The sequence below is a fragment of the Ralstonia sp. SET104 genome (genome assembly GCF_003851545.1).
Classification (GTDB): domain Bacteria; phylum Pseudomonadota; class Gammaproteobacteria; order Burkholderiales; family Burkholderiaceae; genus Ralstonia.
The window spans coordinates 1-113,031 of sequence record NZ_BHVX01000002.1 but is presented as its reverse complement, the minus strand read 5'-3'; the positions used below and the strand labels follow the sequence as shown (position 1 = coordinate 113,031).

At 62.5% G+C, this 113,031-nt stretch carries 109 protein-coding genes, 6 tRNA genes and 1 pseudogene (1 of these 116 only partly in view); 34 read left to right on the top strand and 82 right to left on the bottom strand.

All coding sequences use genetic code 11. From position 1 onward, the window contains the following. The 4 genes from PSUB009319_RS03150 to PSUB009319_RS23450 form a co-directional block, all read left to right on the top strand. On the top strand, positions 1-588 hold the 3' portion of the coding sequence (locus tag PSUB009319_RS03150; protein ID WP_124380809.1) for a LysR family transcriptional regulator. Its footprint begins 309 nt before the window's first position; the window shows 588 of its 897 coding nt (coding positions 310-897); its start codon lies beyond the left edge, outside the window; it ends in the stop codon at positions 586-588. Positions 589-684: 96 nt separating this feature from the next. Then, a complete protein-coding gene (mutS, locus tag PSUB009319_RS03145) occupies positions 685-3,342 on the top strand; it encodes a DNA mismatch repair protein MutS (protein ID WP_124380808.1) in 2,658 nt (885 codons plus the stop codon). A gap of 5 nt (positions 3,343-3,347) precedes the next feature. Further along, on the top strand, positions 3,348-4,424 hold the full coding sequence (locus PSUB009319_RS03140) for a metallophosphoesterase (RefSeq protein WP_124380807.1): 1,077 nt from the start codon (positions 3,348-3,350) through the stop codon (positions 4,422-4,424). A 228-nt stretch (positions 4,425-4,652) separates the two neighbouring features. Further along, entirely contained in the window at positions 4,653-4,805 is a 153-nt protein-coding gene (locus PSUB009319_RS23450; RefSeq protein ID WP_124380806.1) for an integrase core domain-containing protein, read from the top strand. A gap of 707 nt (positions 4,806-5,512) precedes the next feature. On the opposite strand, the gene PSUB009319_RS03130 is transcribed toward PSUB009319_RS23450, so the two are convergent. Further along, entirely contained in the window at positions 5,513-6,040 is a 528-nt protein-coding gene (locus PSUB009319_RS03130) for a peptidylprolyl isomerase (protein WP_124380805.1), read from the bottom strand. Between the two features lie 11 nt (positions 6,041-6,051). On the opposite strand from PSUB009319_RS03130, the gene PSUB009319_RS03125 reads away from it, so the two are divergent. Continuing rightward, entirely contained in the window at positions 6,052-7,281 is a 1,230-nt protein-coding gene (locus tag PSUB009319_RS03125) for a cupin domain-containing protein (protein ID WP_124380804.1), read from the top strand. Between the two features lie 239 nt (positions 7,282-7,520). Beyond that, positions 7,521-7,757 (top strand): hypothetical protein, encoded by a 237-nt coding sequence (locus tag PSUB009319_RS03120; RefSeq protein ID WP_124380803.1) that lies wholly within the window; start codon positions 7,521-7,523, stop codon positions 7,755-7,757. Positions 7,758-7,910: 153 nt separating this feature from the next. On the opposite strand, the gene PSUB009319_RS03115 is transcribed toward PSUB009319_RS03120, so the two are convergent. From PSUB009319_RS03115 to PSUB009319_RS03080, 8 genes are all read right to left on the bottom strand, one after another. Then, positions 7,911-8,696, bottom strand: a complete 786-nt coding sequence (locus PSUB009319_RS03115) for an MBL fold metallo-hydrolase (protein ID WP_124380802.1) — start codon at positions 8,694-8,696, stop codon at positions 7,911-7,913. A gap of 34 nt (positions 8,697-8,730) precedes the next feature. After that, complete coding sequence (gene bamC, locus PSUB009319_RS03110) at positions 8,731-9,939, bottom strand: outer membrane protein assembly factor BamC (RefSeq protein WP_124380801.1); 1,209 nt, start codon at positions 9,937-9,939, stop codon at positions 8,731-8,733. A gap of 61 nt (positions 9,940-10,000) precedes the next feature. Further along, positions 10,001-10,885, bottom strand: coding sequence for a 4-hydroxy-tetrahydrodipicolinate synthase (dapA, locus tag PSUB009319_RS03105; RefSeq protein WP_124380800.1), 885 nt, complete (start codon positions 10,883-10,885; stop codon positions 10,001-10,003). Between the two features lie 118 nt (positions 10,886-11,003). Beyond that, a complete protein-coding gene (locus tag PSUB009319_RS03100) occupies positions 11,004-11,570 on the bottom strand; it encodes a bifunctional 2-polyprenyl-6-hydroxyphenol methylase/3-demethylubiquinol 3-O-methyltransferase UbiG (RefSeq protein ID WP_124380799.1) in 567 nt (188 codons plus the stop codon). 10 nt (positions 11,571-11,580) lie between these two features. Further along, positions 11,581-12,783 carry a tryptophan--tRNA ligase gene (locus PSUB009319_RS03095; RefSeq protein WP_124380798.1) on the bottom strand — a complete coding sequence of 401 codons (1,203 nt, stop codon included), beginning with the start codon at positions 12,781-12,783 and terminating at the stop codon, positions 11,581-11,583. A gap of 21 nt (positions 12,784-12,804) precedes the next feature. Further along, positions 12,805-13,470: a site-2 protease family protein gene (locus PSUB009319_RS03090; RefSeq protein ID WP_124380797.1), complete on the bottom strand. Its 666-nt coding sequence runs from the start codon at positions 13,468-13,470 to the stop codon at positions 12,805-12,807. A gap of 66 nt (positions 13,471-13,536) precedes the next feature. Next, positions 13,537-14,160, bottom strand: coding sequence for an L-threonylcarbamoyladenylate synthase (locus PSUB009319_RS03085; RefSeq protein WP_124380796.1), 624 nt, complete (start codon positions 14,158-14,160; stop codon positions 13,537-13,539). A 29-nt stretch (positions 14,161-14,189) separates the two neighbouring features. Continuing rightward, positions 14,190-15,050, bottom strand: a complete 861-nt coding sequence (locus PSUB009319_RS03080) for a 3',5'-nucleoside bisphosphate phosphatase (RefSeq protein ID WP_124380795.1) — start codon at positions 15,048-15,050, stop codon at positions 14,190-14,192. A gap of 151 nt (positions 15,051-15,201) precedes the next feature. Here PSUB009319_RS03080 and PSUB009319_RS03075 point away from each other — a divergent pair, with 151 nt between their 5' ends. Further along, positions 15,202-16,281, top strand: a complete 1,080-nt coding sequence (locus PSUB009319_RS03075) for an NAD(P)/FAD-dependent oxidoreductase (RefSeq protein ID WP_124380794.1) — start codon at positions 15,202-15,204, stop codon at positions 16,279-16,281. A gap of 88 nt (positions 16,282-16,369) precedes the next feature. Here the strand turns inward: PSUB009319_RS03075 and PSUB009319_RS03070 are convergent, their stop codons facing one another. Next, positions 16,370-17,287: an alpha/beta fold hydrolase gene (locus PSUB009319_RS03070; protein WP_124380793.1), complete on the bottom strand. Its 918-nt coding sequence runs from the start codon at positions 17,285-17,287 to the stop codon at positions 16,370-16,372. 79 nt (positions 17,288-17,366) lie between these two features. After that, a complete protein-coding gene (locus PSUB009319_RS03065) occupies positions 17,367-18,209 on the bottom strand; it encodes a ferritin-like domain-containing protein (RefSeq protein WP_124380792.1) in 843 nt (280 codons plus the stop codon). Positions 18,210-18,336: 127 nt separating this feature from the next. Between PSUB009319_RS03065 and PSUB009319_RS03060 the strand changes: the two genes are divergently transcribed. The 3 genes from PSUB009319_RS03060 to PSUB009319_RS03050 all read left to right on the top strand — a co-directional run bounded on the left by PSUB009319_RS03060 (position 18,337) and on the right by PSUB009319_RS03050 (position 20,392). Continuing rightward, complete coding sequence (locus PSUB009319_RS03060; protein ID WP_124380791.1) at positions 18,337-18,864, top strand: gamma carbonic anhydrase family protein; 528 nt, start codon at positions 18,337-18,339, stop codon at positions 18,862-18,864. Continuing rightward, positions 18,861-19,874, top strand: a complete 1,014-nt coding sequence (locus tag PSUB009319_RS03055; RefSeq protein ID WP_124380790.1) for an Hsp33 family molecular chaperone HslO — start codon at positions 18,861-18,863, stop codon at positions 19,872-19,874. Before PSUB009319_RS03060 ends, PSUB009319_RS03055 begins: the two co-directional genes overlap by 4 nt. Before the next feature lie 104 nt (positions 19,875-19,978). Next, positions 19,979-20,392, top strand: a complete 414-nt coding sequence (locus PSUB009319_RS03050; RefSeq protein ID WP_124380789.1) for a hypothetical protein — start codon at positions 19,979-19,981, stop codon at positions 20,390-20,392. Positions 20,393-20,450: 58 nt separating this feature from the next. On the opposite strand, the gene ftsB is transcribed toward PSUB009319_RS03050, so the two are convergent. The 14 genes from ftsB to PSUB009319_RS02980 form a co-directional block, all read right to left on the bottom strand. Beyond that, positions 20,451-20,786 (bottom strand): cell division protein FtsB, encoded by a 336-nt coding sequence (gene ftsB / locus PSUB009319_RS03045; RefSeq protein WP_124380788.1) that lies wholly within the window; start codon positions 20,784-20,786, stop codon positions 20,451-20,453. 91 nt (positions 20,787-20,877) lie between these two features. Then, the gene (gene eno / locus PSUB009319_RS03040) at positions 20,878-22,161 is read right to left on the bottom strand and encodes a phosphopyruvate hydratase (protein WP_009238483.1); all 1,284 of its coding nucleotides are present in this window, start codon (positions 22,159-22,161) and stop codon (positions 20,878-20,880) included. A 47-nt stretch (positions 22,162-22,208) separates the two neighbouring features. Continuing rightward, entirely contained in the window at positions 22,209-22,499 is a 291-nt protein-coding gene (locus PSUB009319_RS03035; RefSeq protein WP_124380787.1) for a DUF1330 domain-containing protein, read from the bottom strand. A 74-nt stretch (positions 22,500-22,573) separates the two neighbouring features. Further along, positions 22,574-23,428 (bottom strand): 3-deoxy-8-phosphooctulonate synthase, encoded by an 855-nt coding sequence (gene kdsA / locus PSUB009319_RS03030; RefSeq protein WP_124380786.1) that lies wholly within the window; start codon positions 23,426-23,428, stop codon positions 22,574-22,576. 21 nt (positions 23,429-23,449) lie between these two features. Further along, complete coding sequence (locus PSUB009319_RS03025; protein ID WP_124380785.1) at positions 23,450-25,114, bottom strand: CTP synthase; 1,665 nt, start codon at positions 25,112-25,114, stop codon at positions 23,450-23,452. 91 nt (positions 25,115-25,205) lie between these two features. After that, complete coding sequence (locus tag PSUB009319_RS03020; protein ID WP_124380784.1) at positions 25,206-26,027, bottom strand: alpha/beta fold hydrolase; 822 nt, start codon at positions 26,025-26,027, stop codon at positions 25,206-25,208. A gap of 20 nt (positions 26,028-26,047) precedes the next feature. Then, positions 26,048-26,950, bottom strand: a complete 903-nt coding sequence (locus PSUB009319_RS03015) for a peptidase (RefSeq protein ID WP_124380783.1) — start codon at positions 26,948-26,950, stop codon at positions 26,048-26,050. A gap of 83 nt (positions 26,951-27,033) precedes the next feature. Beyond that, the gene (locus PSUB009319_RS03010; RefSeq protein WP_124380782.1) at positions 27,034-27,879 is read right to left on the bottom strand and encodes a transglutaminase family protein; all 846 of its coding nucleotides are present in this window, start codon (positions 27,877-27,879) and stop codon (positions 27,034-27,036) included. Between the two features lie 69 nt (positions 27,880-27,948). Then, entirely contained in the window at positions 27,949-28,899 is a 951-nt protein-coding gene (locus PSUB009319_RS03005) for an alpha-E domain-containing protein (protein ID WP_124380781.1), read from the bottom strand. 59 nt (positions 28,900-28,958) lie between these two features. Then, positions 28,959-30,443 carry a circularly permuted type 2 ATP-grasp protein gene (locus PSUB009319_RS03000; RefSeq protein WP_124380780.1) on the bottom strand — a complete coding sequence of 495 codons (1,485 nt, stop codon included), beginning with the start codon at positions 30,441-30,443 and terminating at the stop codon, positions 28,959-28,961. A 105-nt stretch (positions 30,444-30,548) separates the two neighbouring features. After that, entirely contained in the window at positions 30,549-33,071 is a 2,523-nt protein-coding gene (locus tag PSUB009319_RS02995) for a DNA internalization-related competence protein ComEC/Rec2 (RefSeq protein WP_124380779.1), read from the bottom strand. Positions 33,072-33,080: 9 nt separating this feature from the next. Then, complete coding sequence (locus PSUB009319_RS02990; RefSeq protein WP_124380778.1) at positions 33,081-33,893, bottom strand: TatD family hydrolase; 813 nt, start codon at positions 33,891-33,893, stop codon at positions 33,081-33,083. A gap of 83 nt (positions 33,894-33,976) precedes the next feature. Continuing rightward, on the bottom strand, positions 33,977-34,705 hold the full coding sequence (gene lolD, locus PSUB009319_RS02985) for a lipoprotein-releasing ABC transporter ATP-binding protein LolD (protein ID WP_124380777.1): 729 nt from the start codon (positions 34,703-34,705) through the stop codon (positions 33,977-33,979). Then, complete coding sequence (locus PSUB009319_RS02980; protein WP_124380776.1) at positions 34,698-35,948, bottom strand: lipoprotein-releasing ABC transporter permease subunit; 1,251 nt, start codon at positions 35,946-35,948, stop codon at positions 34,698-34,700. The genes lolD and PSUB009319_RS02980 overlap by 8 nt, the downstream gene beginning before the upstream one ends. A gap of 72 nt (positions 35,949-36,020) precedes the next feature. On the opposite strand from PSUB009319_RS02980, the gene PSUB009319_RS02975 reads away from it, so the two are divergent. The 5 genes from PSUB009319_RS02975 (at position 36,021) to PSUB009319_RS02955 (ending at position 39,662) form a co-directional block, all read left to right on the top strand. Then, complete coding sequence (locus PSUB009319_RS02975; protein WP_124380775.1) at positions 36,021-37,100, top strand: hypothetical protein; 1,080 nt, start codon at positions 36,021-36,023, stop codon at positions 37,098-37,100. Between the two features lie 2 nt (positions 37,101-37,102). Next, positions 37,103-38,797, top strand: a complete 1,695-nt coding sequence (gene recJ, locus PSUB009319_RS02970) for a single-stranded-DNA-specific exonuclease RecJ (protein WP_124380774.1) — start codon at positions 37,103-37,105, stop codon at positions 38,795-38,797. 178 nt (positions 38,798-38,975) lie between these two features. Continuing rightward, complete coding sequence (gene fdxA, locus PSUB009319_RS02965; protein ID WP_004626101.1) at positions 38,976-39,305, top strand: ferredoxin FdxA; 330 nt, start codon at positions 38,976-38,978, stop codon at positions 39,303-39,305. Between the two features lie 110 nt (positions 39,306-39,415). Continuing rightward, positions 39,416-39,491 (top strand) — tRNA-Asn (locus PSUB009319_RS02960). Positions 39,492-39,571: 80 nt separating this feature from the next. Further along, positions 39,572-39,662, top strand: a tRNA-Leu gene (locus PSUB009319_RS02955). Positions 39,663-39,698: 36 nt separating this feature from the next. On the opposite strand, the gene PSUB009319_RS02950 is transcribed toward PSUB009319_RS02955, so the two are convergent. Together PSUB009319_RS02950 and PSUB009319_RS02945 are read right to left on the bottom strand one after the other, a co-directional pair. Continuing rightward, positions 39,699-40,433, bottom strand: a complete 735-nt coding sequence (locus PSUB009319_RS02950; RefSeq protein ID WP_124380773.1) for a thioredoxin family protein — start codon at positions 40,431-40,433, stop codon at positions 39,699-39,701. A 150-nt stretch (positions 40,434-40,583) separates the two neighbouring features. Further along, positions 40,584-41,687 (bottom strand): YeiH family protein, encoded by a 1,104-nt coding sequence (locus PSUB009319_RS02945; RefSeq protein WP_124380772.1) that lies wholly within the window; start codon positions 41,685-41,687, stop codon positions 40,584-40,586. Positions 41,688-41,779: 92 nt separating this feature from the next. On the opposite strand from PSUB009319_RS02945, the gene PSUB009319_RS02940 reads away from it, so the two are divergent. From PSUB009319_RS02940 to PSUB009319_RS02930, 3 genes are all read left to right on the top strand, one after another. Next, positions 41,780-42,706 carry a LysR family transcriptional regulator gene (locus PSUB009319_RS02940; protein ID WP_124380771.1) on the top strand — a complete coding sequence of 309 codons (927 nt, stop codon included), beginning with the start codon at positions 41,780-41,782 and terminating at the stop codon, positions 42,704-42,706. 39 nt (positions 42,707-42,745) lie between these two features. Next, positions 42,746-42,821: transfer RNA gene (locus PSUB009319_RS02935), tRNA-Lys, on the top strand. Positions 42,822-43,024: 203 nt separating this feature from the next. Next, positions 43,025-43,882 (top strand): hypothetical protein, encoded by an 858-nt coding sequence (locus PSUB009319_RS02930; protein ID WP_124380770.1) that lies wholly within the window; start codon positions 43,025-43,027, stop codon positions 43,880-43,882. Positions 43,883-44,890: 1,008 nt separating this feature from the next. Here the strand turns inward: PSUB009319_RS02930 and PSUB009319_RS02920 are convergent. The 9 genes from PSUB009319_RS02920 to PSUB009319_RS02880 form a co-directional block, all read right to left on the bottom strand. Continuing rightward, complete coding sequence (locus PSUB009319_RS02920; protein WP_124380768.1) at positions 44,891-45,262, bottom strand: single-stranded DNA-binding protein; 372 nt, start codon at positions 45,260-45,262, stop codon at positions 44,891-44,893. Between the two features lie 128 nt (positions 45,263-45,390). Continuing rightward, positions 45,391-46,575, bottom strand: coding sequence for an AAA family ATPase (locus PSUB009319_RS02915; RefSeq protein ID WP_124380767.1), 1,185 nt, complete (start codon positions 46,573-46,575; stop codon positions 45,391-45,393). Next, on the bottom strand, positions 46,572-47,396 hold the full coding sequence (locus PSUB009319_RS02910) for a toprim domain-containing protein (RefSeq protein ID WP_124380766.1): 825 nt from the start codon (positions 47,394-47,396) through the stop codon (positions 46,572-46,574). Before PSUB009319_RS02910 ends, PSUB009319_RS02915 begins: the two co-directional genes overlap by 4 nt. A 10-nt stretch (positions 47,397-47,406) precedes the next feature. Further along, the gene (locus PSUB009319_RS02905) at positions 47,407-47,703 is read right to left on the bottom strand and encodes a helix-turn-helix domain-containing protein (RefSeq protein ID WP_124380765.1); all 297 of its coding nucleotides are present in this window, start codon (positions 47,701-47,703) and stop codon (positions 47,407-47,409) included. Beyond that, a complete protein-coding gene (locus tag PSUB009319_RS02900; RefSeq protein WP_124380764.1) occupies positions 47,703-47,924 on the bottom strand; it encodes a DNA-binding protein in 222 nt (73 codons plus the stop codon). Before PSUB009319_RS02900 ends, PSUB009319_RS02905 begins: the two co-directional genes overlap by 1 nt. A 191-nt stretch (positions 47,925-48,115) precedes the next feature. Beyond that, positions 48,116-48,568 carry a hypothetical protein gene (locus tag PSUB009319_RS02895; RefSeq protein ID WP_124380763.1) on the bottom strand — a complete coding sequence of 151 codons (453 nt, stop codon included), beginning with the start codon at positions 48,566-48,568 and terminating at the stop codon, positions 48,116-48,118. A 103-nt stretch (positions 48,569-48,671) separates the two neighbouring features. Beyond that, positions 48,672-48,983 carry a HigA family addiction module antitoxin gene (locus PSUB009319_RS02890; protein WP_124380762.1) on the bottom strand — a complete coding sequence of 104 codons (312 nt, stop codon included), beginning with the start codon at positions 48,981-48,983 and terminating at the stop codon, positions 48,672-48,674. A 10-nt stretch (positions 48,984-48,993) separates the two neighbouring features. Next, positions 48,994-49,272: a type II toxin-antitoxin system RelE/ParE family toxin gene (locus tag PSUB009319_RS02885; protein ID WP_071507405.1), complete on the bottom strand. Its 279-nt coding sequence runs from the start codon at positions 49,270-49,272 to the stop codon at positions 48,994-48,996. 92 nt (positions 49,273-49,364) lie between these two features. Continuing rightward, entirely contained in the window at positions 49,365-50,678 is a 1,314-nt protein-coding gene (locus PSUB009319_RS02880; protein WP_124380761.1) for an integrase family protein, read from the bottom strand. A 393-nt stretch (positions 50,679-51,071) separates the two neighbouring features. Between PSUB009319_RS02880 and PSUB009319_RS02870 the strand changes: the two genes are divergently transcribed. Beyond that, positions 51,072-51,275, top strand: coding sequence for a hypothetical protein (locus PSUB009319_RS02870; RefSeq protein ID WP_185453408.1), 204 nt, complete (start codon positions 51,072-51,074; stop codon positions 51,273-51,275). Between the two features lie 241 nt (positions 51,276-51,516). On the opposite strand, the gene PSUB009319_RS02865 is transcribed toward PSUB009319_RS02870, so the two are convergent. The 8 genes and pseudogenes from PSUB009319_RS02865 to PSUB009319_RS02830 form a co-directional block, all read right to left on the bottom strand. Next, entirely contained in the window at positions 51,517-52,053 is a 537-nt protein-coding gene (locus PSUB009319_RS02865; RefSeq protein ID WP_124380760.1) for a hypothetical protein, read from the bottom strand. A 111-nt stretch (positions 52,054-52,164) separates the two neighbouring features. Beyond that, complete coding sequence (locus PSUB009319_RS02860; protein WP_124380759.1) at positions 52,165-53,898, bottom strand: hypothetical protein; 1,734 nt, start codon at positions 53,896-53,898, stop codon at positions 52,165-52,167. A gap of 697 nt (positions 53,899-54,595) precedes the next feature. Next, positions 54,596-55,697 (bottom strand): annotated as a pseudogene (locus PSUB009319_RS02855) (TIM-barrel domain-containing protein); the annotation flags it as partial. A gap of 42 nt (positions 55,698-55,739) precedes the next feature. Continuing rightward, positions 55,740-56,447, bottom strand: a complete 708-nt coding sequence (locus PSUB009319_RS02850; protein ID WP_124380758.1) for a response regulator transcription factor — start codon at positions 56,445-56,447, stop codon at positions 55,740-55,742. Positions 56,448-56,481: 34 nt separating this feature from the next. Then, a complete protein-coding gene (locus tag PSUB009319_RS22850; RefSeq protein WP_185453407.1) occupies positions 56,482-56,682 on the bottom strand; it encodes a hypothetical protein in 201 nt (66 codons plus the stop codon). A 177-nt stretch (positions 56,683-56,859) separates the two neighbouring features. After that, complete coding sequence (locus tag PSUB009319_RS02840; protein ID WP_124380757.1) at positions 56,860-59,193, bottom strand: CHASE2 domain-containing protein; 2,334 nt, start codon at positions 59,191-59,193, stop codon at positions 56,860-56,862. Further along, positions 59,186-60,865 carry a FecR domain-containing protein gene (locus tag PSUB009319_RS02835; protein WP_124380756.1) on the bottom strand — a complete coding sequence of 560 codons (1,680 nt, stop codon included), beginning with the start codon at positions 60,863-60,865 and terminating at the stop codon, positions 59,186-59,188. Before PSUB009319_RS02835 ends, PSUB009319_RS02840 begins: the two co-directional genes overlap by 8 nt. Beyond that, positions 60,849-61,562, bottom strand: coding sequence for a response regulator transcription factor (locus PSUB009319_RS02830; protein ID WP_124380755.1), 714 nt, complete (start codon positions 61,560-61,562; stop codon positions 60,849-60,851). The genes PSUB009319_RS02835 and PSUB009319_RS02830 overlap by 17 nt, the downstream gene beginning before the upstream one ends. A 905-nt stretch (positions 61,563-62,467) precedes the next feature. Between PSUB009319_RS02830 and PSUB009319_RS02825 the strand changes: the two genes are divergently transcribed. Further along, the gene (locus tag PSUB009319_RS02825; protein WP_124380754.1) at positions 62,468-62,770 is read left to right on the top strand and encodes a hypothetical protein; all 303 of its coding nucleotides are present in this window, start codon (positions 62,468-62,470) and stop codon (positions 62,768-62,770) included. 437 nt (positions 62,771-63,207) lie between these two features. After that, positions 63,208-64,863, top strand: a complete 1,656-nt coding sequence (locus PSUB009319_RS02820) for a hemagglutinin (protein ID WP_260392874.1) — start codon at positions 63,208-63,210, stop codon at positions 64,861-64,863. 184 nt (positions 64,864-65,047) lie between these two features. Here PSUB009319_RS02820 and PSUB009319_RS02815 read toward each other — a convergent pair. The 5 genes from PSUB009319_RS02815 to uvrC all read right to left on the bottom strand — a co-directional run bounded on the left by PSUB009319_RS02815 (position 65,048) and on the right by uvrC (position 68,168). After that, a tRNA-Cys gene (locus PSUB009319_RS02815) sits at positions 65,048-65,121 on the bottom strand. Positions 65,122-65,213: 92 nt separating this feature from the next. After that, positions 65,214-65,289 (bottom strand) — tRNA-Gly (locus PSUB009319_RS02810). A 52-nt stretch (positions 65,290-65,341) separates the two neighbouring features. Then, positions 65,342-65,417 (bottom strand) — tRNA-Gly (locus PSUB009319_RS02805). A 134-nt stretch (positions 65,418-65,551) separates the two neighbouring features. Beyond that, on the bottom strand, positions 65,552-66,127 hold the full coding sequence (pgsA, locus tag PSUB009319_RS02800) for a CDP-diacylglycerol--glycerol-3-phosphate 3-phosphatidyltransferase (protein ID WP_124380752.1): 576 nt from the start codon (positions 66,125-66,127) through the stop codon (positions 65,552-65,554). 79 nt (positions 66,128-66,206) lie between these two features. After that, complete coding sequence (gene uvrC, locus PSUB009319_RS02795; protein WP_124380751.1) at positions 66,207-68,168, bottom strand: excinuclease ABC subunit UvrC; 1,962 nt, start codon at positions 68,166-68,168, stop codon at positions 66,207-66,209. 91 nt (positions 68,169-68,259) lie between these two features. On the opposite strand from uvrC, the gene earP reads away from it, so the two are divergent. Both earP and efp read left to right on the top strand, forming a co-directional pair. Further along, the gene (gene earP / locus PSUB009319_RS02790) at positions 68,260-69,453 is read left to right on the top strand and encodes an elongation factor P maturation arginine rhamnosyltransferase EarP (protein WP_124380750.1); all 1,194 of its coding nucleotides are present in this window, start codon (positions 68,260-68,262) and stop codon (positions 69,451-69,453) included. A gap of 120 nt (positions 69,454-69,573) precedes the next feature. Continuing rightward, on the top strand, positions 69,574-70,140 hold the full coding sequence (gene efp / locus PSUB009319_RS02785; protein WP_185453414.1) for an elongation factor P: 567 nt from the start codon (positions 69,574-69,576) through the stop codon (positions 70,138-70,140). A gap of 75 nt (positions 70,141-70,215) precedes the next feature. Here efp and nagZ read toward each other — a convergent pair whose 3' ends face one another. The 24 genes from nagZ to PSUB009319_RS02665 all read right to left on the bottom strand — a co-directional run bounded on the left by nagZ (position 70,216) and on the right by PSUB009319_RS02665 (position 90,153). After that, on the bottom strand, positions 70,216-71,265 hold the full coding sequence (gene nagZ / locus PSUB009319_RS02780; protein WP_124380748.1) for a beta-N-acetylhexosaminidase: 1,050 nt from the start codon (positions 71,263-71,265) through the stop codon (positions 70,216-70,218). Next, positions 71,262-71,705, bottom strand: a complete 444-nt coding sequence (acpS, locus tag PSUB009319_RS02775; protein WP_124380747.1) for a holo-ACP synthase — start codon at positions 71,703-71,705, stop codon at positions 71,262-71,264. The genes nagZ and acpS overlap by 4 nt, the downstream gene beginning before the upstream one ends. Continuing rightward, positions 71,702-72,493 (bottom strand): pyridoxine 5'-phosphate synthase, encoded by a 792-nt coding sequence (pdxJ, locus tag PSUB009319_RS02770; RefSeq protein ID WP_124380746.1) that lies wholly within the window; start codon positions 72,491-72,493, stop codon positions 71,702-71,704. Before pdxJ ends, acpS begins: the two co-directional genes overlap by 4 nt. Next, on the bottom strand, positions 72,490-73,311 hold the full coding sequence (gene recO, locus PSUB009319_RS02765; protein WP_124380745.1) for a DNA repair protein RecO: 822 nt from the start codon (positions 73,309-73,311) through the stop codon (positions 72,490-72,492). The genes pdxJ and recO overlap by 4 nt, the downstream gene beginning before the upstream one ends. 31 nt (positions 73,312-73,342) lie before the next feature. Continuing rightward, a complete protein-coding gene (gene era / locus PSUB009319_RS02760; protein ID WP_124380744.1) occupies positions 73,343-74,281 on the bottom strand; it encodes a GTPase Era in 939 nt (312 codons plus the stop codon). 8 nt (positions 74,282-74,289) lie between these two features. Beyond that, positions 74,290-75,060 (bottom strand): ribonuclease III, encoded by a 771-nt coding sequence (rnc, locus tag PSUB009319_RS02755; protein WP_124380743.1) that lies wholly within the window; start codon positions 75,058-75,060, stop codon positions 74,290-74,292. Position 75,061: 1 nt separating this feature from the next. Continuing rightward, positions 75,062-75,430 carry a DUF4845 domain-containing protein gene (locus tag PSUB009319_RS02750; protein ID WP_012761654.1) on the bottom strand — a complete coding sequence of 123 codons (369 nt, stop codon included), beginning with the start codon at positions 75,428-75,430 and terminating at the stop codon, positions 75,062-75,064. Positions 75,431-75,492: 62 nt separating this feature from the next. Further along, positions 75,493-76,386, bottom strand: coding sequence for a signal peptidase I (lepB, locus tag PSUB009319_RS02745; protein ID WP_124380742.1), 894 nt, complete (start codon positions 76,384-76,386; stop codon positions 75,493-75,495). A 30-nt stretch (positions 76,387-76,416) separates the two neighbouring features. Further along, a complete protein-coding gene (gene lepA / locus PSUB009319_RS02740; protein ID WP_124380741.1) occupies positions 76,417-78,216 on the bottom strand; it encodes a translation elongation factor 4 in 1,800 nt (599 codons plus the stop codon). A 216-nt stretch (positions 78,217-78,432) separates the two neighbouring features. Further along, the gene (locus PSUB009319_RS02735; RefSeq protein ID WP_124380740.1) at positions 78,433-78,708 is read right to left on the bottom strand and encodes a glutaredoxin family protein; all 276 of its coding nucleotides are present in this window, start codon (positions 78,706-78,708) and stop codon (positions 78,433-78,435) included. A 13-nt stretch (positions 78,709-78,721) separates the two neighbouring features. Then, positions 78,722-80,224 (bottom strand): DegQ family serine endoprotease, encoded by a 1,503-nt coding sequence (locus tag PSUB009319_RS02730; protein WP_124380739.1) that lies wholly within the window; start codon positions 80,222-80,224, stop codon positions 78,722-78,724. A gap of 81 nt (positions 80,225-80,305) precedes the next feature. Continuing rightward, a complete protein-coding gene (locus PSUB009319_RS02725) occupies positions 80,306-81,412 on the bottom strand; it encodes a MucB/RseB C-terminal domain-containing protein (RefSeq protein ID WP_124380738.1) in 1,107 nt (368 codons plus the stop codon). An 11-nt stretch (positions 81,413-81,423) separates the two neighbouring features. Then, complete coding sequence (locus PSUB009319_RS02720; protein ID WP_124380737.1) at positions 81,424-82,056, bottom strand: sigma-E factor negative regulatory protein; 633 nt, start codon at positions 82,054-82,056, stop codon at positions 81,424-81,426. A 107-nt stretch (positions 82,057-82,163) separates the two neighbouring features. Then, on the bottom strand, positions 82,164-82,763 hold the full coding sequence (rpoE, locus tag PSUB009319_RS02715) for an RNA polymerase sigma factor RpoE (protein ID WP_124380736.1): 600 nt from the start codon (positions 82,761-82,763) through the stop codon (positions 82,164-82,166). A 61-nt stretch (positions 82,764-82,824) separates the two neighbouring features. Continuing rightward, positions 82,825-83,250 (bottom strand): hypothetical protein, encoded by a 426-nt coding sequence (locus PSUB009319_RS02710; RefSeq protein ID WP_124380735.1) that lies wholly within the window; start codon positions 83,248-83,250, stop codon positions 82,825-82,827. Between the two features lie 113 nt (positions 83,251-83,363). Then, the gene (fabF, locus tag PSUB009319_RS02705) at positions 83,364-84,596 is read right to left on the bottom strand and encodes a beta-ketoacyl-ACP synthase II (protein WP_124380734.1); all 1,233 of its coding nucleotides are present in this window, start codon (positions 84,594-84,596) and stop codon (positions 83,364-83,366) included. 113 nt (positions 84,597-84,709) lie between these two features. Further along, a complete protein-coding gene (gene acpP, locus PSUB009319_RS02700) occupies positions 84,710-84,949 on the bottom strand; it encodes an acyl carrier protein (RefSeq protein ID WP_004635650.1) in 240 nt (79 codons plus the stop codon). Positions 84,950-85,134: 185 nt separating this feature from the next. Further along, on the bottom strand, positions 85,135-85,884 hold the full coding sequence (fabG, locus tag PSUB009319_RS02695; protein WP_124380733.1) for a 3-oxoacyl-ACP reductase FabG: 750 nt from the start codon (positions 85,882-85,884) through the stop codon (positions 85,135-85,137). Between the two features lie 15 nt (positions 85,885-85,899). Then, entirely contained in the window at positions 85,900-86,829 is a 930-nt protein-coding gene (fabD, locus tag PSUB009319_RS02690) for an ACP S-malonyltransferase (RefSeq protein ID WP_124380732.1), read from the bottom strand. 31 nt (positions 86,830-86,860) lie between these two features. Then, positions 86,861-87,841 (bottom strand): beta-ketoacyl-ACP synthase III, encoded by a 981-nt coding sequence (locus tag PSUB009319_RS02685; RefSeq protein WP_124380731.1) that lies wholly within the window; start codon positions 87,839-87,841, stop codon positions 86,861-86,863. A 37-nt stretch (positions 87,842-87,878) separates the two neighbouring features. Further along, positions 87,879-88,940 carry a phosphate acyltransferase PlsX gene (plsX, locus tag PSUB009319_RS02680; protein ID WP_124380730.1) on the bottom strand — a complete coding sequence of 354 codons (1,062 nt, stop codon included), beginning with the start codon at positions 88,938-88,940 and terminating at the stop codon, positions 87,879-87,881. A gap of 190 nt (positions 88,941-89,130) precedes the next feature. Next, the gene (gene rpmF / locus PSUB009319_RS02675) at positions 89,131-89,310 is read right to left on the bottom strand and encodes a 50S ribosomal protein L32 (protein ID WP_124380729.1); all 180 of its coding nucleotides are present in this window, start codon (positions 89,308-89,310) and stop codon (positions 89,131-89,133) included. 115 nt (positions 89,311-89,425) lie between these two features. After that, complete coding sequence (locus tag PSUB009319_RS02670) at positions 89,426-89,962, bottom strand: DUF177 domain-containing protein (protein WP_124380728.1); 537 nt, start codon at positions 89,960-89,962, stop codon at positions 89,426-89,428. Continuing rightward, positions 89,959-90,153 carry a hypothetical protein gene (locus PSUB009319_RS02665; protein WP_124380727.1) on the bottom strand — a complete coding sequence of 65 codons (195 nt, stop codon included), beginning with the start codon at positions 90,151-90,153 and terminating at the stop codon, positions 89,959-89,961. The genes PSUB009319_RS02670 and PSUB009319_RS02665 overlap by 4 nt, the downstream gene beginning before the upstream one ends. Before the next feature lie 2 nt (positions 90,154-90,155). Here PSUB009319_RS02665 and PSUB009319_RS02660 point away from each other — a divergent pair, with 2 nt between their 5' ends. Both PSUB009319_RS02660 and PSUB009319_RS02655 read left to right on the top strand, forming a co-directional pair. Beyond that, positions 90,156-90,752 (top strand): Maf-like protein, encoded by a 597-nt coding sequence (locus PSUB009319_RS02660; RefSeq protein WP_124380726.1) that lies wholly within the window; start codon positions 90,156-90,158, stop codon positions 90,750-90,752. Between the two features lie 3 nt (positions 90,753-90,755). Further along, positions 90,756-91,487, top strand: coding sequence for an SAM-dependent methyltransferase (locus tag PSUB009319_RS02655; protein WP_124380725.1), 732 nt, complete (start codon positions 90,756-90,758; stop codon positions 91,485-91,487). A 19-nt stretch (positions 91,488-91,506) separates the two neighbouring features. Here the strand turns inward: PSUB009319_RS02655 and PSUB009319_RS02650 are convergent, their stop codons facing one another. The 4 genes from PSUB009319_RS02650 to PSUB009319_RS02635 are packed head-to-tail and all read right to left on the bottom strand — an operon-like array spanning position 91,507 to position 94,715. Continuing rightward, positions 91,507-92,619 (bottom strand): S49 family peptidase, encoded by a 1,113-nt coding sequence (locus tag PSUB009319_RS02650; protein ID WP_124380724.1) that lies wholly within the window; start codon positions 92,617-92,619, stop codon positions 91,507-91,509. Between the two features lie 39 nt (positions 92,620-92,658). Further along, positions 92,659-93,060 (bottom strand): Rieske 2Fe-2S domain-containing protein, encoded by a 402-nt coding sequence (locus tag PSUB009319_RS02645; protein WP_124380723.1) that lies wholly within the window; start codon positions 93,058-93,060, stop codon positions 92,659-92,661. Beyond that, complete coding sequence (locus tag PSUB009319_RS02640) at positions 93,053-93,712, bottom strand: HAD-IA family hydrolase (RefSeq protein WP_124380722.1); 660 nt, start codon at positions 93,710-93,712, stop codon at positions 93,053-93,055. Before PSUB009319_RS02640 ends, PSUB009319_RS02645 begins: the two co-directional genes overlap by 8 nt. After that, a complete protein-coding gene (locus PSUB009319_RS02635; protein WP_124380721.1) occupies positions 93,693-94,715 on the bottom strand; it encodes an RluA family pseudouridine synthase in 1,023 nt (340 codons plus the stop codon). The genes PSUB009319_RS02640 and PSUB009319_RS02635 overlap by 20 nt, the downstream gene beginning before the upstream one ends. A gap of 735 nt (positions 94,716-95,450) precedes the next feature. Here PSUB009319_RS02635 and PSUB009319_RS02630 point away from each other — a divergent pair. The 5 genes from PSUB009319_RS02630 to PSUB009319_RS02610 all read left to right on the top strand — a co-directional run bounded on the left by PSUB009319_RS02630 (position 95,451) and on the right by PSUB009319_RS02610 (position 102,164). Continuing rightward, the gene (locus PSUB009319_RS02630; protein WP_124380720.1) at positions 95,451-98,477 is read left to right on the top strand and encodes an Rne/Rng family ribonuclease; all 3,027 of its coding nucleotides are present in this window, start codon (positions 95,451-95,453) and stop codon (positions 98,475-98,477) included. A gap of 189 nt (positions 98,478-98,666) precedes the next feature. Then, the gene (gene moaA / locus PSUB009319_RS02625; RefSeq protein ID WP_124380719.1) at positions 98,667-99,788 is read left to right on the top strand and encodes a GTP 3',8-cyclase MoaA; all 1,122 of its coding nucleotides are present in this window, start codon (positions 98,667-98,669) and stop codon (positions 99,786-99,788) included. A 20-nt stretch (positions 99,789-99,808) separates the two neighbouring features. After that, positions 99,809-100,423, top strand: a complete 615-nt coding sequence (mobA, locus tag PSUB009319_RS02620; RefSeq protein ID WP_124380718.1) for a molybdenum cofactor guanylyltransferase MobA — start codon at positions 99,809-99,811, stop codon at positions 100,421-100,423. A 33-nt stretch (positions 100,424-100,456) separates the two neighbouring features. Continuing rightward, positions 100,457-101,737, top strand: coding sequence for a gephyrin-like molybdotransferase Glp (gene glp / locus PSUB009319_RS02615; protein ID WP_124380717.1), 1,281 nt, complete (start codon positions 100,457-100,459; stop codon positions 101,735-101,737). A 148-nt stretch (positions 101,738-101,885) separates the two neighbouring features. Next, a complete protein-coding gene (locus PSUB009319_RS02610; protein ID WP_124380716.1) occupies positions 101,886-102,164 on the top strand; it encodes a hypothetical protein in 279 nt (92 codons plus the stop codon). A gap of 84 nt (positions 102,165-102,248) precedes the next feature. Here the strand turns inward: PSUB009319_RS02610 and PSUB009319_RS02605 are convergent, their stop codons facing one another. The 5 genes from PSUB009319_RS02605 to pncB all read right to left on the bottom strand — a co-directional run bounded on the left by PSUB009319_RS02605 (position 102,249) and on the right by pncB (position 108,295). Next, on the bottom strand, positions 102,249-103,721 hold the full coding sequence (locus tag PSUB009319_RS02605; RefSeq protein WP_124380715.1) for a DNA recombination protein RmuC: 1,473 nt from the start codon (positions 103,719-103,721) through the stop codon (positions 102,249-102,251). 12 nt (positions 103,722-103,733) lie between these two features. Further along, positions 103,734-104,735, bottom strand: coding sequence for a D-glycerate dehydrogenase (locus PSUB009319_RS02600; protein WP_124380714.1), 1,002 nt, complete (start codon positions 104,733-104,735; stop codon positions 103,734-103,736). 18 nt (positions 104,736-104,753) lie between these two features. Next, positions 104,754-106,163, bottom strand: coding sequence for a sodium:proton antiporter (locus PSUB009319_RS02595; RefSeq protein WP_124380713.1), 1,410 nt, complete (start codon positions 106,161-106,163; stop codon positions 104,754-104,756). A gap of 141 nt (positions 106,164-106,304) precedes the next feature. Further along, the gene (locus tag PSUB009319_RS02590) at positions 106,305-107,024 is read right to left on the bottom strand and encodes a lactate utilization protein C (RefSeq protein ID WP_124380712.1); all 720 of its coding nucleotides are present in this window, start codon (positions 107,022-107,024) and stop codon (positions 106,305-106,307) included. An 89-nt stretch (positions 107,025-107,113) separates the two neighbouring features. Next, positions 107,114-108,295: a nicotinate phosphoribosyltransferase gene (gene pncB, locus PSUB009319_RS02585; protein ID WP_124380711.1), complete on the bottom strand. Its 1,182-nt coding sequence runs from the start codon at positions 108,293-108,295 to the stop codon at positions 107,114-107,116. Between the two features lie 170 nt (positions 108,296-108,465). On the opposite strand from pncB, the gene prfB reads away from it, so the two are divergent. The 4 genes from prfB to PSUB009319_RS02565 all read left to right on the top strand — a co-directional run bounded on the left by prfB (position 108,466) and on the right by PSUB009319_RS02565 (position 112,924). After that, positions 108,466-109,570 (top strand): peptide chain release factor 2 gene (gene prfB / locus PSUB009319_RS02580; RefSeq protein ID WP_124380710.1). Its coding sequence is split into 2 segments (ribosomal slippage): positions 108,466-108,546 and positions 108,548-109,570, totalling 1,104 coding nucleotides; the frame shifts between segments, so codons are not numbered across the junction. 25 nt (positions 109,571-109,595) lie between these two features. Continuing rightward, positions 109,596-110,336 (top strand): SDR family oxidoreductase, encoded by a 741-nt coding sequence (locus tag PSUB009319_RS02575; protein WP_124380709.1) that lies wholly within the window; start codon positions 109,596-109,598, stop codon positions 110,334-110,336. Positions 110,337-110,360: 24 nt separating this feature from the next. Next, complete coding sequence (gene lysS, locus PSUB009319_RS02570; RefSeq protein ID WP_124380708.1) at positions 110,361-111,905, top strand: lysine--tRNA ligase; 1,545 nt, start codon at positions 110,361-110,363, stop codon at positions 111,903-111,905. A gap of 272 nt (positions 111,906-112,177) precedes the next feature. Next, on the top strand, positions 112,178-112,924 hold the full coding sequence (locus tag PSUB009319_RS02565) for a glycine zipper 2TM domain-containing protein (RefSeq protein ID WP_124380707.1): 747 nt from the start codon (positions 112,178-112,180) through the stop codon (positions 112,922-112,924). Positions 112,925-113,031 lie beyond the last annotated feature (107 nt).

Sequence of the window (113,031 nt, the reverse complement as noted above, 5' to 3'; positions counted from 1 at the left end):
ATGCTGCATGTGGTCGCACCGCTGGTGCCGGACTTCCGCGCGCAATATCCGCAGATCGACCTGGAACTGAACACCAACGATTTGGTGATCGACCTGCTGGAAGAAGACACCGACGTGGCCATCCGCATTGGTACGCTGCGCGATTCCACTTTGCGTGCGCGGCTGCTCGGCACCCGGCGCCTGCGCGTGCTGGCGAGCCCCGCGTATCTGAAAGCGCACGGCCAGCCGCGCAGCGTGGATGACGTGCAGAAGCACGCCCTGCTCGGCTTCATGCAGCCGGAATCGCTGAACCACTGGCCCCTGCGCGGCCCGCACGGCGACCGCTTGCGTATCGAACCCACGCTCAAGGCGTCCAGCGGTGAAACCCTGCGCCAGCTCGCCTTGCACGGCGCCGGCATCGTCTGCCTGGCCGATTTCATGACCGCCGAAGACCGGCTCAAAGGGGATCTCGTGCAGGTGCTGCCGGATGCCACAGTGGAGGTGCTGCAGCCCATTCACGCGGTGTACTACCGCAATACGCAGTTGGCTTCGCGCATTGCATGCTTTTTGGATTTTCTCGAAGCCCGACTCGCTGACGATGTGCGGTGAAGCTGCATCGCAGGTGTGCAACAATTGCGCGATTCAACACCTTCCGCGCACGGCCCAATCGGATTCAATCGGGCTGCGCGCCACGCATGACACCGCATGGCTGAACACTCCGCTCCGGTTCTGGAGATCGATCCGAAATACGGCCCGTTCGACAAGCACACCCCGATGATGCAGCAGTATCTGCGTCTTAAATCGGGGCATCCGGACACGCTTGTCTTCTACCGCATGGGCGACTTCTACGAGCTCTTCTTTGAAGACGCCGAGAAAGCCTCGCGCCTGCTGGATATCACGCTCACCGCGCGGGGCAGCTCCAATGGGCATCCGATCCGCATGGCGGGCATCCCGTTCCACGCGGCCGAGCAATACCTCGCCAAATTGGTCAAGTTGGGCGAATCGGTCGCCATCTGCGAGCAGATTGGAGACCCGGCGACCACAAAAGGGCCGGTTGAGCGCAAGGTGGTACGCGTCGTCACACCCGGCACGTTAACGGACGCCGCGCTGCTCTCCGACAAGGTCAACAATCATCTGCTGGCCATTGCGCATCTGCCGGCCAAGCGCGGCGCGGCGCCGTTGATCGGCCTGGCGTGGCTCAACCTTGTCGGCGGCGAACTGCGCCTCATGGAATGCAGCCCAGACCAGCTCGACCGCGAACTCGAACGCATCCGCCCAGCCGAAGTGCTGGCCGACGATGCAACGCTCAACGCCATCCAAGTCGACGTTGCACGCACACGCCTGCCCGATTGGCACTTCGACGTGGAAGCCGGCACGCGCCGCCTGCGCGAACAACTGGGCGTGGCGAGCCTCGTCGCCTTCGGCGCGGAAACGTTGACGGCCGCGCTGGCGGCTGCCGGCGCGCTGCTGAACTATGCCTCGGCCACGCAAGGCCAATCACTGCGTCACGTGATCGGCCTGACCGTCGAGCATGAAAGCGAGTTCATCGGCCTGGACACCGCCACACGCCGCAACCTGGAACTGACCGAGACGCTGCGCGGGCAGGAATCGCCGACGCTGTTCTCGCTGCTCGACACCTGCGCCACCAGCATGGGCAGCCGCCTGCTGCGTCACTGGCTGCATCACCCGCTGCGCGATCGCGCAGTGCCGCAAGCACGGCAACAAGCCATTGAAGTACTGCTCGGCAGCGATTGGCAAACGCTACGTGCAACGCTGCGCACGCTGTCAGATGCGGAGCGCATTACCGGGCGGCTTGCGCTGCTAAGTGCACGCCCGCGCGATCTTTCCTCGCTGCGCGACACGCTTGCGCGCTTGCCCGAGATTCGCGAAGAGTTGCCGCAGAGCGATGCCGCTCCGCTGTTGGCCGAGCTTTACGCTGCGCTCACGCTGCCGGAAGACGCTCACGACCTGCTCCAGCGCGCCGTGATGACTGAACCGGCGGCGATGGTGCGCGACGGCGGCGTGATCGCCCGCGGCTACGATGCGGATCTCGATGCGCTGCGAGACATCTCGGAGAACTGCGGTCAGTTTCTCGTCGACCTGGAAGCCCGCGAGCGCGAACGCACCGGCATCGCCAATCTGCGTGTCGAGTACAACCGTGTGCACGGCTTCTACATCGAAGTCACCAATGGCCAGGTGGCCAAGGTGCCCGATGACTACCGCCGCCGCCAAACGCTCAAGAACGCCGAACGCTACATCACGCCCGAACTGAAGGCATTTGAAGACAAGGCACTCTCCGCACAGGATCGCGCCTTGTCGCGCGAAAAACTCCTTTACGAAGAATTGCTGCAGAAGCTGCTGCCGCATCTGGCCGAGTTCAAGCGCATCGCCGCCGCGCTGGCACAGGCCGATGTGCTTGCCACACTGGCCGAGCGCGCGCATGCGCTGTCGTGGTCGCGCCCGATGCTGACGGATGCGCCCGGTATTGAACTGACGCGCGCGCGCCATCCTGTAGTTGAGCAGCAAGTCGAGCAGTTCGTCGCCAACGACTGCGTCCTGCAGGACGCGCGCAAGCTCCTGCTGATCACCGGCCCGAACATGGGCGGTAAATCGACCTTCATGCGCCAAACCGCATTGGTCGTGCTGCTTGCATACGTGGGCGCGTTTGTGCCGGCGGAAGCTGCGACCATCGGCCCGATCGACCGAATCTTCACACGCATCGGCGCAGCCGACGATCTGGCCGGCGGACGTTCGACCTTCATGGTTGAAATGACGGAAGCCGCCGCCATCCTGCACCGCGCCACGCCCAACAGCCTGGTGCTGATGGACGAGATCGGGCGGGGCACGAGCACGTTCGATGGTCTGGCGCTTGCGTGGGCAATCGCGCGCCATCTGCTCTCGCACAACCGCAGTCACACACTGTTCGCCACGCACTACTTTGAACTGACGCAACTGCCGCAGGAGTTCGCACAAGCCGCGAACGTGCATCTCTCGGCCGTTGAACACGGCGAAGGCATCGTCTTCCTGCATGCCGTGCAGGAAGGCCCGGCCAGTCAGAGTTACGGCTTACAGGTGGCGCAACTGGCAGGTGTGCCGCAACCGGTCATTCGTGCAGCGCGCAAGCGACTGGCCTGGTTGGAGCAGCATTCTGCCGACACCGGCGCCACACCGCAGCTCGACCTCTTCGCGCTCGCAGCGAATACCCCCCTCGACGACGAGGAGGCCGACGACGAGGACGACATTGAGGCTCCTGGCGCCGCGCTGACCGACGCCCTCGCTGGCATCGATCCCGACGACATGACGCCGCGTGAAGCGCTCGACGCGCTGTACCGGCTCAAGGCGCTCGCGAGCCCGACCGCCTGATCCCGATGGCCCGGCACGGCTCGGCTTCCCGCACGCTCCAATGCATCGCCATGATGTGGGCAATGCTGCTGCCGATGGCCGTACCGGCCGCGCCCAAGGCCGCGAAACCTGCCCCGGACGCACCGGCAGCCTTCACGTTTGCCGTGATAGGCAACGTGCCCGAGCGCGCCGAAGATGTGGCCCCCGCACGCGCATTGCTCGACGCTATCGACGCCGAACACCCGGCCTTCGTCGTCCACTTGGGCAACCTCAAAGGCCGCGACGAATCGTGCTCCGACACGCTGCTCGAAACGCGCCACGACCTGCTCGACAGCCTGATCACGCCCGTCATCTACATCCCGGGGGACCACGACTGGAGCGACTGCCAGCGCCCCACCGCCGGCAACTTCGACCCCGTGGAGCGCCTATTGCGCCTGCGCGAACTGTTCTACCCCGACGACAACACGCTCGGCCAGCGCACCATGACAGTCATGCGCCAATCCGATCAGGCCAAATTTCGCAGCTACCGCGAAAACACGCGCTGGACGATGAACGACGTGCTGTTCGTCACCCTCAACGTGCCTGGCGACAACAACAACTACAAGATCGCCGGCGGCCGCAACGGCGAATACGAAGACCGCCTCGAAGCCAATCGCCAATGGCTCGCCCGTGCCTTTGCCGTTGCCCGCCAGCGCAAAATGGCTGGCGTCGTGATCATGATGCAGGCCGACCCGCTCTTTGAAGACGGTTGGGAACGCCGCCGTGCTCCTAACCTGCTCGACGGTCTGCTTCGGCGCCGCACACATGACGGTTATCTGGCACTCAAGCGGCAACTGCGCGCGCTTACGCAGGGCTACGACGGTGCGGTGCTGCTCGTCCATGGTGCGAGCCAGACCTTCGTGCTCGACCGACCGCTCAAGGACGAAGACGGCCAGCCCGATCCGCACGTCATGCGCGCACGCACCTATGGCTCGCCGGTGCTCGATCGCTGGCTGGAAGTGTCCGTCACGCCGGGCCGCAAGCCGCTCTTCCATATCCGCAGCCGCCGCATCGACAACACCCCCGCTCCGGCCCCGGAAATCACGCCTGCACCGGCGCAATGAAAAACGGGAGCCGAGGCTCTCATACCCTGCGGGTGCATAGTTTGTGAGGTAGTGCTCGCGAAATAGTCGGTGACAACCGTTTCCACGCCTATGTGCAAGTATGTAGAAATACATCGCTCAACATAGTTTGGTTGAGCGCAGACGCCACGTCGGTGCCTTCTCGTATCCCTTCCCGATGGCGCTTGCCAATCGGCTACTAGGTCCGTAGTGCGGGGCGTTGGCTCTCTCATGCACTGCAGGCAGCTGATTGAGGAATGGCGTATCGAGTACAACACCGAGCGGCCTCACCGCTCGCTCGGCTATCTGCCCCCCGCGCAGTTTGCGCAGGGGCATGAGCAGAAAGCGTTTTTAACCTCGGACTCTACGTGCGATTCGTACTAAACCGGGAGCAGGTCAAGCCAACTACAAGGTCGTTTGTAACGCCGATATAAGCTCGCGCTCGAACGACGACAGCGCCATTGACGATGTGTTTAGATGGCGCAACTCCTCTAAGGCTACGTCCAACGACGTAGGTCCGCCAATTGCCCTCCATAGGACCTCTCCAACCTGGACGGGAATCCCATACTCGTCTAGAGCATTCACAACGGGGCTCCGGCCCAAATTTTCGATATGCGCGATGTAGGCGTCGTAATTCCCTGGCACGAGGTTGAATCGTTGAAAGATGTGCTGTTGGATACGATTCAGTGCGGAGAGCAGGTTCGGGGCCTTAAATTCAGACCACTGACGCTGGAAGTCCAACGCCGAATCAATTGCGTCCTCGATATGTGAGCCGTCTTTGTGAAAAACTCCGACAACTTCTTTGAACGATTTGGCACCCAAAACCTTCCACAGTAAGAACGCCAGCTGAGCCCCGGAACTCACGCCACTTCGCCGGCGTCTATCCGTAAAGTGCTCCCACACTAGCTCACAAGTCCACTTAAATTGCTCCCAATCGGGGTAGGGTATGGCTTCCAAAAAACGCGGACAAAAAAACACCCCTGCATGAGGGGCGTCTGAGTAAAAAACTAGCACTCTTCAGCTAACTATGTATTCCCGCTTGGGGGGAATAACCGAAGCTCCCGTTCTCTATATCCGGATGGACTTGCCGATCAGTGCAGCGTGTGTGGCTTGTCGTCGTCTTCGTCCTCGTCCACCACTTCGAGGCCGTTTTCGCCGTGCACGTGGCCGTGCTCGATTTCTTCAGCCGTGGCTTCACGCACTTCGGTCACCCTGAGTTCGAAGCGCAGCGCCATGCCGGCCAGCGGGTGATTGCCGTCCAGCACGACCTTGTCTTCGGCCACGTCGGTGACGGTGTAGACAATGGCGTCTTCCTCGTCACCGTCTTCGGGCACGCCCTCGAATTGCATGCCGACTTCCAGCGGCTCCGGAAAGCGATCACGCGGCTCGATCTTGATCAACTCTTGATCATAATCACCGAAAGCATCGTCCGGCTCGAGTTGCAGGTTGGTCTCGAAGCCTTGCTCCTGGCCGTCCAGCGCTTCCTCGATCTTGGGGAACGTGCCATCATAGCCGCCGTGCAAATACACCATCGGCTCATCGGACTCCTCGATGACGTTGCCCTGCGCGTCGGACAGTTTGTAAGCCACCGACACCACCGTATTCTTCGCGATTTTCAATTGCGCACTCCATGAACGAAGCCCCATTATACGCTGCCGATGGCGGCGTCCAACCCGCTCTTCCGGCGGGGCATCCGGCACAGCTGCTTGGCGGTCTTTCGCCGCGCGATTTCATGCGCACGCACTGGCAGAAGAAGCCCCTGCTGATCCGTCAGGCACTCTCGCCCGAAGAGATGCGTGCGCTGCACTTTCCGCTGTCGCCCGAACGTGTGCTGTCGCTGGCCGAGCGCCCCGACGTTGAGTCGCGGCTGATCGCGCAATCGCGCGGACGCTGGTCGTTCAACCACGGCCCATTCGACGAGCGCCCGCTGCCCTCGCGCAAGACGCGCAACTGGTCGGTGCTTGTGCAGGGTGCGAACCTCGTCGAGCCGGCCGTCGAAGCGCTCATGCAGCGCTTCCGATTCATTCCCGACGCGCGGCTCGATGATGTGATGATCAGCTTCGCCACCGACGGCGGCGGTGTCGGCCCTCATTTCGATTCGTACGATGTGTTCCTGCTACAGGCGCATGGCAAGCGCCGTTGGCGGATTTCCGCTCAGGACGATCTCACGCTCGTGCCCGACCTGCCGCTCAAGATCCTTGCCAATTTCCAGCCCGAAGAGGAGTTCGTGCTCCAGCCCGGCGACATGCTCTATCTGCCTCCGCACTACGCGCACGATGGTGTGGCTGAGGGCGATTGCATGACATATTCGATCGGTTTCCGATCGCCCTCATACCGCGAGTTGGCGGGCCATTTTCTAGGCTTCCTCTCGCAAACACTGGAAGACGACCCCAACTTCGAAGGCCGCTACGCCGATCCCGATCAGAAGCCGACCGACCGACCGGGCGAATTGCCGGCCGCCATGGTCAAGGCGCTCGCCCAGAAGCTCAATGCACTGCGCTGGACGCCCGAACTCGTGGGTGAATTCCTTGGTGCGTACCTGTCCGAACCCAAGGATCACGTCGATTTCGTCACGCAACCTCGTCTGCCGCTTGCCCGCTTCACCGCCCGGGCACGCAAGGAAGGTATCGTGCTCGATGCGCGCACGCAGGCGCTGTATGACGCGCAACGCTTCTGGATCAACGGCGATACGTTTGAGCCCTCGGGAACACTGCTTGCGTGGCTTTGCGCGTTGGCGGACGCGCGCCACGCGAGCGCTGCATCGGTCGATGCTGCGGCCAGCTTGCCTGATCTCATGGATACGTTACACGCATGGTACGAAGAAGGCTGGCTGAGGTTGGCCGGGCCTGCGCGGCAATGATTCCGCGTTGAAACAGATCGTTACAAAAGTGCTTGGATCGTACGTGCGCCAGGCCAGACTGAGCTACACAGGGTAAGTAAAGGTCGCTATAATCCGACGCTAGCTTGCAGGCCGAGCAGCCCTCGTGCAGCTTGGCTGCCAGCATAGAAGAAGGTGTAGTACCTGAGCGATAATTACCGGTAATTATTCATCGCCCTTTCTGTTGTCCGCTTTCCATATTCAGTTTAAGGATCGAAAAAATGAAAAAGTCTCTCCTGATCGCCTCGCTGATGGCTGCTGTGGCTCTGGCTGCTTGCGGTAAGAAGGAAGAAGCAGCTGCTCCGGCCGCTGCTCCGGAAGCCTCGGCTCCGGCCGCTGCTGCTCCGGCCGCTCCGGCTGCCTCGGACGCTGCTGCTGCTCCGGCCGCTCCGGCTGCTTCGGACGCTGCTGCTTCGGCTCCGGCTGCTGAAGCTTCGGCCCCGGCTGCCAAGCAATAATCGCGCTTCTCGCGAGACAAAAAAGCCGACCTTCGGGTCGGCTTTTTTTATGCGCATGATTTAGGCGACAACCAGCACAGCAATTGCACCACCCGACTGCCACTCAAAGTTGTTTCTGAATCTTACAAGCAGTCCTTGCCGAGCCGCCTGCGCTCAAACGGTGCGCCAGAGCAGGCCCTCTTCCTGATCCGCAATCGGGACGTCTTCAACGCTTGCCCCCAGTGGCACAGCAATCGCCTGAGCCGCTAGCAACGGAGTGTTGTTCTGCTTTGACAGATGCGCGGCCACCACCGTATGCAACGCGTCATGGTGCACGCGCGTGAGAATCGCCGCGGCAATGTCATTGGCCAGATGGCCAAAATCCCCGCCGATACGGCATTTTAATGACCATGGATAGGCCGAGTTGGCCAGCATCTCGCGGTCGTGGTTGCACTCAAGCACGAGCGCGTGCATGCCCTTCAGGTGCGTACAAAGGTATTCCGTCGACATACCGGCGTCGGTCAGCACACCCAGACGCCGTGCACCATCGTGGAAGACGAACTGCAACGGTTCGCGCGCGTCATGCGGCACGGTGTACGGCAAGACCTGCAGGTCGTCAATGCTGAACATATCGTCAGCGCGGCAGAAGCGCACGGCCGCGCGGTCAGCGCCGCGCAGGTTCTCGGTGGCACGATACGTGCCGTGGCTTGTCCAGACGGGGAGATTGAATTTGGCGGCAACCGCATAGGCGCTGCCAACGTGATCGCTATGCTCGTGCGTGACGAGGATGGCGTTGAGAGATTCCGGCGTGCAGCCCAGGCGTTCGAGCCGCCGGACGGTTTCGCGGATACCGAACCCGCAATCCAGCAGGATGCGAGTGCACGTCGTTCCGCTCGCGGATTCGACGAGCAGCGCATTTCCTTCACTGCCGCTGCCAAGGCTGGCGAATCTCAGTGTCATCGCCCACCCAGGCAGCCGTACTGCATTATGCTGATTACCGCAATTGCTCGTCGAGCAGCGACAGAATGCGCTTGCCGATGTCGCCGGTCTGCGCGGAGCCGTCATCGTTCTGTACCAGAACCGTCGACGACGTGCCGGCATCCTTGACCACCACGCGATAGCGCTTGGCGCGCTTGAGGTCTTCAATCTTGGTGCCAGAGAACAGGCGTGAGAAGAAGCCCGGTGCGTTGGCTTCTGCACGGGTATCAGCGTAGCGGACGAAGTACACGCCTTGCGTGCGGTCGCGGTCATCCACAGTGAAGTTCACGCGGTCCAGCGCCAGACCCACGGTGCGCCAGGCGCGATCGAAGGGTTCCGGCACCTGCAGGGCTGGCTGACCATTCGATTGCGTCAGCAGCGACGGGCCGGCGGCGCGCACAGTCTGCACGCCCTCGGTCTCCTTCGTGCCCGCTTGCACCGGGTGCGCAGTCTGCGTTTGTGCCAGCTTCTGCTGTGCGGCTTCCTTGCTGGCGCCCAGACGCTGCATCAGGCGCGAGAGGAATTCGGCTTCGAGCTCCGGATCGGCCGGACGTGGCGTCCATACGGTCTGGTCCTTGGATGAACCCACCAGCTGTTCCTGCGCGCCGCGGTGCGAGATGTAGACCTCGACCGAACCGTTCGGCCCCTTCTCGATGCGGGTGCGGAACTTGTCGCGCTCAGAGGTCGAATACAGGCCGTCGAACACCTTGCCCACCGTGCGGCGGATGATGTCCTGCGGAATTTTCGCGCGGTTCTCAGCCCAGTCGGTTTCCATGATGCCGGTCTCGGGCGAGTCGATCACCAGCAGGAAGCCGAGTTCCTGCCAGAACGTACGCAGTTGCGGCCACAGGGCGTCCGGCGTGGTCTTCACGACAAGCCAGCGCTGATTGCCGTCGCGCTCGATGCGCATGTCGGATACGGCGGGCAGCACGTTCTCAGTGCCCGAGCCGGGCGCCGTAACCTTGGGTGCCGTCGAGGTATAGGCCGACAGCGTGGTCGTGCCCGTGTCCGGCGCAGCGTAGCGGCGGTCAGCCTGAATGCCGGTCAGATCGGGCGGGACCTCAAGCGTCGGGCCCTTCTTGGCCTGCGATTTGTAATCGATGCGGTCGGGCTGCATCGCCTCATTGACGGTATCGCAACCGGAAATCAGGGCAACCGACAGCGCGGCCAGCAACAGTTGAGCGGACGTCGCCACAGCCCCGCGACGGGTTTGGTGCAGTTTCATTGACTTGCGATCCTTCAGATGAGAACGATGGCTTAAGGGCCTGAGAAGCGCCTTGAAACAATCAGGAGAGCAGCCCGGCATCTTTCAGGGATGCGCGCACAACCTCGTGATACTGGGGAGCCAGTGGCGTCAACGGCAGGCGGATGCCGCCCTCCATTTTGCCCATGGCCTGGAGAGCCCACTTGACGGGAATCGGATTCGCCTCGACGAATAGACTCTTGTGCACCGACAGCAACTGCATGTGGATGCGGCGTGCCGTCTCCACATCGCCGCGCATGGCGGCAGCGCACAGCTCGTGCATGGCACGCGGTGCCACGTTGGCCGTCACAGAGATGTTGCCGTGACCGCCCAGCAGCATCAGCGCGATGGCGGTCGGGTCATCCCCGCTGTAAATCTTGAACGACGCTGGCGCGCCCTTGATGAGCTGCGCGGCACGGTCGATGTTGCCGGTGGCTTCCTTCACGCCGATGATGCCCGGCACTTCGGCCAGACGCAGCATGGTTTCGACCGTCATATCGGCCACCGTGCGGCCGGGCACGTTGTACAAGATGACGGGCAGGTCAACCGACTCAGCCACCTTGCGGAAGTGCAAATACATGCCTTCCTGCGTCGGCTTGTTGTAGTACGGCACGACTTGCAGCGAGGCATCGGCGCCCACCTGCTTGGCGTAGGCCGTCAGCTCGATCGCTTCGGTGGTGGAGTTGCCGCCGGTGCCGGCGATGATAGGGATGCGCTTGTTGGCTTGCTCGACCGCCACGCGGATCAGCTCACGATGCTCTTCCACCGATACGGTCGGAGATTCACCGCTGGTGCCAACGATCACGATGCCGTCGGTACCCTCGGCGATGTGCCAGTCGATAAGCTTGCGCAGGGACGGGAAATCAAGGCTGCCGTCCTCGTGCATGGGCGTGACGATGGCGACGAGACTGCCGGAAATCTGGATCATGGTTTCGAAAGCAGACAAAAGCGTGAACGTAAACAGTCGGATTGTACCGGATCGTCAGAACGGATTCGCCACATCTGAGACCCACCAAGAGACGGGTACGACACGACACTCAGCAACTTCAAAGTGCGTAGCGCAGGGCAACCTCGCCGGCAGGTTCGCGAACCGCGCAAACCCGCTGCACATAAGCATCCCGGGGCGATGCGAGAAAACCGTCTTCGTAGCCGATCACGCGCAACTGACCTCGCACAGCATCGAGCAGCTCGCCCGGCGCCAGCAGGAATGCCGGATTGGACGGCTTCCCGACGGTTTCGTTTCCAACGGCGAAGGTTTCGTAGATCAGCCGGCCACCCGGCGCAACGGCTGCCAGCAACTGTGGCCAAAGTGGCCGGTGCAGGTAATTCGTGACGACAACGGCATCGAACGTGGCTCCGGCAGGCAACGGCCAAGGGCCCGCCTCAATGTCGGCGAGGATGGTTTTGACGGCCCCCGAAAGGCCTGCAAGCGCTGCCGCATCGCGGTCGACGCCAGTCACACGCAGACCACGCGTGGCAAGCCAGCGTGCGTGACGGCCGCTGCCGCAGGCGACATCCAGCACCGAGGCGCCGGCCGGCAGCTCAGCCGCCCAACGCGTCACCCAAGGCGAAGGAGCTGTCAGCGTATGCGGATCACGTGCAACAGCAGACATCAACAGCCCATCAGCTATAGGACAGGCCCATCGCCTCGCGCACCTCACGCATGGTCTCTTGCGTGACCTTGCGTGCGTTGTCGCAACCATCGGCGATGATGGCGCGCAGCAGAGACGGGTCGTCCATGTACTTCTGGGCGCGTTCGAGCATCGGCTGCTGCTCGCGCAAAATGCCTTCGATCACTGGCTGCTTGCACTCCAGGCAGCCGATGCCGGCGCTGCGGCAGCCCTTCTGCACCCACTCTTTCGTGTCCGAATCGGAGTAGACCAGATGCAGTTGCCAGACCGGGCACTTGTCGGGGTCGCCCGGATCGGTGCGGCGCACGCGAGCCGGGTCAGTCGGCATGGTGCGGACCTTTTTCTCGACGGTTTCCTTGTCCTCGCGCATGCGGATGGTGTTGCCATAAGACTTGGACATCTTCTGGCCATCGAGACCGGGCATGCGCGACGCTTCAGTCAGCAGCACCTGCGGCTCAGGCAGGATGATCTTGCGAGCGCCTTCCAGGTAGCCGAACAGGCGCTCCCGGTCACCCATCGAGAGGCTTTGCGACTCGGCCAGCAGCGCGTGAGCCTGCTCCAGCGCTTCGTCTTCACCGCGCTCCTGGTAGGCCGTGCGCAGCTCCAGATACAGCTTGGCGCGCTTGCCGCCGAGCTTCTTGGCCGCTTCCAGCGCCTTTTCTTCAAAGCCAGGTTCGCGGCCGTACAGATAGTTGAAGCGGCGGGCGACTTCGCGCGTCATCTCGACGTGCGGCACCTGGTCTTCACCCACCGGCACGAAGCCAGCGCGGTAGATCAGGATGTCAGCAGCCTGCAGCAGCGGATAGCCGAGGAAGCCATAGGTGGAGAGATCTTTTTCCTTGAGCTTCTCGATCTGATCCTTATAGGTCGGCACGCGTTCGAGCCAGCCCAGCGGCGTGCCCATCGAGAGCAGCAGGAACAGCTCGGCATGCTCGGGCACGCGGCTCTGGATGAACAGCGTGGACTGCGTCGGATCGACACCAGCGGCCAGCCAGTCGATCAGCATTTCCCACACGGACGCCTCAATCACCTCGGGCGACTCGTAGTGCGTGGTCAGCGCGTGCCAATCGGCAACGAAGAAGAAGCATGGGTATTCGGCTTGCAGCCGGACCCAGTTTTTCAGAACGCCGTGGTAATGCCCCAGGTGCAGAGCACCGGTCGGACGCATGCCGGAGAGAACGCGGTCAGGAAACATGTGGGAAATGGAGTTGAAGACTCAGGAAAACAGCATCTGCAGCGGGCTCAGAATCCACTGCAGCAATTGAAACAGCAGCGCCATGATCGGGCGCATCCAGAAATTGGTGATGACGTCGTAAATAATCAGCGCCATCACGATAAAGAAACCGAATGGCTCGATGCGCGCAAACGCCAGCGCCGCGCGCGGTGGCAGCAACGCTGTCAGCACGCGCCCACCATCGAGTGGCGGCAACGGAAACATGTTGAACGCCGCCATCACCATATTGACGAGAATGCCAGCGCGCGCAATGCCGATCAGGAACGGCTCATTCACGCCGCCCACGGCGAACAGCACAGCCAGCGCTCCCCAGAGGATCGCCTGGACAAAGTTAGTGGCCGGCCCCGCCAGCGCCACCCACATGCCGTGCCAGCGCGGATCGCGCAGGCGGCCAAAACGCACCGGCACCGGCTTGGCGTAGCCGAACACGAAGGCGCCCTTGGTCGCGAAATACAACAGCAGCGGCATCGCAATCGTGCCGATCGGATCGATGTGCCGCAGCGGGTTGATGCTGATGCGGCCCATGACATAGGCGGTATCGTCGCCGAAATGCTTGGCGACATAGCCATGCGCGGCCTCATGCAGCGTGATGGCAAACAGGACGGGAATCGCGTAAATCGCGATGTTCTGGATCAGGGTGGGGTCCATAGGCGGGCTATTGTAGCAAGCGCGCGTGGCGGCACGGCGCCGCCGAAACACGCGTCGAGTGCGCGCTTACAAGCCGACGCGGGCGGGATCGCCCCGACCCTGACGCACGAGTTCAGGCTCGCCGCCGGTCAAGTCGACGACGGTGGTGGGTTCAGCCGGTGCGGGGCCGCCGTCGATGACAAGTTCGAGCTGCTTTTCGAGCCGGTCCCGAATGGTTTCGGCCTCATTAAGCGGCGCATCATCGCCGGGCAGTTGCAGCGTGGCCGATAGCAGCGGCTCACCCAGTTCGGCCATGAGCGCCAGAGGAATCGGGTGTTCGGGCACGCGCAGGCCGATGGTTTTACGCGACGGGTGCGAGAGCCGACGCGGCACTTCCTTGGTCGCTTCCAGCAGGAACACGAACGGGCCGGGCGTGGCCGCCTTCAGCACTCGGTATTGCTTGTTGTCGACGCGCGCGAACGTAGCCAGTTCGGAAAGATCCCGGCACATCAGCGTGAGGTGGTGCTTTTCGTCGATACTGCGCACACGGCGCAGGCGCTCGACGGCCGATTTGTCGTCCAGATGACAGGCCAGCGCGTAGCAGGAATCGGTGGGCAGCGCGACCAGGCCGCCGGCACGGATGATTTCAGCCGCTTGGCGAATCAAGCGCCCTTGGGGCGTAGTTGGGTGGATTTGGAAGAATTGGGACATGCGGCGCGGACGGGGACGAGGGCGAAGACCTACGACATCCACCGGCTCCATACCGGCGTCAGATTGTCGGGCAGCGGCGGCAGCGCGCCGAGTTCGACCCGGCCCTCACCGGGGCCGTGAAAGTCGGAACCGCGCGAAGCCAGCAAGCCATAGCGGCGCGCCACGTTGGCGTACAGCGCGTATTGGTCGGGCGTATGGCTGCCGGTAATGACCTCTACGCCCTCGCCTCCCAGCGCCTTGAATTCATCAAACAACGCGCTGTGCTCGACCAGCGACAGCGTGTAGCGGCCTGGATGTGCCATCACCGCGACGCCGCCCGCGCCTTTGATCCAGCCAACCGCATCGGCCAGGCGCGCCCAGCGGTGCGGCACGTAGCCCGGCTTGCCGTCGCCGAGGTAGCGCTCGAACACCTCGTGAATATCGCGGCAATGGCCGTGCTCAACGAGAAAACGTGCGAAATGCGTGCGCGAGACCATGTCGGGGTTGCCAGCGTAGCTCAGCGCGCCTTCGTAGGCACCTTCGATGCCGAGCTTGGCAAGCGCGGCGCTGATGTCTTCGGCGCGCGCGCAGCGGCCGGAGCGCGTGCGTTCCAGGCCCTGCACCAGATCGGCGTTGTCCGGATCGATGCCCAGGCCGACGATGTGCAGCGTACGCCCCGCCCATGTGACGGAAATCTCCACGCCCGACAGGTAATCCATGCCCAACGCCGCCGCTGCTTCGCGCGCTGCGGCCTGACCGCTCACTTCATCATGATCGGTCAGCGCCCAAAGCGTCACACCGTGGGCGGCAGCGCGTGCAGCCACTTCGCGCGGCGTGAGCATGCCGTCCGACACCGTGGAATGACAGTGCAGATCGGCGTTTCGGGCAGAGGCAGCGGAGATGTTCGGCATTTGGTCATTTTACTGCTGCAGCGCGCCACCTGGGGCCTTCACCCCACCACGGAACGGCATTCGGAAGACCCGACTGCCCGTGGCGGTGTTTGCGGCGAGCCGCTTGCTGCAGGCTATAGTGGCCACATTGTTTCGTTCTCTGCGCTTTGTCATGACTTCCGCCGCCACCCTCCCCACCGATTCCGCCCAACCCGTGGAGCAACGCATCGACGTGCTGATCGTGGGCGCCGGGCCGGTTGGCCTGTTCGCAGCGTTTCAGGCGGGCGTGCTCGGGATGTCGTGCGTGCTGGTGGATGCACTGGACCGCCCGGGTGGTCAATGCACTGAGCTGTATCCCGAAAAACCGATTTACGACATCCCAGCCCTGGTGTCGTGCACGGCGCAAGAACTCGTCGACCGGCTGATGGCGCAATGCGCGCCGTTCAACTATCCGATCCTGTGTGGCCGCCGCGCTGAAACCGTGGAGACACTGGAGGGCGAGCATGGCCGGCGCTTTCGCGTCACCACAAGTGCTGGCGATGTGTTCGACTGTGCGGCCGTACTTATCACCGCAGGCAACGGCGCGTTTACGCCGCAACGCGTGGCCCTGCCCGAAGCGGCCGCGCTGGAAGACCGCCATCTGCACTACGCCGTGCGCGACACCGCCCGCTTCGCGGGCAAGCGCGTTGTCATTGCCGGCGGCGGAGATTCGGCACTCGACTGGGCGCTGGCGTTGCGCAAATTGGCCGCGCGCGTGACATTGGTGCATCGGCGAGAAGGTTTTCGCGCGGCCGAGGCAAGCGTCGTCGAAATGCGCGCCGCCGTTGCTGCCGGTGAAATGGATTTCGTGCTCGGCATGCTCTCCCGCCTGGACAGCACACCCGACGGCACACTCACCGGCGCGGCCATCCGCGGGCGCGAAGGCGAAACCGTTGTGCCCTGCGATGAACTGATCGCGCTGTACGGCCTGGTCTCCGAACCGGGACCGATCACCAACTGGGGCGTGGACATGCGCGCGGGCCGCATCACGGTGGAGACCACGGCTTACGAAACCTCAAGACCGGGTGTTTTTGCGGCGGGCGATATCGCGCTGTATCCGAACAAGCAGAAGCTGATCCTGTCGGGCTTCCATGAGGTGGCGATGGCGCTGCGCCGCGCTTACCGCTACGCCAATCCGGACAAGACGCTCGTGCATACGCATTCGAGCAACGACGCCGGGCTGCAAACGAAGCTGCATGTGACGGCGGACTAAGTCGTCCGCATGCGTGCACCGTCCCCGGAAACCTGCATCCCGCCGCTGCCCGTCGTCGTGCAACGGTTTCTCGACTGAGCCCCGGGGCTCAACGCTGCAAGCAGAATTCCTCGATCAGCGCGGCCACCTGCTCGGGCTGATCGTGATGCAGCATGTGCGCTGCATCCGCGATCAATACCTCCCGAAAATCAGGAAACGCCGCAAAGCGCGTCTTGAACTCGGGCAACGGCACATCGCCGGCAATGGCCTTCAACGTGGGCGAATCGACCGCCTCGACGTGCAACACGGGCGCAGTCACGCGGCGCCAGATCTCCATCACCTCATCCAGCCGATACAACTGCGGATTGATGATTTTGTGTGCAGGGTCGCCCAGAATCTCCCACCGGCCCTCGGCGTTCTGGCTCGACCAATGCTGCGCCAGGAATGCCGCCTTGTCAGCAGGCAAGCGTGGGTTGGTCTTCTGCAGGCGCGCGGCGACGTCTTCAACGGTGGCATAGGTGTTCAGGCGCGGTTTGTCCTTCAGCTCATCGAGCCAGCGCGCGTAGCGGCGCGGGGCCTGCGACGCCTTTGATGCCGACATGCCGAAACCTTCCAGATCGACCACACGCCGCACGCGCTCGGGCCGGATGCCCGCGTACAGGCAAACCACGTTGGCGCCCAGGCTGTGGCCGACGAGCGCCACCTGCCCTTCAGGCTGGTAGTGATCGATGATGGCTTCGAGGTCGGCCACGTAATCGGCAAACCAATAGCTCTCAACACCGGGGGCATCGGTGGGCCGGGCGGTCTGGCCATAGCCACGCCAATCCGGCGCCACGATGTGCCAACGCTCACGCAGCGCATCCACCAGAAACTGAAATGACGCCGACACATCCATCCACCCATGAAACAGGAACAGGATGGGCGCACCGGGCTCGCCCCATTCGCGGATGTGATAGCGCAAGCCGCGCACAGGCAAGTAAGTCGAGCGGGAGACTTGGCGCGCCGCAGGCCGTGTGGTGTAGTCCATGGTTTTCGTCACCGAATAGAAATCGAACGATCGTTCTTTTTCTGGGGATTATAGCGGCGGACGGCCAATATCGTGGCGCTTAGAACGTGGCTTCCAGCGCGGCGATTTCGTCGTCGTCAAAGCCGGCCTGACGGCGAGCTTCAAGGTTGAACGGCCCACGCAGCCGCGGTGCTCCGTATTGTTCGGCCAGCGCGCGATACGTCGGCACGGGGTCCAGCCCGGCGCGCTCGCACAGCCAGCGGTACCAGCGGTTTCCGACTGCCACGTGACCGATCTCGTCGCGCAGAATGATGTCGAGGATGCCGGCGGCCGCCATATCGCCCGCCTGCGCCAACTTGGCGCGGATCGGCGGCGAGGCGTCAAGCCCGCGTGCTTCCAGCGTGCGCGGCACCAATGCCATGCGCGCGAGCGGATCGGGGGCGGTCTTCTCCGTCATCTGCCAGAGGCCATCGTGGGCGGGGTGATCGCCGTAGCGGCAATCCAGCGTGGCCAGATGAGCGCAAAGCATTGAAAAGTGCGTCGCCTCCTCCGCCGCCACGCGCGTCCAATCCTGGTAGAACGCGACCGGCATGCCGGCAAAGCGCCACACGGCGTCCAGTGCGAGGTTGATGGCGTTGAATTCGATGTGCGCGAGCGCATGCAGCAGCGCAGCGCGTCCACGCGGCGTATCGATCGCACGGCGGCGCGGAACGGCGGCAGGTGGCACGAGCACCGGCACGTCTGGCCGACCGGGGACGCCGCTTGCCGGTGTGGCGATAACGTCTTCAGCGCCCCAGCTCGCATCGTCGGCGCTGTGAGCACGTTCGCCCAGTCGCAGCGTGGCGCCCACCTTGCTGGCAGGATCCGTAAGACACAGCGCCGCCAGGGCGGCCTGGCGCAGCGTGTCGGTGGGCGGTTGGGGGCAAGGCTGTGAAGCGGTCATCAGCGTACAATTTGGACTTTCCGCCATTTTAATTCGACGCATCGGCCTGCCGTGCTCGGCAAGCTTGAAGACGCGCGCTTTTTCCTCACTTACTGGCCCACTGAGGCAAATTCTGGAGACCGATCGCATGGCCCTCTACCAACTCGGCGACGTTGCCCCGACCATTGACGAAAACGCCTATGTGGCCCCGGAAGCGACCGTCATCGGTCGTGTGGAGCTGAAAGCGCGCGCGAGCGTGTGGCCGGGCGCCGTCATCCGCGGCGACAATGAGCCGATTACCGTGGGCGAGGCCAGCAACGTGCAGGAAGGCTCGGTGCTGCACACCGATCCGGGCTGCCCGCTGAATATCGGCAACCGCGTGACGATCGGCCACCAGGCCATGCTGCACGGCTGCACGATCGGTGAAGGCTCGCTGATCGGCATCCAGGCAGTGGTGCTCAACCGCGCGGTGATCGGTAAGAACTGCCTGGTGGGTGCGGGTGCGATCGTCACCGAGGGCAAGGTCTTCGAAGACGGCACGCTCATCCTGGGTGCGCCCGCCAAGGCCGTGCGCAAACTGACGGAAGACGACATCGCCAAGATGCACCTGAACACTGAAACATATGCAGTGCGCCAGGCGATGTACAAGCAGCAACTGAAACGGATTGATGGATGACTGACGAGCTGAAGAAATTTGTATTCGACGCCGCGCCCGTGCGCGGTGAACTGGTGCGCCTGCAAGGAACGTGGCAAGAGGTGCTGAACCGCCGCCGCTACCCTGCCCCGGTCAGCACGCTGCTGGGCGAGATGATGGCCGCCGCCGCGCTGCTGTCGGCCAACCTCAAGTTCAACGGCGCGCTGGTGATGCAACTGCATGGCGACGGCCCGGTGCACATGCTGGTCGTCGAGTGCAACTCCGACCTCTCCATGCGCGCCACCGCCAAGATCGCCGAAGGCGCCGTGATTGGCGATGACGCCACGCTGGCTGCCATGGTGAACGTACACGGCAACGGCCGTTTTGCCATCACGCTCGATCCGCAAGACAAGAAGCCGGGCCAGCAGCCGTATCAAGGCATCGTGCCACTGTCAGACGAAAACGGGCCGCTCGCCAGCATTACCGAGGTGCTTGAGCACTACATGCAAAGCTCTGAACAGCTCGACACGCGCCTGTGGCTGGCCGCCGACAACAGAGTCGCCTCGGGCATGCTGCTGCAGCGCCTGCCTTCGTATGGCGGTGCCATGGAGGGCCGCACGGGCCATACACCCGCGCAGGTGGGCGAGACCGGCCAGCCGCTGCACAAGGACGTGCAGGAGCAGGACCTCGACACATGGGAACGCGTTTGCCAACTCGGCAAGACGCTGCGCCGCGAAGAACTGCTTGAGCAGCCCATCGACACGCTCATCAAACGCCTGTACTGGGAAGAAATGGAAGCAGCCGGCATCCGCATGTTCGAGCCGCAAAGCCCGCGTTTCCGCTGCTCGTGTTCGCGTCTGCGCGTGGGTGCCATGCTGCGCACGCTCGGCCAACCCGAGGTCGACAGCATTCTGGAAGAGCGCGGCAAAGTGGAAATCGACTGCGAATTCTGCGGTCAGCACTACAGCTTCGACGCTGTGGATTGTGCACAGCTTTTCGCGCAAGAGACCGTCGCACAAGGCATCCAGGGCGCGCCCGAGCAGCGTCATTGAGCACAGCGACATCGTATAAAGAAGCGTGGCTCGCGGCACTTACCGGTACCGCCCACACGCTGAACCGGTTGTTTCGTCATCTGCCGCGCGTTGCGGAGCGCACCATGTCTGAGCCTACTATCCGGTTCTTGCGATTGTTGAATCTGCCACGACCCGGCGCGCTGGCGTTGCCTATGGTGGCAGCGCTGCTGGCGTCGGCCTGCGTTGCGGTCCCGCGTGGTCCGGGTGGTACGCCCTACACCGCGCGCCTGACGGACGACACACAAGCTGCGGCACCGACGCCATTGTCGGCGGACGAACGCAAGAAGCTCGATGCGCTGAATGCCAAGGCGCTGCGCGAATCCGATCAAGCCATCGAACGCGATGCTGAAGCGCGTGCCTACACGGCTACACCGTACTACGTACCGTATCCGTATTACGGAGGCTATTCGGTGTACTACGGCAGCGGATGGCGCCGCCATGACGGCTGGGGCGTGGGCTACGGCGCACCCGTCTGGGGCTATCCGTACTACTGGTAGGCCCGAGAAATTGCCTTGAAGACGAGCGCCTCATTCAGGATGCAAGCGCCCAGCAGGCTCAGTGATGGCCTTGTTGGCCTGCAGGAGGCGGCGGTGGCGGTGGGGTGTCGCTGATCTTCGGTGCCGGCGCGACAAATTGCACGAAGCCTTCGTCATCCTTGACCATCCCCAGCTCATAGCGTGCGCGCTCTTCAATGGCGCCCGTGCCTTCCTTCAGATCCTTCACTTCGCCTTCGAGCTTGGTGTTGCGCTGCTTCAGTTCAGCGTTGCGCTGATTCTGCGCCGTCACCTGCTTCTGCATGTCCCACACGCGCAGCCAGCCGCCCTTGCCCAGCCAAAGCGGGTACTGAATGGCAAGCAACAGCAGCAACAGGAACAGCGTAATCAGGCGCATAGAGACAAGCGTTGGCGGTACTCGGGCTCCAAATGCCATGCGACCGCCAGAGCGGCGGTCGCACGGTCACGCAGAGCGAAACTGCGGGGGATTATCGCAGGTTATAGAACGCCGACTTGCCCGGGTAGCTAGCGATATCACCGAGGTCTTCTTCGATGCGCAGCAACTGGTTGTACTTGGCCATGCGGTCCGAGCGCGACAGCGAGCCCGTCTTGATCTGGCCAGCGTTCGTGCCAACGGCAATGTCGGCAATGGTGCTGTCTTCGGTTTCGCCCGAGCGGTGCGAGATCACGGCGGTGTAGCCCGCGCGCTTGGCCATCTCGATGGCGGCAAACGTCTCGGTCAGCGTGCCGATCTGATTGATCTTGATGAGGATCGAGTTGGCGATGCCCTTCTCGATGCCTTCCTTCAGGATCTTGGTGTTGGTGACGAACAGGTCGTCGCCCACCAGTTGCACCTTCTTGCCGAGCTTCTCGGTCAGCGCTTTCCAGCCGGCCCAGTCGCTCTCGTGCATGCCGTCTTCGATCGACACGATCGGGAACTTGTCGGCCAGGTTCGCCAGGTAGTTGGCAAAGTCTTCCGATGACAGTTGCAGGCCTTCGCCTTCCAGGTGGTACTTGCCGTCCTTGTAGAACTCGGAAGCAGCGCAATCCAGCGCCAGGAGCACATCTTCACCGGCCTTGTAGCCAGCCTGCTCGATGGCCGACAGGATGGTGTTCAGGCACTCTTCGTTGCTGGCGAAGTTCGGTGCGAAACCGCCTTCGTCGCCCACGGCCGTGCTCATGCCCTTGTCCGCCAGGATCTTCTTCAACGCGTGGAAAATCTCGGCGCCGCAGCGCAGGGCTTCACGGAAGCTCGACTGGCCAACCGGCATCACCATGAATTCCTGGATGTCCAGGCTGTTGTTGGCGTGCGCACCGCCGTTGACGATGTTCATCATCGGCACCGGCATCTGCATGGCGCCCGAACCGCCGAAGTAGCGGTACAGCGGCAGGCCGGCTTCTTCGGCAGCAGCCTTGGCCACGGCCATCGACACGGCCAGCATGGCGTTGGCGCCCAGGCGGCTCTTGTTCTCGGTGCCGTCCAGGTCGATCAGGGTGCGGTCCAGGAAGGCCTGTTCCGAAGCATCCAGGCCCATGATGGCCTCGGAGATTTCAGTGTTGATGTGCTCGACGGCCTTCAGCACGCCCTTGCCCAGGTAACGCGACTTGTCGCCGTCGCGCAGTTCGATGGCTTCGCGCGAGCCGGTGGAAGCGCCCGACGGCACCGCGGCGCGGCCCATCACGCCCGATTCCAGCAGTACGTCGCATTCGACGGTGGGGTTGCCGCGCGAGTCCAGCACTTCGCGACCGATGATATCTACGATGGCACTCATGTAATCCCTCTTGGTGTCATTAAAGCAGGTGAAGCAAGTGGCCGGGCTCAGATGCCTTCAACCACGATCATATTCATCTTGGCAGCCTTGACGCGCGCCTCACGCGCGGCGCGATACTCCTCGCTGTCATGGAAAGCCTTGGCAGCGTCATAGCTCGGAAACTTGAGCACAACGATACGGGTGGGGTTCCACTCGCCTTCCAGTTGCTCGGTCTTGCCGCCGCGCACCAGCGGCTCTGCACCGTGCACTTGCATGGCCTTGGTCGACAGCACCTTGTATTGCTCGTATTGCACGGGGTCCGTCACGTCCACGTACGCGAGGATGTAGCCAGCGGCCATGTGTCTCTCTCCGGATGCAGCAACAAACGACGACGGCAGCATACGCTGCCGCCGGTCTGGGTGGGATCAGTCAATCAGTCGAACTGATTCTCCAGGAAACCGCTGCGCTTGGTGAGCGCATCCAGTTCTTTCAGTACTGACAGCAAGTCTTTCATGCGACGCAGCGGCACGGCATTCGGACCGTCTGATTTTGCACATGCGGGATCGGGGTGCGTTTCCATGAACACGCCCGACACACCCGCGGCAATGGCTGCGCGGGCCAGCACCGGCACGAACTCGCGCTGACCGCCCGAGCTGGTGCCCTGACCGCCCGGCAACTGCACCGAGTGCGTGGCGTCAAACACCACTGGCGCACCCGTCTCGCGCATGATCGCCAGCGAGCGCATATCCGACACGAGGTTGTTGTAGCCGAACGAGGCACCGCGTTCGCAGGCCATGAAATTGTCTTCCGGCAGACCGGCATCGCGGGCAGCGTGGCGCGCCTTGTCGATGACGTTCTTCATGTCGTGCGGCGCGAGGAACTGGCCCTTCTTGATGTTGACAGGCTTGCCGCTCTGCGCGCAGGCGCGGATGAAATCGGTCTGACGGCACAGGAAGGCCGGCGTCTGGAGCACATCCACAACGCTGGCCACCGGCTTGATCTCGTCGATCTCGTGAATATCGGTCAGCACCGGCACGCCCACCTGGCGACGGACTTCTGCCAGGATGCGCAGCCCCTCTTCCATGCCCAGACCGCGGAACGACGCGTCCGACGAGCGGTTCGCCTTGTCGAACGACGACTTGTAGATGAACGGAATGCCCAGGGCACCCGTGATCTCCTTGAGCGTGCCGGCGGTATCGATCGCCATCTGCTCAGACTCGATCACGCAGGTGCCGGCAATCAGGAAGAACGGTTTGTCGAGGCCGACTTCGAAATCGCAGAGTTTCATGATGTTCCCGTGCGCCGGCCCTTAGGCCACGGCGCGTTGCGCGTTCTGCTGACGATGCGCCAGCGCGGCTTCCACGTACGCCTTGAACAGCGGGTGGCCGTCACGCGGCGTCGAGGTGAATTCCGGGTGGAACTGCACGCCGACGAACCACGGGTGCATCGAGCTTGGCAGCTCCATCATTTCCGGCAGGTTTTCCGACGGCGTGCGCGCCGAGATGATCATCCCGGCCTTTTCCAGCTGCGGCACGTAGTGGTTGTTCACCTCATAGCGATGGCGATGGCGCTCGTTGACCTCTGCGCCATAGATCGTCGCCGCCTTGGTGCCCGACTGCACCGGCACGCGCTGCGAGCCCAGGCGCATCGTGCCGCCCAGGTCGGAGTTGGCCGAACGCTTTTCCACCGCACCGTCACGATCCAGCCACTCGGTGATGAGGGCGACCACCGGATGCTCGGTCTCGTCGTTGAATTCCGTGCTGTTGGCGTCCTTCATGCCGGCCAGGTGGCGGGCGAATTCGATCACGGCCAACTGCATCCCCAGACAAATGCCCAGATACGGCACGCCCTTCTCGCGGGCGTACTGGATCGCGCGGATCTTGCCTTCCGTGCCGCGCTTGCCGAAGCCGCCCGGCACCAGGATCGCGTCGAGCGAATCCAGCACTTGCACGTGGCCCGATTCCAGCTCTTCGGAATCGATGTATTCGATGTTGACGCGCGTCGAGGTATGCAGACCGGCGTGGCGCAGCGCCTCGATCAGCGACTTGTACGATTCCGTCAGATCAACGTACTTGCCGACCATGCCGATCGTGATCTCGTGCTGCGGGTTCTCCAGCGTGTGCACCATATGTGCCCACACCGACAGATCCGCCGGCGGCGCCTCAATGCGCAGTTCTTCACAGATGATGCGATCCAGCCCTTGCTCGTTGAGCATTTGCGGGATCTTGTAGATGGTGTCGACATCCCACACCGAGATGACCGCGTCCTGCGGCATGTTGGCGAACAGCGAAATCTTCGCGCGCTCATCATCGGGAATCGGACGATCAGCGCGGCACAGCAGCGCGGTCGGCTGCACGCCGATTTCGCGCAGTTTCTGCACCGAGTGCTGAGTCGGCTTGGTCTTCAACTCGCCGGCACTGGCGATGAACGGCACCAGCGTCAGGTGCGCGAACGCCACCTGGTTACGGCCCAGGCGCAGGCTCATCTGACGCGCGGCTTCCAGGAACGGCAGCGATTCAATATCGCCCACCGTGCCGCCGATTTCCACGATCGCCACATCCGCCTTGCCGTCGTGCGATGCTGCAGCACCGCGCTCGATGAAGGCCTGGATCTCATTGGTGATGTGGGGAATGACTTGCACCGTCTTGCCGAGATACTCGCCGCGGCGTTCCTTGCGGATCACGGATTCGTAGATCTGGCCGGTGGTGAAGTTGTTCGACTTGCGCATCTTGGCCGAGACAAAGCGCTCGTAGTGGCCAAGATCGAGGTCGGTTTCTGCGCCGTCTTCGGTCACAAACACCTCGCCGTGCTGGAACGGGCTCATGGTGCCCGGGTCGACGTTGATGTAAGGATCGAGTTTGAGGAGGGTGACTTTGAGGCCGCGCGACTCAAGAATGGCCGCGAGCGAGGCGGCGGCGATGCCCTTGCCGAGTGAGGACACTACGCCACCGGTAACGAATACGAACTTGGTCATGACCTAGCTTGCCGGGGAAAGCCGGATTATAGCAAAGGTGCCTTGTTCGATCCGTGACAGAACGGTGGAATTTGCCCCAGAACAGGGTTGTTTATGCCGCGTGCCGCATGGCGCCTGCATTCGCGCGCATTTCGTTGATCAACTCACGGATCAGCTGGGCGGTTTCCAGTGGCTTTTCCATTGGATACAAGTGGCTGCCCTCGATCCAGCGCAGCTTGCTGCCGACGATGCGCCGGGTGGCACCCAGCCCGACCTGGCGGATTTCACGCGAACGCGTGCCGGCCACAAAGCTGACCGGAAACGGCGTGCCGCCTGCAACTTTGCGCCCCATATTGGTCGGCAGCGTTCGGTAGATCTGGTATTCGATTTCGCGTGAGAAACGCAGTGTGCGCTCGCGGTCACGGCCGGTGGGCTCGGTACCATGCTCCACATAGTCACGAAGCACGTCTTCGTCCCACCGATCGAACTTGCGCTTGGCCTTGAAGTGATTCCAGACGGAGTCGAGATCGGGCCACAGATGGCGCCGGTTCTTGGTGGCAGCTGCCGGCGATTGGCTTTCGTCAATATCCAGCCACTGCGCCACGCGCAGCAGCTTGGCGCGCCATCCGGCAATGATCGGTGAATCGAGCATCACGACGCCGCGCACGCGCTCGGGCCGCCGCAGCGCAGCCATCAGGCTCAAAAAGCCGCCCAGCGAATGACCGGCCAGCCAGACCGGCTCGGGCTGCGCGTCGATTTCCGCCAGCAGTTCTTTCACCAGCCCCGGCCAGGAACGTGTGACCGGAAAGCGCGGATCGTGCCCAAAACGCTCCACCGCGCGGATGTCGAATTCATCACCGAGCACGCCCAGCATCTTGCGATACGTGCCGACCGGAAAGCCATTGGCATGCGAAAAGAGCATCACGTCGCGCATCGCGAGGTCCTGTATCGGGTTCAGTGCGACTTCTGCGATCCGCCTGCCACGCGCTGGATCGTGGACACCTGCTCCAACGCGGGGCCCGGTGCGCGTTGCGGCATAGCAGGCGCGTCCGCGGCGGGCGGTGCAATGCGTACGGGCTCGACCTCGATGGAAGGGTGCCCTTCGCGGCGCAGCGGATGCAACGGCGACGTACTGGCCTCCCAATCCGGATCGTCGATCTCGGCAAACACCTGGCGCAGGCGCTTGCCCCACGTGCCGCGAATCATCGCGAAATACGGGTTCTCTTCGTCGATGGCGACAAAGCGCGTCACGCGCAACGAGTCAGCCTCGTAGACCAGCAGATCAAGCGGCAAGCCCACCGAAATATTCGACTTCAGCGTCGAATCCATCGAGATCAGTGCGCATTTGGCAGCTTCGTCCAGCGGCAGCGCCGGGCTGACCACGCGATCGATGATCGGCTTGCCGTACTTGGCCTCGCCGATCTGGAAATAACAGTTCTCGGGCGTGGCTTCAATGAAATTGCCCGCCGCGTAGACATTGAACAGGCGCGGGCGCTCCTCGCCGATCTGCCCACCAAAGATAATGCTGACGTTGAAATCGATCTTGGCTTTGGCCAGTGCGGCGGCGTCGCGGTCATAGACGTCGCGCACGGCCTCGCCAACGATCGTGGCGGCCTCGAACATGTCCCGTGCCGTCCACAGCGAGCGCGGCTTGTCGCGCGCCTCGGCCAGCACTTGGCGCACGGCCTGGCTGATGGCGAGATTGCCTGCCGTCAGCAGCACCATGACACGATCGCCTTCGCGCTCGAAGACGGTCATTTTGCGGAACGTGGAAATGGCGTCGACGCCCGCGTTGGTGCGGGAGTCGGACAGGAAAACAAGGCCTGCGTCCAGGCGCATGGCGACGCAATAAGTCATGGGCGAAACGAAAAGCGGCAACGGTGGGTTGAAAGCATTCTAGCGCGCCGATCGGAACCCATCCGCGCGCTTGGAAGCGATACTCAATTCACCTCGGCAGCCTCGGCGGGCAGTGGCTCGATGGAAATGCTGACATCCAGCGTCTCGGCACCCCCGCCCTGCCGCACACCGCGAACGGGCGCGGCGGACTGGTAGTCGCGTCCGACCGCCAGCCGGATGTGGCGCGCATCGGTAAAACATTGATGGGTCACGTCGATGCTGCACCACGTGTGCGATTCGGCATCGAGGCAAACGTCAGCCCAGGCGTGGCTGGCGAGGTCTTCTTCGCCCACTGCATAGAAGTAGCCGCTGACGTAACGCGCCGGCACACCCAGTGCCCGGCAGCACGCGACCATCACCTGCGCCTGGTCTTGGCATACCCCTGTGCCCAGGCCAAACGCCTCGGCTGCGGTCGTGCCGACGTGGGTGGTGTTGGGCTTGTAGCGCACGCGCTTGGCGATCGCTTGCGCCAGACGCACTGCGGATTCTGCATCGCCGCGCGCCAGCGCGTGCTCATGCGCAAAGGTGACCATCTCGGGCGGCGCGGAAGTCAGCGGAGTGTCGCTCAGAAAGTACAACGGCGAAACACGATAGCGCCCTTCCCCCGGCGCATCTGTAAAACGTTGGCTGCCGGGCGTGCCGGCGGGAAATGCCTCGACAACGCCGCGCGCGTCGATGATGACGTCTTCCGTGCGATTGCCGAGCGTGAAGTGATGGACGACGTTGCCAAAGCCGTCGGTGGCGCGCGTAAGGTTGCCGGGCGCATGGATCTGCCAGCTATCCACCTGTTGCAGCGCGCCGCTGCGAGGCGTCAACCGTAGCTCATGCACGCTGTGGCGCAGCGGCTCGGCATAACGGTAGACCGTCGTATGTCGAATTTGGTATTTCACGATGACACGTGCGCCACCCGAAAGCGGCGCCCCGTTGTGTGCACGATGCCCTGCACGAATGTCCGCACGTCAAGCCGCCTCAAGCGGCACCAGGAAATCCTGGCTGATGCCGTTGCCCAGGTCGCCAATCCGCTCCAGGAAGTTGGTCAGCCATGCATGCAGGCCAACCGCAAAAATATCGTCGATGCGGGCGTACCGCAGGTCGGCGTGCAGTTTACCAGCGCGACGCTCCGTCTCCGCCGACTGGCTGTTACGCACGGTAGAGAGAATGTCGACCACTTCGTCCATGCTGGCCAACAGGGAGCGCGGCATGTCGCTGCGCAAAATCAGCAGCTCCGCCACGCGCGTCGGCGTGATGATGTTGCGATAGATCTTGCGGTAGACCTCGAAGCCCGAAACAGAGCGCAGCGTGGCAGCCCAATGATAGAAGTCGCCCTGCTCGGCGGCGGCTTCGTCGCGCGTGGGGGTGGACTGGAACTTCACGTCGAGCAACCGTGCGGTGTTATCAGCACGCTCCAGGAAGGTGCCCAGGCGCATGAAGTGGAACGCGTCGTCCGTCAGCATGGTGCCGACCTGCACGCCGCGCGACAGGTGCGAGCGGAACTTCACCCACTCGAAGAATTGCGACGGATCATCGCGCAGCATGCCCTCGGCGATCAGCCGCTGCACATCCAACCAGGTGGTGTTGATGGTCTCCCACACCTCGGTCGTGATGGAGCCGCGCACGGCGCGGGCGTTCTCGCGCGCGCCGCGCAGGCAGCTCATGATCGACGACGGATTGGTCATGTCACGGACCATGAAATCGATCACGTCATCGCGCGAGAGCAGGCCGTAGCGCTCGTCAAACACCTGCGTAAGTTCAGAGATATCGAGCATCGCCCACCAGCCCTGCTCCGCCACTTCCGCCGATTGCGGCAGCAGCGAAGTCTGGTAGTTCACGTCGAGCATGCGGGCGGTGTTCTCGGCGCGTTCGGTGTAGCGCGCCATCCAGAAGAGGTGATCTGCGGTGCGGCTGAGCATGGCGTTTCCTATGGGTATTCGTTTATGTCGATTGCAATTGCGAGCCCGTCAGACTCCAATCAGCGCTCCAGCACCCACGTATCCTTCGTCCCGCCGCCCTGCGACGAGTTGACCACCAGCGAGCCCGCCCTCAGCGCCACGCGCGTCAGACCACCCGGCACCATGCGCACGTCCTTGCCTGACAGCACAAACGGGCGCAGATCGATGTGGCGAGGCGCGATGCCGGCTTCCACGTACGTCGGGCAGGTGGACAGCGCCAGCGTCGGTTGGGCTATGTACTGATCGGGGCGTGCCTTAACGACCTCGCGGAAGGCAGCAATCTCTTCCTGCGTGGCGGCCGGGCCGACCAGCATGCCGTAGCCACCGGCACCGTGCGTCTCCTTCACCACCAATTCGCCCATGTGGTCGAGCACGTATTGCAGGTCATCGGGCCGGCGGCACATGTACGTCGGCACGTTGTTGAGGATCGGCTCTTCGTCCAGATAGAAGCGGATCATCTCCGGCACGTACGGATAGATCGACTTGTCATCCGCCACGCCGGTGCCGATGGCATTGCAGATGGTGACGTTACCCGCGCGATAGACCGACAGCAGCCCCGCCGCACCCAGCGAGGAATCCGGGCGAAACACCAGCGGGTCGAGGAAGTCGTCATCAACACGGCGGTAGATCACGTCGATTCGCTGCGGGCCCTGCGTAGTGCGCATGTAGAGATGATCGTCCTGCACGAAAAGGTCGTGACCTTCCACCAACTCCACGCCCATCTGCTGGGCCAGGAACGCATGCTCGAAATACGCCGAGTTGTACATGCCCGGTGTGAGCACCACCACGGTCGGGTCGGCAATGTTTTGCGGCGATACGCTGCGCAGCATGTCGAGCAGCATGTCCGGGTAATGCGCGACGGGCGCAACACGATTGCGCGCGAACAGCTCGGGAAACAGCCGCATCATCATCTTGCGGTTTTCCAGCATGTACGACACACCCGACGGCACGCGCAGGTTGTCTTCGAGCACGTAGAACTCGCCCTCGCCTGCACGCACGATGTCGATACCGGCCACGTGCGCGTAGATGTCGCGTGGCACGTTCACGCCAAGCATATCGGGGCGGTATTGCGCGTTGTTATAGATCTGGTCAGGCGGGATCACGCCTGCGCGCAGGATGTTCTGCTCGTGATAAATGTCATGCAGGAAGCGGTTGAGCGCGTCCACGCGCTGGCGCAGTCCGCGCTCGAGTTTGGCCCATTCGTTGGCCGGGAAGATGCGCGGGATGATGTCGAACGGGATCGTGCGCTCGGTGCCGCTGTTCGATTCATCTTTGTCGCCATAGACAGCGAAGGTGATGCCGACGCGGCGGAAGATGAGGTCAGCCTCGGCACGCTTGTTCTGCAGCGTGGTGGCGGACTGCGCGCCCAGCCATTCGGCGAAACGTCCGTAGTGGCCGCGCACCTCGCCCTGCTGGACAAGCGCTGCCGGGGCCGGCTCGGCGGCATGGGGGCTGCGGCCGCCGTCATGCCAGTTAAGCATTTCATCGTAGAACCGGACTGCCATGCTTTTCTCCCCCTGACGGCGCCGCGCGATGTACGCGGCACGTGGTTTTTATAGCACAGCGGTTTTGACCCCCACAATGGGGCCAACCCGTTGAGCCAGCAAGTTTTACGGCTGGGCGTCGAGAGCGCCGGCGGCCGTTGCCAGGGGTTCCACCTCCTGCGCGGAAGACCAGTACCGCCGCCGCATGGTGCGCGCAGTCTGAACGTCCAGCGCATCGCCGTCGGTCTGGATGACGACGGCACCAGTCTTGTCCGTACGCAAACCGTCGATATCGCGCGCCACATAGCGCTGCCATACCTGGGGATGCGGATGGCCGTACCGGTTGCGGTAGCCGACCTGGAAAACCGCCACCTGCGGAGAAACCGCGTCCAAGAACGCACCGCTGGAGCTCGTCTTGCTGCCGTGGTGCGGCACAAGCAAGATATCTGCCATCAGCCGTTCAGGGGTCTCGCGGGCGAGCAGCGCGGTTTCCTGGGCAGCATCAATGTCGCCGGTGAGCAGCGCGGCGTGCCGGCCATTGCCGATGCGCAGCACGCAACTGCGTGCGTTGCTGGTCATGCGCGCACCGTCGGCGGGCATGTGCACCGGATGCAGCACTTCGAAGACCACGCCATCCCACGTCCACGTCTGCCCAGCCAAGCAATCGGCGAAGCGAATATCGTGGGCACCGGCCACGCTGCGCAGCGCATGTCCCTGCGGCAAAGACGCCAACATAGTGCGCACCGGCACTGCCTCGATCACGGTTTTGGTGCCGCCTGCGTGGTCACTGTCTTCATGACTGATGACGAGGGTGTCGAGCGAGTCCATGCCATGCCCGCTCAGGTAGGGGGTGATGACGCGGGCGGCGGCATCGGCGTGGCCGCCGTAGCGGGGGCCGGTATCGAACAGAAGACGATGGTTGGCCGTCTCGACCAGCGCTGCGGCGCCCTGGCCGATATCAAACGCTACAAGGCGGAATTCGCCAGGCAGTGGCACAGGCAGGCGCGCCAGCACCATCGGCAAAAGGAGCAAGGCCCCTTGCGCCCGCCATGCCCACGCGCGCAGGCCACCGGGCAACAACAACAGCGCCACGCCGGCCATCGACAGCAGCAACGCCCACGCAGGCGCGACCGGCGCAACCCACACCGACCAGGTCGGCCTCGCCAGCCATTCGAGCCAAACAACCAGCCAACTGAAGCTCGCTTCGGCCAACGCCAGCACCGGCTGCGCAAGCGGATCAGGGAGTGCCGCGCCAATCAGCGCCAGCGGCGTCGTCACGAAACTTACTGCGGGAATCGCCAGCCCGTTGGCCGCTGCGGACACCACCGACGTCTGTTGAAACAACAGCAAAGTCAGCGGCAACAAGCCGAACGTGACGGCCAATTGAATACGCGTGCCGCCCGCCAACCCGCGCTGGGCGCGCGCAAACAAACCGTTTGCTTCGCCGTTGCGGCGGCCGTCAAGCACCATCTGCGCCGCGATGAAGATGACTGCCACCGCGCCGAACGACAGCCAGAACCCCGCTGACATGACCGCCCACGGGTCGACCACCGCCACCACAGCGGCCGCCCAGCACAGCGACAGGCTGGCCGGCACATTGCGGTCGGTCAGCCGGGCGATGACCACGGTAGACAGCATCAGCAGCGTGCGCTGCGCCGGTACGCCCATCCCGGCCAGCAGGCAATAGCCGAAGGCTGCCAGCATCGCCGCGATGGCGCCCGCGCGCGGGGTCGGCATGCGCAGCGGCAACGGCGTGCGCAGCCAGCGCGCGAGCCCGAACGAGCGGCGCCATAACGCCATCCAGAGCGCAGCAAAAAGCCCCGCGATCATCGTGATGTGCAGCCCCGAAATGCTGACGAGGTGGCTGATGCCGGTGCGGCGGAACAGCTCCCAGTCGTCGCGGGCGATGCCGCTCTGATCACCCACCACAAGCGCAGCGATGACAGGCGCATAGCGCGCATCGGGCAACGCCGCGAGGATGCGGCCTCGCACGCTGGCTCGCCACCGTTCCACGCCAATGCCAAAGCCGCTGCCCGCCTCGTCCAATGCGATGTTCTGAGCGCGCTTGCCCGTGCGCACGTAGCCAGTGGCGCGGATGTTGTCGGCCAGCATCGCGTACTCGCCATCGAAACCGCCGGGGTTGGTCAGGCTGTGCGGGCGCTTCATACGCAGCGTGAGTTTCCAGCGCTGGCCGGGCTGCAGATCAGGGATGCCGGCACGCCGGCCGCGCGCGGCATTTTTCTCGCCTGACCTACCCCAACCGCGCGTGCCGTACCACGACAGGCGCACGCGTGGCGGCACTGCATCGCCGGCGTCGCTGGATTCGATCTGGAAGAGAAAGCGCGTGGCGTCATCGCCGATTTGCGGCAGCTCGGCCACCACGCCGGTCGCGAGGATGTCCTTGCCTTCCCACGCGGGGGCGAGCGCTACAGACATGCGCTGTTGCGCGCGCCAATCGCTCCAGCCAAAGCCCGCCGTCATGGCGCTGGCGGCAAGTAATAGCGGAAACAGCGTTAGCCTGCGCCGCGCACCCACCGCCAGTAGCAGGCAGAGCGACAGAGCCCCCAGCGGCTGCCACACCGGCACCAGCGTCGCCTGCATCTGCAATGCCATGCAGCCCGCAACAAAGCCAATCAACCCCAAACGCATGCGCCAGCCTCAGGCTTGCAACAGGGCTGCCAAGCGAGGAATGGCCTCGATGCTATTGCGGCGCGCCTGGTCGGCCAGCGCCTCGATGGTGATGCCGCGCAGTCGCGCCATCGCACCGGCAACGCGCGCCACTTCTGCCGGCACATTGCGCACACCGGCCTGCTCGCCAAACTGGTCGGCGGCCAGCCATGCGGGCGCGAGGTCGGGCGCGTCGGTTTCCAGCACGATCGACTCGATCGGCATCTCGGCGGCCAGCCGGCGCACGCGATTGGCGCGCGAGAAGGTGAAAACGCCACCAAACCCCAGCTTGAAGCCGGCATCAACAAAGCGATGCGCCTGCTCCGGGCTGCCATTGAACGCATGCGCAATGCCACGGACCCCCGCCTTGGCGGCAGCACTACGCACCTGGTCCTGCGACTTGCGCACGTGCATCAGGACGGGCAAATCGAATTCCCGCGCGATACGCAGTTGCGCGCGAAAAACGGCGTTCTGCCGCTCAACATCGTGGTTGGGAATGAAGAAATCGAGCCCGATCTCACCAACGGCCACAAAGCGCGGGTCATCCATTGATGCCGCCACCTGGCGCCGCAATTCAACCAGATCATCGTCACTGGCTTGTGCGGCATAGATCGGATGAATGCCCAGCGCATAACTGCAGCCAGCATGCTGAGAAGCCAGTGCGCGCACCGTGTCGAAATTCCAGCGCGCCACGGCAGGCACGACAATGTGGTCGACACCCGCCGCATGCGCCTGGGCTACGACAGCGTCACGGTCGGTATCAAAGTCGCTGGCGTCGAGATGGCAATGGGTGTCGATCCACATGGTCGGCTCTGCGTTGGCAAAACGGCAACGTACCGGAAAGAGCGGCGTTCTGGAATCCGCCTTTTCCGATCATGCCGCCCCGATCAGCGTTCCTGTTGCAGATGGCCGTCTCGCAGGCGGAAGATGCGATCGCACCGGCCGGCCAGTTCGATATCGTGCGTAACGATGACAAAGCTGGTGCCCAGCGTGCGCGTGAGTTCAAGCATCAGGCCGAACACTTCACCGGCGGTATGGTCATCAAGATTGCCGGTCGGTTCGTCGGCCAGCACGCAAGCCGGGGACCCAACCAATGCGCGCGCAATTGCCACGCGCTGACGCTCGCCGCCGGACAGCTCGCCCGGGCGGTGCGCCGTGCGCGGGCCCAGACCCACACGCTCGAGCATCGCCTGCGCGGTGTGGCGCGCCTGCGCCTCTTCCACGCCACGAATGCGCAACGGCATCGCCACGTTGTCCAGTGCGGTGAACTCGGGCAGCAAGTGATGGAACTGGTAGACGAAGCCCAGCGCCTGATTGCGCAGCGTGTTGCGCTCGCGCTCTTTCATGGCGGTGAAAGGCTTGCCGAGCAGAGACACGCGACCCGATGTAGGCGCATCCAGCCCGCCCAGCACATGCAGCAGCGTGCTCTTGCCCGAGCCCGAAGCACCCACGATCGCGACTTTCTCGCCCACGCCGATACGGATATCCACGCCCTTGAGCACATCGACGTTCAAGCCGCCCTGGCGGAACGACTTGGACAGCCCCTCTGCCTGCACCACCACACCCTGGGGCGCTGCGCCCGGCGTTTCCATGGAAGTCATGACGGCCTCACTCATAGCGCAGGGCCTCCGCCGGATTCACGCGCGAGGCATGCCAGCTCGGATACAGCGTCGCCACCGACGCGAGGATGAAGGAAATGATGCCGATGGTCGCAATGTCGTTCACGCGGGGGTCCGAGGGCAGTTCACTGATGAAGTAGATGTCACGTGGCAGGAATTGCACGTGGAAGAGACGCTCGATGAAAGGCACGATCACGTCGATGTTGTAAGCGATGAGCGTGCCGAAACCCACGCCCAGCAGCGTACCAATAAAGCCGATCGCCACGCCCTGCACGATGAAGATCTTCATGATCGAGGCCGGCTGCGCGCCCATGGTGCGCAGAATGGCGATGTCGGCCTGCTTGTCCGTCACCGTCATCACCAGCGTGGACACCAGGTTGAACGCCGCTACGGCAATGATGAGCGTGAGGATGATGAACATCATCTTCTTCTCGGTCTTCACGGCGGCGAACCAGTTGCGGTTCTGGCGCGACCAGTCCCGGATGTACAGCTCGCCCGTCAGCGTGCGTGACAGTGCCTCCGCCACCTGCGGCGCGCGGTCCATGTCGACCAGTTTGAGGCGTACGCCGGTTGGGCCGTCCAGGCGGAACAGGCGCTCGGCGTCTTCCACATTGACCAGCGCCAGCGAGCTGTCGAACTCGTAGTGGCCCGATTCAAACACGCCCGTCACCGTGAACTGTTTAAGGCGCGGCAACACGCCGGCCGGGGTGATGGTGCCCTGCGGCGCCACCAGCGTAACCTTGTCGCCTTGATGCACGCCCAGGCCGTTGGCCAGTTGGCTGCCCAGGGCAATGCCAAATTCACCGGGTTTCAGATCGTCAATCGTGCCCGACTTGAAGTCTTTGGCGATATCTGACACCTTCGGTTCGTCAGCCGGCGACACACCGCGCAGCAGCACACCGCGCACCGCCTCGTCACGCGTGATCATGGCCTGCGCGCCCACGTACGGCGCGGCACCGATGACTTCCTTGTTCTGCATCGCCTCATTGGCGGTACGCTGCCAATCGGGCAAGCTGTTCGGCGCCATCACCTCGATATGCGCCAACACCGACAGCATGCGGTCGCGCACCTCCTTCTGGAAGCCGTTCATGACCGAGAGCACGATGATCAGCGCCGCCACCCCCAGCGCAATGCCGAGCATGGAAATGAGCGAGATGAAAGAGATGAAGCTGTTGCGACTGGCGCGCTTGCTCGCGCGCGTATACCGCCAGCCGATCTGCCATTCGTATGGAAATTTCAAAGGGGCATCCCCGTGTGGTGTGATTTTCCCGACGCACTCGCCGGGCAGCCGGAAGTTTACAATCTCGGAGCCATGATTCCCGAACTCACCCTGATTGTCCCGTTTTGCGCGCCCGCGGCCGAGGTCGCAGACGATGCCTTCCGTCAATTGACCTTGCCAGGCCTGGAAAGGTTGCTTGCCCGCGCACGCGAGGCAGAACACGAGCGCCACGACGATGCCTACCTGCCCACCCTGCCGCACGAGCGCTGGCTGGCGGCGCATGCCGGGTTGCCGATTTCGCCCCTGCCGTCCGCCCCGTACATGCGCCTGGCGGACGGCGGCAGCGCCGACACGCGCACCTGGGCCTGCCTGCAGCCGGTACACATTCACGCCGCCCGGGACCATCTGGTAATGCTCGACCCGGCCCAACTCCGCCTGGAAGCCGCCGATGCCGACGCCCTGCGCGCCGCCATCGCCCCATTGGTGGCGGAGATGGGCATCACGCTCGACGCAACGCACGCCGCCCGCTGGTACGTCGCCGATGCGCCGTTCGGTGATCTGATTGCGGCTGCCCCGCAGCGCGCCACCGGCCACAACATCGACATCTGGATGCACAAGGGCGAGCAGGAACGCGCCTGGCGCAAGTTCCAGAACGAGATTCAGATGACGTGGTACGACCACCCCGTCAACCAGGCGCGTGAGGCGCGTGGCCTGCTGCCGGTCAACTCGGTCTGGCTGTTCGGCCAAGGCGCGCTGGTCGATGCTCGCCCGATTGCCGAACGCATGATCGGCACTGATGCCTTCTTTGCCGGCCTCTGCCATGCCGGCAACGCTACCGAACTGTGCGCCCAAACGCTGGCCGCCGTGCCGTCCGACGGCACCAGTGCCGCCGCGCTGCTCGACGCCGCCGGCAAGCCCTACCTTTGCGCCGACTGGTACGACTGGATCGAAACCCTGCGCGCTTACGACCGTGACTGGTTCACCCCCGCCGCCGACGCGCTGGCCGACGGCCGCATCGACGCTGTCTCGCTCATTCTCACCGGCGATTCGCATTACGCCCACTACCACGTCACGCGCCGCGAACTGGCCAACGGTCCGTTCGGCTGGCTACGGCGTTTCCGCCGTGCCCGCACCCTGCGCGATGCGCTGTTCCCGCTTTCCATGGCCGCCTGAGAATGACCCGCATCGCCGTCCGCCCCCATTCCTCCGAGGCCGCCACCACGCTGGCCGGCCACGGCATCCACCCAGTCCTGGCGCGCATTCTGGCCGCGCGCGGTGTAGCCCGGCCAGACGAACTGTCGACCGAGCTGACCGACCTGCTGCCGCCCGCGCACCTCAAGGGCATTGACGACGCAGCGCGCTATCTGGCCGACGCCATCGCCGCCGGCAAACGCCTGCTGATCATTGCCGACTACGACTGCGACGGCGCCACCGCCTGCGCCGTGGGCGTGCGCGGCTTGCGCATGCTCGGTGCGCAGGTGAGTTACATCGTCCCGAACCGGTTTGAGTATGGCTACGGCCTGTCGCCCGAAATCGTGGCGCTGGCCGCGCGCGAGAAACCAGACGTGCTCGTCACCGTCGACAACGGTATTGCCGATGTGGCGGGCGTGGCGGCGGCCAACGCGCTGGGCATCGATGTTGTCGTGACGGACCATCACATGCCGGGCGCGCAATTGCCCGAAGCGCGTGTGATCGTCAACCCGAACCAGCCGGGCTGCAGCTTTCCGAGCAAGAACCTGGCGGGCGTGGGCGTGATGTTTTACGTGCTGCTGGCGCTGCGGGCAGAACTCCGCAATCGCGGCGCGTTCACGCCGCGGGATCAGCCTCGCCTCGATGCGCTGCTCGATCTGGTAGCGCTGGGCACGGTGGCTGACGTGGTCAAACTCGACGCCAACAACCGCTTGCTGGTTGCACAGGGGCTCAAGCGCATGCGTGCGGGGCGGATGTGTCCTGGCATTGCCGCCCTTTTCCGCGTGGCCGGGCGTGAAGCGCGGCGCGCATCGACGTTCGACCTCGGCTTCGGCCTTGGCCCGCGCCTGAATGCCGCCGGGCGCCTGGCCGACATGTCGCTCGGCATCGAATGTCTGCTCACCGATGACTACGACCGCGCCATGGCCATCGCCGCTGAACTCGACGGCATGAACCGCGAACGCCGCGAGATCGAGGCCGGCATGCAGCAGGAAGCGCTTACCATCCTCGACGGCATGAACGCCTTGGATGGTGCGAGTCGCCACACCATCGCCGTCTACAACGAAACGTGGCACCAGGGCGTGATCGGCATTGTTGCCTCGCGCATCAAAGACAAGTTCCATCGCCCCGTCTTCACCTTCGCGCCGGGAGACGACGGCGTCATCAAGGGCTCGGGCCGCTCGATTCCCGGTTTCCACCTGCGCGATGCGCTGGACGCGGTGCACAAGCGCAGCCCTGGGCTGATCGTCAAATTCGGCGGCCACGCGATGGCGGCAGGGCTCACGCTGCGAGAAGACGGCTTCAACGATTTCGTGACCACCTTCGAGGCCGTCGGTCGCGAATGGCTGACCGAGGCTCTGCTCTCGCGCGTACTGGAAACCGATGGCGAAGCCGATGCGGAATGCTTCACGCCGCAGTTTGTCGAGCTGCTCGAAACCCATGTCTGGGGTCAGGGCTTTCCGGCACCCAGCTTCTGCGGCGAGTTCGATGTGCTTTCGCAAGCCGTGCTGAAAGAAAAGCATCTGAAGCTCAAGCTCGGCCGCGGCAAGCAGCATTTCGACGCGATCTGGTTCAACCACGCGGAGCCGCTGGGCGCGCGGGCGTTCGTCGCTTACCGGCTCGACAACAACACCTTCAACGGCATCACGCGCGTGCAGATGGTGATCGAACATGCGCAATAGCAAGGTGATCAAACCTTGCGCAAGCGCATAAACACATGCCAAAACTGTCTGACGGCGTGCGGATGACGCTGCCGTCGGGCACAGCCGGTGCGCTACAATACGCGCTTGCCGGCATGGAAGCACGCCCGTGCTCATGACCGCGCGCCCCACGAATTCCTAGCATCAACTTCCAAGCGAAATGACTCACGTCGTTACCGAAAGCTGTGTCCGCTGCAAGTACACCGACTGCGTGGACGTCTGCCCCGTCGACTGCTTCCGTGAAGGCCCGAACTTCCTGACTATTGATCCGGACGAGTGCATCGACTGCGCTGTCTGCGTGGCCGAGTGCCCGGTCAACGCCATCTATGCCGAAGAAGACGTGCCCGCCGACCAGCAGAAGTGGATTGCCATCAATGTCGAGCTTGCACAAGCCGGCTGGCCGTCCATCACCAAAACCAAGCAACCCCTGCCCGACGCCGACGACTGGAAGGACGTGAAGGACAAAGAGCAATACCTCGACCGCGGCTGAACGCGGTCGAACGAATATGCCCGACACACTTTTTGTGGTGCATCGCAAAAAAGGTATTGACGAGCAGATCGGAAACTAGCTAGAATTCATTTCTTCGCTGTTGCAGCGATTCCCCGATAGCTCAGTCGGTAGAGCGCCGGACTGTTAATCCGTAGGTCCCTGGTTCGAGCCCAGGTCGGGGAGCCAAAATAAAAAACGCCTCGCTTCGTGCGGGGCGTTTTCATTTGCGGCGTCGGTCTCGTGTATTGTCTTGCACCGGCGCCCAAGCCCGAGTGGTGAAATTGGTAGACACCGCGGACTTAAAATCCGCTGCGCCCTAATCGGCGCGTGCCGGTTCGATCCCGGCCTCGGGCACCAATCCCCTCTTCGTCCTCCCCGTTCTGCTTGAGCGTTTTACGACGCGCAGCACGCATGCGTTTTGGGCGCGTCTTCGTATTCGTCGTGACGGCGTACCCATGACATGGGGCCAGTCTCATTGCGGCCCAGCGGCGCACGATCGAGCAGCAGCAGCGTGCCAACCATGTCTTCCAAACCGCGCGCATACGTTGAATACGTGTGGAAGACGTTGCCCGCCTCGTCCTTGTAGAAAGCGCTCATACCGGGGAGTTCGTCATGGGCGTCTTCGCGCGGCGTGGCCGTGTAGTTGTAGTCGACCGAGCCGCTTGCGAGTTCGTCGGACGAGAAGCTCACGCGATAGTCGTGATTGAACGTTGTGCCGAACGACGATACCCAGGGAAATTGCCAGCCCATGCGTTTCTTGTAGGCGGCGATCTTGTCCATCGGCGCGCGGGACACTGCAACCCAGGTCACGTCATGGTGGTTCAGATGCACGAGCATTCCGCCGACATGGTCGGACAGGAACGAGCACGCGGGGCAGCCCGCCTCCCACTCGGGGCCGAGCATGAAGTGATAGACCATCAACTGGCTACGGCCATCGAATAGCTCAGCCAGCGTCTTCTTGCCTTCGTGCGAATCGAATACGTATTCCGCATCGACCTTGACCCAAGGCAGCGCCTGACGCTGGGCGTTGATGACGTCGCGCAGGTGAATGGCCTCCTTCTCGCGTGCAAGCAGCTCACGACGTTTGATGAGCCACGCGTCTCTTGAAACGACGGGATGCGGTTGCATGATCGACCCCTTTGCCTAAGACACAGGAGCTTCATACTAGGCGGCCTCCCACAAATGAAAAGCCGCAGCGCGCAAGTCGTCAACCGGATGCGACTTGCACGCCAGAGAAGAGAATCAACCGTCTCTACTCGCGATGTTTCAGGTGCCGGATCAGCCCACCAGCCAGCGCACGCTCACGTTGATGAGTGCACCACCGCCCACAAGCCCGCCCCACAGCACTGCGGCGCACAGTAGCGGACGCAAGCCCGACTTCAGCAACATCGGCACATGCGTTTGGGTGCCAATGGCGAACATTGCACAGGCCAGCATGGCGGTGTCGACGGCGTCGATGGGGGCGTGCCACGCAGCGGGAATCGCCCCGGCGGAGTTCAACAGCGTCACGATCAGCAGCCCCACAGCAAACCAGGGCATCGCTTTCCAGGCATGGCCAGCGGCTTTGCGCAGGGCATCCTTGCGAGTTGTAGCGGCGGCAGCCAGGCCCTCGGCCGGCGTCGTGCAGGCCAGCACCACGAGCAGCGGAGCCAATGCCAGCACACGCACCATCTTGCTGACGACGGCCGCGTTGGTGGCGTCGTCACCCAATGGGCGCGCGGCCGCAATCACCTGCGCCACTTCATGCATCGTCGAACCGATGTAGACGCCGAAATGCTCGGGCGTGACGGCCATGCCGGCATGCGTAATAAGCGCATAGAGCCACGGATACAGGAAGATGCCGACCGTGCCGAACAGCACCACGCTGGCAATCGCCACGGCCGTTTCGCGCGGCGACGCCTTGACCGCTGGCGCAACCGCCAGCACGGCCGCTGCCCCGCACACGGCGCTGCCCGCAGCCACCAACACGGCTTGAGAACGTGCGAGCCCAAACCAGCGAGTACCGATCCACGTGCCAGCCAGCATCGTCGCAGCCAGTACCACCAGCGGAATCATCACGCCCGAGGTACCCAGATCGTGGATCTGCGCCAGCGTCAGCCGCGCACCGTAGAGGACCACGCCCGCCCGCAGCAGTGTGTGACGCGCAAACTGGATCGCGCCGGGGGTCAGCCAACGCTGGTGCCCTGGCACATGCCCCACCGCCATGCCCAACAAGATGGCGAGCGTCAGCGCGCTCAAACCGAGATGCCCGGCCCACCGCATTGCGCCGAGCATCACAGCCACGCCCGCGCAGCCGAACAGCACCACCACGCTGGCAAACGTCCGTCCGTCGAGCCCCGACACCACGCCTTGGGGCACCGTCTGTTTTTGTGAAACCATCATCACATTCGCCTTGCTTATTCGCTATGCGCATAACGATATGCACATCGTGATAACATGTAAAACAGGTAATTTTTGTAATTTCAACCACTTTTATGGATAACAAAGCGCCCCGTGTAACGCTGCGGCAATGGGCTGTCTTCGCGGCTATCGCCCAGAGCGAAACGACCACTGCCGCCGGCGAAGCCCTGGGCCTGTCGCAATCCGCTGTCAGCGCGGCACTGGCGGAGCTGGAATCCACACTCGGACATCCGTTGTTTGACCGCCATGCGCGGCGTCTGCATCTGAATGCGCTGGGCCGGCAACTGCTACCGCAAGCGCAAGCGCTGCTCGATCACGCCGATGCGCTTGAGCATGCAACCGCCCAGCCCAGCGTGCGGTTGAAGCTCGCGGCCAGCAGCACGATTGGCAACTACGTGCTGCCTGCCCTGCTGGCGGGTTTCCGACAGGAGATCGCACCCGATAGCCAGCTCGACGTGCTGATCGGCAATACACAGGACGTGGTCGACGCGGTGCAGCGCTTCGAGGTGGACATCGGCCTCATCGAAGGCACCTGCCGCGGCGAGGCGCTGGAGATTGAAACGTGGATCGACGATGAGATGGTGGTCGTGGCCGCGCCGGGGCATCCGCTCGCGCAACGGACGGGGCCTGTCTCGCACGCCGCGCTGCGTGAAGCGGGCTGGCTGATGCGCGAGCCCGGCTCCGGCACGCGTGAACTCATCGACAGCCGTATTGCTTCGGTGGTGGGGCCGCTGCATGTGGCGCTCGAACTCGGCCACTCCGAGGCCATCCAGCGCACAGTGGCAGCGGGCTATGGCATCAGTTGCCTATCGCGCCACGTCGTGGCCGATGCGTTGCGCGACGGCCGGCTGGTCGAGGTTGACAGCGGCCTGCCGCGCATCGCCCGGCCGCTGCTGATCGTGCGCCATCGCGACAAACATCCGACGCACGGACTGACCCAATTCATTGATGTGCTGCGCGATTACGCGAGCATTTCCGAAAAAAATCTCGCAGAGGACTAGCGCGATCTGAGAAAGGTTGATATAGTCTCACTTCTTCGCGGGGCGTTAGCTCAGTTGGTAGAGCAGCGGACTCTTAATCCGTAGGTCGAGTGTTCGAGTCACTCACGCCCCACCAGTATCTGAAAGGGTTTGCAGGCTAGTTCCTGCAAACCCTTTTTCAATTTCTGGCCGCCATGTAGCCGCCATGTAGGCGCTCAACGGGTTGTCTCACCCCACAGTGGCGGGGTGTAAGCTCGATTGTCGTTTACAAAGCGACAGCTCTTATAAACTCGCAGCATCGATACGCTTTAGGTGGGCGCGATGCCAGTCGAGAAACCGTTGACCCTGGAAACGGGGCAAGAGCAGGAAGGCAAACCGGTATTCACCAGCGAAGATGGCACGCCCGCTACCTGGCTTGAGGTGCCGCCGGAGCGCACCCGTCGCAAGGCGCTGGCTTGGCGCGCGGGTATCGGTCTTATGCTTGCCATCATTCTATGGGGGCTCCAGCTCAATGACGGCGTGCTCGACATCGCCCACGGTTGGGTCGGCGCCGTGCCCTTCGCCATTGGGCTGGCTTGGGGTTTGCTGGCTTACCGGAATGGTGTCGACGCCGTCCGCCGATACACGACTGTGCGGGTCAACTACACGGTGCGAGAGCGTTTCTATCGGGCGCTTCCGTGGTGGGTCACGAGCATCGCCATAACCGGTCTGGTATGGTGGGTCCAACTCGAGCATGCGCAATTCACCGAGTACTGGTGGTACGCATGGCCTATGCTTCCATTTTTCCTTGTTGGGATAGGGTTGTTCAGGCTCCGGGCCAGTGACGAGCTGTCTCCCTCCGCGAAAAAAGCCAAAACGTACTTCAACATGCTCGCCGAACAGACGCGGGAGCAATCCGGGCGCTCATCGCTTGATGATTTCCTGGAAAAGCCGGCTGTAAGGTACGCGCTCGCTGCATTACTGCTCTATGGCGCCTATTACTTTGCCGTGGAGTTCCAAGCTCGGAACTCGGGATGGATAGCGCTTGGAGCCTTCGTAGGCGCGGGCGCTCTTGCGCACGAGCTTTCCAAATGGCTTTTCGGGCTAGCACTCATAGGCGTTATCATTTGGGCGTTCATAGCCGGCATTTCTGCTCTGCCCGTGAGCGCGGCCCTCATCATCGGCGCGCTTATCATCGCCAGCGCCATGCAGAAATAACGATAAGCAGATGCGACCGGCGAAGTTGGCTAACCAGAACAAGCAGCTAGGCTCAATGCTGGGGGAGAACCAATGGATTATGACTCTGCTGAAGAGGCGCACGCGCTTCGTCAATTTGTTCGAAACATTGCCCGCCTAAATGCCCACGGTGACCGGCTCCAAGACGGCCAAGAAGTTGTGTGGGATGAGCGCTATAGCCTGGCGCAGTTGTGGGAGGTAATCTCTAGTGCTCGACTGCTGGCAGGTGCCTGCCCAAGTAACACAAGCGCCTTTTTCACGCCCATGCGCAGGCCGGCACCGCACCACAATGTTGTACGAACCTACCCTGACGACGCGTTTGATGAGGACTAAGCTCTTCATTCTCTTCTGATTTGCAGAAGGGCATGGGGTCCCCGCGCGATGCATGCGGGAAAGTCGCCAACAAACCGTAACAGGCAGCCGTCTCGCCCAGCCCTGCTTTCATCCTGTTAGCAGGTTCATCGCTGGGGGCGATAGCACCACGACATGGCTGTTTCTGTGCTGCTTTCCGTATTCGCAGGCAAGTTATCCCTAGTTGTTTCCAGTTGCTCTCAGCAGCGCCGCCCGCTTTGAATTTTTTTGATTGTTTTCAATTCAAGCTGAGTCCGCTTCACTATCTTTCACTACTTTAGCAATCGCCATGTCCGCCCTCGTGCGCGGGCGCGTACTGGTCTCGAATTGGCGGCTGCCTATCAACTTACTTGGACTTATTTTCTGTTTGCGGCGCCCAATAGTCCGGGCGCTTCCTGGCTTCTCCTAGCAGCAGGCGTTCCAGTGTCCTACCGCCACACTCGTGAGGCTGCCGCTTCGCTGCGAGCATTGCCGCCAACTCGGGGCAAACCCACGCAGACAGACGCTTGAAGCCAGCCTTGCGCATTTTGGCCTTGTACTGCGCCAGCCTTTCGGCATTCTTCGATGGCATCGGCAACTCTTTGTTTGAAGGGCAGAAATCCCGACTAACTCATCCGCCTGCACCTATTTGCGCCTACTTTAGAAAGCCTCATCCTCGAACCCGTCGCCGCCAGCCGGCGGGGCCTGATGTTGGACGGCCTGCCGCTTGCGCTTCACGTGATAGGCAGTCAAAACGGCATGGGCCACCATGTCCAGCGCTGGCCGCGTCTCGCCGTTCTTGTCCGTCCAAACCTTCGGGGTCAGCACCCCAGATAGCGCCACGGAATCGCCGTCCTCCAGCGCTAGCAGTGCATCCCCAACGGTGCGGCTGAACGTGATGACGTTCACGAACAACGTTTCACCGTCGCCGCCAGCAGCCCGCACCTTGGCCGTGACGAATGCCTTGCCGCTCTTTCCAGTGCGTTCCTCAGCGGTGCCGTACAGCTTGCCGCCAATCAGACCATCAATCATTTTTCACCTCGCTCATGCCCACGGCAGCACGCCGCGAACGAATACGCACACACGCAACAGCACTACCCAGGCACCTTCTGACACGGCCTGTAGGAGTGCTTTCAACTTGTCCAACGGGGTTGGACGATTCACGCGCATTCGTTGCTCTCCTGATTGACTGGCGCGGTCAAGGTGGCCAAGGTGTCCATGGTTTCAACGTTGGACAGGTTGGCCATGTTGGCCACCTTGGGCAGGCTCCAATACCACTTCCCACCCTCGCCTTTGCGGCTTTTCACACCCAGCGCGTCGGCAGCGCGGCGCACGGTTCGCCACGCAATGCCGGCTTCCTTCGCCTCGGCCTCGATAGCCTTCATCGGCACCACGTCATCGCCCAGCACCTCCTTAATGAACTCGATTGCAGCATCCTTCGCACTCACTTCGCCGTCGTCCTGCTCCTCCGGGTCGGTCAACAGTTCGCGGGCGGTCCCAGCCACCGAGGCACCCCAGGCGACATAGGACGCCAGAATATCCGGCAGCGGTTCGGACTGTTCAAGGCGATATTCGAACCCGCCTTCGTCCGGGCCGATGTTGGATTTGCTGCGGGCCAGGATGCGGCGGTCTTCGCCGTCCTCGCTTTTCACTTTGGCGGCCACCAGCACCACGCGAGCCACGGCAGTAAAGGCAACGGAGCCAACCACACGTTGCGTCGGGTCAGAACCTTGCCCACCTTTGCTGAAGTGCGTAATGCCCACCACGGCGGCACCCATGCTGGCGCCCAGGTCGACCAGTGGTTGCAGCGCACGGCGCGTCTCGGTGTTCTTGTGAGAGTCGCCGGTAACGGCGCTCACCACCGGGTCAACGATGAGGAGGCGGACATTGCCGATGCGCTCGGCCTCGGCTTGCAGCGTTGCCATGTCGCGCGCCGGGTCGAAGCTCTCAACCTCGCCATTCACGCGGGAGCCAGCGACAAAATACACGCACCCTCGGTCACCACCGGCAGCCAGCAAGCGCGGCAGCAGCGTATCGGCGGGGTCGTCCTCGCCAGACCACACCAGCACGTTACCCGGCTCACAGCGCGAGCCATCCGGCCAGCGTCCGCCGCTCGTCACCGTCGCGGCAAAGGCCAGGGCAATTGTCGTCTTGCCTTGCCCCGGGGCACCGGCCAGGATGTGCAGCTTGCCCAATGCCAGCCAGTCACGCCACAGCCAACGCACCGGTTGCGGTTCCAGGTCCGCGCCATTTACAAGGATGACACCATCGCGCACCGGCTCGGGCTTACGGATGCGCTCAGCATTGGCGAGCACGCCGCGTATGATTTCAGCGGGGGCGTTCATGCGGCCCCCTTGATTGCGTCGTTCAGGTCGTTTTGGGCTTGGCGCGTGATGAACACCTCAACGTCAGCAGCGACCCACCTAGCGGCGCACGCTTGGGCGGCCGCATGTCCGGCCGCGTCGTTGTCCGCGCCGATGGCCAGCGCCTCGATACCGGACAGCACAGGAAAGCCCGCCATGTTCCCGGCGTCGATACAGGCCCACACCGGCGCATAGGCCCATGCCAGACTGAGTGCCGTTTCGATGCCCTCCGCGATGCCCAGGCCGACCGTCACGGCTTCATCAGGCCACAGACGAATCACACCCCCTTGCTTGCGATGCCCACCCAACAACAGGCGCGGCGGGTCAACGTCAGCCTTGCGGCCATCGGCTTGAACCCAGGTACGGTGTAGGCTCAGCGGCTCGCGCGTCACAGCATCCGTGATGAGGCCCACCAGTGCGGGGCCAGTGTCGCCGGTCGGGTGCTTCAACGCCGGATGAAAGCGCAAATCACCGTCAGCGGGCGGAATGACGCAGCGGCGGCCTTCAAGATAGGCCACGGCAACGCCCGACAGCGGCTTACAGGCGCGCCACAGCTCGCGGCCATAGTCGGACAGCACCGCATGCCGTTGCATCGTTGTGGCCTTGATGCGTGGCTTGGCGGCTTGCTGACGTGCGCCACGGTCCGGGTGGTAGCTCGCGGTGAAAGCGCAGCGGAAACAATGCGCCACACCTTTACCGCCCGCCTCGATGGTCAAGCCCAAGGTCTTGTCGCGTTCACCACGTCCGCAGGCGGGGCAGGTAACGCGATGGTCGCCAGTCGCGTAATCAGTCCAAACAACCATGTCGGCCCCCTTACGCCATCGAGGAACCATGCGTGGGCATCAAAGCGTATCGCGCGACACGATGCATGCGGCCCGCCTGGGTTGCCTCCTGCACCCAGTACAACGCGATGTCGTAGCCTTCGCGGTGCCGAAGCTCGAAAACCCGCGCAGCAGGCATCAGAATATCGAGGTCGCGCCGCGCCTCGATGGTTGTCACGGGACCGCGCCGCAGAGCGGCCAGCAGTCTGGCGCGCTGCGCCTCGGTCGAGTTAAAATCACCGCGTTCGTTGGCGCTCGATTGGCTCTTGTCGGTCGGGCGTTTTTTCATTATTGCCCCCCGTTCAGCAGCTTCGCCAAGTCGACAACGCGCCAGGCCAATCGACCATGGATGCGAACGGGGCGGATAGGGCCGTTCTCAAGGCAGGCCCATTTGCGCATCGTCTGGTCCTTGCGGTTCAGAACAGTGGCGGCTTCATTGGTAGGCAGGGCGTCACGCCCGCGTGCGATGGCAGCGAGTCCGGGCGGGATGGGTTGAACCAGGTTGTTCATATCAACGTCCAATTTCGGGCCGCGCGCGGCGGGTCCTGGTACGCTGATAACGTGCTGAGTTCGTTTCAACGCTCCAAGATTCCGCCCCAATCGGCTTTAAATCTCAGCGTTGATATAGGTTCGTACTTCTGCAGCGGGGAAAAATTGGGCCGATTAAATATCCGCTTCGACCCTTGCCAGTCCTTCAGCGGTCAGCATTCCTCGCGCCATTTCTTCAATAGCTTGCGGACCTCGGTGTAGGCCGTTTCAAGCATTGCATTCGCGCGAGACTCCCGGAGCTCGCCGTTTCGTTCCCCTCGCTGGTCTGGCGGGGCGGCATTGTGCCGCCGTATCGCCTCCACCAACTCCTCGCGCACGGCCTCTTTCATTGCGAGCGGTCGACCGTCTGCGTCTGCCTGTTCCATGCGCTGCTTTACCTGCCATGCGAGCGCCGCATAGTTCGACTTTTGGGAGACCGTCACCTTGCCATCTTTGCCCATGACAAATGCGGCATCGTCGTGGCGCGGCCGGCCTCGCTTGGCGGGCGTCCGGTCAGTGCGGTCGAGCCTCGATGCAAGCTCGATTGCCGCTTGTTTCCACTGCGCCTTCGTCCAAGCCGATTGCGGACGCCCGAACCTTGCCGCAAATTCGTCCAGTGCAGCCATGGCACCCCTTCACGTGCAAACCTTCGCATGGGAGCCCCTGCCAGGCCGGTGAAGGTCTCCGGCTTTTCGCCCGCTAAAGCTAGGCAGGGCAGAACGGTTACGGTCAGACGGCCTCGACTTCCTCGGGGGCGCGCTCCACGTGAGATACCCCACTCTGGCGGGCAAGCCACAAGTCATACGAGGCCTGCTCAGCTAGCCAGACATCCGCCGACCCGCCGCGCTCGACTCCGAGCCACGCCTCGATGCGCAGCGCCATTTCGGGCGAGATGGCGGCGTGCTCGTTCAGCACACGCGAGAGGGCAACGCGAGTCACGCCAAGTTGGCGGGCCGCTTCCGTGACTGACAGTCCAAGCGCAGGCAGCACATCCTCGCGCAACGTGGCGCCAGGGTGCGGGGGGTTATGCATTCGCGTCATGGTCGTTCTCTCAGTGGTAATCCTGGTAATTCACAATCTCGGCATCCTCGCCGTCAAAGCGGAAGGTCAGGCGCCAGTTGCCGCTGACCCACACGGCCCAATGCTCCGCCAACTCCCCGCTGAGCGGGTGCAGCTTCCAGCCAGGGACATTCATGTCCTGCGGCTTTGCCGCAACGTCCAACCGTGCCAATTGCCGCCGCAGCTTGTCGGCGTGGTTCGCCCGGATGCCCGCCTTGCTGCCCGTGGTAAAGAATTTCTCCAAACCCTTGTGGGCAAAGCTCTTTATCATGATTGTATAGCGTAACTTTACGGGTTACAAGATTGTAGCAGACCACCGCGCGCCAAGCCGACTCGGCCTGACGCTGGGCATGCCGGACAGGGTCATGCAGCCAGCAAGGGGGCGACATTCGACTGCGCCGGACTGTCCAGCAGGGCAAATAGCACCTCCAGGGCGTGCCGCTTCTCGTCCATGTACTCATGGCCGTCGTAGTGCCGGTCCTGCACGCCGGTGATGCCATGGGACTGCAGGCGGCCGCGCACGTCCTTCGAAATGCGGGCGGCAGCCAAGGCGGTTTCCACCCCGGAGCGGATGCGCTTGGCCTGGAAACCGGCGATGGCGGCCGGCGCCGCCTCCTTGGCCCAACCCGATAACGTGAGGGAGGCAATGTGCGTAGTGCCTCCGGTCGTGCTCAGCGCATACTCACCGCTCGACTGCAGCTCACGCAGGGCCTCAGCGGCCAGCGGAATCAGGGGCACGCTGTGCGGGCGCGGCGGTTTGCCGGGACGCCCCTTGCCGTCGTATAGGGTGATTTCGGTGTCCGTCACCTTCGCGGTCTTCAGTCTCAGCAACTGCTCAATGCGCTGACCGCCGGTCAGCAGGTGCAGGCGCAACACCGCGCCCCGCATGCCCTCCAGGGGTTTGATGGCCTGCCAGTAGCTGCGCAACTCCTGCAGGCTAAGCGGGTTCTTGTCGGGTTGGTTGGCCGCTTCGTCTGGGACCGTGGCCGCTGCGGGATTGCTCGTCACACCATAGCCGTGGAAGCACAGCGGAGTCTTCGGGTTGGACGAGGCCGTGATGGCGACCTGGAACGCGGCCATCATGAAGCTGCGCAGCTTGTTGGCCGTGCGGCTGTGGCCCTTCTCCATGGCCTTGCGCATGAACATAGCCACCTCGTGGTGAGTGACGATGCAGGCGGCCATCTTGCTGGCTTTCGGCCAAGGCGTGAAAACGTGGTTCTTGAAGATGCTGCGCGCGTCGCGGTGTGACGGCTTGCCCTGCTGCTCAAGGTAGTCGGCATAGTCGGTCAGCAGACGGTGCAGGGTGAAATGCTCGGCACGCTTGCGCGCGTCGCGCTGGCGGCGCTCCGCCTCGATGGCTTCGCGCAACTCCTCCCGAGGGTCGATGCCGCAGTCGACGGTGACGGACAGCCGGCGCGCTTCCGCGCGGGCCGCTTCGATGCTCCACGACTGCACGGCCCCAATGGTGGTGCGGATGGTCTGGCCGCGCAGCTTGGCCTCGAACACGAACGACTTCGCGCCCGCCATCGTGACGCGCACGCGCAGCGAGGGCGCCTCGCTGTCGCGCAAAAACGCCTGGTCCTTGCCGTCCGGGCACTTCAGGCGCTCGATGTGCCCCACGGTGAGGGCGACCCGCTGGCTCAGGTCGGGGGTTTGGTCCTTCTTCGGTCTGGCCACGGCGCCACTCCTTTTCTAAAGCGGCGGCTCCATGTAGCCGCCATGTAGCCAGTCTACCTGAATTTAGCGGAATTTTAGTCAACGAGAGCGAGGCCTTTTCAATGGCTAAGCCACTGATTTACAAGGGAATGTGCATTGAAAATCAACGGTGGGGAATGTTGCGAAATGCCGCGACTGTCGGACTCTTAATCCGTAGGTCGAGTGTTCGAGTCACTCACGCCCCACCACCCTCCCTGAGGGTAAGAAAATCAAGCACTTGCGAGCAATCGCCGGTGCTTTTTTTTCGTCCCTAGCGAGGGGGCGCAATGCCGAAACTGTACCCTTTGCCGGAATTTTGCCGGAACGGAGAATCGGGCCAAGCGAAACATCAACCTTTCGCATGGAGTCTCCGGAATGGCATACATCAGCCAACGCGGCGCCTACTGGCGCGCCGAAGTTCGCAAGCGCGGACACAAGCCCATCTACCGCACGTTCGACACGCGACAACAAGCCCAGCAGTGGGCTGAACGCACGGAAGCCGAAATCACCATCGGCACCTACGTTGATCGGACAGAAACTGAGCGGACACGCACCGTTGAGTCCGCGTCCCTCAAATAACGCGCGCAGGGCCACCCTTGTTCAGCGGAGCGCGGTCGGACACCGACGCCTTACTACTGCTTAGCAGGACATCAATCTGAATACCCGGCGGGATTTTCACGGCACCACGCAGTGCCTCGGTCATGCACTGGCGTTGAGACGCCGCATCTTCGGGCGGAAACTCCAGTTGGCCGTATGCCGACGTCGAACGTTCCCCGCAAGGATGTGGAACCTTCGGGGAACCCCCCTTCAAGACGGCCCGTTACGCCGTAGCAGGTGGTTTCGTTTTTGCCCTCTTGGGGGTGCGCTTTACCGCCGGCGCCGACGGCTGCGCCTTGACTTCGACTTGCGCGCGCAAGGCGGCCACGAGGAGCGTGAAGATTTCTCGGTGCTCCAGCATCTGGGCACGATTGAGGAGAGAAAGCATGTTGAGTTTCTCGCTGCCGGGCGCCTTCCGAACCTCATCGAGATAGCTCAAGCGATAGAACGAGGTGCACAGCCACTTATACGACCCGTCATCGCCAAAGGAATCCCATATCGCATCCAGGTCGTAGGCGTCCCATTCAGACTCGTCGCACCCCACCAGTTCCTCGAGGTAATAGTGGATGGTGTCGTACTTGAAATTGTCCGGGTCATCAAACCCACGGGCATCGTGGATCTTTCGAATCGTAGCGCTCATCCACTGTGGGTCGCTGTCAGCCAGCGGCACGATTGCTCCGCTCTTGCCTGTCTTACTGACCAAGACGGCAGACATGGCCTGGGCTGCGGCCTTCGCGGTCGGGTACTTGGTGGTGCTCATGGCAGCGATACCTCCGTGCTCTGGTGGCGCAATGCGCCAGCAGCCGATGGGTCGAGAACATGCTGATCGGCATCGTGCGCTGCATAAGCGCAGCACACGATGCTCGGTCAATCACACCTTGGTAATTTTCGGAAACGCCAGCGAAGCCAGATCGCCATACGAGCCCGAACGGGGGCCGCCGTCATACACAAGCTCCATACTTCCCGGGTTGTCCAGACGGAAGCGCGAGATAAAGCGGCGTGACCACCTTGAGCCATATTTCGCGAAACGCCCCAGCCCTTGCCGCGGTGGCTGCTCAGTTTCCACGACACCACCGCACAGATACACCGTGCCTTGCGCATCAAAGGCAATACCGATGTAGCGCGTATGCCCCGGGAGCTGCACCGGGGGAACTCGGTACAGATGGCGCGCTTTCCACTCGGTGAGGGAGCGCGTGTCCTCCACAACCCAGATATCACCAAGGGCGGCAATGAAATAAGCACGGTCATTGCCATCGAACACCAGATCGGCCACGAACTGTGCATCGCCCTTTCCGAAAGGCACGGGCCCACCGCCTTCCAACCTGACGGTCAGACGCCCCGGTTGAATCTGCGCATTGGGTGATGGGTCGTGCTTGAAGTAGGCAATGGATGGGCTCTGCGTATGCAACATGAATCCCATGTTGTCTTGCCGGAAAGCAAACCCGTCGATGTACGCCCATCCAGCGGGCTTTGAAAGGGACGAGAGCTTTTGCGGCGCCCCGCCTTCCCGCATGCGGACTACGTCCGTGTTGTTCTGGACGTAGTAATGCCAGCCATCCGATGTAATGGCGTTGCTCTGTCCCATGGCACTGCTGTTATCCACCACCTTGCGCTTGACTGCGCCGGTTTTGGCTTCGTGGATGTAGATATCGCTGTTGTCGTCGTAGTTATTGGCGGCCCACCATATCGGGTCACTCAGCACGATCGCGTAGAGATCATCATTCACGCTGATGGGCTCTTTCTTCTCGGGCGGCGGAGCGACGGGCGGCTCTTTTGCTGCGGGCGGTTCTTTTTTCGGTGGCGTTTCAGGCTTGTCGCAGTCTTTGCAGGGCACATCCTCTGCACTGCCAGGCGTTGTGCGGCTGCCGCAAATCACCTTCTCGAGCAGCGCCTGAAAACCGCCCAATGCGTCCTTGTCGGTAAACGACTGACCACCTGTTCCACTGGCTACGCGTGCAAGTTCCGATTCGAGCTTCTTGCGCTCCGCGGCCTTGACCTTGCTGGTACCGAGGTAGGTACCCTTCTTGTCATCCTTGAACCACCCCTCGACGCCCAAATACGTCACGCGCAAGTCCGACGGGCACGTGCTTTTGGCGGTCTCGATCGCCAGTTCTACGGCATCGCTCAGGCACTGGGCCTCGTCCAGCATCGAATAGCTGGTGTCGATCAGCACCACAAGATCGACCGCCGGCACGATCAACTCGCCCTCCGGCACGATGTTCTCGCGGGGGAATGCCACGGTGCGGCCCTGATTGGTGAAATCGCCAGCAGCGCCACGATGTGCGGAAACGTTCCCCGCTCGCTCCTTAGACACAACCTCTACCGCAATACCGATCTGTCCGGCGCGCTCGGCCTCAAACGAGAAACGCGCCGTGCCATCCGTACTGAATGTGAGTGCTTTCAGGTCAAGCGGCCCAAGTGTTCCCACCACCGAGTCGTGGTACCAAAAATTCTCGACCTTGACGGAACCCGCGGCCCCATCGGAGGGGTGCGACAAAGTGACGGCGCCAGGCGTCCCGCGATAGCTGAAGCAACCTCGACCGAATTCGGTCCCATCAGCGTTGCTCACCGTAAATATTTGCCCGATGATAACTGGATTGGTCATACCACGATCTCCATGTATTTACGTACCCCCCAAAGCATTTATTTTTTAAAAAGACTCACCCCTTCGTCATCGCAACGAAGAAAATGAAAAAATCAGAATTTCCTGATTATTAATCGCAAAGCCGAGCGAACGCGTGCCACGCGCTTAATCTGGCCATCGACTAATCATCAAAAACAAATTGAACGTCACCGGACCGACAGCAAAGAGTGCCGGCATTTCCGCTAGAAAGGCCGTCGGCGGCGGACGCGAGGATGTCGGCTGTGCAGGATGCTCGAACCGAGAAAGTACCGAATTTGCAAGCCAGACAAGGCGCCTGGCAGATTGACCTCGAAAACGAGGGGCGTAACGGTAAGGGACTGCATGGCAATACGATTCCAAGTCAAGACTTCTGACGGCGCAAATGATGGATTATCAAACTGTCACACCATCATTGCGACTCACTGCCCTAGCAGTATTTGCGAATGTTTGCCTCATAGCAAATTCGACGTGTTTCTATCTCAATTCAATCAACTCATACGTTACATGTTTCGCGCCGCACAATAATCAGTATCATCCGCGCAAAAATTCTCCAAAACCACAGAAAAAAGAAAGGCCCGCATTATCCGGGCCTGATTCAGTGCGTAGCGCATATCGTCAGCTATTTCAGGCGTCTCCTATCCGCAGTTGCATGTGCAAGCGCAGCATCTCGCCAGGTTCCAATGCGCGCAGGCCTGTTCCCTTCCACCCCTGCGCCGCTCCAGTACGACACCCACCGCGCGCCGGCTGGCAGGTAGACCTTGCGAGCGGTCTCGCCCTCTTCCACCGTGGGCACCACCAGCAGCAACGTGCCGAGCATCATGTCATCGCACTCGGCGCACATAACGCAGCATGCCAACGCCGCCCGAGCGCGACACGAGGAACGGCCGGCGCTGCGGCGCAAACTCGAGCTGTGCTTCGCGCGAGGCGCGCATCATCAGCATGGTGTGCAGCACCTTGGCTTCACGAATGGGCGCCTTCTTGCCGAAGCCGTGGGCGAACGCATTGGGCGTCCAAACCTCGAACTCGTTGTTGTCGTTCCAGGTTGACGCCATACCGTAGTCGAGCAGTGCGCTCTTCACGTTGGCCTTCCACCAGTCGAGCGTTTTTGGGTTAGTGAAGTCGAGATATGCGCCCACTTCTTCCTAGAACTGCACCCAGGCCGGTTCACCCTTGGCATCGCAGATCAGCAGACCAGCGGCCTTAGCCTCTTCAAACTTCGGATGGTCCCGCAGCAGACACGGCTTGATGCTGGGACACAGGCGAATGCCCGCACCCAGATAGCTTTGAACAAAACCGCGCGCATCGGGAAACTTGTCGGTGTTCCAGTTGAAGACGTAGCGCTTGGGGCCAATCGACGTGTAGCCCGACGGCAAGTGGAACGAGTCGCACAGGATGTCGTGCTCGCGGCGCCCCTTGATGAACTCGGCCATCTGTTCCTGCGCGTTGGGCGCGTCGGTGTACGTCATGATCGAGCCGGAATAGCCCAGGCCCCACCTCGGCATCCGCGCCGGGCGGCCGGTCAGCCACGTGAAGCGGCGCGTGGCATCGAGCGGCGTGTCGGGCGACGCGATGAAGTAGTAGTCGAGATCACCGTGCGGCGCGACGAAGTAGCGGTAGTGGCCGTGGTGGTTGTCCAGCTCACGGCCCATATCGAAGCTGCAGCCGGACAGCGTGTCGTAGAACGGAATGTGCTTGTACAGCGGATCGGTGGTGCGCGCGCTGTAGCCCATCGCGTCGATGTTGCGCATCTCGTAGCGCTGATGCGCGCGATTCATGTCACCTACAGAGCAATTGCATGCCAGTGGCTCCGTAAGCTGAGGCTGTCAGTGCGTTGCGACCGAATCCATCACGCGCTCAAGGCAAAAGCCTTGCCCATAGATTGCGCGCAGCCTCAGGCCGTTCTCCGCGCCCAGCAGCAGCTTCTTGCGCAGGCGCGAGACATGCGTATCCAGCGTGCGCGAGTACGGGCTCAGTTCGCGGCCCCACAGTGCCAGTTCAATATCGGTGCGTGAGAGCAGGCGCCCCGCATTCGCGAACAGCAGCAGCGCCAGCTCAAACTCCCGTGCATGCACCGATACCGATACATCGCGCAAGCGTATGGAGCGGTTGTGTCGATCCAGTGTGTACGGCCCCAGGCGGATCTCGGAAGCACGTACCGCGCGGCTTACGGCAAAACGGCGAATCAACGCATCGAGCCGAGCAAGCAATTCAGGTGCGCGGATCTCACCCTGAAAGCACAGGTCTGCGCCATGATTGAGGGCGTCGGCGGTCTCGGTATCGGCTTGGCCGTCGGCGAGGTAGATGATCGCCATACCGGGGCCCACGCGCTCACGAACGGTTCGCACCAGCGACAGTCCAGGCATGTCGTGCGCATGCGCGCCCACCATCAACAAGTTGATGCCGTGCAGATCAATTGCTTCAAAAACTTGACGAGAGAGAAACAGCGGCACGCATTCAAAGCGCGTGGGCTGCAGCGCGGAGTGGATCGCCTGCTGGCGAGCAAGATGCGTGTCGATCAGACCGATTTTCATGGCTCGGTTTCGTAGGTGGCTGCGTGCGGCACGATCAATCGATGGTGCGACGATGGCGTTGTGCACTGCCGTCGTTGCGACCGCCGCCGCGCCGTATGGATAGATGCTGACCCGCCAGCCAGAGGCGCTCGCCCTGCAGCGTGATCCCGTCGCCATGCAGGGCCTGATGCAACTGCGTGCAAACGCGTTCGTAATCGCATTCGCTCGAAACATCGGCTGCAGCCTGGCTCAACATACGTGGCGCCTCGGGGGTGTCTGTGCTCGATTTTTCCCAGGTGCCGCCGTCTCTCGACCGGTGTGTCACCGGCGCATGCTGTGCGGGTCAGCCAACGAATTGTAGGGCCGCCGCAGTGCAGGAATGCAAATGATTGAAAAGGAAATGTGGCGAAGGCCACACGAGACCACGATGGCCTCAGGTGTCGTGGCGATGCGTACCGCGCGGCAGCCAGAGCGTGAAGGTGGAACCCAACCCTGGCGTGCTCTGGACGGCAATGCGGCCGCCATGCCGGTCGACCACCGTCTTCACAAACACCAGACCCAGCCCGCTGCCCGAGGGCGCATTGGCTGCGCCTTCGTGCAAACGATGGAACGGCTGGAACAACCGCGGCTGATCGGCCAGCGCAATGCCCGCACCCTGGTCGGCCACAGCCACCGAGAACATCGCCTCGTCCCGCTCTACCGACACCGTCACTACAGAACCGGCCGAACTGAACTTGATAGCGTTGTTGAGCAGGTTCACCAGTGCGCGTACCAGCAAGCGTGGCTCGCCCCGCACGGCCGCTTCAATGTCAGCCACCACGCGCACTTCCACCTGATGACGATTTGCCAGCGGCCAGACCTCGTCGGCGGCATCGAGCACCAGGCCCACCAGATCCACGTCTACCAGCTTGAGCGTCTGCGATTCCGCACGTGCCAGGTCGATGAACGCATCAGCCAGCTCCAGCGTGCGCGACGATAGCTGACCAATGCGAGAGAGCAACACCTCGCGATCCAGCGCGCGTGAAGCGTCGCGCTGCAACTCGATCAACGCAAGGATGGCGCTCTGCGGCGAGCGCATGTCGTGCGAGATGAAGCGCAGCGCTTCTTCACGGTGGCGCTCTGCCTGACGCACCGGGGTGATGTCGACAAAGCTGACGATGATGTCGACGGGGTGGCCTGCGTCGTCGCGCAACGCCGCAGCGTGCATCAACATCGAGCGGCCGTCGTACGTACGCAGTTCGACAGGTTCAAGCCCGGTGGGGTCCGCCAGCCAGCGTGTCCAGTAGTGCTCCCCTGTGGCCGGGTCAGGAAATGCGCGCGCCAACAGCATCGACAGGTCACGCAGCGCGGCGGCGCGATTCTGGCCAGGCGTCTGCAACTGGCCAGCCAAGTCTGCACTACGGCCATTCGCCAGGCGGATCGTGCCGTCACGCGTGCAGACGACGGTTGCATCGGGCAGGCTCTCCAGCGCATCGGCCAGAAAGCGGCGCAGACCCCGAAGCTTGTCGGTGAGCGAAGCGACGGTATCCATGTGGGCACCCAGCGTGCGGCCGGTCCGGGCCAGCGGCGCGGTATCCGCCAACACGCCGGGCTCGCGTGCCAGACGCTGCATCTCGTCGCGCAGAAAACGCAGCGCGGCTTCCTGCTGGCGCCAGCTCCACAACGGGTACAACACCAGCGGGCCAACCAGCGCGGCAAACGGCGGTAACCAGCGATTGCCAAACACCAGCGCGCCAATCGCGCCCAACAGCAGTAGCACCACGCCCGCCAGCGACACGGCGAGCGCCATGCGCGGCGTGAGCCAACGCACGGCCAATGCCGCCATCAGCAGGGGCAACAGCGTCATCGCCCAAAACACGCCCGGCGGCACCGGCAGAATGGCGTTGCCATCAAGCAGCGTCTGCGTGGCGTTGGCCAGCACTTCCACGCCGCTCATCGTGCGCGACGGCGGCGTCGCAAAAATATCGGACACGCCCGAGGCTGTGGCCCCGATCAGCACCAGCTTGCCGGCAAACGCCTCGGGCGATACACGGCCGTTCAGCACGTCCAGCGCCGGCACATGCCGGTACGTACCAGCCGGTCCGGCAAAATTCAGGCGGATAGGTGCCCGACGCGTCCAACCGTCCGCGTCGGTTTCCACATCAGCCAACGCTGGCATGGAGGCCGGCGAGCGCAATGCCTCCCGCGCTAGCTGCACCGCAAGATGGTCGAGCACGTGCGCGCGCGGCCCCTCGGCCAGATACACGCCGCGCACCACGCTGTCCGCATCGGGGGCGGCGTTGATGTGCGTGACGGAGGCCTTGATACCAAGGAACGGATAGTGATACACACGCCCCTGCTGCGTGCGCTCCGGCAACGCGGGCAGAATAACGTGCGTGGCCTGCTCGATGGCGGCCGTCAGCGCGCGGTCGCCATCGGGGTGCGCGAGATCGGGCTCGATCAGCAGAATGTCGATGCCGATAGCACGGGGCCGCGCCTGACCCACGCGTGCGATCAGATCCGCCAGCCTGCCGCGTGGCCACGGCCAGCGCCCCACCGCGTCAAGGCTCTGGTCATCAATGGCAACAATGACGATATCGTCGCGCGGCGCATGCCCGTGCAGCGTAACCACCGCGTCGTACAGCGCTGCATCAAGCCGCGCGACGACGCTCCAGCGCACTGCACCCAATGTCAGCAACGCAGCGAGCGCCACCAGTACACCCCACTCCACCAGCGCGCGCAGCCCTAGGCGGTGCACGGCCGACTTGGCAGATGCGGGTTCAGTCATTGAGGAGGAGATTGCCGTCGCCGCTCTGCACCGGGCTGCGCGCGGAATCGCCGACGAAGGCACCGACGTCGATGCGCTGCGGCTTGGCATAAACCACCGATGCCGCATCGCCCAGATCCACACCGGTGCGGATGTAGTACACGCCAGCCTGTGGCCGCGCAATGGTGGCCTCGTTACCCTCACTCACGATGTCGGCGATGGGCTTGGCGAAGGTTGTGTCGCTCGCCAGTTGCACGCGCGTGCGCGCACCGGATGCTGCCAGATCGGGCGACAGCGCTGACCAGTGCGCGTGCAGCTTGCCGTCACTGCCGGCATCAACGGCAGCGGTCGGCACGGCATCAGGTGGAATGTCGAGCACGCGAAAACGCAGCGCATCGCTCCACGGGCCGGTCTTGCCGTCCGCGGCCACCGAGCGCACGCGCCACCACCACGTGCCGGCGGTCAACGGCCTGGTCAGGCGTACGTCCTTGCCATGCTGTTGAACGACTGGCGAGGCAAAGGTTTCTGCGCCGGCCACCTCCGTGTCATAGCTGCCGGCATCGGACACGACGGCCCACGCGAACGCAACATCGCCGCTGCGATAGGTTCTGCCGCTGGCAGGCTGGATCGTGTATGGCGCTTCCGGATGCAGGCGCACAGTGAACGGCCGCGTGGCAGATTCACTCGTCAGCCCGAGTGCGTCAATGCTCTGCACGACCAGCGTGTAGTCGCCATCCTCATCGCCGCAGAGGTTTGCTGCAGGCGTCTTGATCGATTGATAGCCACCGAGTTCGGTCAGCGCGGCATCCCGCGCCACGGCAGCGCGGTACCCGACAGCGCCCTTGACCGGCTGCCACGTCACGCGCAGGCACGGCGTCTGCACAAGCTCGGGAAAAGCGTCCAGCCTGGGCGCCGCCGGTAGCGCCGCACGCCTGAGGTGTCCGCCCGATGCCTGCACGCCGAAGCCCGCCTTGACTGCTTGCCTCTGACGACCGGCGCTCGTGGCTACCTCACCTTCGAGCACTGAACTCGTCGACATCGATTCACTGGCCTGCACCCGGAAACGCGTACCACGCACGCCCGTCACCAGCGCCGGCGTGGAGATCTCATAACGGCCCACACCGCTCTTCTTTGGCGAGACATTGGATTCTGCCTCGCCCTGCTTCACGTGTACGCGAACGTCGACCAACCCAGTACGGGCAAACGCCCGCACACGCGACAGCGCCACGTGGCTGCCCGGTGGCACCGTCACACGCGTGCCGTCATCAAAGGCGAGCGTAATGGCGCCTTTGTCGCCCGTGTCGATCTGTGCGTCTTCTGCGAGCTTCATGCCCGCTTGCAGCGGCTTGCCGCTGGTGGTCGCATCGCGCGCAAACATCACCTGCGCCATAGTCGGCACCACCGGAATGCGATCAAACGGAATACGCAGGAGCGAACCGGGCTTCAGCCGATACGGATCGGCCACATGGTTGCGTTGCTGCAGCAGGTGCCACCCTTCGACGCTGTCCATGTAGCGACTGGCCAGGTTGATGAGCGTGTCACCCTCGCGCACACGATAGAGAAAATCTGTGCCGGCGGCGCCAGATGGCTGTGCCATGGCCGTCTGCCACACGCCGCCAAAAAGAACGAACGCGCCGACAAACGCGGCGCGCCCAATTGAATCACCCCAACGTGCGTCAGCTTGCTTCGCCATCTTCCTGTGTGGTTTCGAGCCGATAGCCATGCGAATACACCGACACCAGCCGCACGCCATTCTTCTGATTGAGATCAAGTTTGAGCCGCAGCTTGGAGATATGCGTGGCCAGCGTGCGGGAATCCGGGCCGATGCTGCGGCCCCAGACCGCCTGCTCGATCAGCTCACGCGGCACCAGTTTGCCGACATTGCGGAACAGATACAGCCCCAGATCAAACTCGCGCGGCGACAGCTCGACCTGCGAGCCGTTCAACGTCAACACGCGGCCAACGGGGTCCACCGCATACGGGCCTACGCGAATGCGCTCGAGCGACTCGCTCGTGCGCGGCGCTGCACGGCGCAGCAGGGCACCGACGCGTGCCACCAGCTCGGCGCGGCGCACCGGCTTGATGACGTAGTCGTCCGCACCGGCGGCCAGGCCGCGCACTACGTCGTCTTCGAGCGAACGGTTGGTCAGGAACAGCACCGGCAACGCCGGGCCGACCGTCTGCCGCACCCAGCTCACGAGTTGGATGCCGCTGATATCGGGCAACTGCCAGTCGAGCAGCAGCAGATCGAACGTGCGATCCCGCAGCGCCTTGACGAAGGCATCCCCATTACTGAAACACTCGCATTCGTACCCGGACGAAACCAGGATCTCGCGAATCAAATCCGATTGCGCCTGGTTGTCTTCTACCGAGGCAATTCGTATCGCCATCTGGACTGCCCTTTCCCCGTATCGGGTCCGGCCATCGCTATGCGGGATGCCGGCTCACTTCCTTTGTCGTTGTGGTCGGGGTCCCGGACCGGCGCATCGTTGTTCGATCCACCAGCCACCAGCAGCGACTGGCGCGGCACCCGCTCCCCGCGCAAGACCTTACCTACGCCCAGCCAGCATGTGCCGCCCGCCGACTTGAGCCCAACTCATCCTAAAAGGCCGCCCCCGTTGCATTGCAAACAATTGTGAAAAGATAAGCTTAGAGGCAAAATTTTATGGCGTTCTATCATTTTTCATCACGCCAGTACAAGCCACGATTACCGAGGAAGTATAGGAGCCAGCCAGCGGGCAGATCTACCGAGCATAGACCCGCCCTGGATTCTCACCGGCAACCCTTCTGCTGACGCTCGTGTTTGCGGGTCCAAGCCACGGTTACCGGCCAAAACCTGATGCCGCCCCCCATGCATCATTAAGCGCAAAGTCACATGCCAGTACTTCAAGCAATGGTTGGGCGAAGTCAACGTTGAATATGCTGGCCGCTGCGCAAACGTCCTGCATGACAACCCACCCCGCGGCACCGGGAAACAGGAAGCTATTGTCTCGGCCGAAAGCCCGCTGGCAAGACAATCACGGCACATCTCCCACATCTATGGTTTCAAAATAGGACCACATGGGTCTGAGCACGCCCGTTTTTCCATGCAACCATTTAGGCAATGCGGTCACTTAACATCAGCGCCCTGCCAACAACCGTCATTTCGCGGGTCGAGTACAAATTTTTTAGCTTTCATAATTGCCGTGTACCATGCACTTGATCATCAAACCGAATCGATTATTCACAGCATATTGATCTTCATCAAAATAAATCGACCTCGATTGTCAATCAATACATCACCATCATGCGAATCATGCGTCTACTTGCCGGTCTGCTGATCTCTGCCTTGTTTGCGGCTTGCTCGACCTCAGAGGCCACCCCGGACATTACGCTGAAGGGCACGTTAAGCCAGGTGGGAAATACGCCCTTCCAATATCTCGCAGTGCGCACCGAGGACGGGGGCCTATGGAAACTCGATGTGGCGGACCCGCAGGCGCTGCTGCCGCTGGTCAACCAAGCGGTGCTCGTCTCGGGTGCGCCGGAAGCTCCCCACGCTTCGGGTTCTTTTCCGGAACGCACGCTGCACGTTCACAGCATCAGACCGTTCAAGCCCTGATCGCCCTGCGTTACCCCCCCCACGCCGTCGTTCTGCGTCATTCATGCAACAGAACAACGATGGTGGCCACAACCCCTCGGGAGGACTGACAGCACATATCCGGGATGGCGACAGCCAGCCCCATAGGCAACTGCAGCGAATACAAAAATAATAAATACTGAATTAAGCAGGATTATCTGCTTCACAATTACCACACAGTTGAATTCAGGGTCAACCACCTAACCCTAGGGTTGCCCCCAACCCCGACATAACCAAACATACGCTTCCGCAAGGTCGCCACAATGCGGCCCGATTTAGCTTGCAGTGACAGCGAGATAATCAAATATATTAAGGCTTATTAATATATCAAAAGGCATTAGATAAAAGATGCCACCTCAGGGGCGGATATGCGTTTCAAAAATCAAAAATCGACTTTCGGAGTCGGCCTGGCTGTTTTGATGGCTGCGTGCCTGACCGCATGCGGCGGCGGCGGTGACGACGTTGCAGCCACCACGCCGGCAACATCCACGGGTACCACCAGCCCGAACACACCAACGCCCACACCCGCTCCGGCCAAGCCGCAAAACGACTTCCAGGCAAGCTGCACGGGCACGGGCTGCGCGGCAGCAGACCCGGCAACCTACTCGGGCTCGGGCATCGGCGTATGGTCGGCTGCAAACACGGGCGTTTCGGCAAAGGTCGCCCAGGCCAACATCACAACGACTGGCGGCCTGACCGGTCAGGACGTGCGCGTGGTGTACACCAACCCGACAGACGCTCCAGCCGCATTCTCTACTTTTGTCAAACCGGCCAGCGCCAACACCGTGTCGCCGCAAAGCGTGCAACTGCCGGTGACGACCGACGATCAGATTCGCGAACGCATCCAAGAGTTCAACCGCACGGGCTTTGCCAAGCTGCTTGGTCCGCGTGCCAGCGAGTCGCAGATGGGAATCGCCGGAATGCGGCTTCAAGCGTCAACTGTCTATGCGGTCAACGACCAGCGCCAATGGAATGACATGAACAACGTGGCGCGCACCGCCACGCTCGTCAAGCAACAGGCCGCAGGCGACGGCAAGATGATCAACCTGTGGGTGGAAAACACCGAGATTGCGGCGAACCGCATCACGCAGGCCATCATCAACAAGACGCTGGATACGTACGCGCGCAGCGGCGGCGTCTACGACATGTTGACCTCGGTGGGCGGGCCATTGTGGGGCCCCCAGCCATACAGCAACCTCGTCGGCCCGACGCAGCCGATTGATCTGGTTCTGCTGAACTTCGACAACAACGCTAAACCGTTCGGCATCGTCGGCTATTTCTATGGGCTGAACAATGTCCTGAAGAGCAGCCAACCCACGAGCAACGAGTCGATATCGCTCTACCTGGATACGGAAACCATGTACCTGGGCGGCAGCTTCGGCCTGCAGGCATCGCTCATGACGCTGGCGCACGAAGGCATGCACATGCAGAACTTCTACCGTCGCGCTGTGCTGAAGGGCCAGCCCTACGCGTTCGATACGTGGCTGGAAGAACAGTCGGCAATGATGATGGAGGACTGGGCGAGCTTCAATATCGATGCCACGTTCAACAACGTGCGCGACACCCGCGTCTCGGGCTTCGTGCAAACGGCCGCTTACACATGCCCGCTGACCACGTTCACGAGCAGCAGCGGTCAATGCGATAGCTATTCGGTGAATGGTTCGTTCGGTGGCTTCCTGAACCGCCAACTCGGGCTGAACTTCTACAAGGATATGCTCACCCGCACGGACAGCACGGACTCGAAGACCCTGCTCGACAACGCCATCAAGGCAGCACGTAGCGATTCCAGTTTTAACGCAGAAGCTGAACGATTTGCCGTAACCATGGCGGCGCTGATGCCAGCGACGGGCGGCCCTTCACGCTACAGCTTCCCGGTGCGCGCAGAAAGTGGCTTCCAGTTGCCAGCCATCAATCTCAAGCCGTACCAAGCCACACAAAGGCTGGCGACCCTGCCTGCTTCGCTGGTCCCCCATTCCGCGTTCGTATCAAGACGCGGTGCTGCGACGGGCACGTATAGCGATACGATCACGGTACCGCCGGGCACGAGCGCTTGGGTGGTGATTCAGCCGAAGTAATCGGGTTACGTCGCACTGAGAGAAGCAGCCCTCCGGGGCTGCTTTTTCTTTGGAAAGCCACTGCAAGTAGGCCATGACATTCACCACAGCCTGCAAGCCCGTCGCAGTGGATACAAGCTGCAAGAAAAAATCAGCGCAGAAAAAGAAAAAGCCCCGAACAAGTCCGGGGCTTCTTTCTGCATTCTGGAGGCGGAGGCCGGAATCGAACCGGCGTACACGGCTTTGCAGGCCGCTGCATAACCACTTTGCTACCCCGCCAGGGGCTCAGCACCGCATTGTAGCAATTCATGGCGAACTGCGTCTTTGCTGTGCCGATAAAGAAAAAGGGAAGCAAGGCTTCCCTTCGGGATTGGAGCGGGAAACGAGGCTCGAACTCGCGACCTCAACCTTGGCAAGGTTGCGCTCTACCAACTGAGCTATTCCCGCGTAACCGGCTATGCCGCCGCGCTTTTCACAAGCACGGCCACACATTTCAAATTGGAGCGGGAAACGAGGCTCGAACTCGCGACCTCAACCTTGGCAAGGTTGCGCTCTACCAACTGAGCTATTCCCGCATTTTGGCCATCAGCACTGCCGTACAACCTTTGTGCTGCCAGACCGTTGCGTCACATCACTGCAACGCGAGAAAGAGATTATGGCAAAAAAGAATCGTGCTCGTCAACACTTTTGCGCAAGAGTTTTTGCAGGCTCATTTTGCGCGCTCACGGATCTGCGGCCAAGCGAGCTTCATGTAGTACGCCATCGACCACAGCGTGAGCACCGCCGCCACATAGATCAGCCACGTGCCCCACGCCTGCGCGTCGATCACGTCAAATAGACGGCCTTCGAACAGCAACAGCGGAATCGCGATCATTTGAAACGTCGTCTTCAGCTTGCCCAGGAAGTTGACGGCCACGCTCTTCGACGCGCCGATCTGCGCCATCCATTCGCGCAGCGCGGAGATGGTGATCTCGCGGCCGATGATGACAAGTGCAATGACATCCGACACGCGGCCCAGCGACAGCAGCACCAATAGCGCGGCTGCCACCATCAGCTTGTCGGCCACCGGATCAAGGAAAGCCCCGAAGGCCGAGGTCTGGTTCCAGCGGCGCGCGAGAAAGCCATCGAACCAGTCGGTCAGGCTCGCGACGATGAAGAACACCGCAGCCGTCAGATTCTTGGCGGGCAGCGCCATCCAGGTGTCCGGCACGTAGAACACGCCCACCACCAGCGGAATCATGGCCACACGCAGCCAGGTCAGGAGGATCGGGAAGTTGAAAGGCATGGCAAATCGAGAGGACAACCACCACGCCAGCCAGCAGAAAAACGCCAGCCCACGCGGCACGATGGAGCATTGTCGCCGATCAATGCAGTTGACGGTAGATTTCTTCGGCGAGGGTCTGCGAGATGCCCTCCACCGTGGCCAGCTCGTCCACGCTGGCAGACATCACGCCGCGCAGGCCGCCGAAGCGCGCCAGCAGCCGTTGCCGGCGCTTGGCGCCAATGCCCTCGATCTCTTCCAGCCGCGACGTGTTGCGCGTCTTGGCCCGCTTGGCGCGCATGCCGGTGATGGCGAAGCGATGCGCCTCATCGCGAATCTGCGCGACCAGCATCAGCGCGGCGCTGCCCTGTCCAAGCTCCAATGAAGGGCGGCCGTCGGCGAAGACCAGTGTCTCCAGACCGACCTTGCGGCCCTCGCCCTTGGCCACGCCAACCAGCGATCCAATGTCGAGCCCCAGTTCTTCAAACACCTGCCGCGCGACTTCCACCTGCCCCTTGCCGCCGTCGATCAGCACGATGGTGGGCATGTTGGGCGCGTCTTCGCCAGCCTGCTCGACGATCTTCTGGTAGCGGCGCGTGAGCACCTGGCGCATGGCCGCGTAGTCGTCGCCCGGGGTGATGTCCTGGATGTTGTAGCGGCGGTATTCACCGTTCTGCATGGCGTGGCTGTGGAAGACCACGCACGAGGCCTGCGTGGCCTCGCCAGCGGTGTGGCTGACGTCAAAGCACTCGATACGCAGGGCGGCGAGGTCTTCAAGATCGATGCCGATGGTCTCGGCCAGCGCCAGCGTGCGAGCCTGCTGGCTGCCTTGCTCAGAAAGCCGGCGCATCAGCGAGAGCTCCGCGCCCTTCTCCGCCATCTCCAACCACGCGCGGCGCCCGCTCTGCGGCTGGCGCACGACCGACACGCGACGCCCAGCCTGCTCGGCCAGTGCATCAATCAACTCAGTCGCGTGGATCGGGTGACTGACCACCAGCACCGGCGGCACAAACTGGTCGAGATAGTGCTGGGCGACAAAGGCCTCGAGGATGTCGCTGGCCATGCGTTCAGCGTCGCGCGCCGTTTCCGAAGCAACTTCGCCATCAGCCTCCACATCCACGCCGACGATGGCTGCGCCTTCTTCCACGTGCGTCGGAAAGTAGGCCTTGTCGCCCAGATGCCGTCCGCCGCGCACCATCGCAAGATTCACGCACGCGTGGCCGCCCTTGATGGCCACGGCCAGGATGTCGATGTCGCTGGCGGCGCCGACTTCTTCCACGGACTGCTGCTTGAGCACCGTCGACAGCGCGCCGATCTGGTCGCGCACGATGGCGGCCTGTTCAAACGCCAGCGCCTCGGAGTAACGCTGCATCTTGTCCTGCAGCGTCTGCATGACTTCGTCCTGACGGCCTTGCAGGAAGCCGGCAGCGTTGGCGACGTCGCGCGCGTAATCCTCAGAGCTGATCGCCTGCACACATGGGCCGCTGCAGCGATGGATCTGATGCAGCAGGCACGGACGTGTGCGGTTATTGAACACGGTGTCCTCGCACGTGCGGAGCTGGAACACCTTTTGCAGAATCTGCATGCTCTCACGCACCGCATGCGCGCTCGGGAACGGGCCAAAGTACTGGTGCTTGCGATCCGTCGCGCCACGGTAGTACGCCATGCGCGGATACGCGTGCTGCGTGAGCTTGAGATACGGATACGATTTGTCGTCGCGAAACAGGATGTTGTAGCGCGGCGCCAGCGCCTTGATGAGGTTGTTCTCGAGCAGTAGCGCCTCGGCCTCGCTGCGCACGACGGTGGTGTCGATGCGCGCGATCTTCGCCACCATCATCGCAATGCGCGGCGAGAGCAGCGTCTTGTTGAAGTAGCTGGAAACGCGCTTCTTCAGGTCACGCGCCTTGCCCACATAGAGCACGTTGCCCTGCACATCGAAGTAGCGGTACACCCCGGGCAGGTTCGGCAGACGCGCGATATGCGCTTTCGCATCGAACTCAGGTGCGTTCGGCTCGACGCTCTCTGGCGCCTGAGGGGTATCGGGTTGCGTGGGGTCGGACGACATGGCGTTCGCTGGATCAGAGGCCGTCAGTGTAGAACAAGCGGCCGACTACAATGTCGCCCCATCGTCTTCGTTGCCCGACTCGCCTTCCTGCATGCGCACCATCACGTCCTGGGATATCTTCTGCCGCGTCGTCGACAACTACGGCGATATCGGCGTGTGCTGGCGCCTGGCTCGTCAGCTTGTGCAGGAACACGGCCACACGGCCCGCCTGTGGGTTGACGATCTCCGCTCATTCGAAAGAATCTGCCCCGCCGTCGATGCGCGAGCCGAGGCGCAACGCGTGTCAGGTGTTGATATCCGGCAGTGGGGCGACGACGCGCAGATGGCCGCGCTGCTTGCCGCAGATGCACATCCGGCACCGCACGACGTCGTGATCGGGGCTTTCGCCTGCCCCACCCCTGAACCGATGCTGCAACACATGGCCGAGCAGTCATCTCACGGCGCGGCGCCAGTCTGGATCAACCTGGAATACCTGAGCGCAGAAAACTGGGTAGCAGAACACCACGCGATGCAATCGCCACATCCTCGCCTGCCGCTGGTGAAATACTTCTTCTTCCCCGGTTTTGCACGCAACACGGGCGGCGTGCTGCGCGAATCGCACCTTGGCGCGCAGCGCGCAACATTCGAGGCCAGCCCAGCGGCCCATCAGGCGTTGTGGCACCGCCTTGGGGTGGACGACTTGATGCGCGAGAAGCCCGATGCGTTGCGCGTGAGCCTATTCGCTTATGCCAATCCAGCGTTGCCCACACTGGTCGCTCAATGGGAAGCGTGCCCCCAGCCGGTCATCTGCCTAGTGCCCGAGGGCTTGGCGGCTATGCAAATCGCCGAATTGCTGGGCGAAGCCGGCACTGCCAAAACCGGCGTCCGCTGGACGCGCGGCAACCTGACTGTCGCGGTTGTGCCGTTCGTCCCCCAAGAGCACTACGATCCACTCCTGTGGGCGTGCGAGATCAATTTCGTCCGCGGGGAAGACTCCTTCGTGCGCGCCCAATGGGCGCAGAAGCCATTTGTCTGGCACATCTACCCGCAAAGCGACGACGTGCACCTCACCAAGCTGGATGCCTTCCTCGCCCGCTATACGCCCGCGCTGGCAAAGGGCGACGCCAATGCACTCACGGCCTTCTGGCACGCCTGGAATGGTTCCCCAGCGTCACTCAACTGGGCCGAATTTGCGGCCATTGCCCCCCGCTTGCGCACGCGAGCCGTCACGTGGGAGCAAAGCTTGATGCAACTGGGTGATCTCGCCGCGAATTTGGTGGCATTTTGCGAAAAACAGGTAAAATAGCGGGCTGATCTGTATGCGGCCCCGGCTCTGACCTGGTTCGTGCGACCCGAGGGTATCGCGCGGTGCTTCGTTGCTTGGCGCGCATCGAACCCTCTTATTCTCAGGAAATGTGAAATGGCTTTGAAAATCGCGCAAGAACTCCGCGCTGGCAACGTGTTCATGATCGGTGACCAAGCGCAGGTTGTGCTCAAGACTGAGTACAGCCGCTCGGGCCGCTCGGGCGCCGTCGTCAAGATGAAGTACAAGAACCTGCTGACGGGCGCAGGCGGCGAGTCGGTGTTCAACGCCGACGACAAGATGGACCAAGTCATCCTGGACAAGAAGGAAGCCGATTTCTCCTACTTCGACGGCACGATGTACGTGTTCATGGATCCGGTCAGCTACGAGCAATACAACGTCGAGCCCGCCGCCATGGGCAACGCACTGAACTATCTGCAAGACGGCATGAAGGTGGAAGTGACGTTCTACAACGAGAACGCCATCTCGGTGGAACTGCCGACCACGGTTGTCCGCGAAATCGTCTACACCGAACCGGGCGTCAAGGGCGATACGTCGGGCAAGGTCCTGAAGCCTGCTCAGATCAACGACAACAAGGATTTCGTGATCCAAGTGCCGCTGTTCTGCAACCAAGGCGACAAGATCGAAATCGACACGCGTACCGACGAGTACCGTAGCCGCGCCAAGTAAGCTGGCGCCGCAGCAAGAAGAAAGGCTCCCTCGGGAGCCTTTTCTTTTGCGATCGTGCTTTCTTGCATTTTCGGGCTACGCGATGAGCTTCGCCTCGCGCAACGTACGCAGTGCCTGCCTGTAGGCCGATTGCTGCTGCAGCTTCGCCCAGTCCTTCACGGCCCGGCCGCCAAACAGCCGCCGCACGCGCCGCTGCGATGCCTTGCCCATCGGCACATCCAGCTCGCCGAGCAACTGGTCGGCCTTTTCCGGCGCATTGCAGATCAGCACCATGTCGCAGCCGGCCCTAAGCGCTGCGCGTGCACCATCGACGACCGTGCCGGCAACGCTCGCACCTTCCATGCTCAGGTCATCGCTAAAGATCACGCCGTCAAAGTTGAAATGCGCGCGCAGCATGTCCTGCAGCCAGAAGCGCGAGAAACCCGCCGGATTCGGATCGACCGCCGGATAGATAACGTGCGCCGGCATCACCGATTGCAGGCCGATGCCCATCCAGCCGTAGGGCTGCGCGTCGTCAGCCAGGATAGCCTCCAGCGGGCGCTCGTCCACCGGCACAGCGATGTGCGAATCAGCCTGGACGTAGCCGTGACCGGGAAAATGCTTACCGCAGTTGGACATGCCGGCAAGGCGCAAGCCGAGCGTCAGGTGGTTGGCGAGCATTGTCACCACGCGCGGGTCGCGGTGGAAAGCGCGATCGCCGATTACGCTGCTGGTGCCGTAGTCGAGATCTAGCACGGGTGTGAAGCTGAGGTCGATATCGCATGCGCGCAGCTCAGCGGCCAGCACGTAGCCGCAAGCGGTGGCCGCACGCGTGGCAGCCAGTACGTCGGCATCCCACAGCTTGCCCAGCGCGCCCATCGCGGGCAGATGCGTAAAACCGTCGGTCTTGGCCCGCTGCACGCGGCCACCTTCGTGATCGATACAAATCAGGACGTCGTCACGAATCGCACGGATGGCTTGCGTGAGCGCCATCATTTGCGCGCGCGATTCAAAGTTGCGCGCAAACAGGATCACGCCGCCCGTCAGTGGGTTGGCGATACGGCGGACGTCGTCGAGCCCGAGTTCGAGGCCAGCGACATCCAGAACGATCGGACCGGGGTGTTTCTGCTTCTTGATTTGAGTCATGCGGAGGGTTTCGTTTGCAACTCGGCGACTGCGAAGGCGACTGCGTAGTCGCGCTCGTCTGTCACGCTGATCTGGATATAAAGGCCGTGCTGCGCAATCCAGTCGGCCAGTTCACCGCTGTAGCGCACCACCGGCTGACCGGAGGGGAGATTAAGCGTCTGCACCGCTCGCCACGTCATCGGCCAGCGCATGCCCAGGCCGATGGCCTTGGACACCGCCTCTTTGGCTGCGAAACGTGTGGCGAGGAACGCCAGACCTCGCCGCTCAGAGCGCGCCTTGCGGGCATGATAGACACGCAACTCGTCGGCCCCAAGCACCTTTTCGGCAAATCGGCCGTTAGTCCGCTGCATCACGCCTTCGACGCGCTCGATCTGGATAATGTCGGTACCGATGCCGTAAATGGCGCCGGATACCGAGGTGGCTGCGGCATGCCCGCTCATACAGGCACGCCCGGGTGTGCGGCGGCCGGTGTCGTCGACGACAACCGCGCCGCCACCATGATCGCCTTCATCTCGCGCACTGCGTTCTGCCAACCGGCAAACACAGCGTGCGCAACGACGGCGTGGCCGATATTGAGTTCATGAATGCCGGCGATGGCCGCGACCGGTTGCACGTTCGTGTAGTGCAAACCGTGGCCGGCGTTGACGCGCACGCCCCACCGAATACCTTCCTCCACGGCCGTTTCGATGCGGACGAGTTCGGCCCGCAACTCGGCATCGTCGGTGGCTTCGGCATAGCGGCCCGTGTGCAGTTCTATGACCGGCGCACCGGCAGCAGCGGCGGCCTCGATCTGCGCGGCATCCGGATCGATGAACAGCGACACGCGGATACCCGCATCGGCCAGTTGCTTGCACGCGGCTTGCACCTTGGCAAAGCCACCCACCACATCCAGGCCGCCTTCGGTGGTCACCTCCTGACGGCGCTCGGGCACGAGGCAGACGTCCTGTGGGCCGATGTCGCACGCGATGTCGAGCATCTCCTGCGTGACGGCGCACTCCAGGTTCATACGCGTGCGCAGTTGCGGGCGCAGCGCACGCACATCGGCGTCCTTGATGTGACGGCGGTCCTCGCGCAGGTGCAACGTGATGAGATCGGCGCCAGCTTCCTCAGCCAGCAGCGCCGCAGCGATCGGATCCGGGTAGGTGGTGCCGCGCGCATTGCGCAGCGTGGCGACGTGGTCGATGTTGATACCCAGGTCGATGATTCCCGGCGAGGCATGAAAGATCATAGTTTCTGCAAGTCGATCAGGATCTGGCGCGTCGAAAGCGGCGTGCCATGCAAATGATAATGCAGCAGGAAACGCATCAGGCTGCGGCTCTGCTGGGCGGTTGTCGGGCGTGAGGCGTAATCGTCGCGCTCCATGTCGATCAGGGTCTGGCCGCGCAGAACAGGCCACGACGACGGATCGCTCGGCAGCGTGCGCCGGATGCCGCGTTCGGGGTGATAGACGTATTCGGCGTCGGCCTGCACGGGTTCGCCGTCGATGCAGCGGTCGAGCTGTGCGGCAAAGCCCGTCTCGCGCAGCAGCACACGTTCGAACGCGCGCAGCGTGAAGGCTGCGGGTTCTCCATGGGCAAGCTTGTTGAGTGTTTCGACGTAATGCGCGAACAGCACCGGGTGGCCGTCTTCGCGAGCGACGAACTTGACGAGCAGTTCGTTCAGGTAAAAACCGGACAGCAGCCCTTCTCCGCCCAACGGCAGCATGCCGCCGACCCACTCCGCGCGGGTCAGCGTGCGCACATCACCGCGCCCGCTCCATGACAACGACAATGGTTGAAACGTCTGCAGCACAGCACGCAGTGCCGAATGCGGCCGCTTGGCGCCTTTTGCGACCAGCGCCATGCGGCCGTAATCCGGCGTGAAGACGTCGATGATGAGGCTGGTTTCGCGGTATGGGTAGCTGTGCAGGACGAATGCCGGCTGCGCTGAGACGCGCGTTTCGGAGCGCCCGGCGGGAAAGCTCCTGCGCGGCGCGGCGCCGGCAACGCCTTCTTCGGCCAGCCATTCCGCGGCTTCGTCCGGAATCGGATCGGATCGTCCCGCCATCGAGCGTGTGTGGAGTGGCGCGGCTGAGTGATTACTCGTAGCCGTAGGCGCGCAGGCCGGCTTCGTTGTCGGCCCAGCCGCTCTTGACCTTGATCCAGACCTCCAGATACACCTTGCCGTCGAACAGTTTTTCCATGTCCATGCGGGCTTCGGTGGAGATCTGCTTGAGCTTGGCGCCCTTCGCGCCAATGATCATCGCTTTGTGCGCATCGCGATCAACCAGGATGGTCACGAACACCCGGCGCAGGCGGCCTTCAGTTTCAAACTTGTCGACGATGACAGTGCTGGAATACGGCAGCTCGTCGCCGGTCCAGCGGAAGACCTTCTCGCGGACGATCTCGGCGGCCAGAAAGCGCTCGCTGCGATCCGTCAGCGCTTCGGGGTCGTACATCGGCTCGCCTTCGGGCAGATACGGACGCACGATGCCGAGCAGGCGCAGGATGTCGTCGCGATTCTTCGCCGACATCGGCACAATTTCGGCAAACGGAAACACCTGCGCCATATCCTGCAGGAACACAGCGACCATCTCTGCGCGTGTATACGCGTCAAGCCGGTCGACCTTGTTGACGATCAGGATCACGGGCGTCTCGCGCGGCAGCAGCGACAGCACCTTCTCGTCGTCGGGGCCATAGCGGCCAGCTTCGACCACGAACAGCACGGCGTCCACCGACGTGAGCGTGGAGGTGACAGCGCGGTTCAGCGAGCGGTTCAGTGCCGTAGCGTGACGTGTCTGAAAGCCAGGTGTATCGACGAAGACGAACTGCGCGTCATCCGTCGTCTGGATGCCAGTGATGCGGTGTCGCGTGGTCTGCGCCTTGCGCGACGTGATGCTGACTTTCTGGCCCACCAGGGCGTTCATCAGCGTGGATTTGCCGACGTTCGGCCGCCCAACAATGGCGACCATGCCGCAGCGGAACCCCTCCTGCACGCCGGATTCCGGCTGCGGAGGTTGCAATGGGGTGTCGCTCATTTACCTGATTATTCCTTCAACCTGAGAGACAACTGCGGATCGGGCGGCGTGGCTTGCTTGCGCGTCTTGCCGGTACGCTCGGCGCGGCTGCGCTTGACGAGTTGTGGCACCAAGCGATGCGCCTCGTCCAAAGCCAGCTTGGCCGCCGATTGTTCAGCCGCGCGCCGCGAGGCCCCGTTGCCAGAGACACGAATCTCCAGCTTCGGGATCGTGCACTCGACCTCGAATTGCTGATTATGCGCTGCGCCGTGGGTGGCAACCACCGTGTACAGCGGAAGCGCAATCTTGTGACCTTGGAGGTACTCCTGCAGCAGCGTCTTGGCATCCTTGCCCAGCGTGCGCGGGTCGACCTGCTCCAGAATCGGGATGTACAGTTTGCGGATCAGCGTGCGGGCGGCGTCGAAACCACCATCGAGGAACACCGCTCCGAAGATAGCTTCCAGCGCATCAGCCAGAATGGACGGGCGACGGAAACCGCCGCTCTTCAATTCACCCTCGCCCAGACGCAGCGCATCGGGCAATTGCAGCATCTGCGCAATCTCGTACAGCGCTTGTTGCTTGACCAAATTGGCCCGCACGCGCGAGAGATCGCCTTCGTCCAACTTGCCGAACATGCCATAAAGCATGTCGGCGACGGCGCAATTCAGGATTGAATCGCCAAGAAATTCCAGGCGCTCGTTATGCATCGCGCTGTGGCTGCGATGGGTGAGCGCCTGCTGCAGCAACTCCGGTTTGCTGAAGCGGTAGCCAAGACGTTGCTGCAATGCATCCAGACTCATTTCAACGCTGGGTCCCCGAATAGGTGATCACCAAACCGATGGGGCCATACAACGGAATCTCGCGCTTGTACGAGAAGCGTACGGCTTGAATCGAGCCGCCGCCATCCAAGACTTCCAGATCCTCACCCTTGATCGACGTGATGTCGTCAATCGCGGCTTGCCTATCGAAAGCATTAGCGATCTCTTCACGCGTGCTCGCACGCTCGCGCGCCTGCTTCACGGCGCGCGTGATGGCTTGGTATTCCATCAGACTCGGTACGGACCGGATGGCCGGAAGCACAAACGTAATCAGCACGATGATGCCGATCAGGATGCCGAACATCGTAATCCCGCGCGACGGGCGTTTCAGACCAGCCTGACGAATCCGCATTGCATTTCCCCCGTTGTGCAATTGCCGAGTTTTAATAAGAGATTCCTGCGCCACTTATGAGATCAGTGGAAAGCACCGATCCGCTTCAGATCACCCAGGTTCATCCAGATGAAAAACGCTTTGCCGACGATGTTCTTGTCCGGCACGAAGCCCCAGTAACGGGAGTCCGCGCTGTTGTCGCGATTATCGCCCATCATAAAATAGTGACCTGCAGGTACCTTGCAGGTGAAGCCGGTCTGATTGTAAGTGCAGTTCTCACGGAACGGAAAATCATCCGGACCAGAGACATAGGCGGGGCGATCGGCGTCGTTCAGGATGTTGTGCGTAACGGTGCCGAGCGTTTCCTGGTACTGCTTCGAGTACGTCAGTCGCTCGCCATCAAGATAATCGGCTCGCGGCGCGTACGTGGCCGGCTGGCCATTCACTGTCAAGCGCTTGTTGTCGTACTTCACCACGTCACCCGGCACACCGATCACGCGCTTGATGTAATCCATCGACTCGTCTTTCGGGTAACGGAAGACCATCACGTCACCGCGCTGCGGCTGGTTCAGCTCGACGACCTTCTTGTTCACGATCGGCAAGCGAATGCCGTACGTGTACTTGTTGACGAGGATAAAGTCCCCGATCTGCAGCGTCGGGATCATCGAGCCTGACGGAATTTTGAACGGCTCGATCACAAACGAGCGCAGCAGGAACACTGCGGCGATCACCGGGAAGAAACTTGCGGTGTATTCCAGCCACCACGGCTGGCGCAGCTTGTCTTCGGCCAGTTGCAGACGCGCCGCGCCGATGTCGCCACCACCACCGTACTGCGCTTGCACCTGCGCGCGCGCATCGAACTCAGCCAGTGCTGATGCGGCGGCGGCTTGGCGCTGGCGCTGGAACACGAGCTTGTCAGCCACCCACGCAATGCCGGTAAGGATGACGAGAACAAACAGAATCAGGGCGAAGTTCATAGGTGAGAGATCGTCCGAGCGATGTCTGGATTATTTTTCTTCGACGCGCAGGATGGCGAGGAATGCCTCCTGCGGAATTTCAACGGTACCGACCTGCTTCATGCGCTTCTTGCCCTCTTTCTGCTTCTCGAGGAGCTTCTTCTTGCGCGAGATATCGCCGCCGTAGCACTTGGCCAGCACGTTCTTGCGCAGCGCCTTGACGTTCTCACGCGCGATCACGTTGGCGCCGATGGCGGCCTGGATAGCCACGTCGTACATCTGGCGCGGGATGATCTCGCGCATCTTGGCGGCCACTTCGCGGCCACGGTACGTGCTGTTGGAGCGGTGAACGATGATGGACAGCGCGTCGACTTTGTCACCGTTGATCAGGATGTCGACCTTGACCACGTCCGACACGCGGTATTCCTTGAACTCGTAGTCCATTGACGCATAACCGCGCGAGACGGACTTCAGCCGATCGAAGAAGTCCAGCACGATCTCGCCCATCGGGATTTCGTACGTGAGCTGAACCTGGCGACCGTGGTAGCTCATGTTGATCTGCGAGCCACGCTTCTGTTCGCACAGCGTGATCACAGCGCCCACGTATTCCTGCGGCATGTAGAGGTTGACCGTAACGATGGGCTCCAGGATCGCCTCGATCTTGCTTGGGTCTGCCGGCATCTTGGCGGGGTTTTCCACCTGGATCATGGTGCCGTCGCGCTGCTGCACCTGATAGACCACCGTCGGCGCGGTGGTGATCAGGTCCATGTCGAATTCCCGCTCCAGACGCTCCTGCACGATCTCCATGTGCAGCAGGCCCAGAAAGCCGCAGCGGAAGCCAAAACCCAGCGCCTGCGACACTTCCGGCTCGTACTGCAACGACGCATCGTTCAGCTTGAGCTTCTCCAGCGATTCACGCAGCGCTTCATACTGGTTGGCTTCCACCGGATACAGGCCGGCAAACACCTGCGGCTTGACTTCCTTGAAGCCCGGCAGCGGCGCCTCGGCCTTGCGCGGCGCCACGTGGGTGATCGTGTCGCCCACCTTCGCTGCCTTCAGTTCCTTGATGCCTGCGATAACGAAACCCACTTGCCCCGCCGACAGCGACTCTCGCGGCACCGACTTCGGCGAAAACACGCCCACCTGCTCCACCAGGTGCTGCGCACCGGTTGCCATCAGCAGGACCTTGTCCTTGGCGCGCAGCGTGCCGTTCACCACGCGCACCAGCATCACCACGCCGACGTAGTTGTCGAACCATGAGTCGATGATCAGCGCCTGCAGCGGCGCAGCCGGATCACCCTTGGGCGCCGGCACCTTGGCAATCAGCGCTTCGAGCACGTCAGCGACACCCACACCCGTCTTGGCCGAACAGCGCGTCGCGTCGGTCGCGTCGATGCCGATCACGTCTTCGATTTCCTGGATCGCGTTGTCCGGGTCGGCCGCGGGCAGATCAATCTTATTGAGCACCGGCACCACTTCCACGCCCAGCTCGATGGCGGTGTAGCAGTTGGCGACGGTCTGCGCTTCTACACCTTGAGAGGCATCGACTACCAATAGAGCGCCCTCACAGGCAGACAGCGAGCGGCTGACTTCGTAGCTGAAGTCGACGTGTCCCGGGGTGTCGATCAGGTTGAGGTTGTAGACCTTGCCGTCCCGTGCCTTGTAGGACAGCGCGGCGGTCTGCGCCTTGATGGTGATGCCACGCTCCTTCTCGATGTCCATCGAGTCCAGCACCTGGGCTTCCATCTCGCGGTCGGAAAGGCCGCCACACAACTGGATGATGCGATCGGCCAGCGTCGATTTGCCGTGGTCGATGTGGGCGATGATCGAGAAATTGCGGATATTGTCCATCGAATGCGTCGAAATGCGCCCATCCCAGGCGCGTCTGCCGGGAGCGCGAGGCGATCCGGCATGGCCAGCGCGCGTTGCGGCGCCAGCAGGAGATATTGGGTTTCAAGCCGAGGTCGCAGCACAAAAAATCGTGCAGTGCAAAAATCGGCGCTAACAGGCGATTTTACCGGATTTCAAGAGCCCACCCGCCCCTCTTTTTGCGGCGGCGGCGTTGTGTCAGCGGCGCGCTCTTTGCGCTGCGAGCCACGCCTCTACGGCAGGTACATCTACGAAGTAATGGCACAGCTCGCGCGCGTCTTCAGGATACGTTTGCGGCGCGCCGGTCATCAGCACCGGCACCAGCTCGCCAAAACGATCTTCCAGCGCCGGATCACTGTCGACGTCCACTTCGTGGAGCACAAAAGAAAAACCGCGCCGTAATGGCTCCAGCGCGCTCTTCATGTCATCGCACAAGTGGCAGTACGTGCGTCCGTAAAGCGTCAGTTCGATCACGGTAACCTGTGGCTCAGCGCGCGGTGCTCGGACGGAGCGTCACCACCTGCGTGGCATCGCCCCGGCGTACAAACACCGCAACCATGCGGTTCTTGTCGAGCCTGGAAACCACATCGTTGAACTGCTTGGCATTGATGACATCGGTATCACCCACGCGCAGGATCAGGTCGCCAGATCGAATGCCAACGCGTGCCGCTGGCCCTTCGGACACCTGCACCTCGACACCACTCTTGGTTTTGAACTCACGACGCGCGCCGTCGGACAAATCCGCCACCACCAACCCCAGCGCATTCGGCTTGCCTGCCCCCTGCTGGCTGTTGTCTGGCTGCGCGCCCTTGTTACGCTGCGCCGTCTTCGTATCGGCCTGCAACTCAGCCACCGTCACAGTCAGATCGCGCGTGGCGCCCTTGCGCCAGACTTGCACGGTCGCGCGCGTGCCCGGCTTGGTCTCACCGACCTGGCGCTGCAGATCGCCCGCCTTCTCGACATCGCGGCCGTTGTACTTCAGGACGATATCACCGGCCTCGATGCCCGCCTTGTCGGCCGGACCACCCGATTCGACATTGCCGACGTAAGCACCGCGCGCGCGGCCCAGGCCCAGCGATTCCGCAGCGTCCTTCGGCACATTGTCGATTGCCACACCGATGCGGCCACGCGTCACGCGCCCCGTCGTCTTCAACTGTTCGGCCACGCGCATCGCTTCGTCGATCGGGATCGAGAACGAAATGCCCATGTAGCCGCCGCTCTGGCTGTATATCTGGTTATTGATGCCGATCACCTCGCCGCGCAGGTTGATCAGCGGGCCGCCCGAATTGCCTGGGTTTACGGCCACGTCGGACTGGATGAAGGGCAGGTAGTCGCCCGTATCGCGCCCCTTGGCCGAGACGATGCCCGCCGTAACGGTGTTGTCCAGCCCGAATGGCGAACCGATCGCAAGCACCCACTCGCCCACGCGCACCTTGTCGGAATCCCCCAGCTTCAGGCTCGGCAGACCCGTAGCCTCCACCTTGACGAGCGCTACGTCGGTACGTTTGTCGAGACCGATCAGCTTGGCCTTGTATTCGCGCTTGTCGATCAGCGTAACGTAGATGGTTTCCGCACCCTCAACCACGTGCGCATTGGTCAGAATGTAACCGTCGCCCGAGATGATAAAGCCTGAACCGACGCCGCGGCTCTGCTCTTCTTCCGAGTGCGGCGGCGGGTTGCGGCGCTTCTGGCCTTGCCCCTGACCAGGCACACCCGGCATCGGCACACCAAAAAAGCGGCGAAAGAATTCCGCCATATCGTCATCGCTCGGCCCACCCTGCTGCATGCGGACCTTCTCCGTCGTGCGGATGTTGACGACAGCAGGGCTCACCTTCTCGACCAGATCGGCAAAGTCGGGCAAGCCGTACGTGCCCGTGGCCACGCTACCCGTGGCGTTCTGCGCGTGAGCCGGCGCCAGCACGCCCCCTACAGCCATAGCGGCAGCAACGCACAGCAGACGCAAGGCGTGAACGGATCGAGCGGTACGCATGAAGGCTCCCCGAAACAAAGGCAGATAAAGAAATGGCGCTACGCGGCCATGCCGCGCAGCCAAAACAGATGCCGGCTGCAGCTACTGCGGCGCACTGGCCGGCTTGCTGGTCGCGTTACTCGCGCCCGCGGACACCGGCCTGTAGTCGACTGCCGCGCCAAACTGCTTGATGGTAGCAAAGGGAACTTCGCCCACCACCGTCAGCCAGAAATCGGCAATACGGCGCACCATCACATGCGTGGCGCCCTGCGAAATGAAGCCTTCGCGCCGCGTGCGCTTTTCCGACACCGGTTCAATGAATAGCGACAGCCCCGCCAGCCCGTCGCTAAACACGATCTGCTGCACTTCGAAGCCGGACCCATGCTTGCCAGCCGGCGCAATGTCGCCCAGCGGACGGCGCACTTCGCGGATCTTCTGGAAACCCTTGACGGGGCTGCCGATCGTCCAGCCTTGCTCGGCCAGATTGGTTGGCTGCGTGACGATCTCGTACTGGTTCCAGCCGCTCAGATTTTTGAGCGCGGCGACGATCTTCTGCTTTTCCGACGGCACGCCGAGCTCAACTTGCGAGAAGGCGACCTGCTCCAGCACCTTGCCGTCCTCGCCGATGGTCTGCGCGCGCATCAGCAGGCCGCTATTGCGTTCGGCCCAAATACGGTAGGCATAACGGAAGCCATCTTTCGGATCGAGCTGAAACACTTCGCAATCCATGCCCGCGACGCGCTCGGCCGGCAGGTGGCGCATGTCGTACTGATCGAGCACATCACCGTTGGTCGTGGCGAGCAGCGCAGGGAAGCTGTCCTTGTGCTCCTGCTTTTCCGTCACAACAAGTTTGACGTCGTAAATCAGGTTCCGGACGACGTCATTCTGGCGCAGCATCTCGCGCTGTTTGCCGTCCAGCGCCTCGACACGCTCGTACTCGTTGTTGAAGAGATCAGCGTAATGCTGGATTCGGGTGGAATGCATGCCGGTACCACGCTGGTATGTAAGCGTGCCGACATAGTTCTGCTTGAGCGCCGCGCGATGGATTTTGACCAGCCAGGAGGCCGCGTCCTTGCGCGGCATGGGATCGGGTTGCGGCTGAGCGGCCGTCGCCAGCGCCGAGACACACAGAAGAAGAAAAACCGACCGGCGAACGGCCTGCAGCTTGCGGGCGCCTGCCCCGGCAACGGGGTGCCACACCTTCGACATGGATGCCCGCATTATTCCTGATTGGAGTCCTGGGTGTTCGCCACCCCATTGGCCACTGCACGCAGATACGGAACCACCATACCATTGGTCGCCGACTGACGATGGGCGCTCAGGTATTCATCTAGACGCACATCGCGGATCATCGGCGTATTGTCGGCCGCCGCCACTGTCAGCGCTTGTGCGCCAGCACCTTGCGTCGCCTTGGCAACCAGCGCGGGGGATCCATCGGCACCATCGACAGGACCGCGCAATTGCGGCACGACGACCCAGCTAACGGCCGCCACCGCCGCTGCCACAGCGGTCGTAGGCATGATCCGGCGGACCCAAGCGGGGCTGACCAGGAAGCGGTGCCTCTCTTCGGTTTTCGTGCGCTGCGCTACAGCCGGCACCAGCAGGTGCGGTTCGGTATCGAGCTTGGCCGAAAACCGGTTGAGGAAATCCTCCGAGGAACGCGTGTTCAGCAGATCTTCCGATCGGAGCACATCGCCGATCAGTTGATATTCGCGCCAATGCGCTGCGCCCTCACCATCCTTGGCGAGTTCAACGGCAGACGACACTTCGTGCGCAGCAACTTCACCGTCCATCAAGGCAGAGATGCGTTGTGCGAACTCCGCTTCTGCCGATTGCAATTGAGCCTGACCCATTTCCCGACCCCAAAAACTCCAACGTCCAATCAACGATCCGAGAGAAGACTTCCCGAGGTTTCACCGTTTGCAGCCGTTTGCGGCCGCCGGCTTGTCGTATCGGCTGGCTACCACCGTTTGCCCTCCACTGTTCCCAGCAGCGGGCGCAATTTCTCGGCAATCGCCTCGCGGGCCCGGAAGATGCGGGACCGGACCGTGCCGATCGGGCATTCCATCGCTTCGGCGATTTCCTCATAGCTCAGACCCTCGATCTCCCGAAGGGTGATTGCGGTACGCAATTCTTCGGGCAGCGCTTCCATTGCGCGGTTGACCGTTTCGGCCACCTGCTTGGTGTGCAGCATTGAGTCCGGCGTATTGATATCCCTTAGTAGCTCGCCGTCGGCAAAAGTTTCAGCCTCTTCGGTGTCGATGTCGCTGGACGATTCCGGGCGCCGGCCCTGAGTCGCCAAGTAATTCTTGGCCGTGTTGACGGCGATGCGATACAGCCACGTATAGAACGCGGACTCGCCCCGAAACTGGGGTAATGCACGGTAGGCCTTGATAAAGGCATCCTGTGCCACATCCTCGACTTCGGCCGGGTCACGGATCAGACGCGAGACGAGCCGAATGATCTTGCGGTGGTACTTGACCACCAGCAGCTCAAACGCTCGCTTGTCGCCTTGCTGGACGCGCTCGACGAGGACCTGGTCGGCTTCGCGTTCACTCACGGATTCTTCACCTGCAGTGTATCGCCTTGAATTTTTGTGACTTGGAAACGTTGTATTTTACCTACGACACACCGGACACCCGAGAAACCACCGGCGGCGGCCCCAGGCGCAACACACTTCGCATACGACGGAGCGTCCCGGCGGCAAACCATGGCGGCATCAGCACAAAAATCTGCGGACACCACCCGTGGCGCGCAACCCCAAGGACCAAGACACGCTCACCGAGCGGCCATGACCATAACAGACGCGCATTTCGGACTGCTTCTGGCGTTTTCAATCGGACCTGCCATCCGGGCTGGCCCGGTTCCCCGCTTTCTTTGAGACGGGCGCGCCACATCAGTTCCATCGTGAGCGGCGAAGGGTTCACCATCAACGGAAGACAGGCAGCAATAGCCAGCCCGCCGATGAAGGCCCAGGTGATCAATGGCAACACGGTACCCCACGTCTTGATCGCCCAGCACAAGACGAGGCAAATGAGGCCTGCCATACCGAATCGACCCATCGCGCACAACCGTCGATACGGCGCGGGGAAAACGATGCGCTGAACAATCAAGACAGAAACGAAGCGGCACGCGCCGTGAGGCTACGTGCCGCCTTGCCTCACGGGCGCTTGAAGACCAGCGTGCCGTTGGTCCCGCCGAAGCCGAAGTTGTTCTTCACGGCAACGTCGATCTTCATGTCACGCGCGGTGTTGGCGCAGTAATCGAGATCACACTCGGGATCCTGATTGAAGATGTTGATGGTCGGCGGCGACACCTGATTATGCAGTGCCAGCACCGTAAACACCGATTCCAGACCGCCCGCGCCACCCAACAAGTGGCCGGTCATGGACTTCGTGGAGTTCACGACAACCTTGCCGGCGTGATCACCAAAAGCCGCCTTGATGGCTTCGGATTCGTTCTTGTCACCCAGCGGCGTGGACGTACCGTGCGCGTTCAGGTACTGGACCTGATCTGCGTTCATGCCGGCATCGCGTAGTGCGTTGAGCATGCAGCGGCGCGGCCCATCCATGTTCGGCGCGGTCATATGGAACGCGTCGCCGCTCATGCCGAAGCCTGCCACTTCCGCGTAGATCGTGGCATCGCGTGCTTTGGCCGACTCGTACTCTTCCAGCACCATCACGCCGGCACCCTCGCCCAGCACGAAACCGTCGCGGTCTTTGTCCCAGGGGCGGGACGCTGTGGCCGGGTCGTCATTACGTGTGGACAGCGCACGGGCCGCGGCAAAGCCGCCAATACCCAACGGCGAGACGGTCGATTCAGCGCCGCCAGCAACCATCGCGTCAGCGTCGCCCGCCTGAATCAGGCGCGCAGCAAGACCAATGCTGTGCAGGCCGGTGGTGCAAGCCGTGACGGCCGCCAGGTTCGGGCCTTTCAGGCCGAACATGATGCTCAGGTGGCCGGAGATCATATTGATGATCGAGCCGGGCACGAAGAACGGTGAAATCCGGCGCGCACCGCGATCGACGTAGGTCTGGTGCGTATCTTCGATCATCGGCAGACCGCCGATACCGGAGCCGACCAGCACGCCGATGCGCTCCGCATTGGCTTCGGTCACTTCCAGCCCGCTGTCCTTGAGCGCTTGCACGCCGGCAGCAATGCCGTAATGGATGAATGTATCCATGTTGCGGGCTTCCTTCGCCGGGATGTAATCCTCAGCGTTGAAACCCTTTACCTCGCCCGCGAAATGCACGGCCAGGTTCGACGGATCGAATTTGGTGATGGTGGCAATCCCGGACTTGCCGGCGACCAAATTGGCCCACCCCTCGGCGACCGAGTTCCCTACCGGAGAGACCAGCCCCAGGCCGGTTACGACTACGCGACGACGGCTCACTATGCTTTCCTGCAACTCTGTATCAGCGACAAAGGCCACAGAAAACGCGCCACCCGGTCAAACCGGACAACCGCCCTTTCTGTGGCCCGCGATGTCAAGAGATCGATTGACGCTTACGCCTTGACGTGGGCGGTTGCGTAGTCGATAGCCTGCTGCACCGTGGTGATCTTCTCGGCTTCTTCGTCCGGGATTTCCATACCGAACTCGTCTTCCAGTGCCATCACCAGCTCAACCGTATCGAGCGAATCCGCGCCCAGATCGTTCACGAACGATGATTCGTTCTTGATGTCCGCTTCGGCCACGCCGAGTTGCTCAGCAACGATCTTCTTAACGCGTGCGTCGATGTTGTCCATTTAACCCTCCAGGGAAGTATTCGACAAAAAGTGCGCGCATTCTAGCAGGTTTGCGCGGCGAAAAACCGCGTCAGAATCCGTGCAAAAAATACGCCCAACATGATGCTAAAAGCCTGTTAATTCGGCGATTCCGCAAGAACTTGCGCGTGTGCAAGGCCCCACACAATCACCGGGGGACGGCTTCCTTATCCCATATACATGCCGCCGTTGACGTGCAGCGTTGAGCCCGTAATGTAGCCCGCGGCCGGTGACGCCAGGAAGGCAACCGCGCTGGCAATGTCTTCCGGCGCACCCAGACGGCCCAGCGGAATCTGCGCCTTCAGCGCGGTATGCTGTTCTTCCGACAGGACCTTGGTCATATCGGTATCGATAAAGCCCGGCGCGATGGAGTTGACCGTGATGTTGCGACTACCGATTTCGCGGGCCAGCGCGCGAGACATGCCTTCAACACCGGCCTTGGCTGCCGCGTAATTGGCCTGACCCGGGTTGCCGACCGAACCCACCACCGACGTGATGTTGATGATGCGGCCACCGCGTGCTTTCATCATCGGGCGCAGCACCGCGCGCGACAGGCGGAATACGGCGGAGAGGTTGGTATCAATGACCGACACCCACTCCTCGTCCTTCATGCGCATCGCAAGGTTGTCCTGAGTGATGCCAGCATTGTTGACGAGGATGTTGAGCCCACCATGCGTTTTGATGGTTTCGTCGATCACGGCTTCGCAACGCGCGGCATCATTCACGTTGAGCACCACACCCGCGCCCTTCACGCCGGCCTCAGCGAAATAAGCCGTAATGGCTTGCGCACCGGCTTCCGACGTGGCCGTACCGACCACCGTCGCACCCTGACGCGCCAGTTCCAGCGCGATGGCACGACCGATACCGCGCGATGCGCCGGTAACGAGCGCAACCTGATTGTTCAATGCTTGGGTCATTGCGAATCCAGTTGATTATTTGAGTTGGCCCAGCACGGCTTCGAGCGTTGCCGGATCGAAAATCGCGTCGCCGACGATGTCACCGTCGATACGCTTGACCAGACCGGCCAGCACCTTACCCGGACCGCATTCGACCACGCGGGTAATGCCGTCGGCCTTCATCTTCTGGATCGTTTCCACCCAGCGCACCGGCGATGCTGCCTGACGCACCAGCGCTTCCTTGATAGCAGCAGGCTCGCTCACGACGCCCACGTCCACATTATTGATGACGGGAATGGACGGCGCGTTGACCGTCACGCTGGCGAGATAGTCGCGCAGACGATCCGATGCCGGCTTGAGCAACGACGAGTGGAACGGCGCCGACACGGGCAACGGCAGCGCGCGCTTCGCGCCCTTGGCCTTGGCGATTTCGCAGGCTTTCTCGACGGCCATCTTGGCACCTGCAATCACCACCTGGGCCGGCGCATTGAAGTTCACGGCTTCGACCACGCCTGCGACGGAAGCTTCGGCACATGCAGCGCGCACGTCGTCGTCCGACAGTCCAAGGATTGCGGCCATGCCGCCCTCGCCGACCGGCACGGCTTCCTGCATCGCCCTGGCGCGGAAACGCACCAGCGGCACAGCATCCTTGAATGCAATGGCGCCAGCGGCGACCAGCGCCGAATATTCACCCAGGCTATGGCCGGCCACGACGGTCGGCGTCGGGCCGCCAGCAGCTTGCCATGCACGATAAACAGCAACGGCTGCCGTCAGCATGACGGGCTGCGTGTTGGTGGTCAGATTCAGCTCTTCAGCCGGACCTTCGGCGATCAGCCTGCCGATGTCCTGACCCAGTGCATCAGACGCCTCAGCCAGCGTAGCTGCGACAGCCGGATGATCGGCAAATGCATTGAGCATGCCGACCGATTGCGAACCCTGGCCGGGAAAGACGAAAGCGAATGTCATGGCTCGTATTTGTGTTCTGGAAATTCGTCGATCAGAAGCGCAGCAGTGCCGCGCCCCAGGTAAAGCCGCCGCCCACGCCTTCGAGCATCACGTGCTGACCACGCTGGATGCGGCCATCGCGCACCGCAACGTCGAGTGCCAGCGGAATCGAAGCGGCCGACGTGTTGCCGTGCTCGTCGACGGTCACGATCAGGCGTTCGTTCGAGAGACCCAGCTTCTTGGTCGTGCCCTGCATGATGCGGATATTGGCCTGATGCGGAATCAGCCAATCGACTTGAGAAGCATCAAGCTCTGCCGCGGCCAGCGCTTCGCGTGCGACCTTGTCGAGCACCGTTACAGCCAGCTTGAAGACCGCCTGGCCGTCCATGTACAGGAAAGCGCTGCCCTGGACCACGCCTGCGGCCACGTTGCCTGGTACGCACAGAATGTTTGCGTGGCTGCCGTCAGCGTGCAATGCGGTCGACAGGATGCCCGGCTCGTCGGAAGCCTGCAGCACCACAGCGCCGGCACCATCGCCGAACAGCACGCACGTGGTGCGGTCGCTGAAATCGATAATGCGCGAGAAGACTTCCGAACCAATCACCAGCACGTTGCGATACGCGCCCGAGCGGATGAACTTGTCGGCCGTAGCCAGCGCGTAGACGAAACCGGAGCATACCGCCTGCACGTCGAACGCAGCGCAACCATTAGTGATGCCCAGTTTCTGCTGCACGAGGCAGGCAGTGCTCGGAAATACGAAATCCGGCGTGGACGTCGCCACCAGGATCAGGTCGAGTTCGGAGCGATCGATGCCGGCCGCTTCGATGGCGCGCTCGGCTGCCTTCACGGCAAGGTCGCTGCATGCAACATTGGGCTCGGCGAAATGGCGGGCACGGATGCCGCTGCGCGAGACGATCCATTCGTCGCTCGTCTCGATACCCTTCTCGGCCAGTTGGGCCGCCAGTTCGTCATTGGTAACCCGCTTGGGCGGCAAGTAGCTGCCCGTACCGATGATCCTTGCGAAACGTGTCATGTGCGGTGGGGTGAAATCTGACTCGGAGGCGACGCGTTCAAGCAGCGTCGGCGGCCGGAGTGGAAGTGGAGACCGGCGCAGCGCCCGCTGCGTCATGGTGCGATTCGAACGCCTGCGCAATGCGGGCGATCACGCCGTTGGCCGCGGCGTCATAGGCACGTTTGATGGCCCATTCAAACGCATAGGCATCGGCCGAGCCGTGGCTCTTGATCACGAGCCCGCGCAGGCCGAGCAGCGCGGCGCCATTGTAGCGCCGATGGTCTACACGGCGTTTGAAACGCGTCAGCACGGGCAACGCCACAACGGCGAGCAGCTTGGTGAACCACGAGCGGTTGAATTCCTGGCGCAGCATCTCACCGATCATCTTGGCGAGGCCTTCAGTGCTCTTGAGCGCCACGTTGCCCACAAAGCCGTCGCAAACGACGATGTCAGTCGTGCCCTTGAAGATGTCGTTGCCCTCAACGTTGCCGAAAAAGTTGAGATCGGAGGCGCGTAGCATCTCACCCGCCTGCTTGACGACCTCGTTGCCCTTGATGACTTCTTCACCGATGTTGAGCAGGCCCACCGTCGGACGCGGCTTCTGCTCGACCACCGACACCATCGCCGAGGCCATCTGTGCAAATTGCAGCAGGTGTTCGGGTTCGCAGTCGGCATTGGCGCCGAGATCCAACACCGTGGTGCCGGCACCCTTCTCGTTCGGGATGGCGGTAGCGATCGCAGGGCGGTCGATGCCGTCAAGCGTCTTGAGAACATAACGCGACACGGCCATCAACGCGCCGGTATTGCCGGCAGAAACGCACGCTTGCGCGGTGCCTTCCTTGAGCTGATTGATGGCCACACGCATCGAAGAATCTTTCTTCTTGCGCAGCGCAATCTCGACCGGATCGTCCATCGACACCACCTCGGAGGCGGGAACGACGTGGACGCGAGGATTCGCGGTAGCGTGGAGTCGCTTGAGCTGCGCTGCAATGGCATCGGGCTGCCCGACGAGCAGCATTTCGACGTCTTCGTGTGCGGCGAGAAAATGGATCGCTGCTGGGATTGTCACGCCAACGCCGTGATCACCACCCATGCAGTCGATGGCAAGCTTGATGGTCATGCGAGTCTGAGTTGCGGTTTCACGTGCGGCTCCGGCCGTTGGCGCGCGTATGGTACACAAACCCGTACACGCATTGCCGAATTTCGCTCAACAAAAAAGCGGCAAATTGGCTTGCCGCTTTTTTGCTTGCATCATGAACCTGTGCGTTCAGACCAACCCAACACGCTTGCCAGAGAACTGGCAAATCGCATCAGTCGTTCTTGGTCTTCACAACCTTGCGGCCGCGATAGTAGCCGTTCGGGCTCACGTGGTGACGCAGGTGCACTTCGCCGGTGGTCGGCTCGACAGCGATCGGGGCCGCCGCCAGGAAATCGTGCGAACGATGCATGCCGCGCTTGGACGGCGACTTCTTGTTTTGTTGAACAGCCATGACTGACTCCTAAGCAATTTGATCGATTTTATCACATCACACGGAGCCGGAGCGTAGCCATTCCGGTAGGCGTGTGAAACGTACTGCCATCAACGCGCGCAAGACTCGCGCGCGCCTAATGTTTGGTCTTTAAGTTGGCCAGCACCGCGAACGGCGACGGCTTTTTTTCAGCCTCAGCCTCTTCCGGCAACACCTCATCCGGACAGACGGCATGACGCGGCGACACCGGCAATGCCAGCAACAGCTCGTCCTCGATCTGCGTGATCAGGTCGAAGCTGCGCGAGCCCACAATGACATCCGCCTCGTCATCGTCCAGCGGGGCCGCATCGGCCTCAGCCTCCGAACGCATCACTTCCAGGCGCGAGCGCACCGGCAGGGGTTGCTCGTAAGCTTTCAGGCACCGCTGGCATTGCAGCCAGACTGCGCCATCCACTTCCAGATCAATGAAGAGACGCTGACGGGCCGCCTGACCCGCAGTGGCTTCTTCGCGCACTGCGCCGTGCATCTTCCAACGGAACTGCGTGTTGACATCAGCAGGAGCATCGGCGGCTTGTTCCGCCAGCAGACGAGACATATCGGCCAAATTGACCGTACCGCTTGCCGGCTCACCCGCGCGAATGAACGCGAAAAGATCGAATGCACGAAAATTCACGAATCGAACCTACTGAACGCGTTGCTGTTGGTGCGCGAAACCGGATCAACCGCATTGCAGCGTCCAACATCTTGCGCCCCGGCGCCCGGTTTGCGACACTGCGCGGCCAAACCGCGAAACGCGGGATTATAGCGGGCAAAAACCTCTGACGTCAAAAGGTTTTGCTCAAAATCCACTGCATCTTCAAGCACTTATGACTTCTGCATCGCGTCCGCCGCTAATTCTCGCCTCCAGCTCGCCATATCGGCGGGAATTGCTCGAACGCCTGCGCCTGCCGTTTGAGATCGTGGTGCCGAATATCGACGAGACTCCGGCCCCGGATGAATCGCCCGACCAGACCGCACTGCGCCTAGCCCAGCAGAAGGCAGAGAAGGTTGCGGCAGGCTATCCGGGCGCGCTGGTAATTGGCTCCGATCAGGTTGCCACGCTGGACGGCAAGCAGGTCGGCAAACCCGGCGACCATGCCCGCGCGCTGGCGCAATTGCACTGGATGCGTGGTCGTACCGTCACATTTCATTCAGCGTTGTGTCTGTACGACGGCCGCACCGGGCAGCACCAGAGCGAGGACATCCGCACGCTGGCGACTTTCCGCAACCTCTCCGATGAGGAACTGGATGCCTACCTGCACCTGGAACACCCGTACGACGTTGCCGGCAGCGCCAAATCGGAAGGCCTGGGCATCGCCTTGCTTGAACGCGTGGAGTCATCGGATCCGACCGCGCTCGTCGGCCTGCCACTGATCGCACTGACCAGCATGTTACGCAACGCACACTATCCGCTGTTCGCGTAAGCCATGGCCGGTACGCTCTATCTCATTCCTAACACGCTCGGTTCGCGCGATGCGGCCGACCCGCTGCCTGACGTGATTCCGGCTGGCGTGCAGCAGATCACCGCGCAACTCGATTACTTCGTCGCCGAGCACGCCAAGACGGCACGCGCGCTACTCAAAAAGCTGGCCGAGACCACGCCGCTCGCGCGTCCGCTGCAGGAAATCACCATCCGCGAGCTCAACGTCAAGACGCCTGAATCGGAACTGAAAGCCCTGCTGGCACCGGTAATTGCGGGACAGGATGCTGGCCTGATGTCGGAAGCCGGGGTACCGGCAGTGGCCGATCCGGGCGCGAACCTCGTGCGCCTCGCGCATCAGCATGGCGTGCGCGTGAAGCCGCTGGTGGGGCCGAGTTCGATTCTGCTGGCAGTCATGGCGTCCGGCCTGAACGGCCAGAGCTTCGCGTTCAACGGCTATTTGCCGGTCGATGCGGCAGAGCGCAGAACCAAGCTGCGCGCGCTCGAACAGCTTTCACGCTCGGCCGGGCAAACTCAGGTGTTTATCGAGACGCCCTACCGCAATGGCGCTTTGCTGGAGGCCATTCAGGCCGGTTGCGCCCCCGGTACGCTGCTATCGATTGCAGTGGACCTGACGCTGCCCAGCGAGCAGGTCGTCACCTTGCCTGTGAGCGACTGGCGCGCCGATCGCATGAATCTGCACAAGCGACCGGCAATCTTCTCGCTGCTGGCGCGATAGCGCGTTCACAGCCCCCAACCTATTCCTTCATCAAGAGCTTGAGCTGGCCCGTGGTGGCCAGCGCCTTCACCGCGCCCGCCCCCATTGCCGTGCCAAGCTTGCGCGCCACGCGGGAGGCGAAGTTTTCCTTGACGGTGTAGTCGACCACGTCGGGCGCCTTGATCACGCTGCGCGCGACAAAATCCGAGCTGCCGATTGCGTCGGCCAAGCCCAGATCTACGGCTTTGGCACCCGTCCAGAACAGGCCCGTGAACAGCGCCGGATCGTCCTTCAGGCGATTGCCGCGCCCCTGTTTGACCACGTCGATGAATTGCTGGTGCACCTGATCGAGCATTTCCTGCGCGAACTGCTTCTGCTGCGGCTGCACAGGCGAGAACGGATCGAGCATTCCCTTGTTCGAACCGGCGGTCAGCAGGCGGCGCTCCACGCCCACTTTGTCCATCAGACCAGTAAAGCCGAAACCGTCCATCAGCACGCCAATCGAGCCAACGATGCTCGCCTTGTCGACATAGATCTTGTCTGCGGCGGCGGCCACGTAGTAGCCACCGGAGGCGCACATTTCCTCCACCACCACGTACAGCGGAATGCTCTTGTACTTGGCACGCAGGCGACGAATCTCATCGTTGATCATGCCAGCCTGCACCGGCGAGCCGCCCGGCGAATTGATCTTCAGGATAACGCCGACCGTGTTGTCATCCGCGAACGCGGCCTGCAGTGAGGCGTTGATGTTCTCGGCGCTGGCGTTCGTATTGGCGGCAATTTCCCCTTCGAGCGTCACAACGGCGGTGTGACGGCCGGTGCTGACCGTCTCGCCCTCGAAACTTGCGAACGCATAAATCAACAGGCCAATGAGGCCCAGCGTCACGAAGCGGAAGAAGATGCGCCAGCGGCGCGCGGCGCGTTGCTCGCGTATGGTCGCCATCAGCACTTTTTCGAGCACTTCGCGCTCCCAGCCGCCAGCCGGCGCCGATGCTGCCGGCGCCGATGCGGACGCGGGCTTGCCTGCCGCCGAGTCACGCAGCTCGGCTTCGAGCGGGTGATCGGCGAGCTGCGTCACCTCCAACGCTTCCGGCTTGCCAGCGTCCTCGCTGCGTGTGTCTTCGGGGCCTTTCGGTGGAATCGAATCGGTCATGAACAAGAGAAAAAACGGTCGAAGAGAAGAACGGTGCCGCTAGACGGATGGGGTGGGTGCCGGCGCAGGGGCAGGCGCACGAAACAGCGCATCGGGCTGCCACCAGACCGCGCCGTCGCGCTCGGCAATCTCGAGCTTGGACAAATGCGAGCCTCGGCACGGCCCGCCGACGCATCGGCCGGTATCCGGCTCGTAAATGGCGCCATGCGTCGCGCACATCAGATACAGGCCCGAGCTTTCAAAAAACTGGCCCTCCTGCCAATCCATTTCCATGGGCACGTGCGCGCACTGGTTCAAATAGCCATGCACACCGCCCGCGTAACGGACGACAAACGCGCAGACCAGCCGCCCACGCACATCCACCTGAAAGCGCACGCCCAGACCGCCATCTTCCAGCGCGGCGCTTTCGCACACACGAATCGGCTCCGCCATGTCAGGCATGTTGCGTCAGCCAGTGGTGCAAATCGGGCACCGACCTGGCGCAATACAGCGGCGTAAGCGCGTGCAGCACGTCGGCGGGATGCGCGCCGTATGTGACTGCCACGCCAGCAGCGCCTGCATTGGCCGCCATCTGCAGATCGTGTGTCGTGTCGCCGATCATCAGCGTGCGCTCGACTTCCATGCCGAGATCGCGTGTGAGTTCGAGCAGCATCGCCGGGTGCGGCTTGGAAAATGTCTCGTCGGCACACCGCGTGTTGTCGAACACGCCCGTCAGATTCGTCACTTCCAATGCGCGCTGCAGGCCAACGCGCGACTTGCCCGTCGCCACGGCCAGCAAGTAGTTCTCGCGGCGCAGCGCTTCCAGCATTTCGCGCACCCCCGCAAACAGCACGAGATGCGCATCGCGACTAAGGTAATGAAAACGATACCGGTCGGCCAGCTTGCCGTAGTCGGCGGGATCGAGCGTTGGGACAGCATATTCAAGCGCGTCCCGCAGGCCCAGACCGATAACATGGCTCGCGTGCGCGTCATCCGGCACTGGCAGGTCGAGATCCCGGCACGCAAGCTGGATCGACCGGGTAATGGCCGACGTCGAATCCATCAACGTGCCATCCCAGTCGAAAACGATCAGATCAAAGCGCTGCTGCGGCATCGGAATCCGGGCCTCGGAAAGCGTTAAGGAACTCTGCACACTCGGCAGGCAGCGGCGCGTTGAACGTGACAACTTCGCCGCTTTGCGGATGCGTCAGTTGCAAGCGATGCGCGTGCAAGAACATTCGTGCCAGCCGCGGCGAAGCGTTGGCACGCGATAGCGCCTTGTTAAGCGCGAAATCGCCGTATTTATCGTCGCCCAGAATCGGAAACCCGGCGTGCGCCAAGTGCACCCGGATCTGGTGCGTGCGACCGGTTTTCAGCTCGGCTTCCAGCAGCGTGTAGGGGCCGAAAACGCCCACCTTGTTGAAGATTGTGTGCGAGGCTTGCCCATCCGCCTGAACACGCACGCGACGCTCGCCCTCCGGTGTGGTGTATTTATGCAACGGCGATTTGATGTGCTGACGCTTGTGCGGCCAGACACCCTTCACAGCCGCAAAGTAACGCTTGTCGAGTTGTCCTTCGCGGATCTGCTCATGCAGCGCCACCAACGCCGAGCGCTTCTTTGCAAGCAGCAGAACACCCGAGGTTTCGCGATCCAGACGATGCACCAACTCCAGAAATTTCGCTTCCGGGCGCGATTGGCGCAGTTGTTCAATCACCCCGAACGCCACCCCTGAGCCGCCATGCACGGCAACTCCAGCGGGCTTATCGATGACCAACAGGTGCGTATCTTCGTGAAGGATCGTGAATTCAGCGGCAGGAACTGCGCGCGGCGCTTCCGCCTGCTGGGCAATCCGAAGCGGCGGAATGCGGACCAGATCGCCGAGCTTCAGCCGATATTCCGCATCGATACGGCCCTTGTTAACGCGCACCTCGCCTGACCGAAGAATGCGGTAGATATGGCTTTTGGGCACCCCCTTGGCCAGGCGCATCAGAAAATTGTCAATGCGCTGCCCTTCGGCGTCGTCGCCAATCTCGACATAGGCGACGGATTTGCCATCGAGTGCATCTCGTACCGCCTGTTGAATGCGGCCATCAAATGGATGGCGTAACTCATTCATTTTCAATATAATTTTCTCGCTGGACAGTCGTTTAGGCGCCAGCAACAGCCGGTCGGAACGAAACAACAGGTATTGTACACAGCCACCGTTTCGACCCCGAACGTGCCGTTCCTCCGTCCACTTGTGTTACAAAGCTAATCACGTGGCCGGTGTACTCGGCACGAAAGCAGCACGCACCGCTGTCCCATCGCGCAGGACGTGAACCAAAGATCACGTCGGCAACATCGGTCAGTGTAGAACGAGCAGCTGGTAGAACAGAATTCAAAAGCGGGCGCCAATGGTTATCCATACGGCGCCCGCTTGGTGAAAGAAGCCCTTGCCGCACCAAACTGGTGCCGGCCGGCTGAACATCCGGTTACCGCGTTGCCATGGCGGTCCGGCGGCAAAACTCTAACAAGCAGCACGCCGCCCGATTTGCCCGCCGCGGGTTTCGTCCGGACAGGCCGTCCGTCAATTCGCTCTTTGTGGTCGCTTCACGCGACTCGCCGCCGCCGGCCCGCTTGCAAACGCATTAGGCCCGTAGCACGAGTGACAGGACGCGCAACCGGATGCCAACCGCATCTGCGCAATCCGCCCTGCCATCCATGGTGACGCGTGTAATGCCCTCATTTCTTTCGCCCGTGCCCCGTCGCGCCTTTTTTGTTGGCCGACACCTCGGCAATTCGTTGACCACCCGCTCCGCCTTTGCGTGCTCCATGAAGCGCCGTGCTTGCACGGCATTGGAGTGAGGTTGCAATGAAACGCATGTTGTTCAATGCGACGCAGCAAGAAGAATTGCGCGTCGCGATTGTCGACGGTCAGAAGCTGATCGACATCGACATCGAAACCGCCGGACGCGAACAGCGCAAAGGCAATATCTACAAGGGTGTCATCACCCGCATCGAACCGTCGCTGGAAGCCTGCTTCGTCAACTACGGCGAAGAGCGGCACGGTTTTCTCCCCTTCAAGGAAGTCGCCCGCGCCTATTTCAAGGACGGCGTGGACGTGCGCGGCGCGCGCATCCAGGACGCCCTGTCCGAAGGCCAGGAACTGATCGTCCAGGTTGAGAAGGAAGAGCGCGGCAACAAGGGGGCAGCCCTCACCACGTTCATCTCGCTGGCCGGCCGTTATCTGGTGCTGATGCCGAACAACCCGCGTGGCGGTGGCGTATCGCGCCGCATCGAAGGTGAAGACCGCCAGGAACTGCGTGAGACGATGGCGCAGCTGCAAGTGCCGGACGGCATGAGCATCATCGCCCGCACCGCCGGTATCGGCCGCTCGGCCGAAGAGCTGCAATGGGATTTGAACTACCTGATGCAGTTGTGGAAGGCCGTTGATGGCGCCGCCGTCGACAACAAGGCTCCGCTGCTGATCTATCTCGAATCCAGCCTGGTGATCCGCGCGATTCGCGATTACTTCCAGCCGGATATCGGTGAAATCCTGATCGATACGGACGATATCTACGATCAGGCCCGCGCCTTCATGAGCGTGGTGATGCCCGACAATATGAATCGGGTGAAGAAGTACCGCGACGACGTTCCCCTGTTCTCACGCTTTCAGATCGAACATCAGATTGAATCGGCGTACTCGCGCATGGTGATGCTGCCCTCGGGCGGCGCCATCGTGATCGACCACACCGAGGCGCTGGTTGCCATCGACGTGAACTCGGCACGCGCCACCAAGGGCGCAGACATTGAGGAAACCGCCGCGCGCACCAACCTCGAAGCCGCCGACGAAATCGCCCGCCAGCTGCGCCTGCGCGATCTGGGTGGCCTGATCGTGATCGACTTCATCGACATGGAGTCGAGCAAGGCCCAGAAGGACGTCGAAACCCGCCTGAAAGACGCGCTACGCCATGATCGCGCTCGTGTGCAGATGGGCAAGATCAGCCGCTTCGGCCTGATGGAGCTGTCGCGCCAGCGCCTGCGTCCGTCGCTGTCGGAAGGCTCGCACGTCACTTGCCCGCGCTGTAACGGCACGGGCCACATCCGCGATACCGAATCGTCTGCCCTGCAGGTGCTGCGCATCATCCAGGAAGAGGCGATGAAGGAAAACACCGCCGCGATCCACTGCCAGGTGCCGGTGGAAGTGGCTGCGTTCCTGCTCAACGAGAAGCGCCCAGACATCAACCTGATCGAGACGCGCTTCAAGGTCAACGTGTTGCTGATCCCGAACAAGCATCTGGAGACGCCGCACTACAAGCTTGAACGCCTGCGCCACGACGATCCGCGCCTGGACGACGACAAGGCCAGCTACAAAATGGCCGAAGAGGCTGCCAAGGAACTGGAAGCCGACACCGCTTACAGCACCCGCAAGGAAGCCGCAAAACCGCGTCAGGAAGCTGCCGTCAAGGGCATCACACCGGATCAGCCGGCGCCCGTGTCGGTGCCGCGTGCTGAGCGTCCGGCTCGCACTGAAGCCGCTTCGGCACCGCAAGCGCCGGCTCCGGTGCCTGCCCAGGGTGGCTTTGTTTCGTGGCTGAAATCGCTGTTTGGCGCCAAGCCGGCCGAGCCGGTGGTGGCCGCCCCGGTCGAAGCGCCGAAACAACGTGCTGAAGAAGGCAACCGCCAAGGCCGTGGTAATCGGCAGGATCGTGGTGGTCGCGGCCAGCGCGGCGAACGTGGTGAGCGCCAAGGTCAAGGCCAAGGTCAGAACGGCCGTGATGGCAACCGTCAAGGTCGTGACCGCAACGAAGCCCGTGATGGTCAACAATCGGGTCAGCAACAAGGCCAGCGCGAGGGTCAACGTGATGGCCAACGCGGCAATCGCGAGCGCAACCGCCAGCCGGCCCACGTCGAAGGCGCCGCTCGCGAGACGGCTGAAGCCCGTCAGCCGCAACAAGGTCAGGAAGCCCGCTCCGAGGGCCAGAATCAGGGCCAAGGCCGCCGCGAGCGCAACCAGGAGCGCCGTGAGCGCCAGCCGCGCGAGGGTCGTGAAGGCCGTGAAGGCCGTGAGCCGCGCGAGCCACGTGAAAACCGTGAGCCGCGCGAAGGCCGCGAGCGTGACCAGCAAGCCAAGGAAGCCGCTGCCGCCGCAGTGACGACGACCGAAGCCCTGATCGACCAGACCGCTGCACCGCAAGTGCCGCAACCGCTGCTGAGCACCGCTGCTCCGGCAGAGGGCTTCGAGGCAGAAGGCGTGGCGCAGGGTGCGGAAGGCAATGGTGAAGGCGAAGAGCGCCGTCGTCGTGGCCGCCGTGGCCGCAACCGGTATCGCCGTGACCGCGAAGATGCGGAAGGCATGCGTGCGGACGGCGAAGGCGCCGAAAGTGCTGACGAAGCCATCGCCGAAATGCATGCTGAGCCAGCGTTGCCGGCCACCGTGACTGAACCGGTGCAGACGACCTCGTTCACCTCGCCGGTCGAAAATCCGGCTCCGGTGGTGCACGAGCCCGTACATGCGGCCGAAACCGTGGCGCCTGTGTCCGCCCTGCCGCAAGTGCAGCCGACGGAACCGACGCTTGCAGCAACTGCCGCTGCGCCCGCGGAAGAAGTGCCTCAAGAGGCCATCGTGACGGCCTTTGCCGAAGTGCCGGCCCCGGTCAGTACGGTCGCCAAGGCTTCGCCGCTGCCGATCGAGACGCTGCAGAGCGTGCTGGATAACGCCGGTATGACGTGGGTCCATACGGACAGTCAGAAGCTGCGCGCTTCCCAGGAAGAAGCTGCGCGCACCGTGACGGCACCGCGTGTGCCGCGCGAGCGCAAGCCGCTGCCGCCGGTCCAGCACGGCCCGATGGTTCTGGTCGAGACCAACCGCCCGGCGGGTGGCGCAGACCAGCAGTAAGCGGCACTCCGGCGGAGCAGCCGCCGGTGTATTGCCTGAGGGCGGCTTCGGCCGCCCTTTTTTTCTGTGCGCGGTATGTCGAGCATGAAACCCCACCGCTCGCGCGGAACAGGGGCTGCGCTACACTCGGAGCTATATCAGGTGCAACAGTCCCGCTTCGTGGATTGACTTGACGCACCGCACTGCACCATGACTGAAACCGTCATCCCCCTCTACGATCTGCGCGACGGCCAGCACCATCGCGCCACGGTGCCCACCGTGCCCAACACGCTTGTCCCCGCAAAGGGCTTGCTGACGGACACACGCGGGCGCCGGTTGCACGATCTGCGCATCTCGGTGACGGACCGCTGCAACTTCCGTTGCGTGTATTGCATGCCGAAGGATGTGTTCGACAAGGATTATCGATTCCTGCGTCACTCCGAGTTGCTATCGTTCGAAGAGATCGAGCGCATGGCGCGGCTGTTCATCGAGCACGGCGTCGAGAAAATCCGCCTGACTGGTGGTGAGCCGCTGCTGCGCAAGAACATCGAGCGCCTGGTCGAAATGCTCGCGCGCCTGACCACTGCGCAAGGCAAGCCGCTGGATCTGACGCTCACCACAAACGGCGCCCTGCTCGCACGCAAGGCGCAGTCACTCAAGGACGCTGGCTTGAGCCGTGTGACCGTCAGCCTCGACGGTATTGACGATGCAACCTTCCGCCGCATGAATGACGTCGACTTTGCCGTGGGCGAGGTGCTGCACGGCATTGAAGTCGCGCAGAAGGTGGGACTGGCGCCGATCAAGGTCAACATGGTCGTCAAGAAAGGCGACAACGATGACCAGATTGTGCCGATGGCGCGCCACTTCCGGGGCAGCGGCGCCATCGTGCGCTTTATCGAATACATGGACGTGGGCACGACCAATCACTGGGAGATGCGCTCCGTCGTGCCATCGGCCGAGGTGGTCAAGCGTCTGTCAGCGGAGTTTGCGATTGAACCCGTGTCGGCCAACTACAGCGGCGAGACCGCCGAGCGCTGGCGTTATGTCGATGGCGCGGGCGAGATCGGCGTGATCTCCAGCGTGACGCAGGCGTTCTGCCACGATTGCACGCGCGCCCGGTTGTCGACCGAGGGCAAGCTGTATCTCTGCCTGTTTGCCACAGAAGGCTTCGACCTGCGCGCGCTATTGCGCGGCAGCGCGACCGATCTGGAACTGTCCAACGCCATCCGCACGGTCTGGCAAGGCCGAGCCGACCGCTACTCCGAATTGCGCGCCAGCGGCGAGGCCAGTCCGGCCGGGCGGCGCATCGAAATGTCCTACATCGGCGGCTGAATCCGCCAGCGTTCACCTCCATGATTCCAACTTCCGACATCACCGGCCTGATCCTGGCCGGCGGCCGGGGCAGCCGCATGGGCGGCGTCGACAAGGGCCTGCAGACGTTTCGCGGCGCGCCGATGGCGATGCACACGCTGATGCGCCTGTCGCCCCAAGTTGACCACATGCTCGTCAACGCCAATCGCAATCTGGCCGCGTACGAATCGTTCGGCGTGCCGGTAGTCGCGGATTCGGTGCCGGATTTTGCCGGGCCGCTGGCGGGCATCCTGGCGGGGCTTGAGCAATGCCAGACGCGCTATCTGCTGACGGCTCCGTGCGATTCGCCGTTTGTGCCGACTGACCTCGCGGCCAAACTCTCGCAAGCGCTGGAAGAGGCCAACGCGCGCATCGCCATGCCGGTGACGATAGAGCCGGATGCGCAAGGTCAACCGCGTCGGCAAGTGCAGCCGGTATTCTGTCTGATCGATGCACTGCTGGCCGACGACCTCATCGCCTATCTGCAAGGCGGTGGGCGCAAGATCGAAACCTGGACTGCCCGCCACCCGACAGTTGACGTGCTTTTCGACGACAGCGCAGCCTTCGCCAACATCAACACGCTGGAAGAATTGCACCACCTGGCCGAGCGCCGCTAGAGCGTCAACGCCATCCGATTCCTCATCGACGTCATGACCACCCTCGCCTCCGTCGTTTCCTGCCTTTCCGACTACGATCCGAACGCCCTGCCCGTTGCCCAAGCGCAGGCCATCATGCGCGACTTCGTGCAGCCCGTGAGCGGCGTTGCGCGCGTGCCCATCCGCAGCGCGCTCGACCGCGTGCTGGCCCAAGACGTGCTGTCGTCTATCGATGTCCCTTCGCACGACAACTCGGCCATGGACGGCTTCGCCTTCGCCAGCGCCGAACTTGCGGGCGACGCGGGCGACGTGTCGTTGCGCGTGATCGGCACGGCGTACGCCGGTGTCGCCTTTGATGGCACGCCGGGCGCAGGCGAAACCGTGCGCGTGATGACCGGTGCCGTCATGCCGGCAGGCTGCGATACGGTCATCCCGCAGGAGTTCACGCAAGGCGATGCAGACACCGTTCGCTTTGCGCGCGATGCCGTGCGCGCAGGCGACAATCGCCGTTTGCGTGGCGAAGACCTCGCCCAAGGCAGTGCCGCGCTGTCCACTGGCCGCACGCTGCGCCCCGCCGATATCGGCCTGCTCGCCTCGCTCGGCATTGCTGAAGTGTCGGTGCGCCGCAAGCTGCGCGTTGCGTTCTTCTCCACCGGCGATGAGCTGCGCTCGATTGGCGAACCACTCGACGCTGGCTGCGTGTACGACTCGAACCGCTATACGCTGCACGGCATGCTCTCGCGCATGGGCGTAGAACTGCTCGACATGGGCGTCGTGCGTGACGACCCGGCGGCGCTGGAGGCCGCATTCCGCACTGCTGCTGAAAACGCCGATGCAATCATCACTTCGGGCGGCGTCTCTGTTGGCGAAGCGGACTTCACCAAACAGATGATGGCCAAGCTGGGTGATGTAACGTTCTGGAAGATCGCCATGCGCCCGGGCCGGCCGATGGCGTTCGGGCGCATCGCGTCAAATGGCCGCAGCGCCTTCCTGTTTGGCTTGCCGGGCAACCCGGTGGCGGTCATGGTGACGTTCTATCACTTCGTGCGCGGCGCGCTGCTGCACATGATGGGCGCCACCGATGCCGGCGCACCGCTGGTGCCGGCCGTGAGCGTCGCCCCGATCCGCAAGCGCCCTGGTCGTACGGAATATCAGCGCGCCATCGCGGCCCTGAACGATCGCGGTCAGCTCGAAGTCCGCCTGACCGGCCAGCAGGGTTCCGGCGTGCTGCGCTCCATGAGCGAGGCAAATTGCTTTGTCGTGCTTGCCCACGAACAGGGCCAGATCAACGCGGGCGACGCCGTACAGGTACTGCTGTTCGACGGCCTCGTCTAAGCGGCGTGGCGGCGGCTCTTGCACCGGCTGCAATATCGCATGCTGTCGGTTTTTTGCGTCACCCGCGGGCCGCGGGTATCGGCGCATCGGTCGATTCGCTACACTCTGCGCCAGTTTGATTGTTTCGAATTTGAGCTTGAGCACTGCCATGATGACCAAGGAGATTGCGTATCTTCACCCGGCCCACACCGCCCGCGCGCTGGTGCTGGTGTATCTCTGTTTTTCGCTGCCGGTCGTGGGGCTGTTTTTCTTTGTCGGCTTTGTCCGCTATGGCGAGCTGCCGACGATCGTCGTGCTCAGCGGCCTGATTCTCAATGCGCTGGTTGGTTTTGGCGCACTGTGGCTCGCCTGCCATGCCTACAACTGGGTCGCCGAGCGCTTCGGCGGGATCGAGATCCTGCTGCGCGACGTGCCTGACGAAGCCTGATCCAGGCGCACTCGGATAAAAAGAAGGGGCGGAAATATCCGCCCCTTTTCTTTTGCTGATGCCGATGGCTCGTTTGCCCTCGCCTTATTCGGCCTCAGTTTCGTCGTCCTGCTGCACGGCGGCTTCCAGCCCCAGCACATTCTGGGCGGAATCGCTCGGCAGCGCTTCTACGGCCTTGAGCTTGCGGTTCATCTGGCGCGTACGCACTTCGGCCTGCTCGATGTTGCTGACCGCGCGCTCCAGCGTCTTCTTGGTCGCGGCCAGCACATCGCCGAACTTGCCGAACTCGCTCTTGACTGCGCCCAGCACTTGCCAGACTTCGCTGGAGCGCTTTTCCAGCGCCAGCGTGCGAAAGCCCATCTGCAGGCTGTTCAAGATGGCTGTGAGCGTAGTCGGCCCGGCCACCGTCACGCGAAACTTGCGCTGCAATTCATCTGTCAGACCCGGGCGGCGCAGCACTTCAGCGTAGAGCCCTTCGGTCGGCAGGAAGAGAATGGCAAAGTCGGTCGTGGCCGGCGGCGCGATGTACTTCTCATGGATGGTCTGCGCCTCCTTGCGCACCGCTGCTTCAAGCTCCCGGCTGGCGGCTGCAGCGGCTTCGGCATCGGCACGTTCCTGCGCGTCGAGCAACCGTTCGTACTGCTCTTTCGGGAACTTGGCATCGATGGGCAGCCAGACAGTGGCATCGCGGTCGGCGTCAGTCTTGCCAGGCAGGCGAATGGCGAATTCCACGCGCGCGCCGGTACCGTGCACGGTCTCGACGTTCTTGTCGTATTGCTCGGGCGTGAGCATCTGCTCCAGCAGCATCTCGAGCTGGACTTCGCCCCAGGTGCCGCGCGTCTTCACGTTGGTCAGCACCTTCTTCAAGTCGCCCACGCCTTGCGCCAGCGCTTGCATTTCACCCAGGCCGCGATGTACCTGTTCGAGCCGGTCCGATACGAGCTTGAAGGATTCGCCCAAGCGTTGTTCCAGCGTGGCGTGCAGCTTTTCGTCGACGGTGCGACGCATCTCGTCGAGCTTGGTCGCGTTGTTGGCCTCGATGTCCTTGAGCTTTTGCTCCAGCGTGGCGCGCACCTCGGCCAGACGGCGCTCATTGCCTTCCCCCAGTTGGGCGAGCTGCTGCTGCATGGTCTCGCCAAAACGGCGCAGCGCGTTGCCCTGCTCTTCGCGGGCCTGCTGGGCCTGCTGCTGCAGGCTTTGACGTACGGCTTCGAGTTGCTGCGTGTTTGTCTCCGTCAGCTTGGTGAGCTGCTGGGCGAACGTGTCGATCTGGTTGTTCTGCAGCGTGGCAACGCTGGTAAGCTGCGTTGCCAGCACCTGCTGGAACTGACCGAGTTGTTGCGTGACGTCGCTGCGGCCGATACGCGCCGTCTCGGCAATCTCGCCACGCAACTCGCGCTCGATGCGCTCGTTGCCGCGTGTGAGTTCGTCGCGTAATGCCGTGAGCATTGGCGACACATCGTCCGCCGCAGGGCGAGACACGCCGCGCCAGATCAGCACGCACAACACAGCCACCACGGCCACGCCCAGCAACGTCAGTAGAGCCAACCAATCCATATCAGCGTGTGATCAAGAAGACGTGCGCTGCGCCAGCGCATCCGGGTTCAACAAGTTGGGCGGCTGCCCTGCACGCGGGCCGAAGCCGAGCGCGGCGATCAGATTGTCGGCCGCCAGGTTGGCCATGCCCAGGCGCGTGCCGAACGTAGCGCTGGCAATGTGGGGGGTGAGCGCGACGTGCTCGGCCTCCAGCAGCGCCGGATGCACCTTCGGCTCGCCCTCGTACACGTCCAGGCCGGCGGCGAAGATGCGCTTGTCAGCCAATGCCTGTGCCAGCGCCGCATCATCGACGATGCCGCCACGCGCGAGGTTCACCAGCGTGGCCGTCGGCTTCATCTGCGCCAGTTCCGCCGCGCCGATGGCGTGGTGGCTGTCCTTGGAATACGGCAGCACCAGTACCAGATGATCGGCCTGCTTCAGCAGGTCTTGCTTGCTGACGTAGGTGGCGCGCGTATCCTGCTCGACTTCGGGCGCAAGCCGGCTGCGGTTGTGATAAATCACGCGCATCGAAAAACCGCTCGCGCGCCGCGCCAGTGCCTGGCCGATGCGGCCCATGCCGAGAATGCCCAGCGTGCTGCCGTATACCTCGGCACCGAGGAAGGTGTCGTACGTCCAGCGCTTCCATTGCCCCGCCCGCAGCCAGCGCTCAGATTCCGACACGCGGCGTGCGGCGGCCATCAGCAGTGCCCAGCCGAAATCAGCCGTTGTCTCCGTCAGGATATCCGGCGTATTGGTGGCCAGGATGCCTGCACGCGTCATCGCCGCGAGGTCAAAATTGTTGTAGCCCACGGCCATATTGCACACCGCGCGCAGCGTCGGCACGCGGCTGATCAGATCGGCGTTGATGGTGTCAGCGGCGTTGGACAGCAGCCCCACACGGCCCTGCAGACGCTCGGCCAAGGCCTCAGGCGGATAGGTGACGTCCGCCTGGTTATCGATCACGTCGAAAGTTTCGCGCAGGCGCTCCAGCACTTCAGGAAACATCGCGCGGGTGACAAGGATTCCGGGTTTCATACGCTCAGACACGTTCGGTTAGCGGAAGAAGACGAAGGTCATCAGAACGAAAATCGGCACAAGAATGCCGACTGACCACAGCATGTAGCCGAAGAAGCTCGGCATCTGCAAGCCACGGCTTTCGGCAATGGCCTTGACCATCAGGTTGGGGGCATTGCCGATGTAAGTATTGGCGCCCATGAACACCGCCGCGGCAGAGATGGCCGCCAGCGTCGATGCGCCCTCGCTCATCAGCATGCGCGCATCGCCGCCGGCGGTGTTGAAGAACACGAGGTACGTCGGCGCGTTGTCGAGGAACGATGACAGCAGCCCCGTCGCCCAGAAGTACATCGCATTGTTCGGCTGCCCCGTGCTGTCGTTCACGAGGTGGACGATGCCCGCGAACGGGCCATCCACGCCGGCCTTGAGCATGGCAATCACCGGCCCGATGGTGATGAAGATGCCGGCGAACAGCTTGGCGACTTCCAGGATGGGCTCCCAATTGAACTCGTTGCCCGCGCGCGCGCTGCCGGGCGTGAGCCACAAAGACAGCAACGCGATGGCTACCAGGCCAACGTCACGCACCATGTTCTGCAGCAGCACTTCGGTGCCCATCACGTAGAAAACGATTCCGGGCTTCCACAGCCCGCTCATCAGCACGAGCCCGAGAACGCCCGCCAGCAGCACGAAGTTGATATTGCCCTCGAAGCGCAGCGGACCCGCATCGTCCGGCGTGGCGTCGGTGATGTTGGGCAGTTCTTCCTTGCCTGTGTGATAGAAGTAGCTGTCGATGATGAAAAAGATGGCCAGCAGGAGCACCCACATCGTCAACGTCTGGCGCCACAGGTGTTGCGCGGTCCAGAAGAAATCCACGCCCTGCAAAAAGCCGAGAAACAGCGGCGGATCGCCCAGCGGGGTGAGCGCCCCACCGGCGTTGGCCACCAGAAAGATGAAAAACACGACAACGTGCGCGCGATGCCGGCGTGCCTCATTGGCACGCAGCAGCGGCCGGATCAGCAGCATGGCCGCGCCGGTCGTTCCCATGATGCTGGCCAGGACCGTGCCAAGCGCGATCAAACCCGTATTGAGTTTTGGCGTGCCATGCAGATTGCCGCGGATGCAGATACCGCCAGCCACCACGTATAACGCGGCGATCAGCGCGATGAAGGGAATGTATTCGGCAAGGGCTGCGTGATTAATGGAAGCGATAGCCGCCTCCGAGCCGAACACAATGCCGAACGGCACCAGCAGCGCCAGGGCCCAGCCCGCTGCAATCTTGCCGTAATGGTCATGCCACAGCTTGGGTATCACGAGCGGCGCAATGGCAATCGAGAGCAGGACGCCGGCAAACGGTACGCCCCATAACAGGTGCAACTCCGCACCGTTCACATCAGCGGCACGCGCCAGGCCACAGACAAACAGGAAGACAAGGGGCCAAAGGCGTTTCACGTAGGCGTTCTCCTAAGCGTGGGCGCACACTGCAAACGCAGTCGCGCCACACAAACAAAGACGCCAGTGTAAACGCCCGAGGTCTGCCACCTCATAAACGTCCACAGAAATTTGACTTGGCAGCCAGCCTCGGCTGCCGACTCAGGCAGCCGTCACCACGATCACGTGTACGCGGTACGGGCCATGCGCGCCGAGCACGATCGTCTGTTCGATATCGCCCGTACGCGAGGGGCCGCTGATGACGTTGGTGGCACGCGGCAGTTCGCCCCGCTCTGCGCGCATCAGCGCGTAGGCGTCTTCCAGATTGGCAACGATGCGCGACTGCGGCACGACGGCAATATGCGTCTCGGGCAGCAGCGCCGTGGAGGCGACGTTTTCCGGCCCCGAGAGCAGCATCAGCGAGCCCGTCTCGGCAATCGCGCAGAAGCAACCCGTAATGCCAACGAGATCGCCGTGCTCCTGATCGGCTTGCGCTTCACGCACTGGCGGACGGAATTCAACGGCGATGCCCGCAGCCGCCCAGTCGAGCGATTGCAGCGTAGTCCAAGCGACCGCCTGCGGCTTGAGGCTCAGGCCCGACAGATAGCGCGCCACGGCAGCCGGCACGTCGGCCAGCGCACCCACGGTGTCCAGTGTGGACGCCATCTTCAGCGCCTGCTCGGCGAAATGCGCAGTGAGGTTCTCGGGCACCGGCGGTCGCGGGCCAGCGGGATGGCGTGCAAGGTAATCCGCCACCGCGTCGCGTTCACCCTGTGTCGGTTGCTCGGGACGATGCTGCGCATTGCGAATGCGCGCAAAGATGGCGTCGCGTGCGCGGCTGGTGTCAAGCGGGTCAGCGGGGGTGTCCGGTTGTGATTCCATGGCGGCTCCGAAAGATCGGTCGATTATACGAGCCGCTTTCAGCGTGGTTCGCCAGCGCCGTTGAAACTTATTCGGCGGCCGCGTGAGCCTTATTGCACGCCAAAGACTTGCTTCAGATACGTGAGGTAAGCCGGGTCGTCGCACATGGTCTTCTCGGGTGCGTCCGACAGTTTGGCAACGGGCTGGCCGTTGCAGCGGACCATTTTGATGACGATCTGCAGCGGCGTGTAGCCCAGATCATTGGTCAGATTGGTCCCCACCCCAAACGCCAGCTTGCAGCGGCCGTGAAAGCGCTCATACAGACCAATGACCTTGGGCATGTCGAGGCTGTCGGAGAAGATCAGCGCCTTCGATTTGGGCTCGGCGCGCATGTCGTCGTAATGCTTGAGCATGCGTTCGCCCCATTCGAACGGATCGCCCGAATCATGGCGCACACCGTCGAAGAGCTTGCAGAAGAACATGTCGAAATCGCGCAGAAAGGCGTCAAAACCATAGGTGTCTGACAGCGCGATACCGAGATCGCCGCGGTATTCCTTGGCCCAGGTTTCCAGCGCAAAGGTCTGCGAATCGCGCAGACGCGGGCCGAGTGCCTGGCACGCCTGCAGGTATTCATGCGCCATGGTGCCCAGCGGCGTCATACCGTGCTTCATGGCGAAATAGACGTTGCTGGTGCCCGCGTACTGGGCGCCCAGCTGCGCGCGCGTCTCCAGCAGCACATGTTCGTGCCAGGTATGAGAAAAGCGGCGGCGCGTGCCGTAATCGGCAATGCGGCATTCCTCCAGCCCCGGGCGCATCAACGAGGCCAGCTTGTCGGTCAGACGGCGCTTGCCCTCGTCCCATTGGGGGTGCGTCTGCGTGCGGCTGAAGAACACCTCGTTGACGATGGCCAGCACCGGCACTTCGAACATGATTGTGTGCAGCCACGGCCCCGCGATGACGATCTCGATCTGCCCGTCGTTGCCGGCATCATTGGCAGATGCAGGACGCACCTCGATGTATTTCTCGTTGAGATGGAACAGGTCGAGAAAATCGACGAAATCGCTCTTGATGAAGCGCATACCGCGCAGATAATCCAATTCCGCCTCGGTAAAGCGCAAGGTGCACAGATGACGGATTTCCGCGCGGATTTCCTCAATGAACGGCACCAGATCGACGCCGGGATTGCGGCACTTGAAGCGGTATTCGACCTGCGCGCCGGGAAAGTGATGCAGCACCACCTGCATCATCGTGAATTTGTACAGATCGGTATCGAGCAGCGAGCGGATGATCATCTGGGCAACGCCAAAAGCCACGGGAAGTGGGCGTCATGCTAACCGAAGCCCGGCGCAGTGCCAGATGGGGCTCATAAATCTCTCCCGAAACGCGGCTTTTACCGGCCCGCGCAGGCGGGAAACCCCTTGATTCCGCTATAATTTCCGGTTTCCGACCGGATTTTTGCACCATGGAAGCAGAACGCCTCAATGCCGTCCAGAACACGTTGGCCGACCTGAAGTCGCGCGCCGACGACCTTCGGAGGTATCTTTGACTATGACGTCAAATCTGAACGCCTAGTCGAAGTCGATAAAGAACTCGAGAACCCCGAGGTCTGGAACGACCCAAAACGCGCCCAGGAGCTGGGCCGCGAGAAGAAGTCGCTTGAAACCGTCGTACTGGCACTGACCAAGCTCGACGAAGACCTCACCGGCGGCGCCGAGCTGTTCGAGCTGGCCCGCGAAGAAGGCGACGACGACACCATCGAAGCCATTGAAGCCGACACGGCAGGCATGCGCGCCATCGTCGAAGACATGGAATTCCGCCGCATGTTCTCCGGCCCGATGGACGCAGCCAACTGCTTCATCGACATCCAGGCCGGTGCCGGCGGTACCGAAGCGTGCGACTGGGCGTCGATGCTGCTGCGCCAGTACCTGAAGTACTGCGAGCGCAAGGGCTTCAAGACCGAAGTGCTGGAAGAATCCGAAGGCGATGTCGCCGGCATCAAGAGCGCGTCGATCAAGGTCGAGGGTGAATACGCCTTCGGTTTTCTGCGCACCGAGACCGGCGTGCATCGTCTGGTGCGCAAGTCGCCGTTCGACTCGGCCGGCGGGCGTCACACATCGTTCTCATCGATCTTCGTGTACCCGGAAGTGGACGATTCGATCGAGATCGAAGTCAACCCGGCGGATCTGCGCGTCGATACGTACCGCGCGTCCGGCGCGGGCGGCCAGCACATCAACAAGACCGATTCGGCCGTGCGGATCACGCACATCCCGACCGGCATCGTGGTGCAGTGCCAGAACGACCGCTCGCAGCACCGCAACCGCGCTGAAGCCATGACGATGCTGAAGTCGCGTCTGTACGAGCACGAACTGCGCAAGCGCCAGGCTGCTGCTGACGCACAGGAAGCGGCCAAGACCGACGTAGGCTGGGGCCACCAGATCCGCTCTTACGTGCTGGACCAGAGCCGCATCAAGGACCTGCGCACCAACGTGGAAATCTCCAACACGCAGAAGGTGCTGGACGGCGACCTGGACGCCTTCATTCAGGCCAGCCTGAAGCAAGGCGTCTGACCCGAGCCAAACCGGAGCGACTGCCATGTCTGACACGTCTTTGTTCATTCTGACCGGTGCCTCGCGCGGCTTGGGCGCCGCGCTGGCCGAGGCGCTACTGCAGCCGGGCAACCACCTGATCTGCGTGGCGCGCGGCGACAACGCTAAAGTGCGCGCGCAGGCGGCTGCCGCTGGCGTAACGCTTGACTGGCACCAGGTCGACCTGTCCGACGCGCATGCCGCCGAGGCCTGGATGACCAAGACGCTGGCCGCCCTGCCCGCCCACGCCAATGTGACGCTGGTGCTCAATGCCGGCGCGGTCGAGCCGATCGGCACCATCGACACGTTGCGCGCTGACACGCTGCTGCCGCACCTGCAATTGAACCTGGCCGGCCCGATGGCACTGACCGCCGCCCTGCTGCGCGGCACTGCCGCCTGGAGCGCGCGGCGCCGCGTGCTGGCGATCTCGTCGGGCGCCGCGCGCCGGCCCATCGCCGGCTGGGCCGCGTACTGCACGGGCAAGGCCGGGCTCGACATGTTCGTGCGCGCGCTCAACGCCGACGGTGACGCCAGCGTGCGCGCCGTGGCATTGGCCCCGGGCGTGATCGACACCGACATGCAACGCACCATTCGTGGCGCCGACTTTGCCGGCGTGCAGCGCTTTCGCGATCTGCACGCGCACGGCGAGCTGGTCTCGCCGCAAGACGCCGCCACGCGCATCGCCGCCTACCTCGTCCGCCCCGACTTCGGTGCGACCGAGTTGGACGACCTGCGCAACATCGCCTGACACGACTTTCCTCTCATCACCACCATGACCGAACAGAACAACCCGGCCGAATCGAACACTGCGGCCGCCGTGCCAGCGCAGGACGACAACAAGATCATCGCCGAGCGCCGCGAAAAGCTGGCAGAGATCCGCCAGCAAGGCGTCGCGTTCCCCAACGATTTCCGTCCGACGCACCATGCCGGTGATCTGCAATCCAAGTACCGCGAGCTGGAGCAGGCTGCGCTGGAAGCGGAACCGGTGCAGGTGGCCATTGCCGGCCGCATGATGCTCAAGCGCGTGATGGGCAAGGCCAGCTTTGCCACCGTGCAAGACGCCACCGACCGCATCCAGTTCTACATCAGCCGCGACGCCGTGGGCGAAGACGTCTACGCCAGCTTCAAGAAGTGGGACTTGGGCGACATCGTGGCCGCCAGTGGCACGCTGATGAAGACCAAGACCGGCGAACTGTCGGTGGCCGTGACGGAACTGCGCCTGCTCTCCAAGAGCCTGCGTCCGCTGCCGGGCGACTACTACGGCCTGGCAGATCAGGAGCAGAAGTACCGCCAGCGCTATGTCGACCTGATCGTCTCGAAGGAAACGCGAGACACCTTCCGCGCCCGCACCAAGGCCATGGCCTCGCTGCGCAACTTCATGGCCGGTAACGGCTTCATGGAGGTTGAGACGCCGATGCTGCACCCGATTCCGGGTGGCGCGGCAGCCAAGCCGTTCATCACGCACCACAACGCGCTGGACATGCAGATGTTCATGCGTATCGCGCCGGAGCTGTACCTCAAGCGCCTCATCGTCGGCGGCTTCGAGCGCGTGTACGAGATCAACCGCAATTTCCGTAACGAGGGGGTGAGCCCGCGCCACAACCCCGAGTTCACGATGATGGAGTTCTACGCGGCCTACACGGACTACCGCTGGCTGATGGACTTCACCGAGCAACTGATCCGCCAGGCTGCCATCGACGCGTCGGGCACCGCCACCCTGACCTATCAGGGCCGAGAACTGGATCTTGCCAAACCGTTCCATCGTCTGACCATCTGCCAAGCGATCCAGAAGTACGCGCCGCAATACACCGACGCGCAACTGGCCGATGCGGACTTCCTGCGCACCGAGCTCAAGAAGTTCAAGATCGACACCGACGCGCCGCGGTTCCTGAACGCCGGCGTGGGCACGCTGCAACTCGTGCTGTTTGAAGAGACGGCCGAATCGCAGTTGTGGGAGCCGACCTTTATCATCGACTACCCGGTCGAAGTGTCGCCGCTGGCGCGCGGCTCCGACACGCTGCCGGGCATCACCGAGCGCTTCGAGCTGTTCATCACGGGCCGCGAAATCGCCAACGGCTTCTCCGAGCTGAACGATCCGGAAGATCAGGCCGAACGCTTCCGCAAGCAGGTCGAACAGAAAGACGCCGGCGACGAGGAAGCCATGTTCTACGACGCCGACTACATCCGGGCGCTCGAATACGGCATGCCCCCGACCGGCGGCTGCGGCATCGGCATCGATCGGTTGGTCATGCTGCTGACCGACAGCCCAAATATCCGCGACGTGATCCTCTTTCCGCACCTGCGCCGCGAAGACTGATCGGCGGGGTCATCTCGCATCGGAATGAATGCCCCTTCGGGGGCGTTTTTTTCTGCCCGTGCGGCGGCAAATCACGCGCCCACCCCGCGATTTGTAACATCGCCCCGCGTTCACAATGTGTATCAAAGGGCGTCAAGCTGCTGATTTTTAAGGAAAAAATCAGAGTACAGATGCTTACAAATTAAAACGGCATCCATTTGGGCGATGAACCACACTGTGATCATCGAAGGGCCAAAACGATCACTGACGATCACGGCCGCAGGAGAACGATGATGAACAACAACATCCAACCGAACCAAGGTCAACAACCGTACGCTAGCGCATCGCCGGGTCAGGTGCCGCCGCCGTCGCGCCGCATGCATCCGTTGATGACTGCAGCCGCCGTGGCCGTGATCATCGCCAGCCTGACTGCGGTGGCCGCCATCACCGGCGTGCTACCGACCTCGAAGGCCACGCAAGGCAGCACCGATCCGAACGTTGCAGCCCAATCCACAACCGCCACGCCGGGCGCGTCTGCCCCGCTGGCGCTGGCTGCTCCGGGCCAGACGACGCAACCGAACCAGGCAGCGCCGTACCCGACCCAGAACGTGGCACCCGCTCCGGCGCGCACTCGCGAGCCGTCGTACGCTGAACGTGCTCCGTCGACAAGCCCGCACTACGCACAAACGCAGCCGCGTCAATCGGCGAGCCCGTATGCCGGCCGTGTGACATCGATCACCCCGATCACCACGCAAGCCAAGGAAACGGGGCTCGGCATGATTGGCGGCGCAGTGGTGGGTGGTCTGCTGGGTAACCAGATCGGTCGCGGCAATGGCCGCACGCTGGCCACGGTTGGCGGCGCGGTAGCCGGCGGCTATGCAGGCCACGAGGCAGAAAACTACTACCACCGCGATACCCAGTACCGTGTGAACGTGCACATGGACAACGGTACCAATCGCAGCTTCACCTACAAAGCTGCCCCGGGCTTCCAGCCGGGTGAGCGCGTGCATATCGAAGACGGTTCGCTGGTGGCAGGTTGATCCGGCTTGCGCGTCGCCTCAAAAGAAAAACCGGCCTTCGGGCCTAATGCCGTTCAGTTAAGGTCTTTCCGAAGATATCGAAGGGCATAACGAGCAGGACGGGATTT

Bases quoted from the DNA above. Each gene is read 5' to 3' on its own strand.
- PSUB009319_RS02655 (WP_124380725.1), top strand. From the start codon at position 90,756: ATGGCCGGTACGCTCTATCTCATTCCTAACACGCTCGGTTCGCGCGAT.
- PSUB009319_RS03100 (WP_124380799.1), bottom strand. From the start codon at position 11,570: ATGTCTGCTGTTGCACGTGATCCGCATACGCTGACAGCTCCTTCGCCT.
- PSUB009319_RS03025 (WP_124380785.1), bottom strand. From the start codon at position 25,114: ATGACCAAGTTCGTATTCGTTACCGGTGGCGTAGTGTCCTCACTCGGC.
- PSUB009319_RS03075 (WP_124380794.1), top strand. From the start codon at position 15,202: ATGACTTCCGCCGCCACCCTCCCCACCGATTCCGCCCAACCCGTGGAG.
- plsX (WP_124380730.1), bottom strand. From the start codon at position 88,940: ATGACCATCAAGCTTGCCATCGACTGCATGGGTGGTGATCACGGCGTT.
- PSUB009319_RS02575 (WP_124380709.1), top strand. From the start codon at position 109,596: ATGTCTGACACGTCTTTGTTCATTCTGACCGGTGCCTCGCGCGGCTTG.
- PSUB009319_RS02950 (WP_124380773.1), bottom strand. From the start codon at position 40,433: ATGCAACCGCATCCCGTCGTTTCAAGAGACGCGTGGCTCATCAAACGT.
- PSUB009319_RS02840 (WP_124380757.1), bottom strand. From the start codon at position 59,193: ATGACTGAACCCGCATCTGCCAAGTCGGCCGTGCACCGCCTAGGGCTG.
- PSUB009319_RS02565 (WP_124380707.1), top strand. From the start codon at position 112,178: ATGAACAACAACATCCAACCGAACCAAGGTCAACAACCGTACGCTAGC.
- PSUB009319_RS03035 (WP_124380787.1), bottom strand. From the start codon at position 22,499: ATGGCCGCTGGCTACATCCTCGCGTACGTGGACGTGACGGACCCCGTG.
- PSUB009319_RS02885 (WP_071507405.1), bottom strand. From the start codon at position 49,272: ATGATAAAGAGCTTTGCCCACAAGGGTTTGGAGAAATTCTTTACCACG.
- PSUB009319_RS02820 (WP_260392874.1), top strand. From the start codon at position 63,208: ATGGCTGCGTGCCTGACCGCATGCGGCGGCGGCGGTGACGACGTTGCA.
- PSUB009319_RS02940 (WP_124380771.1), top strand. From the start codon at position 41,780: ATGGATAACAAAGCGCCCCGTGTAACGCTGCGGCAATGGGCTGTCTTC.
- pdxJ (WP_124380746.1), bottom strand. From the start codon at position 72,493: ATGATCTTTCATGCCTCGCCGGGAATCATCGACCTGGGTATCAACATC.
- era (WP_124380744.1), bottom strand. From the start codon at position 74,281: ATGAGCGACACCCCATTGCAACCTCCGCAGCCGGAATCCGGCGTGCAG.
- uvrC (WP_124380751.1), bottom strand. From the start codon at position 68,168: ATGTCGTCCGACCCCACGCAACCCGATACCCCTCAGGCGCCAGAGAGC.
- PSUB009319_RS02750 (WP_012761654.1), bottom strand. From the start codon at position 75,430: ATGCGGATTCGTCAGGCTGGTCTGAAACGCCCGTCGCGCGGGATTACG.
- PSUB009319_RS02990 (WP_124380778.1), bottom strand. From the start codon at position 33,893: ATGTGGATCGACACCCATTGCCATCTCGACGCCAGCGACTTTGATACC.
- PSUB009319_RS02870 (WP_185453408.1), top strand. From the start codon at position 51,072: ATGGCATACATCAGCCAACGCGGCGCCTACTGGCGCGCCGAAGTTCGC.
- PSUB009319_RS02600 (WP_124380714.1), bottom strand. From the start codon at position 104,735: ATGAAACCCGGAATCCTTGTCACCCGCGCGATGTTTCCTGAAGTGCTG.
- PSUB009319_RS02830 (WP_124380755.1), bottom strand. From the start codon at position 61,562: ATGGCGATACGAATTGCCTCGGTAGAAGACAACCAGGCGCAATCGGAT.
- PSUB009319_RS02720 (WP_124380737.1), bottom strand. From the start codon at position 82,056: ATGGGTCAGGCTCAATTGCAATCGGCAGAAGCGGAGTTCGCACAACGC.
- recJ (WP_124380774.1), top strand. From the start codon at position 37,103: ATGACCCGCATCGCCGTCCGCCCCCATTCCTCCGAGGCCGCCACCACG.
- moaA (WP_124380719.1), top strand. From the start codon at position 98,667: ATGACTGAAACCGTCATCCCCCTCTACGATCTGCGCGACGGCCAGCAC.
- PSUB009319_RS03120 (WP_124380803.1), top strand. From the start codon at position 7,521: ATGAAAAAGTCTCTCCTGATCGCCTCGCTGATGGCTGCTGTGGCTCTG.
- fabG (WP_124380733.1), bottom strand. From the start codon at position 85,884: ATGACCCAAGCATTGAACAATCAGGTTGCGCTCGTTACCGGCGCATCG.
- PSUB009319_RS02710 (WP_124380735.1), bottom strand. From the start codon at position 83,250: ATGGCAGGCCTCATTTGCCTCGTCTTGTGCTGGGCGATCAAGACGTGG.
- PSUB009319_RS02865 (WP_124380760.1), bottom strand. From the start codon at position 52,053: ATGAGCACCACCAAGTACCCGACCGCGAAGGCCGCAGCCCAGGCCATG.
- PSUB009319_RS02945 (WP_124380772.1), bottom strand. From the start codon at position 41,687: ATGATGGTTTCACAAAAACAGACGGTGCCCCAAGGCGTGGTGTCGGGG.
- PSUB009319_RS02660 (WP_124380726.1), top strand. From the start codon at position 90,156: ATGACTTCTGCATCGCGTCCGCCGCTAATTCTCGCCTCCAGCTCGCCA.
- rpmF (WP_124380729.1), bottom strand. From the start codon at position 89,310: ATGGCTGTTCAACAAAACAAGAAGTCGCCGTCCAAGCGCGGCATGCAT.
- lysS (WP_124380708.1), top strand. From the start codon at position 110,361: ATGACCGAACAGAACAACCCGGCCGAATCGAACACTGCGGCCGCCGTG.
- fabD (WP_124380732.1), bottom strand. From the start codon at position 86,829: ATGACATTCGCTTTCGTCTTTCCCGGCCAGGGTTCGCAATCGGTCGGC.
- lepB (WP_124380742.1), bottom strand. From the start codon at position 76,386: ATGAACTTCGCCCTGATTCTGTTTGTTCTCGTCATCCTTACCGGCATT.
- PSUB009319_RS22850 (WP_185453407.1), bottom strand. From the start codon at position 56,682: ATGTTGAGCCAGGCTGCAGCCGATGTTTCGAGCGAATGCGATTACGAA.
- PSUB009319_RS03050 (WP_124380789.1), top strand. From the start codon at position 19,979: ATGTCTGAGCCTACTATCCGGTTCTTGCGATTGTTGAATCTGCCACGA.
- mutS (WP_124380808.1), top strand. From the start codon at position 685: ATGGCTGAACACTCCGCTCCGGTTCTGGAGATCGATCCGAAATACGGC.
- PSUB009319_RS02975 (WP_124380775.1), top strand. From the start codon at position 36,021: ATGATTCCCGAACTCACCCTGATTGTCCCGTTTTGCGCGCCCGCGGCC.
- PSUB009319_RS02920 (WP_124380768.1), bottom strand. From the start codon at position 45,262: ATGATTGATGGTCTGATTGGCGGCAAGCTGTACGGCACCGCTGAGGAA.
- PSUB009319_RS03065 (WP_124380792.1), bottom strand. From the start codon at position 18,209: ATGACCGCTTCACAGCCTTGCCCCCAACCGCCCACCGACACGCTGCGC.
- PSUB009319_RS02835 (WP_124380756.1), bottom strand. From the start codon at position 60,865: ATGGCGAAGCAAGCTGACGCACGTTGGGGTGATTCAATTGGGCGCGCC.
- PSUB009319_RS02590 (WP_124380712.1), bottom strand. From the start codon at position 107,024: ATGGAATCACAACCGGACACCCCCGCTGACCCGCTTGACACCAGCCGC.
- PSUB009319_RS02645 (WP_124380723.1), bottom strand. From the start codon at position 93,060: ATGCCTGACATGGCGGAGCCGATTCGTGTGTGCGAAAGCGCCGCGCTG.
- earP (WP_124380750.1), top strand. From the start codon at position 68,260: ATGCGCACCATCACGTCCTGGGATATCTTCTGCCGCGTCGTCGACAAC.
- PSUB009319_RS03125 (WP_124380804.1), top strand. From the start codon at position 6,052: ATGAACGAAGCCCCATTATACGCTGCCGATGGCGGCGTCCAACCCGCT.
- PSUB009319_RS02860 (WP_124380759.1), bottom strand. From the start codon at position 53,898: ATGACCAATCCAGTTATCATCGGGCAAATATTTACGGTGAGCAACGCT.
- PSUB009319_RS03085 (WP_124380796.1), bottom strand. From the start codon at position 14,160: ATGTCCCAATTCTTCCAAATCCACCCAACTACGCCCCAAGGGCGCTTG.
- PSUB009319_RS03140 (WP_124380807.1), top strand. From the start codon at position 3,348: ATGGCCCGGCACGGCTCGGCTTCCCGCACGCTCCAATGCATCGCCATG.
- PSUB009319_RS02725 (WP_124380738.1), bottom strand. From the start codon at position 81,412: ATGTCGAAGGTGTGGCACCCCGTTGCCGGGGCAGGCGCCCGCAAGCTG.
- PSUB009319_RS02890 (WP_124380762.1), bottom strand. From the start codon at position 48,983: ATGACGCGAATGCATAACCCCCCGCACCCTGGCGCCACGTTGCGCGAG.
- PSUB009319_RS02650 (WP_124380724.1), bottom strand. From the start codon at position 92,619: ATGACCGATTCGATTCCACCGAAAGGCCCCGAAGACACACGCAGCGAG.
- PSUB009319_RS02635 (WP_124380721.1), bottom strand. From the start codon at position 94,715: ATGAATGAGTTACGCCATCCATTTGATGGCCGCATTCAACAGGCGGTA.
- rnc (WP_124380743.1), bottom strand. From the start codon at position 75,060: ATGAGTCTGGATGCATTGCAGCAACGTCTTGGCTACCGCTTCAGCAAA.
- kdsA (WP_124380786.1), bottom strand. From the start codon at position 23,428: ATGAAACTCTGCGATTTCGAAGTCGGCCTCGACAAACCGTTCTTCCTG.
- lepA (WP_124380741.1), bottom strand. From the start codon at position 78,216: ATGGACAATATCCGCAATTTCTCGATCATCGCCCACATCGACCACGGC.
- lolD (WP_124380777.1), bottom strand. From the start codon at position 34,705: ATGAGTGAGGCCGTCATGACTTCCATGGAAACGCCGGGCGCAGCGCCC.
- PSUB009319_RS02900 (WP_124380764.1), bottom strand. From the start codon at position 47,924: ATGAACAACCTGGTTCAACCCATCCCGCCCGGACTCGCTGCCATCGCA.
- PSUB009319_RS02995 (WP_124380779.1), bottom strand. From the start codon at position 33,071: ATGCGTTTGGGGTTGATTGGCTTTGTTGCGGGCTGCATGGCATTGCAG.
- PSUB009319_RS02910 (WP_124380766.1), bottom strand. From the start codon at position 47,396: ATGGTTGTTTGGACTGATTACGCGACTGGCGACCATCGCGTTACCTGC.
- acpP (WP_004635650.1), bottom strand. From the start codon at position 84,949: ATGGACAACATCGACGCACGCGTTAAGAAGATCGTTGCTGAGCAACTC.
- PSUB009319_RS03060 (WP_124380791.1), top strand. From the start codon at position 18,337: ATGGCCCTCTACCAACTCGGCGACGTTGCCCCGACCATTGACGAAAAC.
- PSUB009319_RS03020 (WP_124380784.1), bottom strand. From the start codon at position 26,027: ATGCGCGACGTGATGCTCTTTTCGCATGCCAATGGCTTTCCGGTCGGC.
- recO (WP_124380745.1), bottom strand. From the start codon at position 73,311: ATGGCGGGACGATCCGATCCGATTCCGGACGAAGCCGCGGAATGGCTG.
- PSUB009319_RS02605 (WP_124380715.1), bottom strand. From the start codon at position 103,721: ATGGATTGGTTGGCTCTACTGACGTTGCTGGGCGTGGCCGTGGTGGCT.
- PSUB009319_RS02905 (WP_124380765.1), bottom strand. From the start codon at position 47,703: ATGAAAAAACGCCCGACCGACAAGAGCCAATCGAGCGCCAACGAACGC.
- PSUB009319_RS03000 (WP_124380780.1), bottom strand. From the start codon at position 30,443: ATGGCAGTCCGGTTCTACGATGAAATGCTTAACTGGCATGACGGCGGC.
- eno (WP_009238483.1), bottom strand. From the start codon at position 22,161: ATGAGTGCCATCGTAGATATCATCGGTCGCGAAGTGCTGGACTCGCGC.
- PSUB009319_RS03055 (WP_124380790.1), top strand. From the start codon at position 18,861: ATGACTGACGAGCTGAAGAAATTTGTATTCGACGCCGCGCCCGTGCGC.
- nagZ (WP_124380748.1), bottom strand. From the start codon at position 71,265: ATGACTCAAATCAAGAAGCAGAAACACCCCGGTCCGATCGTTCTGGAT.
- ftsB (WP_124380788.1), bottom strand. From the start codon at position 20,786: ATGCGCCTGATTACGCTGTTCCTGTTGCTGCTGTTGCTTGCCATTCAG.
- PSUB009319_RS02640 (WP_124380722.1), bottom strand. From the start codon at position 93,712: ATGCCGCAGCAGCGCTTTGATCTGATCGTTTTCGACTGGGATGGCACG.
- PSUB009319_RS02630 (WP_124380720.1), top strand. From the start codon at position 95,451: ATGAAACGCATGTTGTTCAATGCGACGCAGCAAGAAGAATTGCGCGTC.
- glp (WP_124380717.1), top strand. From the start codon at position 100,457: ATGACCACCCTCGCCTCCGTCGTTTCCTGCCTTTCCGACTACGATCCG.
- PSUB009319_RS03015 (WP_124380783.1), bottom strand. From the start codon at position 26,950: ATGACTTATTGCGTCGCCATGCGCCTGGACGCAGGCCTTGTTTTCCTG.
- dapA (WP_124380800.1), bottom strand. From the start codon at position 10,885: ATGATCCAGATTTCCGGCAGTCTCGTCGCCATCGTCACGCCCATGCAC.
- PSUB009319_RS23450 (WP_124380806.1), top strand. From the start codon at position 4,653: ATGCACTGCAGGCAGCTGATTGAGGAATGGCGTATCGAGTACAACACC.
- bamC (WP_124380801.1), bottom strand. From the start codon at position 9,939: ATGAAACTGCACCAAACCCGTCGCGGGGCTGTGGCGACGTCCGCTCAA.
- PSUB009319_RS02730 (WP_124380739.1), bottom strand. From the start codon at position 80,224: ATGCGTACCGCTCGATCCGTTCACGCCTTGCGTCTGCTGTGCGTTGCT.
- PSUB009319_RS03070 (WP_124380793.1), bottom strand. From the start codon at position 17,287: ATGGACTACACCACACGGCCTGCGGCGCGCCAAGTCTCCCGCTCGACT.
- pgsA (WP_124380752.1), bottom strand. From the start codon at position 66,127: ATGCCTTTCAACTTCCCGATCCTCCTGACCTGGCTGCGTGTGGCCATG.
- PSUB009319_RS02915 (WP_124380767.1), bottom strand. From the start codon at position 46,575: ATGAACGCCCCCGCTGAAATCATACGCGGCGTGCTCGCCAATGCTGAG.
- PSUB009319_RS03090 (WP_124380797.1), bottom strand. From the start codon at position 13,470: ATGGACCCCACCCTGATCCAGAACATCGCGATTTACGCGATTCCCGTC.
- PSUB009319_RS02685 (WP_124380731.1), bottom strand. From the start codon at position 87,841: ATGACACGTTTCGCAAGGATCATCGGTACGGGCAGCTACTTGCCGCCC.
- PSUB009319_RS03115 (WP_124380802.1), bottom strand. From the start codon at position 8,696: ATGACACTGAGATTCGCCAGCCTTGGCAGCGGCAGTGAAGGAAATGCG.
- PSUB009319_RS03080 (WP_124380795.1), bottom strand. From the start codon at position 15,050: ATGCCGAACATCTCCGCTGCCTCTGCCCGAAACGCCGATCTGCACTGT.
- PSUB009319_RS02610 (WP_124380716.1), top strand. From the start codon at position 101,886: ATGATGACCAAGGAGATTGCGTATCTTCACCCGGCCCACACCGCCCGC.
- PSUB009319_RS02895 (WP_124380763.1), bottom strand. From the start codon at position 48,568: ATGGCTGCACTGGACGAATTTGCGGCAAGGTTCGGGCGTCCGCAATCG.
- pncB (WP_124380711.1), bottom strand. From the start codon at position 108,295: ATGATCATCCGCTCGCTGCTCGATACCGATCTGTACAAATTCACGATG.
- mobA (WP_124380718.1), top strand. From the start codon at position 99,809: ATGATTCCAACTTCCGACATCACCGGCCTGATCCTGGCCGGCGGCCGG.
- PSUB009319_RS03095 (WP_124380798.1), bottom strand. From the start codon at position 12,783: ATGTTTCCTGACCGCGTTCTCTCCGGCATGCGTCCGACCGGTGCTCTG.
- PSUB009319_RS02825 (WP_124380754.1), top strand. From the start codon at position 62,468: ATGCGTCTACTTGCCGGTCTGCTGATCTCTGCCTTGTTTGCGGCTTGC.
- PSUB009319_RS03005 (WP_124380781.1), bottom strand. From the start codon at position 28,899: ATGCTCAGCCGCACCGCAGATCACCTCTTCTGGATGGCGCGCTACACC.
- PSUB009319_RS02850 (WP_124380758.1), bottom strand. From the start codon at position 56,447: ATGAAAATCGGTCTGATCGACACGCATCTTGCTCGCCAGCAGGCGATC.
- fdxA (WP_004626101.1), top strand. From the start codon at position 38,976: ATGACTCACGTCGTTACCGAAAGCTGTGTCCGCTGCAAGTACACCGAC.
- acpS (WP_124380747.1), bottom strand. From the start codon at position 71,705: ATGAGCGGGCATGCCGCAGCCACCTCGGTATCCGGCGCCATTTACGGC.